The organism is Aliisedimentitalea sp. MJ-SS2 (assembly GCF_032586155.1).
GTDB lineage: Bacteria > Pseudomonadota > Alphaproteobacteria > Rhodobacterales > Rhodobacteraceae > JAWHTC01.
On record NZ_JAWHTC010000004.1, the window covers coordinates 1 to 112,492 of the forward strand.

115 protein-coding genes and 1 pseudogene (1 of these 116 cut by a window edge) are annotated in these 112,492 nt (G+C 60.4%); 56 read left to right on the forward strand and 60 right to left on the reverse strand.

The window, feature by feature from the left end; translation table 11 throughout:
- Both RXV86_RS15135 and RXV86_RS15140 read left to right on the forward strand, forming a co-directional pair.
- The coding region (locus RXV86_RS15135) for an OmpA family protein (RefSeq protein WP_316301091.1) at window positions 1-2,582 on the forward strand (2,582 nt) is incomplete at its 5' end.
- A gap of 41 nt (window positions 2,583-2,623) precedes the next feature.
- Window positions 2,624-2,929 carry a hypothetical protein gene (locus tag RXV86_RS15140; RefSeq protein WP_316301092.1) on the forward strand — a complete coding sequence of 102 codons (306 nt, stop codon included), beginning with the start codon at window positions 2,624-2,626 and terminating at the stop codon, window positions 2,927-2,929.
- A gap of 134 nt (window positions 2,930-3,063) precedes the next feature.
- On the opposite strand, the gene RXV86_RS15145 is transcribed toward RXV86_RS15140, so the two are convergent.
- The 3 genes from RXV86_RS15145 to RXV86_RS15155 form a co-directional block, all read right to left on the reverse strand.
- On the reverse strand, window positions 3,064-3,471 hold the full coding sequence (locus RXV86_RS15145; RefSeq protein ID WP_316301093.1) for a WYL domain-containing protein: 408 nt from the start codon (window positions 3,469-3,471) through the stop codon (window positions 3,064-3,066).
- A 396-nt stretch (window positions 3,472-3,867) separates the two neighbouring features.
- The gene (locus RXV86_RS15150) at window positions 3,868-4,014 is read right to left on the reverse strand and encodes a hypothetical protein (protein WP_316301094.1); all 147 of its coding nucleotides are present in this window, start codon (window positions 4,012-4,014) and stop codon (window positions 3,868-3,870) included.
- A 272-nt stretch (window positions 4,015-4,286) separates the two neighbouring features.
- A complete protein-coding gene (locus tag RXV86_RS15155; protein WP_316301095.1) occupies window positions 4,287-4,616 on the reverse strand; it encodes a multidrug efflux SMR transporter in 330 nt (109 codons plus the stop codon).
- A gap of 423 nt (window positions 4,617-5,039) precedes the next feature.
- On the opposite strand from RXV86_RS15155, the gene RXV86_RS15160 reads away from it, so the two are divergent.
- The 3 genes from RXV86_RS15160 to RXV86_RS15170 all read left to right on the forward strand — a co-directional run bounded on the left by RXV86_RS15160 (window position 5,040) and on the right by RXV86_RS15170 (window position 6,888).
- Entirely contained in the window at window positions 5,040-5,318 is a 279-nt protein-coding gene (locus RXV86_RS15160; protein WP_316301096.1) for a 2TM domain-containing protein, read from the forward strand.
- A gap of 92 nt (window positions 5,319-5,410) precedes the next feature.
- Window positions 5,411-6,217, forward strand: a complete 807-nt coding sequence (locus tag RXV86_RS15165; protein ID WP_316301097.1) for a nitroreductase family protein — start codon at window positions 5,411-5,413, stop codon at window positions 6,215-6,217.
- A gap of 209 nt (window positions 6,218-6,426) precedes the next feature.
- Entirely contained in the window at window positions 6,427-6,888 is a 462-nt protein-coding gene (locus tag RXV86_RS15170; RefSeq protein ID WP_316301098.1) for a hypothetical protein, read from the forward strand.
- A 272-nt stretch (window positions 6,889-7,160) separates the two neighbouring features.
- Here RXV86_RS15170 and RXV86_RS15175 read toward each other — a convergent pair whose 3' ends face one another.
- From RXV86_RS15175 to RXV86_RS15195, 5 genes are all read right to left on the reverse strand, one after another.
- On the reverse strand, window positions 7,161-8,114 hold the full coding sequence (locus RXV86_RS15175; protein ID WP_316301099.1) for an NAD(P)-dependent alcohol dehydrogenase: 954 nt from the start codon (window positions 8,112-8,114) through the stop codon (window positions 7,161-7,163).
- Window positions 8,115-8,117: 3 nt separating this feature from the next.
- A complete protein-coding gene (locus tag RXV86_RS15180) occupies window positions 8,118-8,699 on the reverse strand; it encodes a GNAT family N-acetyltransferase (RefSeq protein ID WP_316301100.1) in 582 nt (193 codons plus the stop codon).
- 473 nt (window positions 8,700-9,172) lie between these two features.
- Window positions 9,173-11,110, reverse strand: a complete 1,938-nt coding sequence (locus tag RXV86_RS15185; RefSeq protein ID WP_316301101.1) for a capsular polysaccharide biosynthesis protein — start codon at window positions 11,108-11,110, stop codon at window positions 9,173-9,175.
- A gap of 86 nt (window positions 11,111-11,196) precedes the next feature.
- The gene (locus tag RXV86_RS15190) at window positions 11,197-12,354 is read right to left on the reverse strand and encodes a polysaccharide biosynthesis/export family protein (protein WP_316301102.1); all 1,158 of its coding nucleotides are present in this window, start codon (window positions 12,352-12,354) and stop codon (window positions 11,197-11,199) included.
- A 116-nt stretch (window positions 12,355-12,470) separates the two neighbouring features.
- Window positions 12,471-13,763 (reverse strand): capsular biosynthesis protein, encoded by a 1,293-nt coding sequence (locus RXV86_RS15195; protein ID WP_316301103.1) that lies wholly within the window; start codon window positions 13,761-13,763, stop codon window positions 12,471-12,473.
- A gap of 146 nt (window positions 13,764-13,909) precedes the next feature.
- Between RXV86_RS15195 and RXV86_RS15200 the strand changes: the two genes are divergently transcribed.
- The 5 genes from RXV86_RS15200 (at window position 13,910) to nusB (ending at window position 17,862) form a co-directional block, all read left to right on the forward strand.
- Window positions 13,910-14,497: a riboflavin synthase gene (locus RXV86_RS15200; RefSeq protein ID WP_316301104.1), complete on the forward strand. Its 588-nt coding sequence runs from the start codon at window positions 13,910-13,912 to the stop codon at window positions 14,495-14,497.
- 173 nt (window positions 14,498-14,670) lie between these two features.
- Window positions 14,671-15,642: an MBL fold metallo-hydrolase gene (locus RXV86_RS15205; RefSeq protein WP_316301105.1), complete on the forward strand. Its 972-nt coding sequence runs from the start codon at window positions 14,671-14,673 to the stop codon at window positions 15,640-15,642.
- Window positions 15,643-15,718: 76 nt separating this feature from the next.
- Complete coding sequence (ribB, locus tag RXV86_RS15210; RefSeq protein WP_316301106.1) at window positions 15,719-16,849, forward strand: 3,4-dihydroxy-2-butanone-4-phosphate synthase; 1,131 nt, start codon at window positions 15,719-15,721, stop codon at window positions 16,847-16,849.
- A 3-nt stretch (window positions 16,850-16,852) separates the two neighbouring features.
- Window positions 16,853-17,398, forward strand: coding sequence for a 6,7-dimethyl-8-ribityllumazine synthase (locus tag RXV86_RS15215; protein ID WP_316301107.1), 546 nt, complete (start codon window positions 16,853-16,855; stop codon window positions 17,396-17,398).
- Window positions 17,395-17,862, forward strand: a complete 468-nt coding sequence (gene nusB / locus RXV86_RS15220) for a transcription antitermination factor NusB (RefSeq protein ID WP_316301108.1) — start codon at window positions 17,395-17,397, stop codon at window positions 17,860-17,862. Before RXV86_RS15215 ends, nusB begins: the two co-directional genes overlap by 4 nt.
- Before the next feature lie 9 nt (window positions 17,863-17,871).
- Here the strand turns inward: nusB and RXV86_RS15225 are convergent, their stop codons facing one another.
- The 3 genes from RXV86_RS15225 to RXV86_RS15235 all read right to left on the reverse strand — a co-directional run bounded on the left by RXV86_RS15225 (window position 17,872) and on the right by RXV86_RS15235 (window position 19,707).
- Window positions 17,872-18,246: a hypothetical protein gene (locus tag RXV86_RS15225; RefSeq protein WP_316301109.1), complete on the reverse strand. Its 375-nt coding sequence runs from the start codon at window positions 18,244-18,246 to the stop codon at window positions 17,872-17,874.
- A gap of 117 nt (window positions 18,247-18,363) precedes the next feature.
- On the reverse strand, window positions 18,364-18,726 hold the full coding sequence (locus tag RXV86_RS15230) for a hypothetical protein (protein ID WP_316301110.1): 363 nt from the start codon (window positions 18,724-18,726) through the stop codon (window positions 18,364-18,366).
- A gap of 42 nt (window positions 18,727-18,768) precedes the next feature.
- Window positions 18,769-19,707 carry a polyprenyl synthetase family protein gene (locus tag RXV86_RS15235; RefSeq protein WP_316301572.1) on the reverse strand — a complete coding sequence of 313 codons (939 nt, stop codon included), beginning with the start codon at window positions 19,705-19,707 and terminating at the stop codon, window positions 18,769-18,771.
- A gap of 119 nt (window positions 19,708-19,826) precedes the next feature.
- Between RXV86_RS15235 and RXV86_RS15240 the strand changes: the two genes are divergently transcribed.
- From RXV86_RS15240 to RXV86_RS15250, 3 genes are all read left to right on the forward strand, one after another.
- Window positions 19,827-20,042, forward strand: a complete 216-nt coding sequence (locus RXV86_RS15240) for a DUF2007 domain-containing protein (RefSeq protein WP_316301111.1) — start codon at window positions 19,827-19,829, stop codon at window positions 20,040-20,042.
- Window positions 20,035-20,787 (forward strand): methyltransferase, encoded by a 753-nt coding sequence (locus RXV86_RS15245; protein WP_316301112.1) that lies wholly within the window; start codon window positions 20,035-20,037, stop codon window positions 20,785-20,787. Before RXV86_RS15240 ends, RXV86_RS15245 begins: the two co-directional genes overlap by 8 nt.
- Window positions 20,788-20,903: 116 nt before the next feature.
- A complete protein-coding gene (locus RXV86_RS15250; protein ID WP_316301113.1) occupies window positions 20,904-21,074 on the forward strand; it encodes a YdcH family protein in 171 nt (56 codons plus the stop codon).
- A gap of 93 nt (window positions 21,075-21,167) precedes the next feature.
- On the opposite strand, the gene RXV86_RS15255 is transcribed toward RXV86_RS15250, so the two are convergent.
- The 5 genes from RXV86_RS15255 to RXV86_RS15275 all read right to left on the reverse strand — a co-directional run bounded on the left by RXV86_RS15255 (window position 21,168) and on the right by RXV86_RS15275 (window position 26,272).
- Window positions 21,168-22,127, reverse strand: coding sequence for a transcriptional regulator GcvA (locus RXV86_RS15255; RefSeq protein ID WP_316301114.1), 960 nt, complete (start codon window positions 22,125-22,127; stop codon window positions 21,168-21,170).
- Between the two features lie 276 nt (window positions 22,128-22,403).
- A complete protein-coding gene (gene phbB / locus RXV86_RS15260) occupies window positions 22,404-23,126 on the reverse strand; it encodes an acetoacetyl-CoA reductase (RefSeq protein WP_316301115.1) in 723 nt (240 codons plus the stop codon).
- Between the two features lie 189 nt (window positions 23,127-23,315).
- Window positions 23,316-24,491 carry an acetyl-CoA C-acetyltransferase gene (locus tag RXV86_RS15265; RefSeq protein ID WP_316301116.1) on the reverse strand — a complete coding sequence of 392 codons (1,176 nt, stop codon included), beginning with the start codon at window positions 24,489-24,491 and terminating at the stop codon, window positions 23,316-23,318.
- Between the two features lie 204 nt (window positions 24,492-24,695).
- On the reverse strand, window positions 24,696-25,541 hold the full coding sequence (locus RXV86_RS15270) for an EAL domain-containing protein (RefSeq protein ID WP_316301117.1): 846 nt from the start codon (window positions 25,539-25,541) through the stop codon (window positions 24,696-24,698).
- 125 nt (window positions 25,542-25,666) lie between these two features.
- Window positions 25,667-26,272, reverse strand: coding sequence for a flavin reductase family protein (locus tag RXV86_RS15275; RefSeq protein WP_316301118.1), 606 nt, complete (start codon window positions 26,270-26,272; stop codon window positions 25,667-25,669).
- A gap of 90 nt (window positions 26,273-26,362) precedes the next feature.
- Between RXV86_RS15275 and RXV86_RS15280 the strand changes: the two genes are divergently transcribed.
- On the forward strand, window positions 26,363-26,845 hold the full coding sequence (locus tag RXV86_RS15280; RefSeq protein WP_316301119.1) for an N-acetyltransferase: 483 nt from the start codon (window positions 26,363-26,365) through the stop codon (window positions 26,843-26,845).
- Between the two features lie 54 nt (window positions 26,846-26,899).
- The gene (locus RXV86_RS15285; protein ID WP_316301120.1) at window positions 26,900-27,673 is read left to right on the forward strand and encodes an EcsC family protein; all 774 of its coding nucleotides are present in this window, start codon (window positions 26,900-26,902) and stop codon (window positions 27,671-27,673) included.
- A gap of 41 nt (window positions 27,674-27,714) precedes the next feature.
- Here the strand turns inward: RXV86_RS15285 and RXV86_RS15290 are convergent, their stop codons facing one another.
- From RXV86_RS15290 to trpA, 9 genes are all read right to left on the reverse strand, one after another.
- Complete coding sequence (locus tag RXV86_RS15290) at window positions 27,715-28,080, reverse strand: hypothetical protein (RefSeq protein WP_316301121.1); 366 nt, start codon at window positions 28,078-28,080, stop codon at window positions 27,715-27,717.
- 131 nt (window positions 28,081-28,211) lie between these two features.
- The gene (gene ptsP, locus RXV86_RS15295; RefSeq protein ID WP_316301122.1) at window positions 28,212-30,476 is read right to left on the reverse strand and encodes a phosphoenolpyruvate--protein phosphotransferase; all 2,265 of its coding nucleotides are present in this window, start codon (window positions 30,474-30,476) and stop codon (window positions 28,212-28,214) included.
- A 304-nt stretch (window positions 30,477-30,780) separates the two neighbouring features.
- Window positions 30,781-32,019, reverse strand: a complete 1,239-nt coding sequence (locus RXV86_RS15300; protein WP_316301123.1) for an aspartate kinase — start codon at window positions 32,017-32,019, stop codon at window positions 30,781-30,783.
- 169 nt (window positions 32,020-32,188) lie between these two features.
- On the reverse strand, window positions 32,189-33,007 hold the full coding sequence (locus RXV86_RS15305; RefSeq protein ID WP_316301124.1) for a glycosyltransferase: 819 nt from the start codon (window positions 33,005-33,007) through the stop codon (window positions 32,189-32,191).
- Window positions 33,008-33,148: 141 nt separating this feature from the next.
- Window positions 33,149-33,799 carry an SDR family oxidoreductase gene (locus tag RXV86_RS15310; protein WP_316301125.1) on the reverse strand — a complete coding sequence of 217 codons (651 nt, stop codon included), beginning with the start codon at window positions 33,797-33,799 and terminating at the stop codon, window positions 33,149-33,151.
- Between the two features lie 69 nt (window positions 33,800-33,868).
- Window positions 33,869-34,318 carry a DUF1178 family protein gene (locus tag RXV86_RS15315; protein WP_316301573.1) on the reverse strand — a complete coding sequence of 150 codons (450 nt, stop codon included), beginning with the start codon at window positions 34,316-34,318 and terminating at the stop codon, window positions 33,869-33,871.
- 85 nt (window positions 34,319-34,403) lie between these two features.
- Window positions 34,404-34,871, reverse strand: a complete 468-nt coding sequence (locus RXV86_RS15320) for an NUDIX hydrolase (protein ID WP_316301126.1) — start codon at window positions 34,869-34,871, stop codon at window positions 34,404-34,406.
- Window positions 34,872-35,071: 200 nt separating this feature from the next.
- Entirely contained in the window at window positions 35,072-35,869 is a 798-nt protein-coding gene (locus RXV86_RS15325) for a hypothetical protein (RefSeq protein ID WP_316301127.1), read from the reverse strand.
- Window positions 35,870-35,884: 15 nt separating this feature from the next.
- Window positions 35,885-36,676: a tryptophan synthase subunit alpha gene (trpA, locus tag RXV86_RS15330; protein WP_316301128.1), complete on the reverse strand. Its 792-nt coding sequence runs from the start codon at window positions 36,674-36,676 to the stop codon at window positions 35,885-35,887.
- A 449-nt stretch (window positions 36,677-37,125) separates the two neighbouring features.
- Here trpA and RXV86_RS15335 point away from each other — a divergent pair, with 449 nt between their 5' ends.
- The 7 genes from RXV86_RS15335 (at window position 37,126) to RXV86_RS15365 (ending at window position 45,187) form a co-directional block, all read left to right on the forward strand.
- Entirely contained in the window at window positions 37,126-37,692 is a 567-nt protein-coding gene (locus RXV86_RS15335) for a hypothetical protein (RefSeq protein ID WP_316301129.1), read from the forward strand.
- 177 nt (window positions 37,693-37,869) lie between these two features.
- Complete coding sequence (gene ychF, locus RXV86_RS15340) at window positions 37,870-38,967, forward strand: redox-regulated ATPase YchF (RefSeq protein WP_316301130.1); 1,098 nt, start codon at window positions 37,870-37,872, stop codon at window positions 38,965-38,967.
- Window positions 38,968-39,176: 209 nt separating this feature from the next.
- Complete coding sequence (gene creD / locus RXV86_RS15345; protein ID WP_316301131.1) at window positions 39,177-40,610, forward strand: cell envelope integrity protein CreD; 1,434 nt, start codon at window positions 39,177-39,179, stop codon at window positions 40,608-40,610.
- A 77-nt stretch (window positions 40,611-40,687) separates the two neighbouring features.
- A complete protein-coding gene (locus RXV86_RS15350) occupies window positions 40,688-42,334 on the forward strand; it encodes an FAD-binding dehydrogenase (RefSeq protein ID WP_316301132.1) in 1,647 nt (548 codons plus the stop codon).
- 16 nt (window positions 42,335-42,350) lie between these two features.
- Complete coding sequence (locus tag RXV86_RS15355; RefSeq protein WP_316301133.1) at window positions 42,351-43,076, forward strand: hypothetical protein; 726 nt, start codon at window positions 42,351-42,353, stop codon at window positions 43,074-43,076.
- A 53-nt stretch (window positions 43,077-43,129) separates the two neighbouring features.
- On the forward strand, window positions 43,130-44,128 hold the full coding sequence (locus RXV86_RS15360; protein ID WP_316301134.1) for a D-cysteine desulfhydrase family protein: 999 nt from the start codon (window positions 43,130-43,132) through the stop codon (window positions 44,126-44,128).
- Between the two features lie 216 nt (window positions 44,129-44,344).
- Window positions 44,345-45,187, forward strand: a complete 843-nt coding sequence (locus RXV86_RS15365) for a DUF1989 domain-containing protein (RefSeq protein ID WP_316301135.1) — start codon at window positions 44,345-44,347, stop codon at window positions 45,185-45,187.
- A gap of 133 nt (window positions 45,188-45,320) precedes the next feature.
- Here RXV86_RS15365 and glyA read toward each other — a convergent pair whose 3' ends face one another.
- A complete protein-coding gene (glyA, locus tag RXV86_RS15370; protein WP_316301136.1) occupies window positions 45,321-46,646 on the reverse strand; it encodes an aminotransferase class I/II-fold pyridoxal phosphate-dependent enzyme in 1,326 nt (441 codons plus the stop codon).
- Between the two features lie 102 nt (window positions 46,647-46,748).
- Between glyA and RXV86_RS15375 the strand changes: the two genes are divergently transcribed.
- A complete protein-coding gene (locus tag RXV86_RS15375; protein WP_316301137.1) occupies window positions 46,749-47,624 on the forward strand; it encodes a LysR family transcriptional regulator in 876 nt (291 codons plus the stop codon).
- On the opposite strand, the gene deoD is transcribed toward RXV86_RS15375, so the two are convergent.
- From deoD to RXV86_RS15390, 3 genes are all read right to left on the reverse strand, one after another.
- Complete coding sequence (gene deoD / locus RXV86_RS15380; protein WP_316301138.1) at window positions 47,604-48,308, reverse strand: purine-nucleoside phosphorylase; 705 nt, start codon at window positions 48,306-48,308, stop codon at window positions 47,604-47,606. The genes RXV86_RS15375 and deoD overlap by 21 nt on opposite strands.
- Window positions 48,309-48,320: 12 nt before the next feature.
- The gene (locus tag RXV86_RS15385) at window positions 48,321-48,764 is read right to left on the reverse strand and encodes a GNAT family N-acetyltransferase (RefSeq protein ID WP_316301139.1); all 444 of its coding nucleotides are present in this window, start codon (window positions 48,762-48,764) and stop codon (window positions 48,321-48,323) included.
- A 70-nt stretch (window positions 48,765-48,834) separates the two neighbouring features.
- Entirely contained in the window at window positions 48,835-50,802 is a 1,968-nt protein-coding gene (locus RXV86_RS15390) for a protein meaA (RefSeq protein WP_316301140.1), read from the reverse strand.
- A 137-nt stretch (window positions 50,803-50,939) separates the two neighbouring features.
- On the opposite strand from RXV86_RS15390, the gene RXV86_RS15395 reads away from it, so the two are divergent.
- The 6 genes from RXV86_RS15395 (at window position 50,940) to RXV86_RS15420 (ending at window position 57,121) form a co-directional block, all read left to right on the forward strand.
- Entirely contained in the window at window positions 50,940-52,319 is a 1,380-nt protein-coding gene (locus tag RXV86_RS15395) for a 1-acyl-sn-glycerol-3-phosphate acyltransferase (RefSeq protein WP_316301141.1), read from the forward strand.
- 133 nt (window positions 52,320-52,452) lie between these two features.
- Window positions 52,453-53,742: a crotonyl-CoA carboxylase/reductase gene (gene ccrA, locus RXV86_RS15400; protein ID WP_316301142.1), complete on the forward strand. Its 1,290-nt coding sequence runs from the start codon at window positions 52,453-52,455 to the stop codon at window positions 53,740-53,742.
- Between the two features lie 213 nt (window positions 53,743-53,955).
- Window positions 53,956-54,165, forward strand: coding sequence for a hypothetical protein (locus tag RXV86_RS15405; RefSeq protein WP_316301143.1), 210 nt, complete (start codon window positions 53,956-53,958; stop codon window positions 54,163-54,165).
- Window positions 54,149-54,829, forward strand: a complete 681-nt coding sequence (locus RXV86_RS15410) for an autoinducer binding domain-containing protein (RefSeq protein WP_316301144.1) — start codon at window positions 54,149-54,151, stop codon at window positions 54,827-54,829. The genes RXV86_RS15405 and RXV86_RS15410 overlap by 17 nt, the downstream gene beginning before the upstream one ends.
- 86 nt (window positions 54,830-54,915) lie before the next feature.
- On the forward strand, window positions 54,916-55,548 hold the full coding sequence (locus RXV86_RS15415; RefSeq protein WP_316301145.1) for an acyl-homoserine-lactone synthase: 633 nt from the start codon (window positions 54,916-54,918) through the stop codon (window positions 55,546-55,548).
- Window positions 55,549-55,591: 43 nt separating this feature from the next.
- Complete coding sequence (locus RXV86_RS15420; protein WP_316301146.1) at window positions 55,592-57,121, forward strand: AAA family ATPase; 1,530 nt, start codon at window positions 55,592-55,594, stop codon at window positions 57,119-57,121.
- A 1-nt stretch (window position 57,122) separates the two neighbouring features.
- Here RXV86_RS15420 and RXV86_RS15425 read toward each other — a convergent pair whose 3' ends face one another.
- From RXV86_RS15425 to trpS, 13 genes are all read right to left on the reverse strand, one after another.
- Window positions 57,123-57,890 carry a TIGR02186 family protein gene (locus RXV86_RS15425; RefSeq protein WP_316301147.1) on the reverse strand — a complete coding sequence of 256 codons (768 nt, stop codon included), beginning with the start codon at window positions 57,888-57,890 and terminating at the stop codon, window positions 57,123-57,125.
- A 1-nt stretch (window position 57,891) separates the two neighbouring features.
- Complete coding sequence (locus RXV86_RS15430; protein ID WP_316301148.1) at window positions 57,892-58,815, reverse strand: sulfite exporter TauE/SafE family protein; 924 nt, start codon at window positions 58,813-58,815, stop codon at window positions 57,892-57,894.
- 136 nt (window positions 58,816-58,951) lie between these two features.
- Window positions 58,952-59,917 carry an ABC transporter permease gene (locus RXV86_RS15435; protein ID WP_316301149.1) on the reverse strand — a complete coding sequence of 322 codons (966 nt, stop codon included), beginning with the start codon at window positions 59,915-59,917 and terminating at the stop codon, window positions 58,952-58,954.
- A complete protein-coding gene (locus RXV86_RS15440; protein ID WP_316301150.1) occupies window positions 59,917-61,014 on the reverse strand; it encodes an ABC transporter permease in 1,098 nt (365 codons plus the stop codon). Before RXV86_RS15440 ends, RXV86_RS15435 begins: the two co-directional genes overlap by 1 nt.
- Entirely contained in the window at window positions 61,014-62,561 is a 1,548-nt protein-coding gene (locus RXV86_RS15445; RefSeq protein ID WP_316301151.1) for an ABC transporter ATP-binding protein, read from the reverse strand. Before RXV86_RS15445 ends, RXV86_RS15440 begins: the two co-directional genes overlap by 1 nt.
- A gap of 73 nt (window positions 62,562-62,634) precedes the next feature.
- Window positions 62,635-63,636, reverse strand: coding sequence for a BMP family ABC transporter substrate-binding protein (locus tag RXV86_RS15450; RefSeq protein WP_316301152.1), 1,002 nt, complete (start codon window positions 63,634-63,636; stop codon window positions 62,635-62,637).
- 130 nt (window positions 63,637-63,766) lie between these two features.
- The gene (locus tag RXV86_RS15455; RefSeq protein WP_316301153.1) at window positions 63,767-64,183 is read right to left on the reverse strand and encodes a GNAT family N-acetyltransferase; all 417 of its coding nucleotides are present in this window, start codon (window positions 64,181-64,183) and stop codon (window positions 63,767-63,769) included.
- A complete protein-coding gene (gene tsaB / locus RXV86_RS15460; RefSeq protein WP_316301154.1) occupies window positions 64,173-64,757 on the reverse strand; it encodes a tRNA (adenosine(37)-N6)-threonylcarbamoyltransferase complex dimerization subunit type 1 TsaB in 585 nt (194 codons plus the stop codon). Before tsaB ends, RXV86_RS15455 begins: the two co-directional genes overlap by 11 nt.
- Window positions 64,754-65,146, reverse strand: a complete 393-nt coding sequence (locus RXV86_RS15465; RefSeq protein ID WP_316301155.1) for a GFA family protein — start codon at window positions 65,144-65,146, stop codon at window positions 64,754-64,756. The genes tsaB and RXV86_RS15465 overlap by 4 nt, the downstream gene beginning before the upstream one ends.
- A 34-nt stretch (window positions 65,147-65,180) precedes the next feature.
- Window positions 65,181-65,744 (reverse strand): NifU family protein, encoded by a 564-nt coding sequence (locus tag RXV86_RS15470; protein WP_316301156.1) that lies wholly within the window; start codon window positions 65,742-65,744, stop codon window positions 65,181-65,183.
- A gap of 80 nt (window positions 65,745-65,824) precedes the next feature.
- A complete protein-coding gene (locus RXV86_RS15475; RefSeq protein ID WP_316301157.1) occupies window positions 65,825-66,301 on the reverse strand; it encodes a universal stress protein in 477 nt (158 codons plus the stop codon).
- A gap of 79 nt (window positions 66,302-66,380) precedes the next feature.
- Window positions 66,381-67,250, reverse strand: coding sequence for a branched-chain amino acid aminotransferase (locus RXV86_RS15480; protein ID WP_316301159.1), 870 nt, complete (start codon window positions 67,248-67,250; stop codon window positions 66,381-66,383).
- A 100-nt stretch (window positions 67,251-67,350) separates the two neighbouring features.
- Window positions 67,351-68,367, reverse strand: coding sequence for a tryptophan--tRNA ligase (gene trpS / locus RXV86_RS15485; protein WP_316301161.1), 1,017 nt, complete (start codon window positions 68,365-68,367; stop codon window positions 67,351-67,353).
- 99 nt (window positions 68,368-68,466) lie between these two features.
- Between trpS and RXV86_RS15490 the strand changes: the two genes are divergently transcribed.
- On the forward strand, window positions 68,467-69,153 hold the full coding sequence (locus tag RXV86_RS15490) for a rhomboid family intramembrane serine protease (protein WP_316301162.1): 687 nt from the start codon (window positions 68,467-68,469) through the stop codon (window positions 69,151-69,153).
- Window positions 69,154-69,321: 168 nt separating this feature from the next.
- On the opposite strand, the gene murJ is transcribed toward RXV86_RS15490, so the two are convergent.
- Entirely contained in the window at window positions 69,322-70,875 is a 1,554-nt protein-coding gene (gene murJ / locus RXV86_RS15495; protein ID WP_316301163.1) for a murein biosynthesis integral membrane protein MurJ, read from the reverse strand.
- A gap of 221 nt (window positions 70,876-71,096) precedes the next feature.
- Between murJ and trpB the strand changes: the two genes are divergently transcribed.
- Window positions 71,097-72,302 (forward strand): tryptophan synthase subunit beta, encoded by a 1,206-nt coding sequence (gene trpB, locus RXV86_RS15500; RefSeq protein WP_316301164.1) that lies wholly within the window; start codon window positions 71,097-71,099, stop codon window positions 72,300-72,302.
- A gap of 86 nt (window positions 72,303-72,388) precedes the next feature.
- Window positions 72,389-73,531, forward strand: a complete 1,143-nt coding sequence (locus tag RXV86_RS15505) for an SMP-30/gluconolactonase/LRE family protein (RefSeq protein ID WP_316301165.1) — start codon at window positions 72,389-72,391, stop codon at window positions 73,529-73,531.
- Window positions 73,532-73,734: 203 nt separating this feature from the next.
- On the opposite strand, the gene RXV86_RS15510 is transcribed toward RXV86_RS15505, so the two are convergent.
- Together RXV86_RS15510 and RXV86_RS15515 are read right to left on the reverse strand one after the other, a co-directional pair.
- Window positions 73,735-75,399: an amidohydrolase gene (locus RXV86_RS15510; RefSeq protein WP_316301166.1), complete on the reverse strand. Its 1,665-nt coding sequence runs from the start codon at window positions 75,397-75,399 to the stop codon at window positions 73,735-73,737.
- Entirely contained in the window at window positions 75,396-76,094 is a 699-nt protein-coding gene (locus tag RXV86_RS15515; RefSeq protein WP_316301167.1) for a TetR/AcrR family transcriptional regulator, read from the reverse strand. The genes RXV86_RS15510 and RXV86_RS15515 overlap by 4 nt, the downstream gene beginning before the upstream one ends.
- A gap of 132 nt (window positions 76,095-76,226) precedes the next feature.
- Between RXV86_RS15515 and RXV86_RS15520 the strand changes: the two genes are divergently transcribed.
- The 6 genes from RXV86_RS15520 to RXV86_RS15545 all read left to right on the forward strand — a co-directional run bounded on the left by RXV86_RS15520 (window position 76,227) and on the right by RXV86_RS15545 (window position 82,846).
- Entirely contained in the window at window positions 76,227-77,291 is a 1,065-nt protein-coding gene (locus tag RXV86_RS15520) for an ABC transporter ATP-binding protein (protein ID WP_316301168.1), read from the forward strand.
- A 2-nt stretch (window positions 77,292-77,293) separates the two neighbouring features.
- On the forward strand, window positions 77,294-78,223 hold the full coding sequence (locus tag RXV86_RS15525; RefSeq protein ID WP_316301169.1) for an ABC transporter permease: 930 nt from the start codon (window positions 77,294-77,296) through the stop codon (window positions 78,221-78,223).
- Entirely contained in the window at window positions 78,216-79,034 is an 819-nt protein-coding gene (locus tag RXV86_RS15530; RefSeq protein ID WP_316301170.1) for an ABC transporter permease, read from the forward strand. Before RXV86_RS15525 ends, RXV86_RS15530 begins: the two co-directional genes overlap by 8 nt.
- 71 nt (window positions 79,035-79,105) lie before the next feature.
- The gene (locus tag RXV86_RS15535) at window positions 79,106-80,128 is read left to right on the forward strand and encodes an extracellular solute-binding protein (protein ID WP_316301171.1); all 1,023 of its coding nucleotides are present in this window, start codon (window positions 79,106-79,108) and stop codon (window positions 80,126-80,128) included.
- Between the two features lie 63 nt (window positions 80,129-80,191).
- Complete coding sequence (locus RXV86_RS15540) at window positions 80,192-81,409, forward strand: serine hydrolase (RefSeq protein ID WP_316301172.1); 1,218 nt, start codon at window positions 80,192-80,194, stop codon at window positions 81,407-81,409.
- Window positions 81,410-81,421: 12 nt separating this feature from the next.
- Window positions 81,422-82,846 (forward strand): amidase, encoded by a 1,425-nt coding sequence (locus RXV86_RS15545; protein WP_316301173.1) that lies wholly within the window; start codon window positions 81,422-81,424, stop codon window positions 82,844-82,846.
- A gap of 333 nt (window positions 82,847-83,179) precedes the next feature.
- On the opposite strand, the gene RXV86_RS15550 is transcribed toward RXV86_RS15545, so the two are convergent.
- The 6 genes from RXV86_RS15550 to RXV86_RS15575 all read right to left on the reverse strand — a co-directional run bounded on the left by RXV86_RS15550 (window position 83,180) and on the right by RXV86_RS15575 (window position 91,016).
- Window positions 83,180-83,854 (reverse strand): ankyrin repeat domain-containing protein, encoded by a 675-nt coding sequence (locus RXV86_RS15550; RefSeq protein WP_316301174.1) that lies wholly within the window; start codon window positions 83,852-83,854, stop codon window positions 83,180-83,182.
- Between the two features lie 56 nt (window positions 83,855-83,910).
- On the reverse strand, window positions 83,911-84,390 hold the full coding sequence (locus tag RXV86_RS15555; protein WP_316301175.1) for a heme-binding protein: 480 nt from the start codon (window positions 84,388-84,390) through the stop codon (window positions 83,911-83,913).
- A gap of 90 nt (window positions 84,391-84,480) precedes the next feature.
- Window positions 84,481-85,089 (reverse strand): response regulator transcription factor, encoded by a 609-nt coding sequence (locus tag RXV86_RS15560; protein WP_316301176.1) that lies wholly within the window; start codon window positions 85,087-85,089, stop codon window positions 84,481-84,483.
- Window positions 85,086-86,624, reverse strand: a complete 1,539-nt coding sequence (locus RXV86_RS15565; protein WP_316301177.1) for an ATP-binding protein — start codon at window positions 86,622-86,624, stop codon at window positions 85,086-85,088. The genes RXV86_RS15560 and RXV86_RS15565 overlap by 4 nt, the downstream gene beginning before the upstream one ends.
- A 389-nt stretch (window positions 86,625-87,013) precedes the next feature.
- A complete protein-coding gene (locus RXV86_RS15570) occupies window positions 87,014-89,782 on the reverse strand; it encodes a [protein-PII] uridylyltransferase (protein WP_316301574.1) in 2,769 nt (922 codons plus the stop codon).
- Between the two features lie 46 nt (window positions 89,783-89,828).
- Entirely contained in the window at window positions 89,829-91,016 is a 1,188-nt protein-coding gene (locus RXV86_RS15575) for a penicillin-binding protein activator (RefSeq protein ID WP_316301178.1), read from the reverse strand.
- A 167-nt stretch (window positions 91,017-91,183) separates the two neighbouring features.
- Here RXV86_RS15575 and rsmI point away from each other — a divergent pair, with 167 nt between their 5' ends.
- The 4 genes from rsmI (at window position 91,184) to RXV86_RS15595 (ending at window position 94,396) form a co-directional block, all read left to right on the forward strand.
- Complete coding sequence (rsmI, locus tag RXV86_RS15580) at window positions 91,184-92,032, forward strand: 16S rRNA (cytidine(1402)-2'-O)-methyltransferase (RefSeq protein ID WP_316301575.1); 849 nt, start codon at window positions 91,184-91,186, stop codon at window positions 92,030-92,032.
- On the forward strand, window positions 92,029-92,430 hold the full coding sequence (locus RXV86_RS15585; protein WP_316301179.1) for a YraN family protein: 402 nt from the start codon (window positions 92,029-92,031) through the stop codon (window positions 92,428-92,430). Before rsmI ends, RXV86_RS15585 begins: the two co-directional genes overlap by 4 nt.
- A gap of 80 nt (window positions 92,431-92,510) precedes the next feature.
- Window positions 92,511-93,467: a glutathione synthase gene (gene gshB, locus RXV86_RS15590; protein WP_316301180.1), complete on the forward strand. Its 957-nt coding sequence runs from the start codon at window positions 92,511-92,513 to the stop codon at window positions 93,465-93,467.
- On the forward strand, window positions 93,464-94,396 hold the full coding sequence (locus RXV86_RS15595; protein WP_316301181.1) for an alpha/beta hydrolase: 933 nt from the start codon (window positions 93,464-93,466) through the stop codon (window positions 94,394-94,396). Before gshB ends, RXV86_RS15595 begins: the two co-directional genes overlap by 4 nt.
- On the opposite strand, the gene RXV86_RS15600 is transcribed toward RXV86_RS15595, so the two are convergent.
- The 4 genes from RXV86_RS15600 to cobU all read right to left on the reverse strand — a co-directional run bounded on the left by RXV86_RS15600 (window position 94,362) and on the right by cobU (window position 97,780).
- A complete protein-coding gene (locus RXV86_RS15600) occupies window positions 94,362-95,876 on the reverse strand; it encodes a YifB family Mg chelatase-like AAA ATPase (protein ID WP_316301182.1) in 1,515 nt (504 codons plus the stop codon). The genes RXV86_RS15595 and RXV86_RS15600 overlap by 35 nt on opposite strands.
- 74 nt (window positions 95,877-95,950) lie before the next feature.
- On the reverse strand, window positions 95,951-96,640 hold the full coding sequence (locus RXV86_RS15605; RefSeq protein WP_316301183.1) for a glutathione S-transferase: 690 nt from the start codon (window positions 96,638-96,640) through the stop codon (window positions 95,951-95,953).
- 58 nt (window positions 96,641-96,698) lie between these two features.
- Window positions 96,699-97,271 (reverse strand): histidine phosphatase family protein, encoded by a 573-nt coding sequence (locus tag RXV86_RS15610; RefSeq protein WP_316301184.1) that lies wholly within the window; start codon window positions 97,269-97,271, stop codon window positions 96,699-96,701.
- Complete coding sequence (gene cobU / locus RXV86_RS15615) at window positions 97,268-97,780, reverse strand: bifunctional adenosylcobinamide kinase/adenosylcobinamide-phosphate guanylyltransferase (RefSeq protein WP_316301185.1); 513 nt, start codon at window positions 97,778-97,780, stop codon at window positions 97,268-97,270. The genes RXV86_RS15610 and cobU overlap by 4 nt, the downstream gene beginning before the upstream one ends.
- A gap of 61 nt (window positions 97,781-97,841) precedes the next feature.
- On the opposite strand from cobU, the gene RXV86_RS15620 reads away from it, so the two are divergent.
- From RXV86_RS15620 to RXV86_RS15650, 7 genes are all read left to right on the forward strand, one after another.
- Window positions 97,842-98,633: a ChaN family lipoprotein gene (locus tag RXV86_RS15620; protein ID WP_316301186.1), complete on the forward strand. Its 792-nt coding sequence runs from the start codon at window positions 97,842-97,844 to the stop codon at window positions 98,631-98,633.
- A gap of 87 nt (window positions 98,634-98,720) precedes the next feature.
- On the forward strand, window positions 98,721-99,914 hold the full coding sequence (gene coaBC / locus RXV86_RS15625; protein ID WP_316301187.1) for a bifunctional phosphopantothenoylcysteine decarboxylase/phosphopantothenate--cysteine ligase CoaBC: 1,194 nt from the start codon (window positions 98,721-98,723) through the stop codon (window positions 99,912-99,914).
- A 28-nt stretch (window positions 99,915-99,942) separates the two neighbouring features.
- A complete protein-coding gene (dut, locus tag RXV86_RS15630) occupies window positions 99,943-100,398 on the forward strand; it encodes a dUTP diphosphatase (RefSeq protein WP_316301188.1) in 456 nt (151 codons plus the stop codon).
- Between the two features lie 4 nt (window positions 100,399-100,402).
- A complete protein-coding gene (locus RXV86_RS15635; RefSeq protein WP_316301189.1) occupies window positions 100,403-101,449 on the forward strand; it encodes a molybdopterin-synthase adenylyltransferase MoeB in 1,047 nt (348 codons plus the stop codon).
- Between the two features lie 9 nt (window positions 101,450-101,458).
- The gene (locus tag RXV86_RS15640) at window positions 101,459-102,142 is read left to right on the forward strand and encodes an alcohol dehydrogenase catalytic domain-containing protein (RefSeq protein WP_316301190.1); all 684 of its coding nucleotides are present in this window, start codon (window positions 101,459-101,461) and stop codon (window positions 102,140-102,142) included.
- Entirely contained in the window at window positions 102,030-102,482 is a 453-nt protein-coding gene (locus RXV86_RS15645) for a zinc-binding dehydrogenase (protein ID WP_316301191.1), read from the forward strand. Before RXV86_RS15640 ends, RXV86_RS15645 begins: the two co-directional genes overlap by 113 nt.
- Window positions 102,470-102,826, forward strand: a complete 357-nt coding sequence (locus RXV86_RS15650) for a hypothetical protein (RefSeq protein ID WP_316301192.1) — start codon at window positions 102,470-102,472, stop codon at window positions 102,824-102,826. The genes RXV86_RS15645 and RXV86_RS15650 overlap by 13 nt, the downstream gene beginning before the upstream one ends.
- A gap of 98 nt (window positions 102,827-102,924) precedes the next feature.
- Here the strand turns inward: RXV86_RS15650 and RXV86_RS15655 are convergent, their stop codons facing one another.
- Window positions 102,925-104,133, reverse strand: coding sequence for a PLP-dependent aspartate aminotransferase family protein (locus tag RXV86_RS15655; protein ID WP_316301193.1), 1,209 nt, complete (start codon window positions 104,131-104,133; stop codon window positions 102,925-102,927).
- 204 nt (window positions 104,134-104,337) lie between these two features.
- Here RXV86_RS15655 and RXV86_RS15660 point away from each other — a divergent pair, with 204 nt between their 5' ends.
- Window positions 104,338-106,353 carry a M3 family metallopeptidase gene (locus tag RXV86_RS15660; protein WP_316301194.1) on the forward strand — a complete coding sequence of 672 codons (2,016 nt, stop codon included), beginning with the start codon at window positions 104,338-104,340 and terminating at the stop codon, window positions 106,351-106,353.
- A 26-nt stretch (window positions 106,354-106,379) separates the two neighbouring features.
- Here RXV86_RS15660 and RXV86_RS15665 read toward each other — a convergent pair whose 3' ends face one another.
- The 4 genes and pseudogenes from RXV86_RS15665 to RXV86_RS15680 form a co-directional block, all read right to left on the reverse strand.
- Window positions 106,380-106,952: a hypothetical protein gene (locus RXV86_RS15665; RefSeq protein WP_316301195.1), complete on the reverse strand. Its 573-nt coding sequence runs from the start codon at window positions 106,950-106,952 to the stop codon at window positions 106,380-106,382.
- Between the two features lie 78 nt (window positions 106,953-107,030).
- A pseudogene (locus RXV86_RS15670) lies at window positions 107,031-107,180 on the reverse strand (phosphomannomutase/phosphoglucomutase); the annotation flags it as partial.
- Window positions 107,181-107,272: 92 nt separating this feature from the next.
- Window positions 107,273-109,117 (reverse strand): capsule biosynthesis protein, encoded by a 1,845-nt coding sequence (locus RXV86_RS15675; RefSeq protein ID WP_316301196.1) that lies wholly within the window; start codon window positions 109,115-109,117, stop codon window positions 107,273-107,275.
- Window positions 109,095-109,754: an ATP-binding cassette domain-containing protein gene (locus RXV86_RS15680; protein WP_316301197.1), complete on the reverse strand. Its 660-nt coding sequence runs from the start codon at window positions 109,752-109,754 to the stop codon at window positions 109,095-109,097. Before RXV86_RS15680 ends, RXV86_RS15675 begins: the two co-directional genes overlap by 23 nt.
- Window positions 109,755-110,068: 314 nt before the next feature.
- On the opposite strand from RXV86_RS15680, the gene RXV86_RS15685 reads away from it, so the two are divergent.
- The 6 genes in view from RXV86_RS15685 to RXV86_RS15710 are tightly spaced (at most 14 nt apart) and all read left to right on the forward strand, a layout consistent with a single transcriptional unit that may run on beyond the window.
- Window positions 110,069-110,548: a Na+/H+ antiporter subunit E gene (locus RXV86_RS15685; RefSeq protein WP_316301198.1), complete on the forward strand. Its 480-nt coding sequence runs from the start codon at window positions 110,069-110,071 to the stop codon at window positions 110,546-110,548.
- Window positions 110,548-110,853, forward strand: a complete 306-nt coding sequence (locus RXV86_RS15690) for a monovalent cation/H+ antiporter complex subunit F (protein WP_316301199.1) — start codon at window positions 110,548-110,550, stop codon at window positions 110,851-110,853. Before RXV86_RS15685 ends, RXV86_RS15690 begins: the two co-directional genes overlap by 1 nt.
- Window positions 110,850-111,233 carry a monovalent cation/H(+) antiporter subunit G gene (gene mnhG / locus RXV86_RS15695; protein WP_316301200.1) on the forward strand — a complete coding sequence of 128 codons (384 nt, stop codon included), beginning with the start codon at window positions 110,850-110,852 and terminating at the stop codon, window positions 111,231-111,233. The genes RXV86_RS15690 and mnhG overlap by 4 nt, the downstream gene beginning before the upstream one ends.
- 14 nt (window positions 111,234-111,247) lie before the next feature.
- Complete coding sequence (locus tag RXV86_RS15700; protein ID WP_316301576.1) at window positions 111,248-111,811, forward strand: DUF4040 domain-containing protein; 564 nt, start codon at window positions 111,248-111,250, stop codon at window positions 111,809-111,811.
- On the forward strand, window positions 111,808-112,251 hold the full coding sequence (locus RXV86_RS15705) for a Na(+)/H(+) antiporter subunit B (protein WP_316301201.1): 444 nt from the start codon (window positions 111,808-111,810) through the stop codon (window positions 112,249-112,251). The genes RXV86_RS15700 and RXV86_RS15705 overlap by 4 nt, the downstream gene beginning before the upstream one ends.
- Before the next feature lie 2 nt (window positions 112,252-112,253).
- On the forward strand, window positions 112,254-112,492 hold the 5' portion of the coding sequence (locus tag RXV86_RS15710; protein ID WP_316301202.1) for a cation:proton antiporter subunit C. The gene runs 196 nt beyond the window's last position; 239 of the gene's 435 nt are visible here — the first part of the coding sequence; its start codon is at window positions 112,254-112,256; its stop codon lies beyond the right edge, outside the window.

The following is a 112,492-nucleotide window of genomic DNA, read 5'->3' on the forward strand; positions in this document are numbered from 1 at the left end:
CGACGACGGCGGCGTCGGGCGATCAGCCTGATCCTGGGACGACCGGGGATGATCTGAGCGAGAGCGTTGTTGTGAGCGCTGCGGCTGATCTTGTGACGGTGAAGACGCTTGCATCGGGGGATGCGACGCCTGCGGAGGGCGACACTGTGACGTATCTGATCACGGTGACGAACAACGGAGCGGCGCAGGCGACGAATGTGTCTCTGAGCGACAGCCTGCCATCTGGTCTGACGGCGACGGCGAATAACGGGACGACGTTGACGGGGACGTATACGGCGGGCACCGGTGTTTGGTCGATCGGGACGCTTGCGAACGGAGCGAGTGCGACGCTGACGCTTGAGGGGACGGTTGATGCCGGCCAGGGCGGTTCGACGATCACCAACACGACGACGGCGGCGTCGGGCGATCAGCCTGATCCTGGGACGACCGGGGATGATCTGAGCGAGAGCGTTGTTGTGAGCAACGATATCGACGCAATTGACGACACGCCCAGCCCGATAAACGGGGCAGCAGGTGGGTCGATCCCGAACGTTGTGGTAAATGATACGCTCAACGGGACTCTGGACCCCGTAATCGGGACCGACGTGACTGTGAACGAGGTCGGCCTGGCGCAGGATGGCGTGACGACGCTTGGTCTGGATGTAACACCGGCGGCGGGAAGTATAACGCTCGACTCGACGAGCGGCGTGCTGACGGTTGCGGTAGGAACAACGGCAGGCAGCTACATCTATACCTACGAGATCTGCGATGTTCTGAACCCGTCGAATTGCGATACGGCGGAGGTGACGATCGTGGTTGAGGCGGCACCCATCGTGGCGAATGACGATGACTTCAGTGGAGCGCCTGTCGACACCTTTACAGGGGGTGCTACGGAGTCGGTGTTGGTCAATGACACACTCGGTGGAGTGCTTGTCCCGGCCGACGGTTCGGCAACCACCGCCACCTTGGTAGATATCGGCGGTCTGACCGGGGTGACGATATCGGATGATGGCGTCATTTCGGTTCCGGTGGGCGCCACGCCAGGCACCTACGTGTTGACCTATCAGTTGTGTGATGAACTTAACCCATCCAACTGTGACGTTGCCACCGTGACCATCGTTGTTGATGAACCATCACTGCTGGATGCCATTGCGACGGATCTCGTGACGATCCTGACGGATGACCTGGTTACAACCATAACCGAGCAGGGCGACCAGATGGAGAGCTATGCCTCCAGTGCACTTGACCGCCTGCGTACCCGTACGGGCGAGTCCTGCCTGGTCGACGCCAACCGGGAAGCCAAGGATATCCTGTTCGACACCGACAAGGCGATCCTCAAACCGGAAAGTCACCGAATTCTGGACGCGATCGGACAAATCCTGGGCACCTGTCGGGGAACGCGCTTCGAAATCGCCGGCCACACGGATAGTGATGCTTCGGATGCGTATAACTACGATCTGAGCCAGCGCCGCGTCGATGCCGTGCTGAAGGGGCTGATTGCGCGCGGTGTCGATACCGAGGGCTTCATTGCGCGCGGATATGGCGAGAGCCGCCCGGTTGCCAGCAATGCGACGGCAGAAGGCAAGGCGATGAACCGGCGGGTCGAGTTCGTTCTTTTGAACGACTTCGAAGAATACGATGCGTGCTACGGCGGACGGGTTCTCAAGAGGAAAATCAATGCCAAAGCCAAGGACGGAACTGTTCAGGTCGATGGCAGGCTGTTCAGCGAAAACTACGATTGCATTCGGGATGAGTGGCACATAGTCGAAGGCAGTCTTCGCTATCTTGAAACAGACCGCGGCCAATCCCAAAGCCAGGTGAATCTATCCTACCGCCGTGAACGTTTCGTGGACGAGAACAGCATTCGTGGCTGGTTCATGGGTATTTATAACAGCCAGAACGACATCAGTTATCTCGCGGACGGTGAAATCAATGGCGTGGGTGTCAATGGCGGCATCTACGGTGCCGATCAAATGCGAAACGGCCTGTTTCTCGACTACTATCTCGGATTTGCCGCCGGTCGTCACCAGTTCGACCTTTCCTTCAGCCGCAACATTGGGACCATAGATGCCACTGGACATTATAGCTACTATGCAGGGTTCGCTGGGGCGGCCATCTCGGGAGATCTGAAGTTCGGCAAAGTGACGATGACGCCGCGGATCGGGTTTAACTATGCTTACGCGCCCGGTGCAGATGTCGATGTCATCACCGACCTGGGCGGGATAACCCAAATGGGTAATCTCGAGTTGGGCTCTGTGTCAGGTGGCCGGCTCTATGCAGAAATCCGTCACGAATGGAGCCTGGAAGGCGGGGCATCGAACATTGCCTTTACCCCGCGTCTGGCCTGTTACAAATCGCTCAGTGTCAGTGCCCTCGATGGCGAGTGCAGTTTTGGTGGATCTCTCGAACTTTTTAGTGCGGATGAGGATAGTGATTTCGTCTACCAACTTCGGGTCGATGCGGAACGCGGGCGGTCATTCACAAGTGGATCGCTCACGGCCAGTGCGGCGAAAAGGGTCCGGTATGGGATAGTTCGCGTTGATACGGCAGTAACCCGGAATGGAGCTCTGAGCTTTGGAAGTGCCGTGAAACTGAGTTTCTGACGGCATCGAAAGCGGCAGTTTCGGGATCGTTAGATCCTATGGTGATCGAGCATGTCTGTTACATGTCTCTGCTGCTGATCTTTCTTGTTGTGCCCGCGCATCCGATCCACTTCCTCTTCATCGGATATTCGTTGGCGCTTGCTTCCGCCACGTCGCATTCCGGATTTGAAAACCTGGTGCTTGGGGGCAAGGCCCACCTGAAGATCGGTTCATTCCACCACCAGTTCTCTGTGTTTAATCAGCCGTCGATTGAGGAAGTTGTCGAAGGCCGTGCAAATAGCGGCTATGCACAGGCAACCGACCTCAGCGACCAAGACATGAAAAGCTGGAAAGTCCGCATTCTGTGAATTTGGCCGCCGCCCGGTTTTGCAGACGCAGCGAATGGCAGATATGACGGGCCGCACCGCAGCGTTGGTGGGCGATGGCCAATGGCGGGAATGGGCCGTTTGTACGGGCGCATTAAACGCTTGTGACGCGAATTCTATTCGCAGACATTCTCTTTTATAAAGCAATTTGAGCCCAGGCACCCATCCCAGCCTTCAGCCTTGATGAATTGAGATTTTTCATCGAAGACACCCTCAATCACCTGAACTGACTTGATCTTATCAAATCTGAAAATTCGTTCGGCAGCAAAATCTCGCCCCTTGGTACAACCACGGGTCTGCCAGCCATGCATATACAGTTTGCCGTTGTTGCCAATCGCAACTTGGTGCACATCGACAAGACGCGGAAGACAACCTTTGCTGACGTCTTTGTCGTAGACGATCTCGACAACTTGGTTTGTTTTAGCCGCCTCGCAAAGGGTTGCTTCGTGGTCTGACTGTGCCTGAATTGGTGAGGAAAGGGCGGCAATGACAACCAAAGTGCTTCCAACAAGACGAATTTTCATAGCAATGCACCTTTGACCCCATCTGTATTTCCCAACCCTAGTCGCAACGAAGGTCCATCACAAACGACGTTCCTAGAACTAAAACACAGGGCTTATGACGAACGGCGGCTTCGCAGTGCTGCGCCACAGCATCTGGATACTAGGTTCAAGGGCTGCAATGGGCCGTCCTCGACGGCGGCTACTCAGATCAAGCCTGCTTGAATGCCGCAGCACCGCATGGCGGCTCTGAGCCCAAGACGGACTTTGGAAACAACCGCTACAACCGACCCCGAAAGTAACGAGCCGGCCCTCGCTGCCTGCGGCACCAACCCCAGCAATGCGAGCCGTATGACGATGTTCTTCGGCAACTGTGTTAAAATGCTACTAGAGTGGTAGTCCGCGGGGGTGTTCGATCAGCTATTCATTGCCACGGTTCGAGCGCAGAGCTTCAGCGATCTGCTTGAGCCCAGAATAGACAGCTCCGCCCACGATGCAGGCGGCGACGATGAGACCGACAAAATTGAAAATCCACTCTTGTTCCATGACTTCCATGACGTGTTCCATTTTTCTGACGCGAGGTTTTTCTGACGGTCGGCTGATGTTGGTTCGACCGGCCTGATGGTTTTAACGTAGTGGCGTCCTGGTACCACAACGGTCAGTACCCGAGAATCGATGTCGCACCGTAAGTTCGATCTGCCCCCCGCCAAGCAGTCGTCCACGCGTCGCGCAGATAAGTCCAATTCGAGCCCAAACTTGCTATGATCTCGGATAAGCACGCTTAAAACACTGCGGCGCTTTTTGACTACTAGCCAAGCAATGTGGCTTTCGGATACTCCCTAACTTCCGGCCGACGTTGACAGTGCGTTCAATACGACAACTCCGGTAAGGATCAGGCCAATCCCGAGATATGCAAAGCCGTCTAGCTTCTGGCCAAACGCCATTGTTCCTAACAAAGTGACGCCTGCAATACCGCCGCCAGCCCAGACCGAATACGCGACCCCAAGCGGCATAGTTCGAACAACGAGAGACATGACGTAAAACGCCGCCGCAAAGCAGATCAGAGTCAAGCCTGCAAAGCTAATTTTGGTGAACCCGTCTGATAGCTTAAGAGACGCGGTCGCTAGAATTTCAATTGCGATTCCAGCTGACAACAGAATCCAGTGCATGACTTTCCTCCTTAAAAACGCGCGGAACTGCGCCCTGAACTGGGATCACATAACCGCTCGCGCGTGTTTTCTTTGTCGGCTCCATGTGGCACCCAATGCTGCAGGCGCCGGCTCGTTTCTTTTTCAATGCAAGGTCAGGCCGACGCCAATCTGATAGCAGGTATGCGATGTGCCAGCGTTGAGTTGCATCAATAAACCAGCTGGGCTTTCGTCAGCGCAAGTCTGCCGGTCACGAGACACATCGTAAAACGCGCAAACCTATTGCCGGGCACCTTTACACAAGACGTGTTGCAGGTCACGGTTCTCAAGCTTCGTGTTAGCCAATTCAACGCGTCAAGAACGTCGATTTCTTGATCTCTCTCATGGCAGCACATCAGGCGATTGCTTATAACTTCGGCAAGTTTTTCGAAAAAGGAATAAGTCATGCAAACTAGCAACGCGTATGCGGCGGCCAAAAGGCGTGCCAAAGCCAAATACGGCTTTTTCGTTCATGTCGCCGTTTTCGTGGTGGTCATGGTTCTATTGATCGCCATCAACGTTCTTACATTGCCGGAAACCAACTGGACCATTTGGCCGTTGATGGGATGGGGATTGGCCGTGGTGCTCCACGGGCTGCGGGTCTTCGTATTCTCCGGCAGAAACGTAATTCTCGAAGCCATGACGGAACGTGAGTTGCGCGATCACAAACCGCACGGCGAGTAAGTTTCGAACCCGCTTCTACTCAACGGAATGGGCGGGTCCGCCATTTGATGCGGCCTCGTGATGGAACGCGCGAACAAGGATTGGAGGACAAAATGTCTGGAACCCCAAATGCCCTGAGTGAAATGAAGAGCTTTGATCACGTCGTTGTCACGAAAGAGGAGCGACCGAACCCTTCATTCAAGAAAAGCGCGCTGCCTGGCTTCAAGAAAACTGTACAGGGACGGCGGGCCATACGAATCTTTGACGGTGTCCCACTGCCCGAAGAGGTGATGCGCGATTGCCTGCGCGACGCAACTCTGGCGCCCAGTTCTTCGAACCTTCAATGCTACGAGCTCTATTGGGTTCGCGACGACGAGAAGAAAAAGCAGATGGTGGCGCTTTGCCTTGGCCAACCGGCTGCTGAGACCGCAGGTGATATCGTGGTTGTTGTTTCTCGCGTTGACGATTGGGAATCGCACCATGCGAAACTGACCAAAATCATGACCGACGACGGCAAAAAACCGTTGAAGGGACCGGTTTTGGATTACTACGAAAACGTGGTGCCGATGTTGATGAAAACGGATCGTTGGGGCCTCAACAACCTGAAACGCCGGTTGATGTTCTGGTACAGAAGCAGAAGCCAGCCAACGCCAAATGGCCCAGTGCGGCGTGCAGACCACCGCGTCTATGGGAGCGTGCAAGCAAGCCTGGCGGCAGAAAACCTCATGCTTTCGATTGCTGCACACGGCTATGAATGCTGTCCGATGGGTGGGATCGACAAGCGTGGAATTGCCAAGCTGCTGAAGCTGCCTGACACGGCAGAAGTTGTCATGGTGATTGGCGTCGGCACCGGCAAACCCGAGGGCTTGTTCAGCGCCCGCGTCAGGCTGCCATTCCGCGATCTGGTCAAGGAAGTGTGACGCCCAATTTCAGCGGGGTCGGGTCGCAAGCATCTTGTGATCTGCCCCTTTGGACCAAGAGCGTCGTCCGGGGTGAAAACCCAACTTAGCAAACTCTGTTTCGCCGCCCTTTCAGGCGGCGAACACAAGTCAGGTGATTTGCGAAACAAGGGGACTGCGAAGTGCCACGAGTATTCTGGCTCATTTTTTCCGCGATGCTGGCATCCTGGTTGGCGATGAACCTTTGGACAGTGCCAAAGATCGAAGCACTGTCTGGCGGGCTGCGCTTGCTTGATATGCGCTTTGCCGGCTATTCATTCGCCCAGGCTCAAGACTTCCTTGCCGCGATCGGTGATCAGGGCGCGGCACTGTATCTTGGCGCGCAGTTTTGGCTCGACATGGTTTTCCCGCCGCTTCTGGGTGCGGTTCTATTTTTCACCTACCGATGGTTGTTCCCCGGATGGCCCGGACTGATTATCGGCGCGATATCGCTGTCTTATGTTGCGGTGGATTTGCTTGAGAACCTGGCAATCGCCGCGATGTTGCGCGTAGGCGCCGAAAACATAACGGTCGAGATGGCGGCGACCGCGAACCAATGGACCATCGCAAAGTGGTCTCTCGCTCTGGTGGGCCTTGTAACGCTGGTTGTTGGGCTTCTCCTGCTCGTGCTTCGGCGTAAGTCTGCGACTTGAATGGATTGTTGTGAAACGGAGTAGCCTCAGGAACGGTTTTGTCGAAACAACGGGCTTTTGGCCAGAAACTTTGAGGCGGAAGTTTTCTGCCTGATCGCAACGACAAATGAGAACCGCTCGATGTCGGCTTTGTCCCGCTGAACGAACCTTGTCGTCGAGCGCATCGAAGGTCCGAATCGAGCCCAGAGCGGCCATTGTCCTCAATTGTGACTATGGCGCCTCGAGGATTGATCACGAAGCATTCCGACACTGGACTGGCTGAGACCGCCACGTCATGGTTTGATCACCATTTTGCCTCTCACTTCGCCGAGGCCCGTTTGTTTTAGCGCGTCAGGCACGGAAGACAGGGGCAGGACCGCTTCCAGGTGCGGATGCATCATCTTCTCAACCACCATTTGCCCGACGCGTTCAGTTAGGTCACGACCACTCGGCACCAGCAGCATACCGATCGACTTTTTGTGACGGCGAAAGCGCAAGCCCCCCAACACGAGAGACATCAGCATGCGGTAGCTGCCCCCCAATGCTTCGTACCTGCCGCCCTCCGAGAGGCACCGAGCAATGTCCGCTGGACCTCTGGTCGCCACCATGTCCAGGATGCGGTCCCACTGCCGTCCCAATCCAGTGAAATCCTGAACCCGGTAGTCGATGACCTCATCGGCACCAAGTGAACTCAACCATTCGGTTTTTCCTGCATTATCGACGGCGGTGACGTGCACGCCCTTGGCCTTGGCCAGTTGAAGGGCCATCGTCCCGGAGCCACCGCCTGCACCATTGATTAGCAGTCTGTCACCTGCTCTCAGCCTTTCGGTGCCAGCAACGGCGATACCACCGGGCTGTGGAAGGCAGGCAGCAATTTCGTCGGAGATTGCGTCTGGAACGCAGGTCATTTCATCCGCACCAACACAAGCATACTCGGCAAAACCACCGCGATGCATGACGAGGTCGCCCAGGACCCTGTCACCAATCTCAAAACCGTTGACTCCCGTCCCCAACTTATCAACAACACCCACAATGTCAGACCCCAGCACCTCCTTCTTTGGCCGCCACAGACCGCCGACAAGTCGTGCGTAGAAGGGTGACCCGACTAGGAATTCCCAGTCCGACAGGTTCACAACGCAAGCCAGAACCTTGACCCTGATCTGGGATGCGCTCGGCTCTGGAACCGGGATGTCAGCGAGGCGAAGATGTTCGGGTTCGCCATACCTGTCCTGAACCACGGCTCTCATTGCTCAAGTCAAGTCCTTTGCCATCAGCACGGCTTGTGTCGGCTCTTGTCCAAATGCGGAAACATCGAATGGACGCCGTGCGCGCTCTGCGTACCCGGCGCGCTGATAGACTCGGATGGCGGCATCGTTCGAGGCGGCAACAATCAATGCAAGCCCGGGGCATGACATCGCCCGCGCTCGACCTTCCGCCTCGCTCAGCAACGCAGCGCCCGCACCTTGGCGTCGCCCTTCAGGAATGGTGGCCATAACATTGATGTACCAGTACCCCGGCACAAGTTGCGCAAGCTCTTCGACGCCGACAAAGACCTCAGGCGTGTCTGGCCCGGCCGGCTGTGGCTGCAATGGAAGTGCGTAGCCGATCATTCCGCCTAGCTCCGCGCCTCCGCTCTCGGCGACGAACCCGTTTCGATAGCTAAAGTCACCTTCTTCCGCGGTCACAAGCCCGAACCCCACAGCAGTTCCGTCCATGCCCGGAGGCGCCATCGTATTCCATAGCGATGGCACAACCCCTCCACTCGCCATGTCGATGACCTTTACAAGTAGACCAGCGTCGTCGCCTGTGGCCCTTCTGATGGTCACGGTCATGAAACACCTCGCACATTTGAGTCAGCCGCGCCGCTTAAGCAAAGTCTTCCAACCTGGTTCGCCACAGTGTGTCAAACTAAGGCGTTTTCAGACCGGGGCGTCGGTGCGGGCTGACGGAAGAAGTGTAGCCGTTCTTGGGCCAAAGCGCCAAGGGTACTGGGGGAGGTGCGTGCGCGGCACCAGTTCTAGGTCGTCAGCGTCGGTGCGCATCAGCTACCAAAACATTGCCCGAACTACGCGGAATGACCGCTTGGTCCGCGTTGCAGCCGTTCGCCCTGAGCAAATGCCGCGTCGTCCCACGAAGGTCTGGTTTGGGGAAGCTGCGCTGCAGCGACCACGGAGACCATCAAAGGCCGGTTTGGGCCGAAACCGGTTGTTGCTTGGACCGTCGCAAATGGCGGCTTCGTCCCGCACAGCCGACATTTGTGTTGAAATCCTGGAAAGTCCGCTTCGACTTTGAAGCTTTTCTCACTCTACCGCCACAAAGGTGCAAACCCAGCAAACAGCCCCTGCAGTTTTGATACCATCCGGTTCACCGCCCCGGGATGGGGAATATCCCCTTCGGCCAGCCGCGTCACGGCAATTTCGACCGGGCAGGGCAGGCCGGTTTTCGGATCGACATAGCGCGGGTAGTCGATCAGTGCCGCATGCACTAATCCCTCAAGAGTAACCTGCACCTTGCGCCGCGCAGGCACTTCGCCCAGGTCCCTGGTCAGGCCCCAGCCTGCATAGAAGGGCGCGCCGGTACAGGTTACTTTCACGCCCCGGAGCAGCGCTTCGAAGCCCAGAAGCGAGGTCATGGTCCAGACCTCGTCGACTTCCTCCAAAAGAGCCACCGGATCGGCCCGTTCCAGCACCACGTCCGCCAATCCGCCCGCCGCGACGGTGCCGTCCCGCAGCCCGCTTTCCACGTCCGGGTGCGGCTTGTAGAGGATCACCGCGTCGGGGTTGGCCGCGCGTGCCGCGTTCAGAAGCGCCATGTTGGTGTTGATCTTACCCGCGCCGCAGCGGATCGAGGCATCGTCCTCGACCTGTCCGGGCACCAGGATCCGCCGCCCGGCGGGCAATTCGGGCGCGTCGCCACCCAGGTTGTACTTGCTCACCCGTAGCGCGCGGATCTTGGCCGTTAGCCGCTCGGCCCGCCATCGCTGGTCCGTTCGTAGATCGGCCCGCTTGGCAATGAGCCGTTCCAACCGGCTCTCGCGGGACGGGTCGTAATATATCCCAAGATCGTCCGTGACCAGTGACACAGGCGGTACCAGATCGGCCCCAAGGCCCCTTGAGCGCAGGAACCCGTCTTCGATCCGCACAACGTCGCGCTCCGGATCGGCCTTGCCAGCCCAGACCATGCGGCGGCGCTCTCCGGCGTCGCGCGTTGTGCGACCGAACACCATCCGCTTGTGCCGGCCAAAGAACTTCTGGAACGGCGCGCGTTTCCAAAGCCGAATATCCTCGCCCATCCAGCCATGCCCGTCCTCGCGCCATTGCCGTGCCATGGCTTCGGCCGCGTCGATTGCCTCTTCCAACGTGCACAGGCGGTCGTCATAGGGCGACACCCATGTTGGGTGCAGGATCATCGCCGCGGCAAAAAGTTGCGCCCGGGTGAGGCGCCGCCCGCGCCGCGGCATGGGGTGCGGATTTCGATCCTCGCTCAACCCCCAACCGGCATAGAAGGGTTGGCCAAACACCACCGGCCTGTGCCCGGCCAATATCGCCTCGTATCCCAGTTGCGAGGACACGGTATAGACGGCAATCGCCCCCTCCAGCAGGTCCCATGTCGACACCGGAGCGTCAAAGAAGGAAACCCGCCCTTTGGCGTCGTCCTCTTCGAAATAGCCCTGCCGGAAGCCCTGCACGGTTTCGGGATGGGTCTTGATCAGGATGCGCTGGGCCGGGTGATCTTCCTGGGCATAATACAGCGCCTCAAGGAAGGAATTACGGTCGGCATTGCCATATTTCACCGAGGCATCACCCCGGGTCTGATCGATCACCAGGACATAGCCCGGCACGGGCACCTCGTGGCCCGGATCGGTGGCGAAATACTTGGTCAGATGCGCCTCTTTCAGCCGCTCGATGGCACCGCGCGCCCTGTTCAGAAGCGCCGTGTCGTCCAGCGGGTGATTGGCCAGCAGGTGCTCAAGGTCTGATGGCGCGGTGGCATCGAAATGTACGCCACGCGTGTCGATCTGCAGACCCAGCGGCAGCTCTCCGGCACGTCCGGGCAACAGTGAGCGCAGAAAAGCGTCTTCGACCCGGACGATCCCCGCGCCAGTCTTTTCGGCCACCGCCTCGCCGCGCGCGGCATAGGGCGAACGGCCCCAGACTGCGATCAGGTCCTCCGACCCGGGTTTGCCCAGGCTCAGATCATACCCCGCAAGTGACAAGATCCGACGCACTTGTCGCTGTTTCAAGAAGCCCGCGTTAAAATAATAAAGCCGCCGGGGATGGTCGCTCCCGGCGGCTTGATCGTTATGGTCGTTTTGCAAAGTCTCCGGCCTCAGCCGCCAAGCGCTTCGACGCCTGACGTTACCGTTCCGACTGACCCCAGCGTACCGGTGATGGCCGAAATCATCTTGTTCCATTGGGTGAACGGGGCCTCGGTGACGTAAAGCGTGTCACCGTCGCGGATCACGAAATCACGCGCCAGGAACATGCCGTTGGGCTGGGTCAGGTCCAGCACGTAGACCAGCCGCTGTGCGCCCTGCAAATCGTTGCGGCCCAGCACGTGGTTGGCAATCTCTGCCGGTTCGTTGCGGAAGACAAAGACGCCGGTCGGATCGGCACTGGCCGAGGCCAGACCGCCCACCTGGGCAATCGCTTCCACTGCACTCAGCGAATGGGTTTCGAACTGCACCTGGGTCTGGCCGCCGGTGGCGCCCAAAGCGGTAAAACGGCGGGTGTCCTCTTCGACCAGTATCCTGTCGCCACCGCGCAGGGCGATGTCCAGCTCAGGGTCCTGATAGAGGTCCTGCAACCACACTTTTGAGTGCTGGTTGCCCCGGATCACGGTGATCTGGGCAATTTCGGGCTCAATCGAGATACCGCCAGCGCGGGCCAGCATTGTGGTCAGTGTCCGTGTCGGGCGCTCGATCGCGTAGACCCCCTGGCCGCCCACGGCACCGACAAGGCTCACCGTGGCGCCGTCACCGGCCATGCGGCGCACCTCGACCTGCGGGTCCGGGGTCTGCTCTTCCAGCTTGCGGGTGATGATCCGGCGGATCGCCTCGGGGGTGTTACCCGCGGCGCGGATACGACCTGCATACGGGATGAAGATATGGCCCGAGCCATCTACCTGGATCTCGGCCAGCGTCGCCGCACCGCCACCGGTACCGGCTGCGCCGCCGGTGCCCAAAAGCGGGTCGTCGACGTTTTCCCAAACCGAGATACCAAGCGTGTCGCCGGGGCGGATCGTGTCTGATCCAAGGACGCCGGCGCGCTTGAATTCCTCGGAGAAGCCCAGGGCGGGCACCACCGCGGTGGCCCGGGTCACCCGATCATTGACGGCTACGATAAACGCATCGCCCTTGCGTTGGACCGAGCCTTCGTAAATTTCTCTCTTGGTCGGACCAACACGCGGCAGGCCACATGACGAAACAACCGCCAAAGCGGCTACAAGCGCGGCAATCCGCGCCCAACGGGTGTTCTCGGGTTTCACTGCTCGGTCTCCTCGACCTGTTCTTTTTCTGCCTCGGACTCAGCACTTTGCGCGCTGTAGTTGAGGTAAAGCTAGCCGATAAATGAGGAAAAATCCAGCGCTAGACCTTGTGTGGGTCAGTTCACCAACCGCAACTGTTGCCTCGGAGCCGCGGTGCCCTTGGCCAGCGCGTCATAGGGGTCTTCCGAATTCAGCATCAGATCGACCACCATCCGCATCAACTGTCGGCGGCCCTGCGCCGAATAGAACCCCCCCGCAACCTGGCTGGTCTCCAGCAGATACCTGCGATACTCCTGATAGGCGCGCCGGTCCGGACGGCTGGCGCATTGGAAAAACTCCGGTAACGGCTGGGTCGAGACGAACTCGGGCTTGTCATAGACCGCGCTGCCGAACACCTTGATCGGAATGCCGCGCCACAGCACCTGTTGCGCGGCGGTCGAGTTGACGGTCACAGCACTGCGCGCATCGTTGAGAAGCTGAGCCAGCTTGCCGCCCCGCACGTAATGCACGCGGTCTTCAACCCCATTTTCCCGCGCCAACTGTCGGATCACCTTGCGCTGTGGCACCCGGCCGTCCTCCAGCGGATGTGCTTTGAAAACAAGGTGGTGATGTCTCGGCGCGCCCTCGGCGAACCCGCGCACCATAACCTCGAGGAAGTCGCGCATCGAGGCAAAGGGCGAATGCATCTGGAACGAGCTGTCATGCTCGAGCTGCAACAGCGCCAGGTGATAGGGAAACCCGCCCCAGCGGATGCGCAACGTCGCAAGCCGCCGTTCCATCGCTTGCAGCGGCATCAGCAGGAGGCGTTTGAGGTAAAGCTGAAATTCCTTAGTCACCGGCAGGTCGCGATGTGGCCTGAAATTGTGATAATCACCATTCCTAAACATCACGAACCAATGATAGAGCGCGCCATAAAACACATGCTGGCGCATGTCGCCCCACCGCGCCGGGGGTAGGGGGGCGTCCATGTCGGACTGCTCCAGTGCCTTGCGCATCTCGGCAACACTCATGTCCATCAATCGCGAATGCCCGTTTGAGCCCCCCCGTTCATAGGTCACCCAATAGGGACGCAGGTAGCCCTCTTCGAACACATGCACACTCAGACCCATCTCGTGGGCAATTTCCACCGCCTCGGCATGAATACGCCGCGTGTCGCCGTAAAGCACGATATCGGTGATACCCTTGTCGGCAACAATCCCGGCGAAGGTCTTGGCCCAGGCATCCTGGCCGCCGCGATAGGGAATATAGCTGTTGCGGTCGAACCAGAAGGCCCGGTCGCCCGCGTTGAACCCCACCCGCCAGATATCGGCGCCCGCCTGGCGCAGCATCTTGCCCAGGTGGTGAAAGAATGGCCCGTGCGGCCCCTGCAGGAACAGGAATGTTCGATTGTCGCCGGTGATCGTTACCATTTTTCTCACATACGCAGGAAAGGTTGATTTTCGTTTTTTCAGCGCGCTTCGGAAAAATATGGCCCCAATCGGGGCGGTGCGGCAAGGGCTTTCTTGCACGCGTCCCACGCCCGCGCTAGGGGTTTTGCTGAAACGGAGGGGTTCGAATGTTCACAGGCATCATCACCGATATTGGCAGTGTGAAAGAGCTGGAAAAACGCGGCGACCTGCGCGCCCGGATCGGCACCGGTTATGACACTTCCGGCATCGACATCGGCGCTTCGATTGCCTGCGATGGAGTCTGCCTGACGGTGATCGCTCTGGGGGACGACTGGTTCGACGTGGAAATCAGCGCCGAGACCGTTTCGAAAACCAACCTGGATACCTGGGAACACGGTCGGGCGTTGAACCTGGAGCGTGCTTTGAAGGTCGGCGACGAGCTCGGCGGTCATATCGTCTCCGGACATGTCGATGGTGTGGCGGAGATCATTAAGATGGTGGACGAAGGCGACAGCACCCGCTTCACCTTCCGCGCCCCCGAGGCCCTAGCTCGCTATATTGCACCGAAAGGTTCGGTGGCCCTCAATGGCACTTCGCTGACGGTGAACGAGGTCAAGGGATGTGATTTCGGCGTCAACATCATCCCCCACACTAAGGAGGCCACCACTTGGGGCCGCGCTGCCGTGGGCGACCGGGTGAACCTCGAGATCGACACCTTGGCCCGCTACGTGGCGCGGTTGCAGGAGTTTTCCTGATCCGGTGGAGCGCTGGCGCGCGCAGTTTGGTATGCGTTCAGGCCACGCAGGCCTTGGGGGCTCTGCCCCCAAACCCCTGAGACAATTCAGGTCAGGTGAAAAACATATTCATGAAACATGTTGCGTTCTCTGCAATGGTCCCGGCATAATACCTGCCAACCAGGGAGGACATCATGACACTCATTCGCCCCAGCCGCCGGGATATCCTGAAACTTGCCGCCATTGCGCCGGGCCTTGCGCTGCCCGCTGTGGCACGGGCTGGCCTGGGCGCAGGCGCCGCCGCCAACCCGGCACATTTCCGCTTCTCGATCGGCGAGGCGCAATGCACCGTGATCTCGGACGGGTTCTTTTCCCAGCCGGTCGGCGATCTTGGCGTCAACGCCGACCGCGCCGCGGTTGAGGCCGCAATGGCCGCGGCTTTCCACCCGGGCGAGGGCAATTATGCCCATACCAATCACCTGTTCGTCGAACTGGGCGAGGCCAAGGTTCTGGTCGATGTCGGCTCGGGCTCGCGCTTCTTTGATACGACGGGTCGGCTTGTGGCCAACATGGAAGCGGCAGGGATCGACCCCGCGTCGATCACCCATGTCTTTATCACCCATGCCCATCCCGACCATATCTGGGGCATCCGCGACGATTTCGACGAACCAATCTTCCCGGACGCCGAGTACATCATCGGCGAGGTCGAGCACGGTTACTGGATGCAGGACGGGCTGGTGAACAATGTCGCCCCCGAGGATCAGCAGTTCGTTGTCGGCGCGGTCAACTCGATCAATGCCGAGGGTGTGGAGTGGACCATGATCAAGGATGGCGGTGAGATCGCACCGGGCATTTCGGTGATGAACTCCTTTGGTCACACCGCTGGTCATATGAGCCTGCGGGTGGACAGCGGCGGCAAGCAGCTCATCGCGCTGGGCGACAGCTTTGCCCAGACCTGGATGAATTTCGCCCATCCCGACTGGTACAATGGCATCGACGCCGACCCGGCCCAGACCGTAGCGACCCGCAACGGTATCCTGGATATGGCGGCGAGCGACGAGATTGCCCTCATCGGCTATCACTTCCCGTTCCCCGGTGTCGGCCACGTGGTTCGTGACGCGGGCGCCTATCGCTTTGTTCCGGCGGTCTGGCAATTCCGCGGCTAGGGGAGAGGTGACGAAACGGCGCTCTGGTCAAGCCCTGTCGCCTGCGCTATGGCGCGTGGGAATATGAGGAAATGCCATGACCACAGCCTATGACACCCCCGGCGCCATCGAGGCGTCCCTGCGCGACGCAATCACGCCGATCGAGGATATCATCGCCGGTGCCGCCAAGGGCCAAATGTATATCCTTGTCGATCACGAGGATCGCGAGAACGAGGGCGACCTGATCGTTCCGGCGGAATTTGCCGATGCGGCGGCGGTGAACTTCATGGCGACTCATGGCCGGGGTTTGATTTGCCTGCCAATGACCAGCGACCGGATCGAGCATCTAGGCCTGCCGATGATGGCGGTGAACAACTCGTCCCGCATGGAAACCGCATTTACGGTCAGCATCGAAGCCCGCGAGGGTGTCACCACCGGCATCTCCGCCGGCGACCGGGCCTTGACCATTGCCACCGCGATCAATGAACAGAACACCATGGCCAGCCTGGCCACGCCAGGCCATGTCTTTCCGCTGCGCGCCCGCGCCGGCGGCGTACTTGTTCGCGCCGGCCATACCGAAGCGTCGGTCGATATCTCGCGCCTGGCCGGGTTGAACCCGTCCGCCGTGATCTGCGAGATCATGAACGAGGATGGCACCATGGCGACCCTGCCGGACCTGGTGGAGTTCGCCAAGCAACATGACCTCAAGATCGGCACGATCAGCGACCTGATCGCCTATCGTCACAAGCACGACAACCTTGTGCGTGAAGTCCGCAAGCAAACCGTCACCTCCGAGCATGGCGGCGATTGGGACATGCGCGTCTTTGCCGACCAGATCACTGGCACCGAACATGTCGCCCTGATCAAGGGCGATATTTCCACCTCTGACCCGGTCATGGTCCGCGCCCATGCGCTGAGCGAGGTCGAGGATGTTCTGGGCCTTGGCCCCAGCCCCTCGGACACGCTGCCGAAGGCGATGAACATTATTGCCGAAAAGGGCCGCGGTGTGGTGCTGTTGTTCCGTGAACCGCACCCACGGCTTGATTTCGGCGAAGAGGATGACGCGCCGAAGATCGTGAAACGCACCGGACTCGGCAGCCAGATGATGGCAACGCTTGGCCTCAGCGAGATGATTTTGCTCACCGACTCGCCCTCGACACGTTATCTTGGCATCGACGCTTACGGGCTGTCGATTGTCGGCACCCACCCGATCCATAACGGAGTCTGAGCCATGGCCACCACCGAATATACGATGCCGCGCGCCAAATTGGACAAGCCGGTGAAACTCTTGATCGTGGCCGCGCCGTTTTATCGCGAGATCGCCGACGACTTGATCAAGGGCGCCACTGCCGAGATCGAGGCCGTGGGCGGCACATACGAGGTTATCGAAGTTCCCGGTGCGCTGGAGATTCCCACAGCCATCGGCATTGCCGAGCGGATGTCGAATTTCGACGGCTATGTTGCGCTGGGCTGCGTGATCCGTGGTGAAACCACCCATTATGAAACGGTTTGCAACGACTCGTCGCGCGCCATCCAGATGCTGGGCCTTCAGGGTTTGTGCATCGGCAACGGCATTCTGACCGTGGAGAACGAGGCCCAGGCCGAGGCCCGTGCCAATCCCGAAAAAATGAACAAAGGCGCAGGCGCGGCCGCTGCGGCCTTGCATCTCATCTCGCTTGCCCATAAGTGGGGCGGCGCCCGCAAAGGGGTAGGTTTCCTGCCCGACGGTGAAGAATACCAGATCGCGGGCGAATTGAAGGACGACCCCACCGCATGACGCTCTCGGGCAACCAGAAACGCAAGATGAAAAGCGCCTCTCGGCTCTATGCCGTGCAGGCGCTTTATCAGATGGAACAATCCGGCCAGACGGTCGAACAGGTGATCGTCGAGTTCGAGGATTTCCGCTTTGGCGCTGAATATGACGAAGGCGAAATGGCCGAGGGCGATCCCGCACTGTTCCGCTCTCTGATGCAGGATGCCGTCAACTTCCAGGCGCCGATCGACCAGATGACCGACCGGGCGCTGGTGGCGAAATGGCCCATCGCCCGGATCGACCCGACCCTGCGCGCGCTGTTCCGTGCCGCCGGGGCCGAACTGACCCAGTCGAATACGCCGCCCAAGGTGGTGATCACCGAGTTCGTTGACGTCGCCCGCGCGTTCTTCCCCGAGGGCAAGGAGCCGCAATTCGTCAACGCCGTGCTCGATCACATGGCGCGCGAGGCAAAGCCCGAGGCGTTCTGAAAACAGGCCCTATTTCAAGACACCTGTGGTCACCCGTCCTTTTCGGGCGCCTGTCATGTGCGTCATGCGGACATTGTTGCCATCCATCTCGACTTTTAGGCAGGCCGTGCCGGTTTCCTTTTTGTTGATGATCAGGTTCCGGCAATACATGCGTTTGCTCCAGACCCAGCTGCCGTGGTAGCCGCCGCCGCTGTTCAACTTGCCGTCGGTCTTGCCATTGGCGCGCACGACACCATGGCCACCGTCGAAAACGATTTTCTTGCCGACAAAGATGTTTCGGAAGTCCGCTTCCTTCTTGATGCGTTTCCAGTTTTCCGCGCTGGCCGCGCCGGGCAACGCGATGGCAAGTCCAAGAATGAATGCACTCAATGCTTTGCTGCGCATGAATCCCTCCCAATATCAGTTGCTTCAATAGGTCCAGCCTAGCAGAGGGTGTGCCATCTGCCAAAGGCTTCGATCACCTGAAAAACCGGAGGCTGTGCTGGCCGTGGCTTGAGCAGGCTATTCCATCGTTGCCGAATAGGCACGCCCTTCGCCCTTGTCGCGAATGAGGCGCAGGTTATTGCCATCCACTTCAACCTGCATGCAGATCACGCCGGTCTCATCCCCGTCGATCACAAGGTTGCGGCAGTAAAACCCGTCTTCCCAGGTCCAGGTCCCCGTGTAATCCACCTCCTGCGGCTTTGTCAGGCTGCCCTCTGTGGTGCCATCGGCGTGGATCAACGTTGTGCCCACCGAAAAGGTAATCACCCGGCCCACCACCTGGTCGTTGAATTGCTCAGATGTCTCGATTCGCGTGAACTCGGCAAGTGCCGCCGTTGGGGTCGCCAGGGCGATGCTCAGAAGAAGGGCCTTGATCCGCATGTCACTCTCCTATGCAGCCGCAGGCGGCAACATGCCACCCAATCACGAAATCCGCGCCACCACGTAATCCGCAATGTCGCGCAGCATGTCGCGCACCTCATGTTTGGGCAACACCTCAAGCGCTGTTTTGGCCTTTTCGGCCCAGGCCAGCGCATCGTCGCGCGTCGCCGCCAACGTATCGTGTTTGTTCAACAGTCCAAGGGCGAACTCCAGATCGCCCTCGCCCTGCTTGCCCTTCTCGATGGTGCGCTGCCAGAAGGCGCGCTCCTCGGCATCGGCCTTGGCCACGGCCTTGATCACCGGCAGGGTCAGCTTGCGTTCGCGGAAATCGTCGCCCACGTTTTTGCCGGTTGCCGCCACGTCGCCGGAATAATCCAGCAGGTCATCGACGATTTGGAACGCAATCCCAAGCGCATCACCATAGTTGTAAAGCGCCTGCACCTGCTCTTCCGGCGCACCTGCAATCACGCCGCCCACCTCGGTGGCGGCTGAAAACAACGCAGCCGTCTTGCCCCGCACCACCTGCAGGTACACGCTTTCGTCGGTGCGCAGATCCTGCGCCGCTGTCAGCTGCAACACCTCACCTTCGGCGATCGTGGCCGAGGCATTGGCCAGAATGTCCAGCACGCGCAGCGATCCTGTTTCCACCATCAACTGAAAGGACCGCGAAAACAGGTAGTCGCCCACAAGAACGCTCGACTTGTTGTCCCAGAGCAGGTTCGCCGTCGGCCGTCCACGGCGCTGGCCGCTTTCATCGACCACGTCGTCATGCAACAGGGTCGCGGTGTGGATGAACTCGACCGTCGCCGCCAGATGCACGTCATAGGGTCCGTCATAGCCGCACAAATCCGCCGCCGCCAAGGTCAGCATCGGGCGCAAGCGTTTGCCCCCGGCTTCGACCAGATGTGCGGTCACTTCCGGGATGCGCGGCGCGTGTTCGCTCGCCATCCGCTCGCGGATCAGGACGTTGACCGCCGCCATCCCACCTTCGAGGTGCGCGGCAAGCCGTTCATGCGGTTTTACGGAAAGCTGGTCCAAGCTCTTCACACTCCCGTTGGCACGTCTCGACAAACCGATACCGATGCCCTTATCTCATCCCCATGAAACAGCTTCTCGCCACCTCCGACCCCACCGTGATCGCCTTTGCCAAGACACTGCTTCAGGGCGAGGGTATAACGGCCTTTGAAATGGACGTAAACATGAGCATTCTCGAAGGCTCCATTGGCATATTGCCGCGCCGTCTGATGGTGGCGGATGCCGAATTTGATGCCGCCGCCCGGGCGCTGCGTGACAACGATATAGAAGTCCATGACTGACCTGACGCGCGACCTGTTTCTGGGCGGGGCTTTGACGCTGCACCAGCCCAAAACGGGTTATCGCGCCGGGGTTGACCCTGTGTTGCTGGCGGCCGCGGTCAATGCCAGCGCCGGTCAGACCGTGCTGGACCTCGGCTGTGGGGCAGGGGCCGCCGCGCTTTGCCTTGGGCAGCGTATTCCCGGCCTCACCCTGACGGGGCTGGAACTGCAACCTGACTATGCCGCGCTGGCCCGTCGCAATGCCTCGGAAAACAATATCTTGCTCGAGGTACTCGAAGGCAACCTGACCCAGATGCCCGCCACTCTGAAGCAACGCCAGTTCAACCACGTCATCACCAATCCGCCGTACTTCGACCGCGCCCGTGGTAGCCGCGCCCCGGATACCCGCCGTGAGGTCGCGCTGGGGGGCGATACCGCGCTCGAGACCTGGATAGATCAGGCCGCCAAACGCCTTGCTCCAAGCGGTTATCTCCACATGATCCAGCGGGCAGAGCGCCTGCCCGAGGTTTTGACCCACGTGGCAAACCGTCTCGGTTCGATCCAGCTCCTGCCGCTGATCCCACGCCCCGGGCGGGACAGCCAGTTGGTGATCCTGCGGGCCCGCAAGGGCGGCCGGGCGGCCTTCCGCCTGCACGATGGTCTGCTGATGCACGACGGGGCCGAGCATCCCGGAGACCGGGAAAACTATTCTGAAACAATAGGCTCGGTCCTGCGCAACGGCGCGGGGCTGCCCTTCCCCGGCTGAAACGGCCTGCGAGCCGCTACCATTTCTTCATCTTTGCATGACGATCCTGCGTGACACTCGCCGGAATTTATGATGCACTTGTCGCACGGCTTTTACATTTCCAAAGGAGGACGCCCATGAGCTTGAGTTCGCATCTCGAGGAACTGAAGAAGAAACATCATGAGCTTTCGGAGCAGGTCGAGGAAGTTCAACGCACGCCCGGTTCATCCGATGCCGAGATCGCCGACCTGAAAAAACAGAAACTGCGTCTCAAGGAAGAAATCGCGCGGCTCGAAACCGCCGAATAATCAGGATCGCAATCTGGCGCGCGCGGCCAAAGCCGCGCCGCTGGCAATCAGTTCCACGTCCCGCGCGTGCACCCTGCACAAAACCGCAGTGTGTCATGGACTGTTGTCGGCAATGGAAATCTGTCCGGCGGGTATGATGTCCATCTGACCTGATACGTGGGCAAGCTTGTCTATCTCATCCAGTATCCAGGTTTTGAATGCCGCGATCTGCGGGCGTTTCTGCTCCCCTTCACGACACAGAAAGCGGAAATGGGCGTCAGTCCCCAACGCAAGCCGGTAAGGCGCAACCAACCGGCCCTCCGCAAGGTCTTTCACAACAAAACCCCGCCGGCCCATTACGACGCCGACTCCGGCCAGGGCTGCGTCGATGGCGTGGTCCGTCTGACTGAAGAAGGCCGTGTACTTGGGTTCGTGGGTGATACCAGCCGCCCGAAACCACGCGGGCCAGTCACACGGCGGGTCAAGAAAATCGACCGAGTGATCATAAATCAGTGGCGCCTGCTTCAAATCCTCGGGGGTCGGGTAAATGCGCGCCATGTCCGGTGTCATCACCGGGGTGACCCACTCCTTTGCAAGGGCAACGGAATGCAAGCCGGGATCGGGGCCATAACCAAAGCGAATGGCCACATCAATGTCATCCTGATCAAATGACACGATCCGCAACGAGGCCGAGAACCTGAGCTCAATTTCGGGATGTTGTCGCGCAAACTCGTATAGGCGCGGCGCCAGCCACTTGGATGTAAATCCGGGTCCGGCTGTAACGGTCAGGCTGTTGTCGTCCTGCAAGCGCCGCGTCGCCCGCCACGCCGCGCCCAGAGCCTCGAACCCGTCTCGCGCCCCCGGCGCCAGGGTGCGCCCGGCTTCGGTCAATTCCACCTTGCGGTTCAGCCGGTGAAACAGCAGCGTGCCCAGATGCTCCTCCAGCGACTTGATCTGGAATGACAGCGCCGCCGGGGTCACTCCCAACTCATCAGCGGCCAATGAAAACGACATGTGCCGGGCAGCAGCATCAAAGGCGCGCAACGCGGTCAATGGGGGAAGGCGGTCGGTCATAGTTAAGAAAATCTTAATTGAAGGCGCAGAAAGTCTCGTTTGCACCCAGCATACACGCAGATGTATCAAAGTCACATCGAAAATATTGAAGTAAAGAGGCCCCAGATGTTGGAAACCGCAACCACGACCCAGATGCAATCGCACTACCAATGCAGCCACGCTCTGCGCGCGCAGGCCTTTCGTTCGGTCTTCCGCTGGGTTGTGGGTCTGTTCAGATACGAAAAAGGGCCGCGCCGGATGGCGCGACCCCTTGATTGTGCGGCATGTGCCTGAGGCTTACACGAAGAATTGTGCGCCGTTGGCCGAGATGGTGCTGCCGTTGATAAAGCCGGCCTCGTCGCGTGCGAGGAAGGCCACGCAATCGGCGATTTCCGAAGGCTCGCCCAAGCGGCCTGCCGGGATACCAGCAATGATCGAATCACGCACTTTTTCCGGGATCGCCATGACCATTTCGGTGCCGATGTATCCGGGGCAGACGGCGTTGGCGGTGATGCCCGCGCGCGCGCCTTCTTGTGCCAGCGACTTGACGATCCCCAGATCGCCCGCCTTGGTGGCGGCATAGTTCACCTGCGCGAACTGGCCTTTCTGACCGTTGATCGACGAAATCACGATCACACGGCCGAACTTGCGCTCACGCATGCCGGGCCAGATCGGGTGCACGGTGTTGAACACGCCCGTGAGGTTGGTGTCGATCACCTGGTGCCACTGTTCGGGTGTCATCTTGTGGAACGGTGCGTCGCGGGTGATGCCGGCATTGGCGACAACCACTTCGATCGGGCCAAGATCGGCCTCGACCTGCTCGATGCCCGCCTTGGACGATTCGTAGTCGCCGACATTCCACTTGTAGGTCTTAATACCGGTTTCCTCGGTGAACTTGGCCGCGGCCTCGTCATTGCCGGCATAGGTGGCGGCAACTTCGTAGCCATCCGCTTTCAGCCGCTTCGAGATCGCCTCGCCAATACCGCGCGAGCCTCCGGTAACCAGTGCAACTCTTCCCATGGTGTCCTCCTGAATATCTGTATTGCGTTGGTAATGCTGTTACGCAGAATATCGGGAATACGCAACATTATTGCGCAAAGAAAATGCCGCAGCGCAGCTATTTTTTGCCGATTTTCCGCTGATTTCCCTTTCGAAACGAAAAAGGGCGCCGAATCGGCGCCCCTTTGGAATGTGTCACGCGACCATCAATCAGTCCCGCTCGAGGCACATGGCCACGCCCATGCCGCCACCGATGCACAGTGTGGCGAGACCCTTCTTGGCGTCGCGGCGCTGCATTTCGAACAGCAGGGTGTTAAGAACCCGTGCGCCCGAGGCGCCGATCGGGTGGCCGATGGCAATCGCGCCGCCGTTGACGTTCACAATCGCCGGATCCCAACCCATGTCCTTGTTCACGGCGCAGGCCTGTGCGGCGAAGGCTTCGTTGGCTTCGACCAGGTCAAGGTCCTCGGCCTTCCAACCGGCCTTTTCCAGCGCCTTGCGGCTGGCATAGATCGGGCCGACGCCCATGATCTTCGGGTCCAGCCCGGCGGTGGCGTAGGATGCGATCCGGGCCAGCGGCTGCAGGCCGCGTTTCTCGGCGTTGGCCGCGCTCATCAGCAGGGCACCGGCGGCGCCGTCATTGATTCCGCTCGCGTTGGCGGCGGTGACGCTGCCGTCCCTGGTGAAGGCCGGCCGCAGTTTCTGCATGGCCTCCATGGTGGCACCGTGACGGATGTATTCGTCCTTGTCGACAATGATGTCACCCTTGCGGGTCTTGACCGTGAAGGGGATCACCTCGTCGTCGAATTTCCCCGCTTTTTGAGCAGCTTCCGCCTTGTTTTGCGACGCAACGGCGAATTCGTCCTGCATCTCACGGCTGATCTGCCATTGCTCGGCCACGTTCTCGGCGGTCTGGCCCATGTGGTAACCGTTGAAGGCATCCCACAGACCGTCGCGGATCATCGAGTCGATGTATTTCACGTCACCCATCTTGGTGCCCGCGCGCAGGTGCGCCACGTGGGGGCTCAGTGACATGCTTTCCTGACCACCGGCGCATACGATGTCGGCATCGCCCAGCTGGATGTGTTGTGCGCCCAATGCCACCGCGCGCAGGCCCGAACCGCAAACCTGGTTGATGCCCCAGGCCGAGCTTTCGATCGGCAGGCCAGCGTTCACATGCGCTTGGCGCGCAGGGTTCTGGCCCTGGCCGCCGGTCAGCACTTGGCCCAGGATGGTCTCGCTCACCTCGCCCTTTTCAACGCCGGCACGCTCGACCAGTGCTTCCAGGACGGCCGAGCCCAGATCATGGGCGGGGGTGTTGGCAAACGAACCCGAAAACGAGCCGACGGCGGTACGTGCGGCGCTTGCGATTACAACATTGGTCATGCAGAATTCCTCTTCCCTGGTTGGGGCCGGGATGCTGGACTGCGCCGGACACTTGGACCGGGGCGCGACCCGCAACGGGGGCCCTGTTCCGGGCCTGAATAGCGGAAATTCTGCGTTGCGGCAACACACGGCATGCAATTGCATGCGCGACAGGGCGACACAGACGCGTACTTTGGCATGGCTTCGCCGGGGCAAAGGGGGTGTTCAGCCTGCCCGCGCGGTCGTCTCGACATGACGTTCCCAGATCGGATGCACCGTCGGCGCGCCATAGTAGTACCCTTGCAGGCAATCGACCCCGATGGCGGTCAGATAGGCCGCATTCTCGGCGCTTTCGACAAACTCGGCCACGGTGAACATGTCGAATTGCTGGGCGATGCTGACCAGCGCCCGGGTCAGAACCTGATTATCGGGATCGCAATGAATGCCGCGAATGAACTGCCCGTCGATCTTGAGAACGTCGAAGAAGAAATCCTTGAGATAGCGGAACGAGGTGAACCCGGCCCCGAAATCATCCAGCGCAAAGCTGATCCCCTTGCTTTGCAACGGCTCCATGAAATTCACCACCAGTTCCGGCGCGTTCATCGCCGAACTCTCGGTGATTTCAAGGATCAGCCGCTCGGCCGCTGTGGCGTCACGGTGCAATCCACGTTTCAGCGTTCGCATCCAGCGGTCATAACCGATCGAGCGGGCGGACATGTTGATCGAAAGCCGCAACCGGGGATGTTCGGCCAGAACTGCCAGCCCCTGTTCCAGCGCCAGGCAATCCATGATCCGCCCGGTCTCGGTGGTTTCAATCTGGTGAATGAACTCACCGGCAGGGATGATCCGCCCGGATTCGTCCCTGACCCGCAACAGTCCTTCGTAGAAGGCGGCGAATTCCGGGCGTTTGGCTTGAACCACGGGCTGAAATGCCAGCATCACCTGTTTATGGCGGACCGCGTCGTCAACTGTTTGTAGCACGGACTTATTACGTGACTGCACGGCATAACTGACCGGGTCCTCATGCCCGGTCGGAATATCGGCCCATTTTCCCTTGCGGTTGCGCCCCATCGTGCCCTCCGTTCCGAGGTGGCGTCGCACCACCACATAGAGGCAGTTTGCGATGCAAGTGTTGAACAGAGGGTTAATTTTCGGCCAATGGCTAAATTTCTTCAGGAAATCCTGAAACCAGGGTCTCAATCATCCGGTCGCGCCAGTGTAAAGGCCTCGGGCACCAGCGCATAATCGCGATATCCCAACCGCGCCAGTGGCACAAACGTCGTGATGTCGAACATGCCGTCCTTCAGGCAATCGTCGCGCAGATGTATCCCGGTCACGGTTCCAAAACAGACGTAATTCGCGTCACCATCCATCCGGATGATCTGGGTCATCCGGCATTCAAGCGTCGCGGGTGCACCCGACACCCGGGCGCAGTCGATGGTTTCACACGCGGCCCGTTCCACCCCGGCATGGTCGAACTCGGACTGCCCGGCGGGCAGGGTCTGCGAGCTTTTGTTCATCGCGTCTGTCGCCGCGTGTTCCACCATGTTGACGCAGAAGATGCCGGTTTCACGGATATTGGCCAGGCTGTCCTTGGTGCCGTCGCGGTCTGGCTTATCTCCCGTTGTGGAAAACATCACCTGCGGTGGCGTATAGGCCACCCCGTTGAAAAACGAATAGGGCGCAAGGTTGTCGACCCCGTCCTTGCCGCGGGTCGAGATCCAGCCGATGGGCCGTGGCACAATGAGTGCGTTGAACGGGTTATGTGGCAATCCGTGGCCGTCTTCGGGACGATAAAACATGGGTGCGTTTCCTATTCCGTTTGCCCCATGTGTACGTGCGTGCTAGGGGCGTTTCCAGCCTGAAACCATCACGTTACCAAGGAAAGCCCCGTGTTTACGCTGAGTTCTGAGAGCGCCGAGGACTGGTGGGAGGTCGAAGCCCTCTACGATCTCTGCTTTGCTCCGGGCCGCACCGCGCTGAGCTCGTACCGGCTGCGTGAAGGGGTGGAACCGGTGGCGGGCCTGTCGCTGGTGGCGCGCGAAGACGGAATCGTGGCGGGTGCCATCCGCTATTGGCCGGTGCTGGTTGGCGCGGCGCGGGTGCTGCTTCTGGGCCCGGTGGCGGTGCACCCCACCCACCAGGGTGAGGGGCTGGGCGGGCTGTTGATCCGCGAAAGCCTTGCGATCGGCCGTGAAACCGGCTGGGAACGGGTCATGTTGGTCGGTGATGAACCCTATTATGGCAAGTTTGGCTTCACCCGGCTTTCCGGCGTCACGATGCCACCGCCGACCAACCCCGACCGGGTTCTCGGCCTTGATCTGTCCCCCGATGCATGGGCTGGAATCACCGGCGCGGTTGTCCGCGACGCTTGAAATCTTGTGCTTCAGGGCCAATCTCTACGGCAGTGATCCTAACAGAGAGCACCCATGGAAATTCTGCCCGATACCCCCGCCGACCTGAATGTCGACGCCGAACTTGACGCCCTGGCCAAGCGCTATCGCGGCGCGTCCGGGGCCGGGATCCAGCTTCTGAACCTGATCGGCGGGCAGACCGAATCCCTTCTGGAGAAACTGCCCGACGGGGTGAGAAATGCCCTTTCCGGTCAGACCGAGGCGGCGCTGCGCGTGGCGCTCAAGGCGGCCCATGGCTCACGTAATGCCGTGCCGGACCAGCCGGGATGGCTCAACACCGCGCTTGCCACGGCGATGGGCGCCGCCGGTGGGGCAGGAGGGCTGCCCACCGCGCTGGCCGAATTGCCGGTCACCACGACCGTTTTGTTGCGCGCCATCCAGGGCATCGCTGCCGAACACGGGTTCGACCCGGAAGAGGAGGGTGTGCAGTTCGACTGTATCCAGGTGTTTTCCGCCGCCGGCCCGCTGGAACATGACGACGGTTCCGACCTTGCCTTCATCTCGACCCGTGTTCTGGTCACTGGCACCGCGCTGCAATCCCTGATCGCCCGTGTCGCTCCGCGCCTGGCGGTGGTTCTGGGTCAGAAACTCGCCGCCCAGACCGTGCCCATCCTCGGCGCCGTGGCAGGCGCGGCGACGAACTATGCCTATACAAGCTATTATCAGGACATGGCGCATGTGCATTTCGGCTTGCGCCGTCTGGCGATCACTGCCGACCGCGATCAGGACGAGCTGATTGCCGACCTGCGCGAGCGGGTGCGGATGCCGCCGGTCAAAAAGGCGGGGTAGGAGTACTGGAACGAAACTTGTCTAGCTCGGTCGAGAGTGTTTCAAATCGGTATCGTAAACACTTTCTTGTATCGAGGTTCCGCTTCTAGTTCGTTTATCAGTTCTGCGAACTCTCTCCGGCTTGCAAAACGCTGACCGGCCCTGTCAAATTCGATGCCTGTGAGATGAAAGTTTGAATAGGCGTTTAGGAAGCGACGATTTTCACTCGATACATGTTCCTCGCCTTTCAGAGCTTCTTTTGCATTTTCGTACCACGTCGCGGCATCGGACAAGTTCCCTGACTCTCTTAGAACATCGGCGAGCAACACTTTTAGCCCAACAGAACTCTGCTGAGATTTTGTAAGCTTGCTAGCCAATTGTTTTGCAGTGTCGAATTCGCCGCGCTGCACAAGGCGCTGAATTCGCATAACGTAAAGATTGGTTTTGAGCCTGCGAAACAAGTTTCTCGGTTTCCCTAGTCAATTAGCCGCGATTGTATGAAACTTGGCCAAAACTGAGTGCTTCAATTGTCTCGTATAGCCGACTAAAGCCGTTTTCCTCACGCTGGCATCGTCACGTTCTTCTCTTTGAGATAGTCCATCACCATCGGCCGCACTGACTGCACGCCGGTGTCGCGCGCCGCGTGGATCACGTCGCGCAGTTCGGACAAATTCAACTGCCGGATCATGCTTTTGACCGGACCAATCGAGGCAGGCCGCATCGACAGCGTATCCATTCCCAGCGCCGCAAAACACGCGGCTTCCACCGGGCGCCCGGCATCCTCGCCACAAAATGACAGCGGCGTTTCATGCTCGCGGCAACGCTCGACAATCCGCTCAATGAAGCTCAGGAAACTGACATTGAGCGTGTCATAGCGCCGCCGCACCCGCTCGTTTTCCCGGTCGGCGGCGAAGAAGAACTGTTTCAGGTCATTGCCGCCGATCGACAGGAACCCGACCTCCTCAAAGAACTTGTCTGGGGCAAAGGCGATCGAGGGCGTTTCCAGCATCGCTCCGACCTGCAAATCCAATGGCACGGGATGGCCCAACGCCCGTTCCCTTGCCAGCGCCTTGCCCAGCTGGCGCACGGCGGCCTTATATTCCTCGAACTGGGCGATGAATGGAAACATCACCACCAGGGGCCGCCCAGCAGCCGCCCTGAGCAGCGCCTGCAACTGCATCCTGAGCACACCGGGCTTGTCCAGTCCCACCCGGATCGCCCGCCAGCCCATTGCCGGGTTGGGTTCATCCTGCGCCGTCATGTAGGGCAGCACTTTGTCCGACCCAATGTCGAGCGTACGGAACACCACGCGTACACCGTGAGCGGCATCCATCACCTGCCCATAGAGCGCCGATAGCTCGCCCCGGCGCGGCATCTTGTTGCGGATCAGGAATTGCAGCTCGGTGCGGAACAGGCCCACGCCTTCGGCGCCTGAGCTGTCGAGCGACGGCAGATCGGCCATCAGCCCCGCGTTCATGTCGAGTTTCACCACATGCCCATCAAGGCTTTTCGCCGGCTTGTCGCGGATTGAGGCGTAGCGTTCCAGCGCCTCGGTGTGCATTGCCATCTTGTCGCGAAACGCGGCAACCACGCTTTCGTCGGGGCGCAGGTGCACCACGCCCTGATCGCCATCGACCATGATGTGATCGCCGTTCAACGCCTCGGTGGTGATCTTCTCGGCATGGATGACCAGTGGAATGGCCAACGCCCGCGCCACGATGGCCGCATGTGACCCGACCGACCCTTCTTCCAGGACGATCCCTTTCAGGCTGCGCCCATAATCCAGCAACTCTGCCGGGCCGATATTACGTGCGATCAGCACCGGGTTGGCCGGCATCTCGGCCCCGGTCTCGGCGCCCTGGCCGGTCAAAATGCGTAGCAGGCGGTTACTGAGGTCATCCAGATCATGCAACCGTTCGCGCAGATACTGGTCGGTGACCTGCTCCATACGCGCCCGTGCGGTGGATTGCTCCTTTTCCACCGCCGCCTCGGCGCTGAGGCCCCGGCCAATATCTTCTTCCATTCGCCGCATCCAGCCCTTGGAATTGGCAAACATGCGATAGGCTTCCAGCACCTGCATCTGCTCGGCATCGCCGCCCTTGGCGCCGTCGAGCATCTGGTCAACACTCACGCGAAGGGCCTCGACCGCTTCGTGCAACCGCTCCATCTCACGCTGCGGATCGTCGGCAATCGGGTTTGTGACCACGACGCGCGGCTCATGCAGCCATACATGGCCCTCTTCCGCGCCTTCCTGGCCCGAATGGCCGTGAAACAGCGCCGGTTGGGTATGGCGCGCCGACAGGGCCGCACCTTCGCCGACAAAGGCGCCCAATTCGGCCATCTCGGCCAGAACCATCGCGACCACTTCCATGGTCTCGACCTCTTCGTCAGCAAACTCGCGTGCCGTCTTTGACTGCACCACCAGCACGCCCAGATTCTCGCCCAGCCTCTGGATCGGCAGGCCCAGGAACGAGGAGAAAATCTCCTCGCCGGTCTCCGGCATGTAGCGGAACCCCTTTTCCGACGGCGCATCGGCGGTGTTGACCACCTTGCCATACTTGGCGACACGTCCGACCAGACCTTCTCCCAGCTTCATCCGCGTCTGGTGCACCGAATCCGGGTTCAACCCTTCGGTGGCGCAAAGCTCCAGCGTTTCCTCGTCGCGAAACAGATAGACCGAGCAGACTTCGCAATGGGTTTCCTCGGCGATCAGATGGGTGATCTGGTCGAGCCGCTCCTGGCCTTCCCCTTCCTCGGCCATGACAGACCGCAGCCGGCCCAGAAGCTGGCGGCTGTTGGTCTTGTGTGTCTCTTGACCGGTCATTCGCAATCTACCCTTTCTGGGTGCATTTTCTTCAATTCATACGAGCATTCCGGGAATCTCACCCGTCACATCGGCGATCTTTGTAACAAACATGCCGGGACATGTCGCCGCGATCCACAGAAAAGGGCGTCTTTTTCGAAATTTTAGGCCGCTTGTCCAAATCGCAGGCAATTCAGATTGGCTGCAATGCCCTTCGAAGGGCATTGGACACGCGATTTCGAAATCGCGTAAGAACCGGCTCCAAGCGCCTTCGAAGGCGCTTTTGCAAGGCCTTTCGAAAGGCCTTGGCCGCGTCCGTCCGGTGTTAGGCCGCTTTTTCCAACTCGAACGCATCGTGCAGCGCCTGCACGGCCAGCTCCATGTATTTGCGGTCGACCAGCACGGAAATCTTGATCTCGGATGTCGCGATCACCTTGATGTTGATGCCTTCGTCGCTGAGCGTCTTGAACATTTTCGCCGCCACGCCAGATTGCGAGCGCATGCCGATGCCCACGGCCGAAACCTTGGCCACATCGGTATCGGCGATCAGATCGTGGAAATTGATCTCGCCGGCTTCCTTGGCTCCGTTCAGCGCTTTTTCCGCCCGCTTCACCTGGTCGGTAGGGCAGGAGAAGGTCATGTCGGTGCGCCCCTCTTCCGAGATGTTCTGGATGATCATGTCCACATTCACCCCAGCTTCGCTCAGCGGGCCAAAAATCGCTGCAGCGATGCCGGGCCGGTCGGCCACGCTCACGAGCGTCATCTTGGCTTCATCACGGCTATAGGCGATGCCCGATACAGGACGGTTTTCCATGACTTCCTCCTCATCGCAGACGAGCGTTCCCGCTGTGTCGCTTTGTTCCTCGAAACTGCTCAGTACCCGCAGTTTCACATGATAGCGCATTGCCAGCTCGACCGAGCGGGTCTGCAGAACCTTGGCCCCGAGCGAGGCCAGTTCCAGCATTTCTTCGAATGAAATCTTGTCGAGCTTGCGCGCCTTGTCGGCAATCCGCGGGTCGGTGGTATAGACCCCGTCCACATCGGTGTAGATGTCGCAGCGTTCAGCCTCAAACGCTGCAGCAAAAGCCACGGCAGTTGTATCCGATCCGCCCCGGCCCAGCGTGGTGATCCGCCCATCCGGCCCGATTCCCTGGAAACCCGCAACCACGGCCACCCTCATGCCCTCGCCGAACTTGGCGTTGATATTGTCGGTGGGGATTTCCTCGATCCGCGCGGCGGCGTGGGCATCGGTCGTCTTGACCGGCACCTGCCAGCCTTGCCAGCTGCGCGCCGGCACATCCATTTCCTGCAGCGTCAACGCCATCAGCCCGGCTGTCACGTTCTCGCCCGAGCTGACAACCGCATCATATTCGCGCGCGTCGTAAAGGGGCGAGACCTCATCAACGTAACCCACCATCTTGTTGGTTTCACCCGACATGGCGCTGACGATGACGATCACGTCATAGCCCTTGGCTACCTCGACACCGATGCGCTTGGCCGCGCGGCGGATGCGGTCGATATTGGCGACCGAGGTGCCGCCGAATTTCATCACGAGAACAGGCATCTGATCTTTCCGGATTCCCTTGGTTGGGCGGGGTTTATTGCGGTTGGCGGCCAAGGGCAAGCCACGAACGGGCGCGAAAGGCGCACCGATATGGCACGGCCTGTTGCATCTCAGTTGGCCCGGCGCGGTGTGCGAGGTATGCCCGCCATTGTGTCTGGGTGGGCCGCGCTCACTCGGCCGCGGTTGCCAGCCCTTTGCCAGCCCTTCCACCGAAATAGGACCGCAGCAGCGGGAAATACTTGAACTGCTGCTCGATCTCTGCCGCGTCCAGCATGCGGTCGCCATGTCGCGCGCGCGAGTCGTTGTGGTCATGCACAGTGCGCAGGTAAAACGGCCTGTTGGCCCCGGCCAATCGCGAGCCGAACCGAATGCCGGCCTTCAAGTGACTGAGGTTGAACAGGTTTTTCTTATGTGCTGGCGGTTTTACGATGGTCAGCCCAAGGTTGGTCCAGGGCACGTAGCGTTGCGACAGCCACGGCTCTTCGTCGCCATCGCGCAGGCCAAGGGTAAAGCCGCGCGGGAAGCTGATGAACGAGATCGGATCGTTGGCATAGGGCGTACCCAGAACGGTTTCCGCCTCGAACCGGCAGGCTTCGACGAAATCAACCGACACTGCGTCGTCGTCGTCCAGAACGCTTTGCGCGATCCAATCCTGGTCGGCGTAGTTTTCGCGGGTGTAGTAATCGAGCACCTTTCCGACATACTTCTGAGGCCGAAAAATCACCCGCGCCTGTGTCGGCAGATAGTCGTTGCACATCTCGGTCAGCCGCGCCTGATATTGCTCGGGCATGAAGGTCGACGAGATCACCAGATGTTCGAAGTCGCCATGGGTCTGGTCGGCCAGGCTTTGCAACGTGATCTTCTCGAACATCTCGAATCGCGGGTCGAGCCGCTCCGGCGCGAACAGTTCGCCGGGATCTCTGCTTGCGGATGACTTCCAGCCGGATTTTCCGAAAAAGGAAAAACGCGTCACAAGAATGACTTTCATTGGATAACCTGCCGATTTTGTTTTGCCTGTTTTCTCCCTTTTTAATCAAAATTGCCGACCGGTCGCGTAAAATTCTCCCCGGCGCGGCAAAATCCGGGCAAGTGAATCCTGCAAGTCACAGAAAGGGCAGGGAGGTCAGGTTCAGAAGACGTGCGGACGCCCGTCCCAGTTCTCAAAGCTGCCCGTGCTGGCAAGCGACAGTGCGTCAAACCGCGCCATCAAACCGGCGGCGGATTCCTCGACGTTAATCGCCGCCGCATCGCCGCCCATGTCGGTCTTCACCCAGCCGGGGTGATAAATGCCCACGGCAATGCCCTCGGGCTTCAGGTCCACCGCCAGGTTGCGCCCCAGGTTCAGCGCCGCCGCCTTGGACGAGCGATAGATATAAGCCCCGCCCGGCGCGTTGGTGTCGCTGGCCATGGTGCTGGAAATAATCGCGATTTTTGCATCGCGCGCCGCCCGCAGGTTGGGCAGAAGTGCCTGGATCGACAGGAACACCCCGGTCACGTTGGCGGCAAAGGTCTCGGCCCACATCTGCGCCGGATAGCCCTCGATGCTTTCGCCCTTGTCGAGGTAAACTCCGGCGTTGCACAGAAGCAAATCCACCGGCTGCCTTTCCAGAGACTTGGCAAAGGCCACGACCGATTCCGGATTGGTCACGTCCAGGGTCGCCCCCGTCGCCCCATCCCGCGAAGTGCCTGTTACCTTCGCGCCCTGTGCCCTGTAGCGTCCGGCGATTTCCCTGCCGATGCCCCGATTGGCACCGGTGATCACGATATGGGGCTGGGTCATGTGCTTTCGTCCTACGTAGGGTGGGTGTTATCCCACCATTACCACGCAGCCTCCGAAACACCACAGGTCTCAGTTCGTCTTGCGCCCCGGACGGAACGGCAGCGGCGCAACCGGCACACCGTCCTCGATCAGCTTTTTGGCCTCGTCCGGCTTGGCCTCGCCATAGATCGCGCGTTCCGGGGTGTCGCCATCATGCATGGCGCGGGCCTCGCGGGCAAATTCCATGCCGACATATTCCGAATTGGCCTCGACATGTTCCTTCAGCTTGGCCAGCGCCTGTTCCTCGGGGCTGGCCGGTGCCGACAAAGGCCCCGGCGAGGGCTCAGCCGGGACCGCCGCCTTTGCCGCGCTGCGTGCCGGGCGCACCCGTGGTGCCATGATCGCTTTCTCGACATCCGTCGAGGCGCAGACCGCACAGCTCACCATGCCGGCCGCCTTGAGCTTGTCAAAGGCCTCGGCCGACTGGAACCAGCTGTCGAAACGGTGGTCCTTGTCGCATTTGAGGGTGAACTGGATCATTGAGCCCATCTGCATTGCGTCGTGAACATAGTAGTACATATAGTGCCCGCGCCAAGGCGCAAGTTGTCCCGCCCGTCACGGTGCTTCACAAATGCCGTGGGTCGAACGTCCGCAGAATATGCGCCAGCTCCCGCTCGCGTACCATCGCCGATGCCTTCTTGGGCGACACCCACTTGCGCTTGCGTTGTCCGGCCTCGGGAAAATCCTTGGCCAATTTCTTGACCTTGACCGGGAACACCATTGCCACGGTCGGTACGGATTTACGCTTGTCGATCTTCTTCATGTAGGAAAACAGCCCCAGGCTGCGATCAAAAGGCTTGCCTTTCACACCGGCCTCTTCCCAAGCCTCCTGCGCCGCGCCTTCGCTTGGCGTTATCCCGGACATCGGCCAACCTTTGGGAATGATCCAGTTTTTAGTACCCCGGGACGTGATCAGTAGGATCTGCGGTTTGCCGTTCTTCACCCGCCAGCACAGTGCGGCAAACTGGGTGCGCATGTCGGTCTTGCGCCCCTTCACCGAAATTGGAAGCTGCCTGGTCCCGTGCAGGGTCATTTTACGCCCCTTTTTGTTTTTTGCTCGTTTTCTTGTCACGCCGGTTCACAGCTCAAATAGCCCATTTCAGTGCTTTTTTCAACTTTTCTGGGGCTTAGGCAATGAAATTCGCACCATATCTAAGCTCTTGCGCTCAGTGTGCTACGAAATGTAGCTTCGCTGTTCGGGCAAGCGATGTATCGCAGAAATGCGTGACACTTTCATGAACCCTTGGTGATCTGCGCGCGCAGTGTCGTTGCCAGGCTCATCCACAAAAGGCTCGCCAACAGTCCCGCAGCCGTGCCCCAGCCGATGCCCAGCAAAGGGAAAGTGACCGAAACCGTCAGCGTATAGACGATCAGCGCTGTCAGTCCGAACGGATAGGCCTTGACCATGCCGATGACCGGCGCGTGGCCATGGCGCGCCTGGACCAACAACAGGACCGGAAATGTCACCACGGGAAACCCCGACAACAGCCCGGCCCAGACCGGCCCGATCACGCCCGCCAGAGCGGTGATGGTGATCACGATCCCGGCGGCCACCGCGGCGCGCAAGGCCAGCTCTGCCATCGTTGTGCGAGGTTTGGCAACATGCACATGTTCCTGCCAGTGCCGCATTCCGACCCACGCCGCGGTAATCGCCAGCCCGGTGATTACCGCGCCCCAACCTGCCCCCGGAGCCAAAAGCCGCAATAGTCCGGCCACGATCAGGAACACCGCAATCCCACCCGACGCTGCCATCATGGCCCCGCGCCACCCCTTGGTCTCTGGTGCCAGCAGCGCGATCCCCATTGCATGGGCCAGGTTCGCCGTCAGTCCCCCCACGGCCGCCACAGCCGCGGTCGCGGCAAACACCGCTCCATGTTCCAACCCTATGAAGTAAAGGACAATGGCAATGCCGTGGGGAAACCCGGCCAGGATTCCCGCCAGCCGCGCGCTTACATGTTCGGCAATCAAGGTCAGGCCGACCACGACGACCAGCGTTACCATCACCTTGACCAAGATCAGCGTGCTCAGCATGGGCCGGTCAAAGGGTCACGCCCGATGCGCGCCGTCCGCCAGCGTTTTGACGAAAGCCAATACGTCCTCGACGCTGTCGCCCCGGCCGATGCGGCTGACGATGGCGCTGCCGACGACCGCGCCATCGGCCACCGACGCAATGGTTTCGGCCTTTTCCGGCGTGTTGATGCCAAAGCCCACCACGACCGGCAGGTTGCCCGCCGCACGAATGCGGGCCACTTCCGGCGCCACGTCCACGGCTTCGGCCTCGGCCGCACCGGTGATGCCGGTGATCGAGACGTAATAAACAAAGCCACTGGTGTTCTGCATCACCTTGGGTAGGCGCTTGTCATCGGTGGTCGGTGTCGCCAGCCGGATGAAGTTCATTCCCGCGGCTTGGGCCGGAATGCACAGCTCTTCATCCTCTTCCGGGGGCAGGTCGACCACGATCATCCCGTCGATGCCCGCCGCCTTGGCATCTTCCAGGAACTTGTCGACACCGCGATTGTAGATCGGGTTGTAGTATCCCATCAGCACGATCGGTGTCTCGTCGTCGGTCTTGCGGAACTCGGCCGCCAGCGCCAGCGTCTTTTCCAGCGTCATCCCCGCTTCCAGCGCCCGTTGCCCGGCCAACTGAATGGTTGGCCCGTCGGCCATCGGATCGGTAAAGGGCAGACCGAGCTCGATCACGTCGACGCCGGCCCCGGGCAGGCCTTTGACGATGTCCAGCGACGTGTCGTAATCCGGATCACCCGCCATCACATATGCGACAAAGGCGGTTTTGCCCTCGGCCTTCAGTTGGGCGAATTTGCTGTCGATACGTGTCATGGGCTGATCTCCCGGAATGTCCCTGTCGGGGGTTTGCAGAAAATTGACGGGGAAATCAATTGCCGTTCTTTGACAATGCCGGCTGCAGGGCCACAGGTATGGAAAGTGAAGTGCGAATCTGAATGCGTAAATACTCGGCCCAACGCCCCCGGCGGCGCCGCGGTGCTACAAATCCGGGTGCACATGGCTGGCTCATGGCCCGTTTTATCCTATTTGGTTGAATTCCATTTTTTGCATATAAGACACTGATTAACCACGAAATTTGTTACGGCCCTGCCGCTTACCCCTTGTTTTCACGGTGTCAGAACGTCGCAGGATCAAACATTCTGTTATTGAGATACGTTGTTTCGTGCTATCAGAGTCCCATAACGCAAGACGACCGGAGCCACAAACCGGCTGTTCGATGAACGAGAACACAAGACTGAATATCTCTGCCCGAAGGACATGACATGAAACGCATTTTTTCCGCTCTCGCCGTTGCCGCCGCAGTTTTCGCCGGCACAACCGCCACCCACGCCGCCGAAGAGGCCGACACCGCCGCACCGCTCGAAGTTTACGGCGTGCGTATCGGCAACCCGCTTGACGCCTCGACCTGGTGGAGCGGCCACGAAAGCCCCCACGGCGGCATGGAGCAACTGGCCATCAATCCGATCGACCCGACCTTCTGGATCGCCTTCATCGACCCCAAGCGCCACGGCCAAGCCCACATGACCGTGATGAATCCCGCCAGCATGAAGCAGCTGATGGAAGTGGAAACCTACACGAACATGATGTCGATGGATGTCTGGGCCAAGTGGGTTGCGCTTGATACCTATGCCCCGCTGATTGACCTGCAGACCTATGCCTACTGGATGCAGCCCGGCGCCTATACGCACTTTCTCGACACCGCCCAGTTTGAGCCGATGCTCGATGTCAGCAACTACACCGTCGTCATGCACACCGCGATGGACACCGCAGGTCTGTCGGAATGGGTCCATGCCGGTGTCGAACTGGCCGGGTTCACTCCGCTGCACTAATTCGCACGACACCCTTGCCCTGCATCGCTCCCCCGCAGGGAAAGGCTTGGCCGCTCCACCCGTTCGTGGAGCGGCTTTTTCTTTGTCCTGCACGCGATGCGCGTGGCAGGGGGCTTGACCGCCGGGGCTTAGGTCACATAGATGCCCCGTCACCCAAGTTCGCAAAGGAGTTCGGCCATGGGGTTCAGAATGGGCATCGTCGGATTGCCGAATGTTGGCAAGTCCACGCTTTTCAACGCGCTCACGAAAACCGCCGCCGCACAGGCTGCGAACTTCCCATTCTGCACCATCGAACCCAATGTGGGCGAGGTCGGCGTTCCCGACGAGCGTCTTGAAAAACTTGCAGAAATCGCGAAATCGAAACAGATCATCCCGACCCGGATGACCTTTGTCGACATCGCCGGTCTGGTCAAGGGCGCGTCCAAGGGCGAGGGGCTGGGCAACCAGTTCCTGGCCAACATCCGCGAAGTTGACGCAATTGCCCATGTGCTGCGCTGTTTCGAAGATGGTGACGTGACCCATGTCGAGGGCCGGGTCGACCCTGTGGCCGACGCGGAAACCATCGAGACCGAGCTGATGCTGGCCGATATCGAGTCGATCGAGAAACGCCTTGTGAACATCGTCCGCAAGGTGCGCGGTGGCGACAAGGAAGCGGTCCAGCAGGAACGCCTCCTGAAGGCCGCGCAGGCCGTGCTTGAAGAGGGCAAACCTGCCCGTGTGGTCGAGGTTGACGACGAGGACGCCCGCGCCTGGAAAAACCTGCAACTGCTGACCACCAAACCGGTGCTCTATGTCTGCAACGTGGCCGAGGACGAAGCCGCGCACGGCAACGCCCATTCCACCGCTGTCGCCGAAATGGCCGCCGCCGAGGGCAATGCCCACGTGGTGATCTCGGCCCAGATCGAAGAGGAAATCAGCCAGCTCGAAGACGACGAAGCGGCGATGTTCCTTGAGGAAATGGGCCTGGAAGAAGCTGGCCTCGACCGCCTGATCCGCGCCGGTTACGAGTTGCTGCATCTGGAAACCTATTTCACCGTCGGCCCGAAAGAGGCCCGCGCCTGGACCATCAAGAAGGGTACGCTCGCGCCTCAGGCCGCCGGCGTCATCCACGGCGATTTCGAACGTGGCTTCATCCGCGCCGAGACCATCGCTTTTGACGACTACGTTGAACTTGGCGGTGAGCAACCCTGCAAGGAGGCCGGCAAGATGCGCGCCGAGGGCAAGGGGTATGAGGTCAAGGACGGCGACGTGCTGCACTTCCTGTTCAACGGCTGACACAGGTTTTCGAATTGGCTGTGCCAATCCGACCGGCTGGGGGGCGCTGCCCCCCAGACCCCCCGGGATATTTCTGGCAAAAGGAAGAGACTGGTCGGTCAATTCGCCGGCCCGACTGCACAGAACCTGCGCAAACGCTCCCACCAACCCTGCGCAACCCGCCCCCTAGACCACTGGTCATCATGAACCAGTAAAAAAGGGGCAGTATCATGCAACGATCACTTGGGGTCCGCTTCATCCTCATCGGGGCTCTCACCTTCCTGATGATGATCCCGACCTTCTTTGTCTCCGAAACCATCAACGAACGCGCCGATTACAACCGCCGTACTGGTGAAAGCGTTGGCCGCGAATGGGGTGGGCGGCAGCTTCTCTCCGGCCCGGTCCTGATCGTGCCCATCGAGGCCACGGTCACGCGCCGCGAACAACAGGCCATGACCGATCCTGACACCGGCGAGCAACTTCTTGATGGCAAGGGCAACCCGCGCTTCATCTATCGCGACATGGACCATATCGAACGCCGCGCGCCGGTTTACCTCTATCCCAGCCAATTCGACGTCAGCATCGACACGAAAACCGAGATTCGCCATCGCGGCATTTTCCGCGTGCCGGTCTACCGCTCGGATGTGGCGATGCAGTTCGACTTTCCTACTGATGCCATTGCTGAACACCTCGGTGAAGGCGAAGTCGCGCTGTTCAATCACGCCCGGATTCGGGTGCATGTGAACTCGAACCGGGCGTTGCGCGGGCAGGCGACACTGATGGCCGGGGACCAGCTTTTGCAACTGGAACCGCTCAATGCTGCGCAGGGGGCTTATCAGGGCGTCGAGGCTTTGACCGGCGATCCCCGCAAACATGATCGGTATGCCATCACTTTGGGCATGAACGGGGCCCATGCTTTGCAAATCACTCCCTCGGGCCGCACCAGCAATATCCACATGACAGCGGACTGGCCCCATCCCAGCTTCTTCGGTGCCTTCCTGCCCGATGAACAACAGGTGACCGAGGACGGCTTCACCGCCAAATGGGCCATCCCGCATCTCGCCCGCGCCATCGCGCAGGTGTCGCGCGAGGACCTCGAACCGCAGGCCCGTCAAAGCACCGGTTTTGGGGTGCGCCTCTATCAACCAAATGATTTCTATCAGAAATCCTATCGCGCGGCGCATTACGGCGTGCTGTTCATCGGCATCACCTTCCTGACCATCTTCCTGATCGAGGGCCAATCGGCGCGCCCGGCGCATGCGGTGCAATATATTCTGGTCGGCCTGTCCCAGTCGGTGTTCTTCGTGCTGCTTCTGGCGCTGTCAGAACAGTTCGGTTTTGCCACGGCCTATCTTGCCGCCGCAGGAGCCACCATTGCTCTGATCACGGCATTTGGTGCCATCGCCCTGCATCTGGGTCGCCGCACGTGGCTCCTGGGCCTGTTGCAGTTGATCCTCTATGGCGGCCTCTATCTGATCTTGCGCAGCGCCGATTACGCCCTGCTGGCAGGCTCGATCATCGCCTTCGCCGCCATTGCAGGCACGATGTTTGCCACCCGCAACGCCAACTGGCACGGCACCGCGCGCGAGCCGGGGCAGGGGTTGTTTGCCCGGATGCGCCGCACGGCCCCGGCGACCACCCAGATCAAGCCAGATCAAACCTGACGTATCGTCCGTCTGGACAGCGCCCCGTCCTCCCCCCTAGCGTGATCATGCGAGACTATGGGGCGGGAGGACGGATCATGACACATACAGACATCATCATTGTCGGCGGTGGGCTTGCGGGCCTTGCCGCCGCCCATGCAGCCACCAACCGCGGGCGCCACGTGCTGTTGATCGACCAGGAAGGCGAGCAATCTCTGGGAGGTCAGGCTTTCTGGTCTCTGGGCGGGTTGTTCATGATCGACACGCCGGAACAGCGCCGCATGGGCATCCGCGACAGTCTTGAGCTGGCCCGCACCGACTGGATGGGCAGCGCCCAGTTCGACCGCCCGGAAGATGAAAACCCCCGCAAGGTGGCCGAGGCTTATCTGGAATACGCCGCAGGCAAGATGCGCGAAGACCTTTCCACCCTTGGCATGCGCTGGTTCCCGGTGGTCGGCTGGGCCGAACGTGGCGGCGGCCATGCCCACGGCCATGGCAACACGGTGCCGCGCTTTCACATCACTTGGGGCGCAGGCGAAGGCATTGTTGCACCTTACGTCGAGCAGGCGCTCGCCGCCGAATCCGCCGGCACCCTGCGCTTTGCCTTTCGCCACCGTGTCACCGGGCTTGATGTTACCGATGGCCGTGTCACTGGCGTGCGCGGCGAAATGCTCGATCACGACCACGCAAGACGCGGCGCCTCGACCAATCGCGATGTGGTGGGCGAATTTGCTTACACTTCCGACAGCGTAATCCTCACCACCGGCGGCATTGGTGGTAACCATGACATGGTTCGAAAAGTCTGGCCGGTGGATCGGCTCGGAAAACCACCCAAGAAAATGGTGGCGGGCGTGCCCGACTATGTCGATGGCCAGATGACCGAGATCGCCAAAAAGGCCGGGGCCGGGGCGATCAACGAAGATCGCATGTGGCACTATACCGAAGGCCTGACCAACTGGGATCCGATCTGGCCCAATCACGGCATCCGCGTCCTGCCCGGCCCGTCCGCGATGTGGTTCGATGCGCTGGGTGAGCGGATGGAGGCGCCTTGTCTGCCTGGCTTTGACACTCTGGCCACCCTGAAACGCATTCTGCAAACCGGCCATGAACACAGCTGGCTTATCCTCACGCAAAAGATCATCGAAAAGGAATTTGCGCTATCCGGCAGCGAACAGAACCCCGATTTTGTCTCGGGCAAGCTCTGGGAGGTGCTCAAGGAACGCACCTTCTCGAAAGGTGCCACCAAGGCGGTTGAGGCCTTCAAGGAACATGGTGAGGACTTCATAATTTCTGATGATTTGGATGACCTCATTAGCAAAATGAATGAACTTACTCCCTACGCCCCCCTCGATCCCGCACATATCCGCGCTCAGATCGAAGCCCGCGACGCCCAGATCACCAACAAGTTCTCAAAAGATGCCCAGATCACCGCCATTCATGGTGCGCGTGCCTATCGGGGCGACAAGCTGGTGCGGACGGCCAAACCCCACCGCCTCCTTGATCCGTCCAAGGGGCCGCTGATTGCCGTGCGCCTCAACATCCTGACCCGCAAGTCGCTGGGCGGGTTGCATACCGACCTGCAATCCCGCGTCCTGCGCCCCGATGGCACGCCTTTTGACGGGCTTTTCGCGGCTGGTGAGGTTTCGGGCTTCGGTGGTGGCGGATATCACGGTTACAACGCGCTCGAAGGCACTTTCCTTGGCGGCTGTATCTTCTCGGGCAAGGCGGCAGGTGACAATGCCTGACCAGACAGGAGGCCCCGTGCCCAAAATCGAATTCCTCTGCCCGCCCGAGCTGCACGGCCAGATCCCCGAGCCGCAACCCGCCGCGCGGTTCCTGCCCGACTGGTATCGCGACCTGCCGCGTGAAATGGGCATGCCTGACGCCCAGGGCCTGCCGGGCCTGACGGTGCGCGCCTGCCTGCCGGTCGCCGATGTCATGGCGTTAGGGTGGATCATCCCATTGCCCTACGACATCTGGACCGTCTATGACCCGGTTACCAACCGGATGGATTTCCGCTGGGACACGAATGCCCCGTTCAATCCGATTGAGCCGCACCATCCCGGCCAGATCGGCGCTGATCAACCCGGACCTTTCCAGGGGGCGCAACCGCTCAAGTTTCTCAACCCGTGGCGGATCAAGCTGCCGACCGGCTGGTCGGCCAGCTTCCTGCACCCGATCAACCATTTTGAACTGCCGTTCCATGCCTTTGCCGGGTCGGTGGATTGCGATGCCCTTGATGTGCCGGTGAACGTGCCCTTCCTGTGGACCGCGCCGCCGCGTGCCCTGCGGTTGCCCGCTGGCACCCCGATGGTACAGGTCATCCCGTTTGATCGCGCCGCACAGATGCGCAACGCCGAATGTCGTGCCGAATCGGGTGAAGAGTCTGCCGAGCGTCAAACCGCTTCGACCCGAAAATACACCGAGGAATCGGTCTATGCCCGGGAATGGCGCCGGCGTCATGAGCGCGAAGGCGGAGACAGTTAACCTGTCCCGGCCCGGTGCTTGACAAGCAACGCCCCGCGACCCTCAATCGCGTCATGACCCTGACCCAAGCTCTCGCCAACCATCCCCGTGCCGTCATCGGCCATCTGCCGACGCCGCTTGAACGCATGGGCAACCTCGGGCACGAGCTAGGCCTCGATCTTTGGGTCAAGCGTGACGACATGACCGGCATCGGCATGGGCGGCAACAAGGTTCGGCAATTGGAATACTACCTTGGTAAAGCCGTGGCGCAGGGCGCAACCCAGGTCCTGATCACCGGTGCCGTGCAATCCAATTTTGTGCGCACCTGCGCCGCCATGGCTGCGCGCCTGGGCATGGGGTGTCACATTCAACTGGAAGAGCGCGTTCCTGACCCATCCCCGCTCTACCGCGACAACGGCAATGTGCTGCTGGACCGCCTGCTTGGCGCTACCCTGTATTCCTACCCCGAGGGCGAAGACGAAGCCGGCGCCGACGCCAACCTGCGTGCCATTGCCGATGATCTGAAGAGGCGGGGCGAGGTTCCTTTCATTGTCCCATTGGCCGCCGATCAGCCACCCACTGGCGCGTTGGGTTACGCAAAGGCTGCGCAGGAACTGGTTGATCAGAAAGAGAAATTTGATATGATCTTTATCGCCTCCGGCTCGGCGCTGACCCATATTGGCCTGTTGTTCGGCCTGCGTGCGCTGGGCGATAAAACCCCAGTGCACGGCGTCTGCGTGCGTCGCGACGCACAGGCCCAGACCGCCCGTGTGGCGCAACGGCTTGACGATCTCGCGATCTTGCTGGACATGCCGAACCCGACCACGCCGGACGACATCCTGATCCACGACCGGGCGCTTGCCCCCGGCTATGGCAAACTCTCCGATCAGACCCGCACGGCCATCACAAGAACTGCGCGTGCAGAGGGGGTGTTCCTTGACCCGGTTTATACCGCCAAGGTCATGGCAGGCCTGATCTTACAGGCACCCGACCTGCAGGGTAAGCGCGTTCTCTTCTGGCATACCGGCGGCACGCCCGCTCTCTTCGCCTATGGCGACAAACTCGGGGTTTGACTTTCATGTTCTCCGCCCTTGCCGGTCTTGTCGTTTTGGCGGTCCTGTTGACCCTGTTCTCGAACCGTCCAGCACGAAACTGTCGATGGCGCGAGGACCGCAGCAGCGCGCGCGGCTCTGAGCGCAAATACGTCTGTGGCACCTGTGGCGCTCAGGCCTTTACAACCAACGGCAAACCACCTTTTGATTGCCGAAGCCCAGACCAAGGATAAAGCCATGACAGCCCCTCAGGACGCCGATCAGCGCCGTGCCATCGCCCCGGTTATCTGCTACCCGAATGATACGCTGCCCACGCCGGATCTCGCGCTTTACCAATCGGCCCGCGATACGGCTGAGAAAATCGGCGAAGTGATTGTCCCGGCCCGCGACGCCAAATGCTTTCATGTCCCCGCTGGTAGTTTCTTTCGCATCTCAAGCGTTGATGGCCCGCAAGTCGGCGACCTCAACCTGTGGAACGCCAATGACCTCAATGAACGATTTTACTCGGGCAAATCCCGCGCCCTGCACGGCACCCACCTGACCACGGGTGAGCGGATGTGGTCCTCGTTTCCCAGCCTGCGACCCATGGCAACGATCACGGCCGATACGCTCGGTTGGTACGGCATCGACCAATATGGTGGGTCGGTGCATGACGTGATTGGTACCCGTTGCGATCCCTACACCGGCAACCTGCTATCGGGTACGCAATACCACCATTGCTGTCATTCGAACCTGACCCGCGCTCTGGCCGAGGAAACCGGCCTGTCGCTGCGCGAGGCCGAACCCCATGTCCATGACGTGCTCAACGTCTTCATGTGTACCGGCTTCACCCGCGATACCGGGCAATACTTCATGAAGGCCAGTCCGGTGCGCCCCGGCGACTATCTCGAGTTTTTCGCCGAGATTGACCTTCTGGGCGCACTCTCGGCCTGTCCCGGCGGAGACTGCTCGTCCGAGCATTCCTCGGACAGTGCCGCTTGCCACCCTCTCCTGGTCGAGATCTTCACGCCGTCTCCAGAGGCGCTGGGCGACTGGACCTCTCCTCCGGTGAACGGCTACGATCGCTCTCATGGACTGTAGGGTGCGTGTTTGCACGCACCGTTCGTTTCGTTAACGCATTCTCTAACCAATCCCTGTGTCCCCGAACGCCCGACGGATACCCGACGGCTGCCAGACGGATTCCATACACCGGGGTTTTGCGTAGATTTGGCCGTTAAGCCCCGTGAACGTAGTGCAAGGAGTTGAACAACCCGCGATATCTTGCGGTGTCGGCCGCCATTTCCTCCGGAGCATTCGACCGCAACGCCGCCGCAATCCGCCGCCCCAGTTCCGGCATGTCGTCCACCGTCATACCCCACCGCACCAGTTCAGGCGTACCGATCCGCAAGCCGTTGAGATCATGCGTTAATTCCGCGATCGGCAGGCCGATACCGCAGGCAAGAAACCCGGCCTTGCGCAAGGTTTTTGAGGCCGCCTGACCGCCCCCAAAACCTTCTGCCAGCACCGCGAACTGGTGACTTTGGGTGGCCCCGTCGCGCCCTTTGAATACCGGAATCTCGTTGTTTTCCAACGCGTTGGCCAGCGCCTGCGCGGTCTCGATCATGGCTTTGCCATACCCCGCGCCATGGTCCTTCCAATCCAGCATCGACATCGCCAGCGCCGCCGATTTCGCCGCATCGAAATTCGCGGTCATTCCCGGAAAAGCAATGGAATCCAACCGCTTGGCAATCTCGCCCTCGTTGGTGGCGATCAACCCCGAGGGCGGCCCGCCGAGGCTCTTGTAAGTGCTCATCGTCATCAGATGCGCGCCTTCATCCAGCGGATTGGCCCAGGCCCGGCTGGCGATAATTCCACACTGATGCGCGGCGTCGAACAGTACATAAGCTCCTGTTTTGTCGGCAATTTCGCGGATTCCTCGCACTGGATGTGGAAACAGGTTCAGCGACCCGCCAATGGTGATGATCTTCGGTTTCACCTCGGCTGCCAGTATCGCCAACCCCTCAAGGTCCACCGAATAGCCATCCGCATCGACCGGCGCCTCGTGGCTGATCAGCCCGTAAAGCCCCGCGCACCCGGCCACGTGGTGGGTGACGTGACCGCCAATTTTTGCAGGCGGAACAATGATATGATCGCCCGGCTTGGCCAGCGCCATGAACCCATAGAGGTTGGCAATCGCGCCTGACGGCACCCGGGTTTCGGCGTACTTTGCGCCAAACACCTCGGCTGCCAGCTCGGCGGCGATAATCTCGATCTCTTCAATGGCTTCTAGGCCCATCTCATATTTGTCCCCGGGATAACCCAGCGACGGCCGTGTTCCGATGCCCGATGCCAACAACGCCTCAGCCCGCGGATTCATCGCGTTGGTCGCCGGGTTAAGATTGAAGCAATCTTTTTCATGGATGGTCTTGTTCTCGACGGCCAATGCCTCAATCCGTCTGGCAATATCGCCGCTGGCCTCACCCGACACACGGGTGGCAACGGTTTGAACGAGGGTTTCGCTGATCTCTGGTACCCAGTCGCGTTTGGCAAGTTGCGGCATTTTTGACGATCTCCGGTTGGTTCCGCGAAACAAAAGCTTGATTTGAAGAGAAGGGCAAACCAGTATTTCTAATAACTAGGGCTAGAAAAACTAGGTCTCATTATGCCAGTCAATCCACCACGCCCGCGCGGCCCCTCGCTGAATGCATTGCGCGCCTTTGAAGCCGCGGCGCGCCTGGGCGGGTTTTCCAAGGCAGCAGAGGAGCTTAGCGTTTCTCCGGGAGCCATCGCCCAGCATGTCAAAACACTCGAAGATTGGGCCGGTGCGCCGTTGTTTCAACGTCATGCTCAGGGGTTGAGCCTGACCTTTTTGGGCGCGGAAATCCTTGATCCCTTGACCGGTGCCTTCGACCGGATGGGCAAGGCGGTGCAATCGTTGCGGGCCAATGCCCGTCCAGCCGAGATACATATCGCTGCATTGCCCGCCATTGCGCAATTGTGGTTGTCCCCCCGCTTACCGGAGATTCGCGCGGCTTTGCCGGAGTTGAACCTGTCAATCACGGCGCTGGAGGTTCCCCCGAATTTGATTCGCGAGCCCTTCGACCTGTCGATCTTTATCGGTGAAAACGGCGGTGAAGCGATTAAACGGGACGAACTTTTTCCAGTTTGCGCGCCGCAAATGCTTGATTTTCTTCAATCTCCGCAAGATCTGCAAAGTCATCCCTGTCTCAGTGATGCGACGTGGAAGAACGATTGGCAGTACTGGCTGGAACACGCCGCACCCGGCGAGAAAATATCGCTCAATGGCCCGGCCTTTTCGCTCTACGCGCTGGCTTTGCAGGAGGCGGTCAATGGGGCAGGGGTGTTGATGGCGCACGGTCCCCTGGTGCGCACCCATCTCGATGCGGGCACCCTCGTCGCTCCGTTCGAGCACAAGGTCGAAACCGGACAGTCGATCACCCTGAAAACCCGCCCAGGCCCACGGTCCAAGGGTCTTAACCGGCTTATCCGTTTCCTGTCAGCCGAAGGCGGCCTCTAGTGCGATCTCGACCATCTCGCCAAAGCTGCGCTCGCGGTCCTCGCTGGGCAGGGCCTCGTGGGTCATGAGGTGATCCGACACGGTCAGGACCGCCAGCGCTCGCACCCCGAACCTTGCGGCCACGGTGTAAAGTTCGGCCGCTTCCATCTCGACCGCCAGGATGCCGTGGCGGGTCATTTGTTCATTCAAATCGGGACGTTCGTCATAGAACACATCGGCCGAATAGATCCCGCCGACATGGGTCGTCACCCCCTTGTCACGGGCCGCAGCCACGGCTTTTCCCAGTAGGCCATAATCAGCGCAGGGGGCGTAGTTCAGCTCTTTGAAAAAGCCCAGGGACGGCGTCGACAACGAACTGGATGTCATGGCGATAATCACGTCGCGAATACCCACGCTCTCCTGCATCGCCCCGCAAGATCCGATCCGGATCAGCGTCTTGGCGCCATAATCTCGGATCAATTCATTGGCATAGATGCTGAGGCTTGGCATCCCCATGCCCGAGCCCTGAATCGTCACTCGGTTGCCGTTCCACATCCCGGTGAAACCGAGCATCCCTCTGACCTCATTGACACATTTCACATCTGTCAAAAATGTCTCGGCCGCCCATTTGGCGCGCATCGGATCGCCCGGCATCAATACGGTTTCGGCGATCTCGCCTTCCTCGGCCCCGATATGAATGGTCATGATAAGCCTCCCTTAACGGCGATAAACTATGAACGGAGTAACATTGGCAATCCGGTCATAAAGCTGCCGTGCTGTGGTGTTAAAATCCTGTGTCAGCCAATAGACGCCAGGTTTTCCTGCCTGGTCTGCTTTGGCATAGACCGCCTCGATCAGCGCTCGGCCAATGCCGGTGCCACGAACGGTTGGATCGGCGTAGAGGTCTTGCAGGTAACAGACCTCCTCCACCTTCCAGTTATGCGGGTGAAAGATGTAGTGCACCAACCCAACAGGCACGCCATCGAGCAACGCCAACAGACCATTCTGATTGGTTATTTCCGAATCACACAGACGCTTGAACGTGACCTGATAAACTTCTTCCGACACAGTGGTTTCGTAAAAATCCAGATAGGATGTCCACAAGCTACGCCATGCATCATGGTCCGCAGATTCGATCGGTCGGATGGTCAGATCAGGCATAGTCCCTCGCAAAAGAAAAATGGCGCCAAGGCGGACCGTAGCGCCATTTCATCAGGGATGGAAAGCCCACTTATTCGGCGGCCTGCACCTTGGGATCGGCCAGAGCCACGATGTCCATCATGATCGTGTTAAGCTCGAAATCCTTGGGCGTGTAAACCTGTGCCACGCCCAGCTCGCGCAGGCGCGCGGCGTCTTCGTCGGGGATGATCCCGCCGACAATTACCGGCACATGGGTCAGGCCCTCGGTGCGCATCCGCTCCAGGGTTTCCTCGACCAGCGGCATGTGAGACCCCGACAGGATCGATAGACCCACCACATGGGCATTGCCGGATTTCGCAGCGTTTACAATCTCTTCCGGGGTCAGGCGGATGCCTTCGTATTCGATGTCCATGCCGCAGTCACGGGCGCGGAAGGCGATCTGCTCGGCGCCGTTTGAATGGCCATCGAGTCCCGGCTTGCCGATCACGAATTTCAAACGGCGGCCCAGATGATCGCTAACTGCATCCACGGCGTTGCGGATATCGTCGAGCCCTTCCGTCTTGTTCGACGGCGAGCCGCTGACACCGGTTGGCCCACGGTATTCGCCATAGATCGAGCGCATCTGCGCCGCCCATTCACCGGTTGTCGCCCCCGCTTTGGCCGCCGCAATCGACGGTGCCATGACATTGGTGCCGGATTTGGCGGCTTCGCTCAGGTCCGACAGGGCCTTTTGCACTGCGTCCTCGTCACGCTCAGTGCGCCAAGTGTTCAGCCGGTCGATCTGTTCCGCCTCGACTGCCGGATCAACGGTCATGATGCCACCATCGCCAGTCATAAGCGGGCTGTCTTCGCCTTCGGTCCACTTGTTAACGCCCACCACGGTGGTCTCCCCGGCCTCGATCTGGCCTAGCCGTTCGGCGTTGGAATCGACCAGCCGCGACTTCATGTATTCGATCGACGCCACCGCGCCGCCCATGGAATCGAGCGTCGCCAACTCGTGACGTGCACCTTCTTTCAGGGCTTCGACCTTGGCATCCACTGCCGGGTTGCCGTCGAAAAGGTCTTCGTATTCAAGCAGATCGGTCTCATAAGCCATGATCTGCTGCATCCGCATCGACCACTGCTGATCCCACGGACGGGGCAGGCCAAGCGCCTCGTTCCAGGCGGGCAATTGTACTGCGCGTGCCCGGGCTTTCTTGGAAAGCGTCACCGCCAGCATTTCAATGAGAATACGGTAGACGTTGTTCTCTGGCTGCTGCTCGGTCAGGCCAAGCGAGTTCACCTGAACCCCGTAGCGGAAGCGGCGGAACTTCGGATTCTCGACGCCGTAGCGGTCCTGCAGGATCTCGTCCCACAGATCGACAAAGGCACGCATTTTGCACATCTCGGTGACGAACCGGATGCCTGCATTGACGAAGAAGGAAATCCGCCCGCAAAGCGCCGGGAAATCCTCAGAAGGCACCTTGTCCTTCAATTCGTCCAACACGGCGGTGGCGGTGGCCAGCGCAAAGGCAAGTTCCTGTTCAGGTGTCGCACCGGCCTCTTGCAGATGGTAAGAACACACGTTCATCGGGTTCCATTTCGGCACGTTGTTATAGCAATACTCGGCCACATCCCCGATCATCTTAAGCGACGGTTTGGGCGGCAAAACATACGTACCGCGGCTTAGATATTCCTTAATGATATCGTTTTGTACTGTGCCCTGCAGTTTCGAGGTATCCGCGCCCTGTTCCTCGGCCACTGCGATGTAAAGCGCCAGAAGCCACGGCGCGGTCGCGTTGATCGTCATTGACGTGTTCATCTGTTCCAGCGGGATTTGGTCGAACAGGGTCCGCATGTCTCCCAGATGGCAGATTGGCACCCCGACCTTGCCGACTTCGCCGCGCGCCAGTACGTGGTCACTGTCATAGCCGGTCTGCGTGGGCAGATCGAAGGCCACCGAAAGACCGGTCTGACCCTTGGCCAGGTTGCCACGGTAAAGCGCATTCGAGGCCTTGGCGGTCGAGTGTCCCGAGTAGGTGCGGATAATCCAGGGACGGTCTTTCTGCGGTTGCGACATAAGCGGGCCTCGTGAATCGGTTTCGGCAATTTTGTTTCGTCCTGACGTAGATACTTGGAATTTTGTGGCGCTGTCAATTCGCTGCGTCGCGGCATGGGGTCATTTACCTACGCGGCTTTCCCTGTCACGGTGCGGCCATGTTTTCGCCGATCCAGATCCCTTTGTGGCTGTTCCTGGTCATCTCCCTCTTTGCGCTCGTCATGGCGCTGGAGAAGATCATGTTGCCCTCGGTGCGGTGGTTCTTTCGGCGGCGCATGGAAAAGGTCGTGGCGCGGCTGAACGAGCGCCTGGACCGTCCCATCCAGCCGTTCAAGCTGGCTCGTCGTCATGACATGATCCAACGTCTGATCTATGACCCCGAAGTCTCCAAGGCGATTGCCGAACATGCTGCCGAGGAAGCGATACCTGAAAACGTCGCCTTTGAAACGGCGCAGCGTTACGCTCGCGAGATTGTGCCCTCCTTTAGTGCCTCGCTCTATTTCGGATTGGCGATCTGGCTTGCGCGGTTGATCAGCACCTCGCTCTATCGCGTGCGCCTTGGACATTACGCTGAACAGAAGCTGGACGAGGTCGACCAGGAGGCGACCGTGGTGTTCGTCATGAACCACCGGTCAAACATGGACTACGTTCTGGTGACTTATCTTGCGGCTGAACGCAGCGCATTATCCTATGCCGTGGGCGAATGGGCGCGGGTTTGGCCGCTGTCACGGTTGATCAAGGCGATGGGCGCCTATTTCATCCGTCGCAAGTCACGCGGGGCGCTTTATCGCAAGGTTCTGGCGCGTTACGTGCGACTGGCTACCGACGGCGGGGTGATGCAGGCAGTATTCCCCGAAGGCGGCCTATCGCTTGATGGGGCGCTGGCCGAACCCAAGATGGGGATCCTGAAATATATTGTCGAGGGCCATGACGTGAGCGCGCGCGATGTAGTCTTCGTGCCGGTGGCGCTGAACTATGACCGGGTGTTCGAGGACCGTATCCTTGTGGCGGCGGGGCAGGCGGGCGAGCGGCGTTTCCGCGCCCGGATGTCTTTGATTGCGAAATTCCTGATCCATCAACTCTGGCTGCGTATCCGCGGCAAGTATCATCGCTTTGGCTATGCCGCTGTCAGCTTCGGTGCGCCGGTATCGTTGCACGAATTCATGGGACAGGCGGAAGGCGACGAGATCGTTCTACCGCTGGCGCAAGAGCTCATGCACCGCATAGGACAGGAGGTCCCCGTGCTTCCTGTTCCATTGGTAGCCACCGCACTTTTGCAGGCCGAGAAGCCGATGACCCGCGACGAGCTGGAAGATGCTGTAAGCGCATTGATGGCGGGATTGGAAAACGCTCATGTGCACATTCCTCGCGATGACCGCAGCTATGCGGTCGAAGTGGGTCTGCGCAATTTGCGCCGCCGTAAGACCGCTTTGGAGGAAAACGCCCACTTCGCCGTATCCGAAGCGGACCGCCCGCTGATGGCTTACTATGCCGCGTCAATCGCCCATCTTTTTCGCGCACGCGGCGAGGGTGGCTGATTTTTCTGCAATTGCACGGTTATAAAGTTTCAAATTTGTCCATCCGGGCATTGCATTGTTGCGTGGCCATGGATATTTCGGGTGGGAACATCGCGATTCTGCATCGCGGCAAAACGCACCTAGGGAGCATTCCATGGCACTGGATACCGAAAACGCCATCGCGGCATACGATGCGCCGAAAAAAGACCTTTATGAAATTGGCGAAATGCCGCCTTTGGGCCATGTGCCCAAACAGATGTACGCATGGGCGATCCGACGCGAGCGCCACGGCGACCCGGACACATCCTTTCAGCAGGAAGTGCTCGATACCTGGGAAATCGACAGCCACGAGGTGCTGGTTCTCGTGATGGCGGCTGGCGTCAACTATAATGGTGTCTGGGCTGGTAAAGGCGTTCCGATCTCGCCATTCGACGTGCATGGTCAGGAGTACCATATCGCCGGGTCCGATGCCTCGGGCATCGTCTGGGCCGTTGGGGACAAGGTCAAGAACTGGAAAGTGGGCGACGAGGTCGTGATCCACTGTAATCAGGACGACGGCGACGACGAAGAATGCAACGGAGGCGACCCAATGCTGTCGCCGACCCAGCGAATCTGGGGGTACGAGACCGGCGACGGTTCGTTTGCCCAGTTTGCCCGCGCGCAGGCGCAACAGCTGATGCACCGTCCCAAGCACCTGACCTGGGAAGAAGCTGCCTGCTATACTCTGACGCTGGCCACCGCCTACCGGATGCTGTTCGGTCACCACCCGCATGAACTCAAGCCCGGCCAGAACGTTTTGGTCTGGGGCGCATCGGGCGGCTTGGGCTCCTATGCAATCCAGTTGGCCAACACTGTTGGTGCCAACGCAATCGGCGTGATCTCGGACGAAAGCAAGCGTGACTTTGTAATGGCACAAGGTGCCAAGGGCGTGATCAACCGTAAGGACTTCAACTGTTGGGGCCAACTGCCCACGGTGAATAGTCCCGAATACAACGAGTGGCTGAAAGAGGCCCGCAAGTTCGGCAAGGCGATCTGGGAATACACCGGTAAAGGTAAAAATGTCGACATGGTGTTCGAACACCCCGGCGAAGCCACCTTCCCGGTGTCCTCCTTGATTTGCAAAAAGGGCGGCATGGTTGTGATCTGCGCCGGTACTTCGGGCTTCAACTGTACCTTTGACGTACGTTACGTCTGGATGCACCAGAAGCGTCTGCAGGGGTCGCACTTTGCCCACCTGAAACAAGCCGCTGCCGCCAACCAGCTGATGCTGGAGCGCCGCCTAGATCCGTGCATGTCGGAAGTGTTCCCGTGGGCTGAAATCCCCGCGGCGCACATGAAGATGCTGCGCAACGAACATAAACCGGGCAACATGTCCGTGCTTGTTCAGGCGCCGACCACCGGTCTGCGCACGGTTGAGGACGTTCTGGAAGCCGGTAAAAAATAACTGGGCACTAACCGTAAATTAACCGCGCTCGCGAATCATGAATTAAGATTCGCGGGTGCTTTTTGTTTTGCGGGGTGCAAATCTGGGTTTCAGAAGCTTGCGGTTTTGCCCCTCGCTATTTCTGGGGAGAAAATAACCGCGAATTTCACCAAATGTGGCGCTGTGCTAGACTGCTGTTAACCTTTCATTAACCCCTATTAAGCGAGACTCGACATGAAAAATGACTGGATACTTGATGTTCTCGCGGATCTGAAGGCTTTCGCAAAAGCCAATGGCCTGAAGGCCTTGGCCGAGCAGCTTGAGGACACGTCGCTTGTCGCGGCGGCCGAGATTGCATCCCTTGGGGAAGGGACAACAGGTGGTGCAAGGCCCGAGCAAGGCGAAATTGGAAAAAATCCTGGGGGAATTGGAACGCGCCTCTGAGTTTGATGGGCTTCAGGGTGTTTCCGAAAAGCTTCGGGATCATTTTCAAATTGATCATTTGGTCTATCACTGGGTCAGCAGTTCGGGTGAACAATATGGGTTTGGCACCTATTCCGTGGATTGGCAGCAACGCTATATCGAAAAAGATTACCTGCGCGTAGACCCGGTGATCCAGGGTTGTTTTCAGCGGTTCAACCCGGTGGACTGGAAACGGCTCGACTGGACTGGAAAAGCGGCACGCAGCTTTCAGGCTGAGGCGCTGGAATACGGGGTCGGCAACCAAGGGTATTCCGTACCGATCCGTGGGCCGAATGGGCAGTTCGCTCTGTTTACCGTGTCGCATCATTGCGATGATGAGACATGGGCGGCCTTCACCGAGAAAAACCGTCGCGATCTGATTTTGATTGCGCATTTTTTCAACCACGCGGCATTGCAATTGGAACCCGGGCGTGCGCCGGAACCCGCCCAGACGTTAAGCCCGCGCGAGGTCGACGCGATGACCTTCCTGGCCAAGGGTTATAGCAGGGCACAGGTAGCGGATACCCTGTCGATTTCCGAGCACACCTTACGTGTCTACATAGAATCCGCGCGGTTCAAATTGGGCGCGGTCAACACAACCCAAACTGTCGCGAGGGCCCTTTCGCGCGGATTAATCGTTGTCTGATGGTTAACGCTCCGTTCGTAACTTTCGGAACCTGACAACCGCACTCCCCTTAGTTTTCCTCAATCTGATGCGGAAAGGGGAAAGCGATGCTGCGGTTTATCTATGCAAATGATCTGGGAGTGTTCCCCAAACTGGCCGACACGATGTTTCGCGACCGCGCCGCGCAGTTTCGCGAGCGGTTGGGGTGGGATGTGACCGTAGATACGCAGGGGCACGAGCGGGACGAATATGACAACGAAAACCCGCTCTATGTGATCTGGCAGAACGCTGATGGCGGACATGGCGGCTCGTTCAGGCTGTTGCCAACGACTGGGCCGACCATGGTCAACGATCATTTCACCCATCTGATGAATGGGCGCAGGGTTGAAAGCCCGTTGATTTGGGAATGTACACGGTTCTGTCTGGAAAAAGGAAGCGGACCGCGTGTAGCGGCGGCGCTGATGCTAGGCGGAGGCGGGATCATGGAGCGGTTCGAGATCGAACACTTCATAGGTGTGTTTGATGCGCCGATGACGCGGATTTATTCCAGGATCGGTTCGGCACCAACGGTTTTGGGGGCCGTAGGGCAGGGCCGGGCCAAGACTTCCGTCGGGCTTTGGTCATTCAGCAATGACGCGCGCGCGCGGGTGGCGCGCAGTGCGGGGCTCAGCCCGGCCTTGATCCGGCTGTGGCTCGACCGTTGTTTCGGGCGTGAAATCCAGGCCCGCAAAAGCGCCTGACGATCGCGTTGTGATTGCCGGGGCGGGCCTATAGGGTCTGCCCATGAGCGCATCGGCCATAACCTTTTCCCACGATCAGGCAGAGGCCTTCGATCACATCAGCGAGGCGCTGCGCCCGCTGGGCGTGGACATATCAGATGCGCAGCTGTTGCCCCCCAAGGACGGAAAATCGCTGGTATTGGCAGTGATGGGTAAAGCCGGATCAGGCAAGACGCTTTTGCTGGGCGAATTGTTTAAGGCAATGGCTGAGTGCGGGGTCGAGGTGATCTCAGGCGACTATGAAAGCCGCCGCCGCAAGGAAAAGCGTTCCGTCGCCGTTCTGGCCCCCACCAACAAGGCGGCCAGCGTTTTGCGGATGCAGGGTGTGCCCGCAACAACCATTCACCGCATCATTTATTCGCCGGTTTACGACCCGGAATACGAACGCATCGCCGAATGGTTGGCCGGGGAAAGCGATGAGCGCCCCGAGATCGAAGGCTTGACCGATGTGGCGCTTGACAGGGCCGCGGCGTTCTACAAGATCAACCGCTCGATCCCCGGTGCTCTGGCCGCGGCGGGGTTGCGCGGGTCGGATTTCATAATCGGCTGGAAGCGCCGGGACGAGCCACTGGACATCGGCTTTGTCGATGAAAGCTCGATGCTAGATGACAAGCAATTCGATGACCTGAAAGAGATTTTCCCGATTCTGGTGTTGTTTGGCGATCCGGCACAGTTGGCCCCCGTCAACCAGTCTGGGACAATGGTTTTCGAAAAGCTACCCGAGACGGACAAGCTTGAGTTGCACCGCATCCACCGGCAAGAAGTGACTAACCCGATCCTCGATTTAGCCCACGCGTTGTCGGACCCTGAAGTCGAGTTCGAGGATTTCGAACGTCTGGTGGAAGAGACCGCGCGCAAGGATGATCGCGTGGTCTGGGGTCAGAGGGTCGAGGTTGACCTAATGGCGCGTAGCCCGGTTCTAGTCTGGCGTAATGCCACACGCATTCGGCTGATCAACGCGTTTCGCCATGTGCATGGTGCGCCCGAGGACGCACTTTTGCCGGGGGAACCGCTGATCTGTGATGGGATAGAATTGCCGCTCAAACATCGTAAACGGCGGCTGGACCTCGAAGCACGCGGGCTTATCAAGGGCGCGCAGGTGGTTTATCTTGGGCCAGGCCGCAAACAGGGCTTTTCCCGGTTGCACGTGATCGGGGCGCCCGATCCACGAGTGTCGGCGGCGTCGATTATTAAGATTGAGAAACCGGACGAAGAAGAACCCTTCATCCCCTATGCAGCGCGTATGGGCGCGGCGTTTTTGCATGGTGCGGCCGTGACCATCCATAAGGCGCAAGGCTCGCAATGGGAGAATGTGCAGGTGTTCGCGCCAGACCTCTACGCAGCGGCCCGTATGGGCAGGGTCGAGGCCGGGCAACCCCTGTGGAAGCGGCTGGCCTATGTGGCCATCACCAGGGCGCAAGAACGGCTTTACTGGGTTGTGCGCAACCGCTTGGCTAAGCCGACGCATGCGCTGGCCACAGATGATTTGCACGTGCCGGACGTGCCCTTCGCGCTCGAGATCGAGGACGAGTAGATCAGTTACGCTGGAAAACGCGGAAGAAGGCCGACGCGGCCCAACCAGCGGTAATGGCAATGACCAGCGACATCAATCCATAGATCAGGGGCCGCTCGCGCGACAAGTTGAATAGGAACCGCTCTAGCCCGACTTTCTGGACGTCGATCTTGCTTTCGTAATGCGAGATAACTTCTCCATGACGGGTCAGGAAGATGCGGGTTTTGTAGACCCCTTCGGTCAAGTTCGAAGGCAGTTCCACCGAGGTGCGGAACAGGGTTTGTTCGGCAATGTCGACGGCGCTTTCGTTGAATTGGTAGAGCCCGGATTTGCGCCGAATGCGGATCACCGCCTCGGTAAAGGCTTCGGGGTCTGAAACTTGTGCGCTGCCGCCAACGGATCGGATAGCCTGCGGCACTGAGACGTGATGGCGCAGGTCTTCGGTCTGGTTGAGAATCTCGTCAAACGGGGCCGAGGTGGCGACCGCATAGAAGGCCGGGGCCGAGCTGATTTCCAGCGCGTCGGTATTGATCCAAATGCCGTATTTTTTTTCCTTTCGGCGCACGGTCAGCGGCTCGGATGGGCCCTCGATGGCGACGACCACGCCGATCGGATCATCCACCGGAATTGGTGTGTCGCGCTTGACCGCGCCGAAAATGAGAATATCCGAGCCGTCGAAAGTTGCTGTGATGGCGACGCGGTTCTGGCTGAGGCCAAGGACCACCTGTTCATCGGCGCGGGAAGGAAGGGCGGCCAGAAGAGTCAACGCAAGGGTTAGAATCAACCGCATCTCAATGCCCTCCCGTCGCGCCAAGCGAATAGAGTTCGCCCGGTTGCAGTAGAAGGTCGAGTGCCAGTTTGCCGCAAACCAGGAGCACCATCATTGCCAAGAGGATCCGCAGCTGCTCAGCCTTAAGCTTAACCCCGATGCGGGTTCCGATCTGCGCTCCGATAACGCCGCCGACCAGCAACAGAACCGCCAGCGCCATATCAACGGTATAGTTGGTGGTGGCGTGCAGCAGTGTGGTGAATCCGGTGACGAAGATGATCTGAAACAGCGAGGTTCCGACCACGACTTTGGTTGGCATGCCAAGAAGGTAGATCATCGCTGGCACCATGATGAAGCCACCGCCCACACCCATGATCGCGGCAAGAACGCCCACGGCAACCCCGACGATCAGCGGTGGAATGACTGAGATATAGAGACCTGAAGTGCGGAACCGCATCTTAAACGGCATGGCGTGGACCCAGGTCCGCTGCCGACGTTTGGGCACCGAAAGGGCGCCGGGATTGCGGGCGCGGCGGATAGCGTTCAGGCTTTCGATGAACATCAGCCCGCCAATGATGCCGAGGAAGACGACGTAGCAAAGCTTCACCAGAAGATCGACCTGGCCCATGGATTTCAGGTAGTTGAACAGGACCACTCCAAACGCCGCCCCAACAAGGCCGCCGACAAGCAGTACCGTACCCATCTTGAGGTCTACGGTTTTACGCTTGAGATGCGCCAGAACGCCGGAAAAGGACGAGGCGACGATTTGGTTGGCCTCGGTTGCCACTGCGACAGCGGGGGGGATGCCGATGAAAAACAGAAGCGGCGTCATCAGGAAGCCGCCGCCGACGCCGAACATACCCGACAGAACGCCGACCATCCCGCCCAGACCAAGGAGCAGAAACGCGTTGACGGAAACTTCGGCGATAGGAAGGTAGATATGCATTGCGCTACCTAGCGCCGCTCTTCCTACCTGATCAATGGGGGCAGAGGGCCGATTTCCGGGGCATTTTGGCACAGGCGAGCAAAAACATTATTGAAACGGAATGTTTTCGCTCACAGGTTGGCGAGTTCAGGTCGAATTAGCGTTCCTTCACATAGGGTTCGCCACCGGCGCGCGGCGGGATTGCCTTACCGACGAACCCTGCGAGAATCACCACGGTCAGAATATAGGGCAGGGCCTCCATGAACTGCACCGGGATGACAAAACCGCCTAGGTCGATGTTCTGGAACCGCACCGCGATTGCCTGCAACAGACCAAAGAGCAGCGTTGCCGACAGGGCATACCAGGGCCGCCACTTGGCAAAGATCAAAGCCGCCAGTGCAATGAAACCACGGCCTGCCGTCATGTCCTTGACGAACCCGGCTTGCAGCGCGGTGCCGAGATAGGCGCCAGCGATGCCACACAAAATCCCTGCAATCGCCACGGCAGCAAATCGCAGCCCGATGACCGAAACGCCAGCGGTATCGACCGATTCCGGGTTTTCGCCTACAGCGCGCAGGCGCAGCCCGAAACGGGTGCGGAAAAGGAGCCACCAGGTGAAGGGCACGGCGGCGAATGCGATATAGACTAGCACTGTGTGGCCAGAGAGTAGCTCGTGATAGATCGGCCCGAGAAGAGGAATACCGCTAAGGGTCTCGGCAAGGGGCAGGTCAATGGGGTTGAACCGCGCGTCGCCCTGCAAAGACGGGGTACGACCACCCTGTTTGAACCAACTCTGCGCAACCACAACGGTCATACCCGCAGCCAGAAAGTTGATCGCCACGCCGGAAATCAGCTGGTTGCCCCGGAAGGTGATCGAGGCCAGCCCGTGGATTGCCGAAAGCACCATGGACGAGGCAATGCCAGCCAGCAGTCCCAGCCAGGCGCTGCCCGTCACGAATGCCACGGCAGCCGAGAAGAACGCCGCCATCAGCATCTTGCCTTCGAGTCCGATGTCGAAAATGCCCGCTCGTTCCGAATAAAGCCCGGCCAGGCAGGCCAGAAGCAGCGGCGTGGCTAGACGCACTGTGCTGTCGAGCACCAGAAGAAGGGTGTTGAGGTCCATCAGTTTGGCTCCTTCTTGTGCAACGCCAGGAAGAGCCGTTCAAGCGGCATCCGCACCATGTTGTCGAGCGCTCCGGTAAACAGGATCACCAGCGCCTGGATCACCACGATCAGTTCGCGCGGGATCGAGGTCCAGAAGGCGAGTTCCGCCCCGCCCTGGTAGAGGAAGCCAAAGAGAAGCGCCGCGATGAACACGCCCACCGGGTGGTTGCGCCCCATCAGCGCCACGGCAATGCCGATGAAGCCCGCGCCCTCGGTCGAGTTCAGCACCAGCCGTTCGGCCTCGCCCTGGGTGGTGTTCACGGCCATTAGCCCTGCCAATGCGCCCGAGATCAGCATGGCAATGATGGTGATCTTGACCCCCGAGATGCCGGCATAGTTTGCGGCGGTCTCTGAATGGCCGAAACTGCGGATTTCAAAGCCCAGCCGTGTGCGCCAGATCAGCAACCAGACGAAGATGCAGGCGAGGATGGCGAGGAAAAAGCTGACATTGGCAGGGGCGCTTTTGAACAGGGTGGTGGTCTCGGTCGAGAACATGTCCTGGAATGTTGGTAGATGGGTAGGTTCGGGGAACTTCGGCGTGGCCGGGTCCATTGAGCCCTTGGCAATCAGCACATTAACCAAAAGGTAGTTCAGCACCGAAAATGCGATGTAGTTGAACATGATCGTGGTGATCACGATATGGCTGCCGCGCTTGGCCTGCAGATAGGCCGGGATCAAGGCCCAGGCCGCACCGAACAGAGCCCCGCCCACCGTCGCGCCGATCAGCGCCAGCGTCCAGTGTGGCCACGGGATGTAAAGACAGACGAGCGCCACGCCCAAACCGCCCAGCATTGCCTGACCCTCGCCGCCAATGTTGAACATTCTCGCATGGAAGGCGACAGCGACAGCAAGGCCGGTGAACATGAAATTGGTTGCGTAATAAAGTGTATAGCCCCACCCGGCGCTGCGCATCAGCGCGCCATCAACCATCAGTTTGAAGGCCTTAACGGGGCTTTCGCCAATCGCCAGGATGACGACGGCCGACAGGATCGCGGCCAATACAAGGCTGAAAAGGGGGACAAGGACCGCGTCGGCCCATCTCGGCATCTTTTCCATCAGGCGGCCTCTCCGTTGATCCCGGCCATCAACAGGCCTAATTCCTTTTCGTCCGTCTCAGAGGGTAGGCGTTCGCCCATGATCAGGCCATCGAACATCACCGCGATGCGGTCGGACATCGACATGATTTCATCAAGCTCAACCGAAACCAGCAGGATCGCCTTGCCTGCATCGCGCAGGGCAATGATCTGTTGGTGAATAAACTCGATCGCGCCTATGTCGACGCCACGTGTCGGTTGCCCAACCAAAAGAAGGTCCGGGTTGCGTTCGATCTCGCGTGCCAGCACGATTTTTTGCTGGTTGCCGCCTGAGAAGCTCTTGGCGGTGAGGCGTGGATTGGGAGGGCGGACGTCGAAGCGTTCCATTTTCTCTTGGGCCAGCCGGGTGATGCCGGAATTGTCCATCAGGAAACGGTTCGATTGGTATTCGTCGTCATGGTGATAGCCAAAGATCATGTTCTCCCAGGCGTGGAAATCCATGATCAGCCCTTCGCGCTGGCGGTCCTCGGGAACATGGGCAATGCCTCGCGCCCGGCGCGATTGCCCATCGGAAAACTTTCCTGTCAGGTCAATCTCTTGGCCGTTGATCCTGATCGAACCAGTGCCAGAACACATGCCGCCCAGAACTTCCAGAAGTTCGGATTGACCATTTCCGGACACCCCCGCGATGCCAAGGATTTCCCCGGCGCGCACGTTGAGCGACACACCCTTGAGCCGTTCGACCCCGGCCTCGTCCGTGACCCGCAGGTTTTCAACCGACAGGACCTCGACACCAGGGTTTGCTGGGGCCTTGTCGACACGCAGAAGCACCTTGCGTCCGACCATCAGCTCGGCCAATTCCTCAGGGGAGGTATCAGAGGTCTTGACCGTCGCGGTCATCTCGCCCCGGCGCATCACGCTGACAGTGTCGGTGATATCCATGATCTCGCGCAGTTTATGGGTGATCAGGATGATGGTTTTACCCTCTTCCTTGAGCCGGGCAAGAATGCGGAACAATTGAGCGGCCTCGGCCGGGGTCAGAACGCCGGTGGGCTCGTCAAGGATCAGGATCTGGGCTTCGCGGTAGAGCGCCTTGAGGATCTCGACCCGCTGCTGCTGGCCGACACCGATTTCCTCGACCACGGCGTCAGGATCGACTTCCAGTCCGTATTCCTGTTCCAGCTCGATCAGCGTCTTGCGGGCCTTGGCCAGAGAGGGTTTTAAGAACTTGCCGTCCTCTGCGCCCAGAATGATGTTTTCCAGTACGGTGAAATTCTGCACCAGTTTGAAATGCTGGAACACCATGCCAATGCCGGCGGCAATCGCGGCCTGGCTGTCGGGGATAACCGTGTGGTTTCCGTTGATGAATATCTCACCCTTGTCGGCTTTGTAGAAGCCATAGAGTATTGACATCAAAGTGGATTTCCCAGCGCCGTTTTCGCCGATAATGCCGTGGATCGTGCCCGGCATTACTCGGATGGAAATGTCCTTGTTGGCTTGAACTGGACCGAAGGCCTTGGAGATGCCTTTCAGCTCAATCGCCGGTTCCGTCACTTGTGCTCTGCTCACGTTTGCCCCCGCCTCACGTGTTATGCAAAAGGCCGCACCAGATATCTGGCGCGGCCCCGTTGTTTATTAGGTCTTAGAAATCATGCGCCGGGCAACTGTCATTGGCGTAGTAGCTGACCACTTCCAGATCGCCCGAAATGATCTTGGCGCGGGCTTCTTCAACCGCCGCCGCCATCTCGTCGCTGACCAGCGGGGCGTTGTTTTCGTCCATGGCATATCCGACACCATCCTCCGCGAGGCCAAGGGTTTTCGAGCCCGTTTCAAGATCGGCCCCAGCCTTCATCGCCTCGTATACTGCCACGTCAACGCGCTTCAGCATTGAGGTCAGAACCTTGCCCGGGTGCAGGTGGTTCTGGTTACTGTCCACACCGATCGACAGGATGTTTTCATCCGCGGCTGTTTGTAGCACACCCACACCGGTGCCACCGGCGGCGGCATAAATCACGTCAGCGCCCTGACCGATCTGGGCCTTGGTCAATTCCGAACCCTTTACCGGGTCGTTCCAGGCGGCAGGGGTGGTGCCGGTCATGTTAGCGATGATGGCGATGTCGGGGTTTACCGCCTTGGCGCCCTGGGCGTAACCGCAGCCGAAATGACGGATCAGCGGAATGTCCATGCCGCCAATAAAGCCGATGGTGCCCGATTTCGACGCCATCGCCGCCATCATACCCACAAGGTAAGAGCCCTGATGTTCCTGGAAGCCGATCATCAACACGTTGTCGGGAATTTCGGGAATCCAGCCGTCGATATTGACGAATTTGGTGTCGGGATAGTCGCCCGCCACGGTTTCAACCGGGGTGGCAAAGGCAAAGCCGGTGGTAATCACTGGGTTGGCACCAGCTTCGGCGAAACGGCGCAGGGCCTGCTCGCGTTGGGCTTCGGACTGAAGCTCGATTTCAAAGAACTTGCCGCCGGTTTCATTGGCCCAGCGTTCGGCGCCGCGGAAGGCCGCCTCGTTGAAGGATTTGTCGAATTTGCCACCGAGATCGAAGATCAAGGCGGGGTCGGCCATTGCGGCACCGGCAGTTACGGCCAATGCGGTAGCCGTGCCCATGAGTTTTTTCATCAGGGTCATTGGTTTCTCCCTATTGGTTAAAGACGGGTGGCAGGCATAAGGCCCGGGTCACCCCACAAGCGAGCAGATCAGGTTTGATCACCTCCGATTTAGGACGGAGTCGCCATGCGGGGTCAACAGGAAACTGGGGTTAGGCCGGTAAGGGGCGTACCATGACAAGAGCATCGGCCCGGGTGCCGTCGCGTAAGGTGTAATAGGCTGGGCGGGTTGCGATAATGGTGAACCCGGCGTGTTTGTAGAGGGCGACCGCGGTATCATTACGCTGGTCAACCTCGAGAAAGGCTTCCGTCGCGCCCATGTGCGTGGCCTGGTTCAGGAAATCGGTCAGCCGCGCCCGACCAAGACCCTTGCGTTGGTGGGCGGGATCGGTGGCAAGCGTCAGAAGTTCGGCCTCACCGGCGACGGCGCGGCCAAGGGCAAAGCTGTGCGGGCCGATGCAGAGAAAGACATGCGGGCTGTCAAGAAGGCTGGTGAATTCCTCGGCCGTCCATGGGCGTTGGCGGGTGAAGGCCAGAGCGTGTAGGATGGCGAGGTCCTCAGGTGTCATCGGACAAGATGACCGGCGGAGGGGTTTTCGATGGTGCCGCGTCAGCGGGACGGACATAGAGGGGGGCAGGTGGCGTTTGTCCTTCGCCGCGGGCGGCAATACGGGCTATATTAGCGGCCAGTGTTGCGGCGGGTGGGGGTGTAAGGAGCGGAAGCCCGTGGTCCTGTGCCGTCTCGGCGGGGGCCAGAGTCGGTTCACTGCCAGGAAGACGCAAGTAAACCTGATTGCGCGGGGCGGGGACGATTGGCAGGCAGGCACCGTCATGGTTCAGCACAGTTGCATCGAAGGTGGTGATGCCTCGTGCCGGGATATCCAGGGCAAGCGCCAGGCCACGGGCGGCCGAGACTGAAATGCGGATACCCGTAAAATTGCCGGGGCCGATACCGACACTGATTGCGGTGAGATCACGCCAGTTTCTGCCATGTGCCGCGAGCAGGTCTTCGAGCATCGGCATTAGGTGTTCCGCCTGTCCTCGGCCCATCTCTTGCGCAGTCTGTCCAAGGATCGCGTCCCCGTCCAGCAACGCGGCAGCACAGTGGGCGCCAGAGGTATCAAAGCCCAGAACCAGTGTCATACCTGCCCCCGGCTCGCGGCATTGAGCGCATCTCGCCCCGTGGCATCGGCGCGGGGCAGGCCATCGTCGGTGTGCAGCCATGGCAGGGCGAAACCGGCGTGGCAATGCAGGGATGGCGGTAGGTCGGCTGCCTGATCCAGAATCCCGAGCGGCACAAATGTTTGCCCAGGCAGGTACTCGAAAGTGGCAGCAACGGGTGAGCCGCAGGCAGCGCAAAACCAGCGCATCACGCCGCGTGTATGGGAGACCGGCTGAGGTTCGGGCATGAGATCAAGGGTACCTGATGCAAAACCCGCGAAAGCAGGAGCCGGGGCACCGGTCCAACGTTTGCAATCCTTGCAATGGCAGTAAGTCACGATCTGGGGCGGGGTCGTCGCCGCGATGGACACGGACCCGCAATAGCACCGCCCCGTAACCGTGGCGTCAGACGGCAACCGGGCGGACCTCGGTCACTTCGGGGATATAGTGGCGCAGGAGGTTCTCGATGCCCATTTTTAGGGTCAGGGTCGAGGACGGGCAGCCTGCGCAGGCACCCTGCATGTGCAGATAGACAACCCCGGCATCAAAGCCGTGGAAGGTGATGTCGCCACCATCCTGCGCTACGGCTGGGCGCACACGGGTATCAAGCAACACTTTGATCTGGTTAATGATTGCGCTGTCTTCGCCGGTATCTTCGCTGTGGCCGCCTGCGGCCTCGGCTCCGGCAGTGATAACCGGAGCGCCTGATTGGAAATGCTCCATGATCGCGCCAAGGATGGCGGGTTTCGCGTGGTCCCAATCCATGTCGTCGGACTTGGTCACGGTGACGAAATCACCGCCAAGAAACACGCCGGTTACACCGGCCACGGCAAAGACGCGTGCCGCCAGCGGCGAGGTCTCTTCGCCCACGGCTTCGGGGAAATCGGCGGTGCCGGTTTCCATCACCCGCTGACCGGGCAGGAATTTCAGCGTTGCCGGGTTCGGCGTGGATTCGGTTTGGATGAACATGGCTGCATTTCCTTATCGCTTTGGTCAGATATGCAAATGCACATCGCAAATGTCAATATTCTTGGAACGATTCTAAACCGTCAAACCTGTTCGTGGGCCGGTTTGGTGATCGCTTCGAGACGCTCTTTCGACATGTCTTCGGGCACTACTGTGATTGGCACTGGCAGGGAACCAGCCTGCCGCATCAATGCAGTCAGGATCGGACCCGGGCCGCCCTTGTCGGCCGAAGCACCGAGAACCAGCAGGCCGATTTCACTACTTTCGCGGGTGCGTTTGAGAATTTCTTCGAGCATGTCGCCCTCGCGGATTACAAGCCGCGGATCGATGTCATGTTTCTCGCGCATCCATTTGGCAAAGACCTCGAAATGGGCGTGGATGCGTTCCTTGGCCTCTTCGCGCATCAACGTGCCAACGCCAAGCCAGTGGTTGAATTCCTCGGGCGGAATCACCCCGAGGATCTCCACGTCAGCGCCGGTGTGTTGCGCCCGCATGGCGGCAAACCGCATGGCGTTGAGGCATTCGCGGCTGTCATCCAGCACGACCATGAATTTGCGCATTTCCTACGGCTCCTTCGAGTTTCGCGCGATCATGACGCAGTGCGAAATGGCTTACAACGGGTCAGAAGCGCGCGGGCGCTCAGCCGTTCGATGCGGCCCAGTCCCAGTACATTTCGCGTACCCGGCGGGTGACCGGTCCGACTTGGTATTGGGTGTCGTCGAAGGCAGTCACCGGTGTGACCTTGGCCATGTTGCCGGACAGGAAAATCTCGTCCGCGGCGTGGAAATCCTCGAAGCTGAGCACAGTCTCGTGGACTTTGACTCCTTCGGAGGCGAAGTTCGAAATGTGGCGTGCGCGGGTGATGCCAGCCAGGAAGGTGCCATTGGCGATCGGGGTAAAGATCTCGCCATCCTTGACCATGAAGACATTGGCGGTGGCGGTTTCGGCCACGTTGCCGACGGCGTCGGCCACCAGCGCGTTGCCAAAACCCTTGGCACGGGCCTCTTTGATCATACGGGCATTGTTGGGATAGAGGCAGCCGGCTTTGGCGTTGACCACCGCATCTTCGAGTACCGGACGGCGGAACCGGGTTTGAGTGAGCGTGGTGGAGGCCGATGCATCAGCCATCGGCACGGCCTCGAGCGCGATAGCGAAACCGGTCTTGTCTGGGTCCGGGGCAATGGCGGACATCGACATGTCACCGTCAATCGCCCAATACATTGGGCGGATATAGACGGCTTGGGATTTATCAAACATCTCAAGGCCTTCGCGGATGATTTCGACCATCTTGTCAGTCGCGGTCGTCGGGGTCATCATCAGCGCCTCGGCCGAGCGGTTGACGCGGGCGCAATGGGCGTCGAGGTCCGGTGCCAGCCCGTCGAACCAGCGCGCGCCGTCAAACACCGTGGTGCCCAGCCAAGCGCCGTGATCGGCGGCGCGGATCACAACCGGGTTGCCGTCGTGCCAGGTGCCTTCGAAATAGGTTTTGATATTGCCGCTGATCGCCATGTGAATTCTCCCGTGCTCCGGGCGGGAGGTTAGGGGGCGTTTCGGCGGGGGTAAAGGGTAAGGTGCGTGAAATCACGCACCCTACGAGGTTAACAATTGGTTAACGCACCATCCCCACGATTTCGTAGGTCTGTTCCAGGATCGGCGCAGCAATGGCGCGGGCGCGTTCGGAACCGCGGTGCAGGATGGCGTCAATCTCGCTTGTGTCCTGCATCAGCCGGGCCATTTCGCCCGAGATCGGGGCGAGTTTTTCCACGGCGAGCTCCGAAAGCATCGGCTTGAACTCGGAAAACTGCTTGCCGCCAACGTCGCGCAGCACGTCATCAACGCTTGTTTCCGACAATGCGGCATAGATGTTAACAAGATTTCGAGCTTCAGGGCGCTCTTCCAAACCCTTGGCCTCGGACGGCAATGCTTCGGGGTCGGTCTTGGCTTTGCGGATCTTTTTGGCGATCGTGTCGGCATCGTCGGTCATGTTGATGCGACTGGCGGCCGAGGGATCGGATTTCGACATTTTCTTCGACCCGTCCCGCAGCGACATCACACGGGTGGCCGCGCCTTCGATCACCGGCTCGGTTACGGGGAAGAAATCAACCTTGTAGTCGTGGTTGAACTTCATCGCGATGTCGCGGGTCAGCTCAAGGTGTTGTTTCTGATCATCGCCGACCGGGACATGAGTGGCGTGATAGATCAGGATGTCAGCGGCCATCAGCGAGGGGTAGGCGAACAGGCCCAGCGAGGCGTTCTGCGCGTTCTTGCCCGCCTTGTCCTTCCATTGGGTCATGCGTTGCATCCAACCCATGCGGGCAACGCAATTGAAGATCCAGGCCAGTTGGGCATGTTCGGGTACCTGAGACTGATTGAAAAGAATGGATTTTTCGGGATCGAGACCGGCAGCGATGAAGCCCGCGGCAAGTTCGCGCGTGGCATTGCGCAGATCGGTCGGGTCCTGCCAGACGGTGATGGCGTGCAAATCAACCATGCAGTAGATGGTTTCGATGCCCTGATCCTGCATCGTCACAAAGCGTTTGAGTGCGCCAAGATAGTTGCCAAGATGCAGGTCGCCCGAGGGCTGGATTCCGGAAAAGACACGCGGTTGGAAGGCGGTCTCGGACATGGGATGTTCTCCGTCTGGATTTATGGGTGCGGCTGGCTTACCCATGGGGGCAAGCGCCGTCAAGCAAACGGGCAAGCAATGGGCGCAAGGAGACGAGTGATGAGCAGCGACCCCAATATCAGCCCGGTCAACCCGGTCAGTCCGCCGGTTGTGCTGTTCTTCCTGGTGATGCTGGGGATAGAGTTTGCCTTTACCCTTGGAAACCAGGGGCTTGTCGGCGGACCTGCGGCGGTGGGATGGCGCGCGGGTGCGGTGCAGGACTATGCGTTCAATGGCGCGGTGTTCGAGCTGATGTGGCAGCACGGGCGATGGCCTGCGGAGCATGTCATGCGGTTCGTGACCTACCTGTTTGTACATTGGTCGTTCATCCACATGATCGTGGCCGGCGTCATGCTTCTGGCGCTAGGCAAGTTCGTGGGCGAGGTGTTTGCCTGGTGGGCGGTAGCGATTGTATTTCTTGGGTCGGGCATTGGCGGGGCACTGGTCTGGGCGGTTTTTGCTAATGATCCCGGATACTTGGTTGGAGCGTTCCCGGGGGTTTACGGGCTGATTGGGGCGTTTTCCTACGTGCTGTGGCTGAAGCTGGGGGAAAAGGGAGCACCGCGCGCAAGAGCGTTCACGCTGATCGGCTTTTTGATGTTTATCCAGTTGGTTTTCGGGATTCTTTTCGGCGCCAGAACCAATTGGGTGGCGGATCTGTCCGGGTTTGGCTGGGGGTTTCTTCTGTCCTTCGTGGTCAGCCCCGGTGGCTGGTTTAGGCTGCGGGACAGGCTGCGGCAGCGATAAATCTGTACGGTGTTAACTTTTGAAATTAACCGAGAATTAAGGGGCTGGAATCCGTCTGGCACCTGTCGGGTATCCGTCGGGCGAATCCTGACGATTTTTCGAGACGGCCGTTCGTTACCCCACCGGGCGTTGCGTCGAAAATGACCGAAACCTTGCGTGACCGCGCGTTCAACCTCTGCGACGTAAGCTCTGGCGCAACTCGTACATGTTGAAGGCGCCGAGAAGGCGACCGATCAGGAAGTAGCTGACCATGCCCGAGCCGACGAGGATCAGGAGGGCGAGGTAGCGCCAGCCCGGTTCCATGATGATTGGCCCGAGAAGAAGGTTCACGCCGGCCAACACTGCGCCCATGACGATGGAGGCGGCGATGATGCGCCAGATGCGCTTGTGAAAGCGGGCGTCGAACCGGGCGACCTCGCCCATGGGGCGCGCACCGCGGGCCAGCATCCAGACCATGGCCCAGCCTGCGATCGTGGTGGCGATGGCTGGGGCGATCCAGCCAAGGCTGTCGAGCAGGATGTAGAGCCCGACGGCCAGCACCGCGTTGATCAGCATGGCCCAGAGCGCAAATCGGAACGGGGTGCGGGTATCCTCGCGGGCGAAGTAGAGTGGTTGCAGGACCTTCTGCATAACGAAGGCGGGCAGGCCAAAGCCGTAGATCGCGGTGGCGAGCGCGATGGCGGCGCTGTCATCGGCAGTTTGCTGACCGCGCTCGAACAGGACGCTGACCAGAGGCAGGGGGATGACCATAAGGGCGACGGCAGAAGGGATGGTGAGCGCCAGCGAGATTTCGGCGGCGCGCGAGAGGCCATGACGCGAGCCTTCGTGGTCGCCATCGCGCAGGCGGCGCGACAGGTCGGGCAGAAGAACGATGCCGACGGCGATGCCAACCACGCCAAGGGGCAGTTGGTACAGCCGGTCTGCGGCGAAGAGCCAGCTGACGGCGGATTCGGTGCGCGAGGCCACCTGTTGGCCGACAAGCAGGTTGATCTGCATGACGCCGGAGGACAGGGCTGCCGGAATCGCCACCACGACAAGGTGTTTCATTTCCGGCGACCAACGCGGGCGACCGGGGCGGATCGACACGCCGGCGCGCGACGCGGCCACCCAGACAAGGGTGAGCTGGGCGATCCCGGCTATCGGCACGGTCCAGACCAGCCAGGTGATGATGCTTTGATCCAGCAGGGCGGCGCTGGCCATGGCGATGATGACGAAAATATTCAGAAGCACTGGTGCTGCGGCGGCGGCGGCAAATCGGCCCGTGGCGTTCAGCACGCCGGAGAACAGCGCCGAGAGCGACATGAAGACGATGTAAGGAAAGACGATGCGGCCATAGCCGACGGTCAGGTCGAAGCGGCCATCGGCAGTATAGCCTTCGGCCGTGGCCCAGACGAAAGCGGGCATGAAAATCATCGCCAGCGCAGTGAGAGTGAGAACGATGAACGCCAACCCGTTGAACGCCTGGTTGGCAAAGCCCTGCGGATCCTCGCCCGCCTCGTAGCGTTTTGAAAACATCGGTACGAAGGCAGCGTTGAACGCGCCCTCGGCAAAGAAACGGCGGAACATGTTGGGCAGGCGGAAGGCGGCGACAAAGGCATCCATCACCGGCCCCGGACCGATGAAGGCGAGGATCATGATCTCGCGCACGAAGCCGAGGATGCGGCTGAGCAGGGTCCAGACGCCAACGGTCAGAAAGCCGGAGATGAGGCGGATGGGTTTCATGGCTGCTCATGCCTTTGGTGGGCCTGTCTTTGCACCCGTTATAGCCGGTTGCGCGGCGAGGGGGAATGGCGGGATTTCGGGTCGTGGAGCATCGGTCAGGGGTAAGGCGCGCGCGGCTTGAATACTGTGTCGAAATACCTCATTGGATATGCAGTGAATGCGGTGGCCAATGGGCGACGAATTGCACGCATTTGAATCAGAAAAACAAAGGACATGGACGTATGGCATCTTACTTGAAATCGACACCGAACGCGGACGGTTTTTTCGGCGACTATGGCGGGGCGATGCTGCCGCCGCCTTTGGAGCCGCATTTCAAGGAGATCCGCGAGGCCTATGACCGGATTTCGAAATCGGCCGAGTTCATTCGTGACCTGCGTTATATCCGCAAGCATTTTCAGGGCCGCCCGACGCCGATTTCCTATTTCAAGAACTTGTCGGACATGCTGGGCGGGGCGCAGATCTATGCCAAGCGTGAAGATCTGAACCACACCGGCGCGCACAAGCTGAACCACTGCATGGCCGAGGGGTTGCTGGCCAAGCATATGGGCAAGACCAAGCTGATGGCGGAAACCGGCGCTGGGCAGCACGGCGTGGCGCTCGCTACGGCGGCGGCCTATTTCGGCATGGAATGCGAAATTCACATGGGCGAGATCGACATCGAGAAAGAAGCGCCGAATGTCACGCGGATGAAGCTGCTTGGTGCGACGGTGGTGCCGGTGGGCTTTGGTGGGCGGTCGCTGAAAGAAGCGGTCGACAGCGCCTTCCAGGCGTACGTGCCACAGGCCGATACGGCCTTGTTTGCCATCGGCTCGGTTGTGGGGCCGCATCCGTTCCCGATGATGGTGCGTGACTTCCAGCATATCGTTGGCATCGAGGCGCGCGAGCAGTTCCTGGAGATGACCGGCGGTCTGCCAGACATGGTGGCGGCCTGTGTCGGTGGCGGGTCGAACGCGATGGGTCTGTTTTCGGGCTTTATCGACGATGAAGACGTGTCGCTGCACGGGGTCGAGCCGCTGGGCACCTCGTCCAAGCTGGGCGATCATGCGGCCACGATTACTTTCGGTGAAGATGGCGACATTCACGGCTTCCGCACCATGGTGTTGAAGGATGAGGCGGGCGAGCCGGCGCCGGTGCATACCGTAGCCTCGGGGCTGGATTACCCTGGTGTTGGCCCGGAACACGCGCATCTCTATCGCACCGGCAAGGCCAACTATTCCGCCGCCGATGACAAAGAGGCGCTGAAGGCGTTTTACGACCTGAGCCGCCATGAAGGGATCATTCCAGCGTTGGAAAGCGCCCACGCTTTGGCTTTTGCTATGCGTGAGGCACCCAAGAATCCGGGCAAATCGATCCTGATCAACCTGTCGGGCCGCGGTGACAAGGATATCGACTATGTCACCGAGACCTTCGGTTTTGGCGAAGACTGAACCTGTCATTTTTTGACACCGAAACGCCGTCCCGGGGTACGGGGCGGCGTTTTCCTTTGGCTGGCTGACGCGGCGGAACGGAGGAAATGGCTTGCCTGAGCAACTGGGTAACGGACAGGCTGGGGCAGGACATGGGAGGTGCCGCGATGTTGCAGGCTTTTCTGAAGTTGCTGGCCGTGAGCGTTGGCGTGGGACTCGCCTACATTCTGATCTGGCCGGTACCGATTGATCCGGTGGCCTGGGAGGCACCGGAGAACAAGGGGTATTCAGGAGATTTTTCCCCCAATGAGCGGTTGGCGGGGGTGAGGCGGATCGGGCTGGGGGCGCATGTGGGCCCCGAAGACATCACCTTTGGGCCCGAGGGGAGGCTTTACATCCCGACCCATGACGGCGCGATCCTGAGATATGATGCCGTCAGCGGCGCCGTGGAAGAGTTTGCCCATACTGGTGGGCGACCGCTGGGCGTGGAGTTTGATCGCGATGGTACGCTTTTCGTTGCCGACGCTTATCGCGGGCTGCTCAAGGTGGAACTGAGCGGTGAGGTCACTGTTCTGGCCGATACGACCGTGGACGGATCGTCGATCGACTATGCCGATGATGTGGATATCGGGGCGGATGGCATGGTTTATTTCTCGGATGCTTCGGTGAAATTCGGGGCCAAGGCCAATGGCGGCACCTTGCCCGCCTCGCTTCTGGACCTGATGGAGCATGGGCCGAACGGGCGGGTGTTGAAATATGACCCCGCCAGCGGCGAGACGAGCGTGCTTCTGGATGGATTGAGTTTTGCCAATGGGATCGCGCTTACGGCGGATGGCGCGCATCTTCTGGTGGTCGAGACCGGCACCTATTCGGTGCTGAAACTGCCGGTCGCTGGGGGGGAACCCACGCGGATCGTCGAGAACCTGCCGGGTTTCCCGGACAATATCAATCGCAACCCGGATGGAACGTTCTGGGTCGGTCTGGTCAGCCCGCGCTCGGAAGCGGCCGATGCGTTGTCGGGCAAACCGTTCCTGCGCAAGGTGGTGCAGCGGCTGCCCGCGTCGATCCGGCCCAAGCCGCAGCGCTATGGGTTTGTTTTGCGGATCGATGAGACGGGCAAGGTATTGGAGACGATGCAGGACCCGTCTGGCGATTATGCCCTGACCACGGGGATGATCGAGGCAGAGGACGGGAGGCGGTACGTATCCAGCCTGACCGAGCCGGATTTGGGGGTGTTGGCGGCGGACTAGCGGGAAATGCCAAACCGGACGTTCGACGCAGCCTGCAACGATGGCCGCAAAGCGGGACCAAGCAGACTTTGAGCGAACGGCAGACATTGGCACAAACGGTTAAAAAAACGAGGATCATAATACTGATTCACCGTCCAAGCGGCATACTACGGTCTTGCTCTTTCATATCGTGAATTTGCAAAAAAACGGGAACATCGGCGCCCTCAATCCCCCCAAGTGATTTTGCCGCTGCATATCGTCACGACCGCCCTAGCTTGATCCAAATCCTCGATTTCGGAAGTTTCAAGGTCGCGATCCATGACGACGATGTCCGCGAACAGCCCTGCCTTCAGGCATCCGAGGGTTTTCTCGCGATGCCCTGCATACGCCCCTCCGGCGGTGTAGCCGTGCAGGGCTTGCCTGAGTGTCGAAGCATGTGAAGGGTGGCCAGGATGCCAGGCCTTGCGCGTTACCGCAGCCTTGACCCCGCGCATGGGGTTTACGTCGGAGACTGGCCAGTCAGAGGCAAATGCAATGGGTACTCCCTCAGCTCGCAGATAGCTCACCGGAAAAGCCCAGGGCCAGCGCTCCTCGCCGACATGGCTGACCCAGGGTTCCAGCGGAAAATCCATCGCTCCGGGTGGGTGCGGAGGTTGCATAGACGCCACCACTCCCAGTTCCCTAAACCGGCGCAGATCATCCGGATGCAGCACCTCAATATGTTCGATTCGGTGCCGACTGTCTCGCTTGCCGTTGACCCGCGCGGCGGCCTCGTATCCATCCAGCACACGCCGAACCGCCCCGTCGCCAATCGCATGCACGGAAATCTGCAGACCCCGTCGATCGGCCTCGATACACGCGGCGTTGAACCGCTCTGCCGAATGCAGCGGGTCGCCGCGCCAGCCCGGAATGTCGGCGTAGTCCTCGACCATCACCGCCGTGGCACTGTCGATCACCCCGTCCATGAACATCTTGACCCGGTTGGCACTCAGCCGATCGGTGGCGAACTCTTTGGCCAGCACACTGGCCTCTTCCAAGCTTTCAATGGGTTTAGCCGGGGTCAAGTGAAACGGCACCTCGATCCGGCAGTCCAGATTGCCGCGCCCTTCGATCTCTTGCAGCAGGTCGAGCTGATAGCGGTTGCCATCCATATTGTGCAGGCTGGTGAACCCATACGAAGCACACAGCCGCAACCCTTCCTCCAGCACTGCGATGTCATCGGCCCGCTCCGCGGCGGTTGGCGGCGTTTCAGGTTCCTCCCCATGCAGCCCCAGATTTTCGCGCCCGCCGGACGAGCGCAGTGCCATCACCGGCGCCTGTGCCTCACCTTCGCGCAACTCCCCTGCGGCGAACCCGTTATCGTCCATGACGATTTCATTGCCGGGCGGCAGATCACGCCCCTGCAATATCCCGGCTTTGCGCAGTGCTATCGTGTTGGCCCAGGCCGTATGGTGGTCCCCAGCGACCAGAAGCAACGGACGTTCCTCCAACACCTCGTCCAACATTTGCCGCGTCGTCATCACCCCCTCGCCAAACAGGTTGTAATCCGCTGCCTTGCAAATCAGCAGCGCCTCGTTGGGGTTCTCTTTGGCATAGGCCTGCACTTTGTCGCGCAATGCAGGCAGACCCTGCACACCATCAAGCTGCAAAAGTCTTAGACCGAATGCTCCGGCAAACAGATGCAAATGTGCCTCAACCATGCCCGGCATCACCGTCGCGCCCTGGGCATCAACCCGTCGTGCCGTTGGGCTGGCCAGCCCGATTATGTCGTTATTTGATCCGACTGCCACGATCCGGTTGCCTGAGACCGCCACCGCCTCGGCTCGGGGCATGCCCGCATCCATGGTCAGAACCCGACCGTTCAAAATCACCAGTTCAGCCCCACTCATTGCGACTCCTCCGTATTTGCCAGCGGTGAATGAGCCGCGAATCCCGGGTCAAAGAACAACGCCACCATAGTGTCGACATCCTGACGCAAGGCGCCGAAATGCGTCTGCAGCGTCATCGAGTCATCCTTGATGAATTCGAAATATCGCACCGTCCAGCGGTCGAAAAACAACTGCGCCACGAGGCCCAGATCGCTGATGTCGCCGCGGCTGAGCACGACGTCGTAGTCGCTCATGAAGCTGTTAACCAGTTTCATGAGCTCATTGTCGGAAACCGCGAATTGTCTTCCAAAGTCCGAATCCGGCCGCCGGATGTTGGTCGCCTCGGCATAACGCCACACCCGCTTGCCCGCGATCTGAAGGGTATTCTCGGTAAACTCGCACAGGAACTCGCCCAACGCCTGAGCAAAGGGAATCCCGGTTTTTCTGGGCAGGCTCATATGATCCCTGCGTTTCTGTCTTGTGCCCTCAAAGATCAAGGAATGCAGGATATTTTCCTTTGACCCGAAATAGTTGAACACCGTTGGCGGCGACACGCCAGCCCTCTCGGCAATCGCGGCCATAGTTGCGGCCTCGACCCCGTCGCGGGCAAAAAGATGCTCGGCGCTGCGCAGTATTTCCTGTCGCCGTCGCGCCTTTTTGCGCCCACGCAAACCGGTGGCGTTTGCCTGCGTTGCGGATGCCGGGGTATCGGGCAATGCCTGAACCTTTCCTGAAAAAACCTTTAGTCCTCTAAAATTTTTTATTGACGGAAGACTTTTTGTCAATGTCTTATTGACCCAATCGAGCCGCGTGGACTGGATTCGGGGGAAGCTAAGGTTGCTTGAAAAATGATCGAGATCGGGAACACGACAAAAGTTTTCGGCAGCGGAGAGACTGCGTTCACCGCCCTGCGCGATGTCAACGCCACAATTCAGGGCAATGAGTTCTTCACACTTCTGGGCCCATCGGGCTGTGGCAAGACCACCCTTTTACGTCTGATTGCCGGGTTCGAGCCCCCCACCATGGGATCAATCAAGCTTGGTGGCCGCGATATCTCGCGGCTTCCACCGAACCAACGCCCGGTCAACACCGTGTTTCAGAACTACGCTTTGTTCCCGCACATGAGCGTGGCCCAGAACATCGCCTTCGGACTTGAGATGCTGGGCAAACCCAAATCCGAAATCCAAAGCACCACCGACGAGATGCTGCGCCTCGTGCAGATGGAAGAGCTGAAGGACCGCCGCACCAGCGAGATCTCGGGTGGTCAGCAACAGCGGGTGGCATTGGCCCGCGCTCTTGCCCCTCATCCCGAAGTTCTCTTGCTCGATGAACCGCTCAGCGCGCTTGATCTGAAACTGCGCAAGGAAATGCAGATCGAACTCAAACGCCTGCAGAACGAAACCGGCATCACCTTCGTGTTCGTCACCCACGATCAGGAAGAGGCGCTGACCATGTCCGACCGCATTGCGGTGATGAATGCAGGTGAAATCCTGCAAGTCGGCAGCCCGCGCGAAATCTACGAGCGCCCCTCGCAACGTTTCGTTGCTAATTTTATCGGTGAATCGAATTTCCTCGATGCCGACCTCAAGGGCGGCACTGTTACCCTCGCGGATGGCAGCACGTTCTCTGTCGATGTGCCCGAAGGCGTCGCTGATGGCCATGTCAATGTGCTGGTCCGCCCCGAGCATACCTCGGCGCGAGCCGGAGAACCGGGTGAGGGCGAGATTGCAGCCACCATCGACACGATCGTTTACTCCGGCGAGGCCACAACCGTGCACCTGCGCCTTGCCAGTGGCGAACCTCTGAAGTCACGCATGGGCAACACCCCGCAAGGCAGCACCGATCTGCCCGGCGAAGGCGGTAACGTCGCCGTCACCATCGCGCCCGGCGCAATCACGGTTCTGAGGGACTGAGAATGTCGGACGCCACCTATAAACCCGGCGAATTAGAGGCCGAAGCCCGCGCAGCCGATAATCGCCATCGCTGGTTGTTGTCGCTGCCGGCGATGTTGCTGATCATTTTTGCCGCCGCCGGGCCATTGCTGGTGATGGTGGTCTATTCCTTCCTCGCCCCGGGCGATTACGGCAACGTCAAATGGGAGTTCTCGCTCGAAGGCTGGATGAACACCGTCATCCAGCGCGACATCTTTGATGACACGCTGATCTGGGCCGATGCGCATCTGTCAATTTTCTGGCGTTCATTGTCCTTGTCGCTGATCACCACGGTTCTGACCCTGCTGTTCGGCTTGCCCACCGCGTGGTTTATCGCCACCCAGCCGTCGGGCAAGCGCGAATTCTGGCTCTATCTGATCACCGTGCCGTTCTGGGCCAATCTTCTGGTGCGCACAATCGCCATTCAAGAGTTGATCCGGTCGGAAGGGGTGATCAACCTGGTTCTTTTGAAACTCGGCCTCATCGACGCCCCAATCCAGATGATGTTCACCAATTTTGCCATTGGATTCGGCATGACCTATGTCTACCTGCCGCTGATGGTGCTGCCGATCTATGCCTCGGTCGACAAGCTTGATTTCCGGCTGGTCGAGGCCGCGCATGACCTTTACGCCAGCCGCTGGACTGCGTTCCGTCGGGTGATCCTGCCGCTAATCAAACCGGGTATCATTGCCGGGTCGATCCTCGTCTTCATCCCCTCGCTTGGCGCCTATGTCACCCCGCGTGTGTTGGGCGGCGGCAAGAACCTGATGTTTGGCAACCTGATCGAGCTGCAATTCGGACAAGGCCGCAATTGGCCGCTGGGTGCAGCGCTGTCACTGATGCTGATGGCCGCCGTAATGGTCGCGCTGATCTGGTATGTCCGCGTCACCAGCCGGGAGCAGGCCGATGGCTGATTTTCCAAAACCCCGCAAAGGATATTCGGTCCGCACCCTTCCCGGTTTCGCCGTGGTTGCGATTTTCACCCTGTTCGTGCTTTACGCCCCGATCATGATCTTGGTGGTGTATTCGTTCAACGACGGATCGTCGCTGGCGATCTGGGAAGGGTTCAGCCTGCGCTGGTATCAGCAGGCCGCCGCCAACGAGGCGGTGCAGGATGCCGCCGTCCGCTCGCTTTTCCTTGCCATCTCGGCAGCTTCCGTTGCCACCGTCGCCGCCACCATGGCCGCGCTGGCCACCACGCGCACCCGGCACTTCCCAGGCCGAACAATGATCTATGCGCTGATCAACCAACCGCTGATGGTGCCCGAAATCGTCACCGCCGTGGCGCTTCTGATCGTGTTTGCCGCCGTCAAGGTTTGGACCGGGCATACATCGATGATCTACCTGATCGTTGCCCACACCGCGTTTTGCGTGCCTTTTGCGTATCTTCCCATACGGGCCCGTCTGGAAACCATGGACACATCGCTGGAAACGGCGGCGCAGGATCTTTATGCCTCGCGCTGGCTGACCTTCCGTCGTGTCACTTTGCCGTTGATGTGGCCCGGCATCGTCGCTGGTCTGATGCTGGCATTCGTGATCTCGCTCGATGATGTGGTGATCACCGAGTTCGTCAAATCCGCCGGACAGGACACCCTGCCGACCTACATGCTGGGCCAGTTGCGTCGCGTCGTGACCCCTGAGGTCAACGCTATTTCCACCGTCATTCTGTTCGCCGGGGCGATCCTGGTGGCACTGTTTTTCCGCCTGACCAACCGACGAGGGTGATCAGGCATCCCAAGGCCAACCCGGCCGTCAGAGCCGGGCAAGACAAACGAAACCAACAAGGAGATGTAAACATGAAATACACAATTGCAGCCGCAACCGCGCTGGCACTGTCCGCCGCCGGGGCCATGGCAAAGGAACTGAATATCTATAACTGGGGCAACTATACCAACCCCAAGCTGATCGAGAAGTTCGAGGCCGAAACCGGCATCAAGGTCACGATCACCGATTATGACAGCAACGATACCGCGCTGGCCAAGGTCAAGGCCGGCGGCCATGGCTTTGACGTCGTGGTGCCCTCGAATTCGTATATCCCGATCTGGGTTGGTGAAGGTCTGCTCATGGAAAGCCGCCCCGACCAGATGGAGAATTTCAAGAATGTCGATCCGGTCTGGGTCGATGTCGATTGGGATCCGGGCCGTCACTACACCGTGCCGTGGCAATGGGGTTCAGTTGGCGTGGTGGTCAACACCAAATACTACGATGGCGATATCGACACCTCGTCGATTTTCCTTGATCCGCCGGAATCCCTGCGTGGCAAGATCAACGTCGTGCCTGAAATGGGCGACGTGATGAGCCTCGCCATTCTCTATCATGGCGGCGAGCTTTGCACCGGCGACAAGGAAATCCTGAAAAAGGTCCGTGACACGCTGGTCGATGCCAAACAGCATTGGTTGGGCATGGACTACGGCAACCTTGAAAAATTCGCCAAGGAAGACCTCTGGGCGGGCGTCAACTGGAATGGCTCGACCTTCCGTATGCGCCTGCAAAACGACGCTATCCGCTATGGTTATCCGAAAGAGGGCTATACCCTGTGGATGGACTCGGTCGCGGTGTTGAAAGATGCCAAAAACGTCGACGAGGCCAAGGCGTTCCAGAACTTCATCATGGACCCGGAAAACGCCGCCCTGATCTCGGAGTTTGCCCGCTATGCCAATGGTATCAAGGGCTCGGACGCCTTCATGCCCGAGGACATGAAAACCGCGCGCGAGATCATCATCCCGGCCGAGCTGGTGGACAAAGGCCATTTCACCAAGCCCTGCGATCCTGAGGTGCAGAAAATCTACACCCGGATCTGGACCGACCTTCAAAAGTAATCGCGATCTGAACCACGGGGCGGCCTTACGGGGCCGCCCCCTTTTGTTCCCCGGGGATGACTTATGACACGCAGCTACCGCAACTCCGACCCCGCTCTGCCCATTATGCAGGGAGCACCGCCGCCATCCGAGTGGCAATTACCACCGCGTGACTGGGACCGCGCCCCTTGGAACCGCTGGAGTTTTCAGAACATTCGCGCCTGCGTGCCCACCGAAAACATCGCCGCCGGTGAAACCGCGCTGCCTTGGGAAAGCGCACCGCAGGATCTAACCGGCACCGGCTTCACCGCCTTTGACGGCAGTGACATGACACTTTCGGACCTGCTGGATGCCTATACTGATGGCTTTCTGGTCGCCCACAAGGGTCGCATTATCCATGAAAGCTATCACAACGGCATGACTCGCCAGACCCCGCACCTGGCCATGTCGGTGTCAAAATCTATTACCTCGACCACCGCCGGCGTCCTGATCGATCAGGGGTTGATCGATCCCTCCGCACCGGTCACCACCTACCTGCCCGAACTGGCCTCGACCGCTTGGAAAGGGGCCACCGTTCAGCATGTTCTCGACATGACCACCGGCGTGAAATTCGTCGAGGATTACGACGAACCCGATTGCGACATTGCGCGGCTCGAAGTTGCCTCGAACTGGAAACCGATGCCCGAGGGCGCCAATCCGGCCGACTGGCCCGCCACCACGTGGGCCCAGATCATGTCGCTGACCGAATGCGACGCCGACCACGGTGCGCGTTTTAAATACCGTTCGATCGAAACCGATCTTCTGGGTGTGCTCATTGCCCGGGTTACCGGCGGGACGCTGGCTCAGGCCATTTCCAGGCATCTCTGGGCACCGATGGGCGCCGAACACCCGGCGAATGTCACCGTCGATCGCGAAGGCACTGCTCTTGCCGACGGCGGGATTAGCGCAACGCTGCGCGATTTCGCCCGTTTCGGCCAGACCATGCTGGACAATGGCCGTGCCGGCAAAACGCAGGCCGTGCCGATGTCCTGGATTGCGGACGTGCGCAGTGGCGACCATGGCCGGTTTGATGACGAAAGCCGCGAGTTCATGCCCAAAGGCCGCTATCGCAACATGTTCTGGATCCGTGATGAGACCCAACCGATCCACTTCTCGCTCGGGATCTATGGCCAGTTCATCTATGTCTCACCCAACGACGACCTGGTGATTGTCTGCCTCTCCACCTGGCCAGATGCGCTGAACGATGAACAGCATTCCAACGTGGTGCGCGCCATTGATGCGATCACCGCCGCACTTGTCTGAAAGGGGCTGCCAATGTCCGACCTGCTCTATCTCACCGCTACCGATGCCCTTGCGCGTTTCGCCGACAAAACCCTGTCTCCGGTCGAACTGCTCTCGGCCCAGATCACCCAGGCCGAAGCCACCAGGGAAACGGTCAACGCCTTCACCTACACCCATTTCGACGAGGCAATGGACGCCGCCCGCGCCTCGGAATCCCGCTGGGCCAAGGGGGAGCCTCTGGGATCTCTTGACGGGCTGCCCGTCGCGATCAAGGATGAAAGCCATATCGCGGGCAAACCCACTTCCTATGGCTCGCTGATCGCCAAGGATTACGTCCCAGACACTACCTCACCGATGAACCAGCCCATTCTGGCCGCGGGGGCCATTGTGCATGCCCGCACCGCCACGCCGGAATACTCCTGTGCGGGTTTCACCTGGTCGCGTCTTTGGGGTGTCACCCGCAACCCGTGGAACCCCGAATTCACGCCCGGTGGATCATCCGGCGGCTCTGCGGCCTCGCTTGCCGCGGGCACTTCGTCGCTCGCCACCGGTTCGGATATTGGTGGCTCGATCCGCATCCCTTCGTCGTGTTGTGGCCTTGTCGGCTATAAGCCGCCCTATGGTCGCAACCCCGACGACATCCCCTTCAACCTCGATTTCTACTGCCATACCGGGCCTCTGGCCCGTTCGGTTGGTGATGCCATCCTGCTTCAGAACACCATGTCCGGTCAGCACCCATGGGACATTGCCTCACTGCCCAAGATCACCTTGCCCACCCAATACCCAGATATCAAAGGCTGGAAAATTGCCCTGTCGATGGACCTTGGCAGCTTTCAGGTATCGGATGATGTCCGCCGCAACACCCTGGCTGCCGCCGACACCTTTCGCGCCCTCGGCGCCACGGTCGAAGAGGTCGATATCGGCTGGGGTCCGGAAGTGCCCAAGGCCTGTCTTGCCTATCTCACGCATCTCTTCGGCGGCGCGCTGTCGATGGAACTGGAAGAGCACGGCGACAAGATGACCACCTATTGCCGGGCACTTGCTGAAAAATCGCTCGACTCAACGGCCCAGGACTTCGTCGCCTCCCTACAAACTGCAGGTGAGGCCTACATGAAGCTTGGCCCACTGCTTCAAGACTACGATTGCCTGATCTGCCCCACCAACGCGCTTCCAGCGGTGCGCGCTGATTTCGATCAATCGGTCGAGACGATCGAGATAAACGGGGTCGAGGTCGATCCCTCACTCGGCTGGGTCATGACCACCCCTTTTAACATGATGAGCCGCTGCCCGGTGATTTCGGTGCCTTCCGGTTTCGCGGCCAACGGTGTGCCGACAGGTCTTCAGATTGTGGGGCCAGCTTACAGAGACGAAATCGTCTTCCAGGCCGCGCTTTCCTTCGAAGCTGCGCAGGGGGGCTGGTTCAATGAATCCGGTACGCGACCACGGTTTGGTGGCTAGGGTCGGCATCACGGTGTTGTTGTAGCTGGCGTATACTGTTCAATTCGCTTTCTAGCCAGTTTTTCGGTTGAAATTCGCTCTCGAGATGCCGACTCCAAACGTGTCACTGGCCTTCGGAAACGACAGAACGTTGGTTGAAGAGGGCTCTAGGCGGCCATTCGCTGCGATCGCTAAGAAATTACAGCAACGCGAAGCAGACCAGAAATCCACTTGCTGGACACGAACGAGCGACAACGTTGTACAGCGCGTGCCAAAGATTAGATTTGCCTAGAACCGGTTTCCCAAGTGGTCGGATGCAGATCTTTCCTTACACGTACCGCACGCTGGCGCGCGTCAGGTCTTGTCACCCAACAGTGACAGAATTTCGAGGTACTGTCGGTCTTGCGCGTGCTGGTGCGGTGTCACGCCGTCACGGTCGCCGATGGTTTGATCCGCGCCTGCGGCGACGAGGAGTTTGACCACCGCCTGGTGGTCGCGGCCGCCATCGCCCAGGACTACCGCCTCGATCAGGGCGGTCCAGCCAAGGTTGTTGACATGATCGAGCGGCGCGCCAGCGTCGATCAGGCGGCGCACCACCTCGACATGGCCCAGATGCGCGGCAGCGATCAAGGCGGTGCCGTCATAGGGGCTTGTGATCAGGCCGGGATCGTTGCCCAGTTCGATGGCCAACGACATCAAGTCGGGGTCGTCGGCCACGGCGGCGATGGTCACCACATCATAGGCCTGTCCCTCTAGCGCATTGAGATCGGCACCGGCATTGGCCAGGGCGCGCAGGGCGGCGTCTTGTGAGGCGAAGGCGGCGACGTGAGCGGCGGTACGGCCACGTCGGTCGCGCGCGTTCAAATCGGCACCCGCGCCAGCAAGGCGATTTAAATCGGCGACGTTACCGGTCTGCGCCGCCCGGTGTAGCCCGTCATAGGCGGCGATCTCCGCGGCCGAGGGTGCGGTCTGGGCCAAAACCGGCGCAGCCAGAGTCAGGAAGGTGGGGATCAAGAGGCATTTGAACATGTCATATCTCCAATTTGGTTGGGCAGCCTGCCGTGATGACGGGCTGCCCGCGGGGATTACTCAGCGCCGATGGCATCAAGCCCGGCGCGGGCGCAGGCCTCGTCGAGGTGGCCGCCGGGGGCACCGCCAACGCCGATGCCGCCGACCAGCGCGCCACTGATCTTGATCGGCAGCCCGCCGCCCTGGATCACCATGCGGTTGTCCATGTAGCGCAACCCGTCATGTTGCGGGTTTTCTCCGATGAAATTGGCCAGGCCAGCAGTGTCGCGGCCCATCGAGGCGGAGGTAAAGGCCTTTCCCTGGGCGCTGCCGACTGTGTGCGGCCCGGAATTGTCGGCCTTCAAATGCACCTTGGTGGCGCCGTCACGTGCGACGATGGCAACGCTGACATTGTAGCCGTCGGCGGCACAGGCCCCAAGTGCGACCTGAGCGGCCTTGGTGGCCATGTCGAGCGGCAGGTATGCGGCAGTGGGCAGGTCCTGCGCGGCCAGGGTGGTGGGAGCCAAGACGGTGGCGAGGGTCAGTTTGCGGATCATGGTGTGTCTCCTTTTCAAAAGTGATGAACAGAGACTAGGGCGGGGCGGCGTGGCGCGGTATTCGTAGGGTTTGCACGGGCCTCCGTAGTTCTACGGAGTGTCACGGCCTTCGAGCCAGATACGGGTCAATTCGGCCTGCGAAGTGGTGCCGAGCTTGGCCCCAATCGCGGCGCGGTGGCTTTCGACGGTGCGCGGCGACAGGCCCAGCCCCTCGGCGATCTGTTTCGACGTGAAGCCTTCGGCGATGCGGTCAAGCACCTGCGCCTCGCGCGGCGTGAGCGATTGCAGGAGGCCGCGCGCCTCGGCCTTTTCTGCCTCGGCCAGCAAGCTCCGTTCCAGGATTTCCGTGCCCTTCTGGATGGCGTCGATCAGGTCCTGCTCATCGATGGGTTTGGACAGGAAATCGACCGCGCCGTTGCGAAACGCCTGGCGGCAGGCCTCGATATCGCCATGACCCGAGATGACGACCGTGGGCCAGTCGACGTTCCGTTCGGCCAGCTTTTCCTGCAGTTTCAACCCCGAGATCAGTGGCATGCGGATATCAAGGACCAGGCAGCCTGGTTGAAGCTGGTCGAGGCGCGCCAGGAACGCCTGGGGATCGGCAAAGGGTGTCACGTCCACCCCGACGGTGGACAAGAGAAGCGTGAGCGCGTCGCGCACCGCCTTGTCATCATCCACGAGATAGACAGGGTGGGTCATTGCGCTGCCTTCGCCACAGGGGTCGACAGTGGCAGGTCGATCCGAAAGATCGCACCGGGATCGCCCGGAGCATAGGAAATTGTGCCGCCCGCGCGTTCAATCAGACGCTGGCTGAGCGCGAGGCCAAGCCCGGTGCCGTCTTCGCGGGTGGTCATGAAAGGCATGAAGAGTTTCGGCACCATGTCGGCAGTGACGCCGGGGCCGTTGTCGGAAATCTCGAGCGTGGCCATGTCGCCAGCTCTGTTCAGCGCGACCCTGACGCGGGCGTCAGGCGAGCCATCAAGTGCCTCGAGCGCGTTGCGTAGGACGTTGTGGATCACCTGTTCGATTTCGACCTGATCGGCGGTGACGTTGATCGGATGGCTTGTTGGAGCGACCTCAAGCGCGACATTCCGGCGACGGGCTTCGGCCAAAAGAAGGGCGCGAACATTGGCGATGGCATCACGCAGGTCGATCGGTGCGGCCTCGGCCCGTTGCGGCCGGGACCAGTTGCGCAGCCTATCAAGAATGGTTGAAGCGCGGCGGGCCTGGGTGACGGTGTCCTCTAGTGCCGAGGCCACCGCATTGCCGTCGCCGCGCGCCAACAGACGTTTGCCGGCCTGGGCCTGGGCCAAGATCGCGGTCAGGGGTTGGGTCAGTTCATGCGCCATGCCGCTGGCCATTTCGCCCATGGCGTTGACCCGCGCGGCATGGCTGAGCTGGGCCTCCATCCGACTGAGGCTGGCTTGTTGTTCAGCCTCGCGCACCCGGCTGCGTTGCCGCGACGACGCGGTGATCACGGCATAGATCAGCCCGGTAAGAAGCAACACAAGCGCAACCTGCGCTGGTGGAAGGAGATCAACGAGGCGCATCCGCAGGGTGGTTTCCAGCAGTAGCGGTTGCGATCCGCTTTCAAGCGCTTTTGAAAACCGCGCCTCGGCCATGGCCAGGGATTGGACCAGCACCGTGCCATCCGGCAGAGAGACGCGGTAGCCGGCCTTGTCCTGGGTCCAGAAGGCAGCGCTGCTGTCGATCAACCGGGCGGCGTCGACGCTGAGCGCGAGGGCATAGAGCGCCTGATCCGAGTTCGGGCTGCGCTTGACCATCAGGTAATGCTCTGGCCGTGCCGGGTGGGGCAGCATCACCGGCACCCCGGTAGAGCCTACCGCGGCGGTGCGGATTTGCTCGGCTGTGTCGGCGGACAGGGCTATCGCGCCGGTAACGGGTTGCGCCGTGTCGAGCGGCACAAGCTGCACGTCGTCGATGCGCGGATAGAAGCGCGAAATTGTGGCGGCGACCTCAAGGAAGAGATCGTTGCGCTGACCCGCACCCGCCACAGCAATTGCCGAGAGGGCTGTCAGGTGGGCGTCATGCTGACCCGCTCGTTGCGAGGCCAACCGTTGCAGTGCGGCGCTTTCGCTGTCGAGCCGGGCCGTGTGCAGCCAGAACTGCACTGCCGCCAGGCCCGCCAAGCCCAGCAGCCCCACCGTGAACGTGGAGAACGCCCGCTTCATTGCCCTGCTGCCGAAGAGAGTTATCGTGCGCGTGATGTTCATGGTGCAAGGCTAACATGGAGTGCTCCAACTCCAATGCTAAAAGCTCCTGCGAGTCAGCCGTAGGCCCTGAGCGCCTTTGACCGTGATGTTGGTAAGTCGGACAAGTCAATTTGGTTTGTCTACGGCGACCATGAACGGATTATTGGGCAACCCCATTGCAACGCTCGACCAGAGCAATTGATAACTCCAAGACTTGGCGACTTTTTCTAGGCCAGCAGCGTCAGTGCAACATACTCGCGATCAATGGCTGCAAAGCGCAATGGGCATCCGTTCATGCTTGGTGCCACATTTGGTAGTTTGGGCTCAAACCTGCCCTTCTGTGCACAACAGGCCTAGGTTCTCTCCCAGCCATTTGCGGCAAAGCGGTCCCTACGGTGATCTTTGTGGCCTCAAGCGTTGGCCCGTTCCACCCCTTGAGTGATCGCTTCGCGCAGTTTCCTCTCGATGGTCTTCTGCTTGCTTCCAGCGTGGAATTTCAGACCGAACATGTCCTTGACGTAAAAGGCATCGACCACCTGTTCGCCGTAGGTCGCGATCACGGCCGAGGCGATGTAGATGTTCATGTTGGCCATGGTGCGGGTTAGGTCAAAGAGCAGCCCGGGGCGGTCGCGGGTGTCGACCTCGATAATGGTGTAGATCTCGGACCCTTCATTGTCGAAACTGATCGTTGTGGGAACCCGGAAGGCCTTTTCGCGCTTCTTGAACTTGTCTCGGGTCTGGATCGCGTCGCGGGTGATGACCTCGCCCTTGAGGATTTTCTGGATCATCTGTTCCAGCCGTTTCAACTTGCCTGCCTCGTAAGGTTTGCCCTCACTGTCCTGGATCCAGAAGGCGGCGGTGGCAAAACCGTCTTTCGAGGTGAAGGTGCGGGCATCGACGATATTGGCCCCCACCAGAGCCAGCGCGCCGCAGACGCGGGAGAAGATGCCAGGGTGGTCGGACATGGCGAAACAGGCGCGTGTGGCGTCACGGTCGTCATCGGGGTGCAGGTCGATACGGACCTCGTCCTCGCCGATTTCGCGCAGCAAATTGGCAAAGACCACATGCGCCGTGACGTGCAGCCCCTGCCAGTAGGGATCGTAATGGCGCGTCGTCTCGCGCTTGAGATCGCCGTTGGTCCAGTCGGGCAGGGCGGCGCGCAGGTTCTTTTTGGCCTCGGTGCCACGGACCTCGCGCGAAAGTGCTTCGAGGCCTTCTTCCAGCGCCACGCGGGTTTGCCGGTAGAGCGAGCGCAGGAGTACCGCTTTCCAGTTGTTCCAGGTGTCGGGGCCGACGCCGCGGATGTCACAGACCGTAAGCAGCAAGAGTAGGTCGAGCCGTTTGACCGAACCTACGGCCTTGGCAAAATCGCGGATGGTGCGCGGGTCGGCGATGTCGCGTTTCTGCGCCATGTCCGACATCAGCAAGTGATAACGCACCAGCCATTCGACGGTGTCGCATTCGGACTTGGTCAGGCCCAGTCGCGGGGCCACGGTGCGGGAGATTTGCGCCCCCAGCACCGAATGGTCGATATCGCGGCCCTTGCCGATGTCGTGACACAGCATCGCCACCATCAGCACCTTGCGATTGAGGCCGGAACGTAGAACTTCGGAACTGACCGGCAATTCCTCTTCCAACTCACCTCGTTCGATCTGGTTGAAGTTCGAGATCACCTGGATGGTGTGTTCGTCCACGGTATAGGCGTGGTACATGTTGAACTGCATCATCGCCACGATGGGCTCGAACTCGGGAATAAAAGCCGAGAGCACACCGAGTTCGTTCATCCGACGCAGGGCGCGTTCGGGGTTGCCGTGTTTCAGGAGCAGGCCTAGGAATATGCTGGCCGCTTCCTTGTCGGCGCGGATATCATCGTCGATCAGGCGCAGGTTGGCGGTGACAAGGCGCATGGCATCGGGGTGGATCAGCATGCCGGTACGCAGGCCCTCCTCGAACAGCCGCAGGATGTTGACCGGGTCCTTGAGAAAGCTCCGATCGTCGCGGATGGCGAGGCGGTTGTTCACCACCTTGTAACCTTCCTTGACCCGGGGGCGGCGTTTGAAGATCCGCTCGAGCAGCGGCTCGGCCTTGGTGTGGTCGGCCTCGAGCTTGGTCAGGAAGATCCGGGTCAGGTCGCCGACGCGGGTGGCCTGACGGAAGTAGTCCTGCATGAAATGTTCAACAGCGCGGCGGCCTTCGCGGTCTGAATAACCCATGCGCTCGGCCACCTGGACCTGCATGTCGAAGCTGAGCTGTTCGTTGGCGCGGCGCGAAGCGAGGTGCAAGTGGCAGCGCACCGCCCAGAGGAAGTTCTCGGCCTTTTGGAAGGTGGCGAACTCGTCCTCGGTGAACACACCGAGTTTGACGAGATCGGCACTGTCGCTGACGTCGTGGACATATTTTGCGATCCAGAACAGCGATTGCAGGTCGCGCAACCCGCCCTTGCCCTCTTTCACGTTGGGTTCCACCACATAGCGTTCGCCTTGCTTGAGGTGACGCTGTTCGCGTTCGTGCAGTTTGGCCTCGATGAAGTCGCGTTCCGAGCCTTTGAAGAGGTCAGCGCGGAGCGTGCCTTGCAATTCTTCGGCCAGCGGCGCGTCACCCACTAGAAAGCGATGTTCCAGAAGGGCTGTGCGGATGGTGTAATCCTCGGCCCCTAGGCGCAGGCAGTCTTTTACCGTGCGGCTGGCATGGCCGACCTTGAGCCGCAGGTCCCACAGGATGTAGAGCATCGATTCGATCACGCTCTCGGCCCAGGCGGTGATTTTGTAGGGGGTCAGGAACAGCAGGTCGACATCCGAAAACGGCGCCATTTCGCCCCGGCCATAGCCGCCCACCGCCAGCAGCGACAGGCGTTCGCCCTGGGTCGGGTTTGACAGCGGATGCAGATGGGTGGTGGCCAGGGTGAAGGTGCAGCCGATCAAGCAGTCGGTCAGCCAGGTATAGGCGCGGGTGGCGCCGCGGGCGTCGAACGGGTGTTGTTCAAACCCCTCGGCAATAGCGGCCATGCCGTCCTTGCGGGCCTGGGACAAGATTTTAACGACGGCGCGGCGCAGCTCGGTCTCAGCGCCCGCCCCGGCGTCCTTGCAGGCCTGGGCCAGCGCGGAGCGAACCCGCGCCCGGTCAAAAATCCTGTCAGCCGGGCAGATCAGCCCGTTGGGCGGCGGGATCAGGCCCGGAATGGTTTCGCCAGCGTGTGTCTGGTCCGCGCCGGTCGCGGCGATTGGGTCAGAATCCGGCACCACCAAATCCCTGCGGTGCGGGGTCGATGACAACAACCTGCTGGTCACGGATCTGGGCCACAGCAAGACCGCGTTGGTTGGTCCCGTCGGGCCGCAGGCGGAAGATGCCGGTCGCGCCCTGGAAGCCGGCACCCTGGGTCAAAGCCGCGCCGGTCAGCGCGTCAGACTTGCCTGCCTTGACCAGGGCGCCAATGGCGGCAATGCCGTCATAACCAAGGCTCGCAATCGGGTGTGGAACCTCGCCATAGGCGGCCTTGTAGCGGTTCGAGAACGCCTGGGTTTTACCCGGATCGGGCATGGCGAACCAGCCGCCCTGAACCCCGGGCAGTTGCAGCGTCTGAGGCGGAATGTCCCAGCGCGAAAGGCCAATGAACTGAGTGGTGGTGGGGTTGATGCCAGCCTCCGGCAGCATCTGGGCAAACAGCGGAAGCGCCCCGGCGGTATTGGCGGTCAGGAACACCGCGTTGGCCTGACCGGCTGCTGCGGTGGCCTTGATCCTAGGGATGGCCGATACGACGCCTTGCTGGCTGAACTGATAGCCGACCGAACCGGCGAGCGTTGCGCCCTGGCGCGCAATCGCCTGTTCGATGGCGACTTTGCCAAGCTGTCCGGCAACGTTTTCCGAATACACCACCAACACGCGGCCTTTGCCTTGCCGCTTGGCATAGGATGCGAGCCGCCCGGCAGTGTTGTCGAAGGTCGGGCCCAACACAAAGACGTTGCCCCCGGCGATGGTCGGGTTGTTGGAAAAGGCCAGAACGTTGACGCCCTTTCGCGCGACGGCCACGCCTGCTGCATTTGCGGCCTCGCCAAAGACAGGACCCAGGATGACCTTGGCACCATCGTTCACTGCCTGCAGCGCGGCGGACTGGGCCTGGGCCGCTGTGCCGGCGGTGGAGTAGACCCGCAGGTCGATCCTGACCCCGTTAAGGTCAGAGATTGCCATCCGGGCGGCGTTTTCGAGGGCCTTGGCCAGAAACTCGTCGCTGCCATTGCTGGAACCGCGCGGCACCAGAAGCGCGACCGGCACCGGCGCAGAGGGGTCGATCTTGGGGCCGCCGGATGTACCACCACCGCCAAGTGCGATCGGTTCACAGGCGGCAAGCCAAATCAGAGACAGCGCGGCGACAAGACGGGCAGCGCCCTTGCGGATCGGAGTCAAAACGGCAAACATGGATAACTTCTTGCTCCCTGGGTCATGGCCGGTCCGTCGCACAGTGCGGGACGGCTGTTTGGGGAGGATAATAATCGACCAGGTTGCGGGGTCCAGTGGTGAATCAGACGAGCGGCAATGAAGCGCGGGGAGATTTCCCCGGCTATTCCCCGGAACCGGGCAGGAAATTGCCGGCGGGCCTGCACCTTGTGGCAACCCCGATTGGCGCAGCGCGCGACATCACGCTGCGTGCGCTGGACATCCTGGCGTCTGCGGATGTTCTGGCCGCCGAAGACACACGGAGCCTGCGGCGCTTGATGGAGATTCACGGGGTGGCTCTGGCTGGGCGCCCACTGGTGGCCTATCACGATCATAGCGGGGAAAAGACCCGTGCGCGGCTGCTTGCGGCTATGGAAGAGGGCAAGTCGGTGGCCTATGCGCCCGAGGCGGGCACGGCCATGGTGTCGGATCCCGGTTTCGACCTTGCCCGGTCGGCGCAGGCAGCGGGGCATGCGGTCACATCCGCACCGGGGGCATCGGCAGCGATCACTGCCCTGACCCTGTCGGGGCTGCCCACCGATCGGTTCCTGTTTGCGGGGTTTCTACCGGCGACGGCGTCCAAGCGGAAAACCGCCCTTGCGGAGCTGTCTGAGGTGCCCGCGACGCTGGTTTTCTACGAATCACCCCATCGGATTGCCGCCGCATTGGGTGACGCGGCGGCGGTTCTGGGCGGGGATCGTCCGGCGGCGGTTTGTCGCGAATTGACCAAGAAGTTCCAGGAAGTCCTGACCGGCACCCTGTCCGAACTGGCCACCATCGCAGCAGAGCGGAAACTGAAGGGCGAGATCGTGTTCCTGGTGGGCAAAGGAAATTCGGAGAAAATTAACCAATCTGACACAGACTCTCTGTTGCAGGCGGCCTTGTCGGAGGGGCAGTCGGTTCGGGATACCGCCGATCAGGTCTCGGCGCAGACCGGGGTGAAACGCCGCGCGGTCTATCAACGCGCTCTGGAATTGGCGAAAGAGAGGGGCACTTGAATCCGAAATCTACAGCTGAACCTGCCCGCGCCTCAAAGCAGCGGCGTGGGAGACGCGCCTATCTTTCAGGGTTGGCTGCCGAAGACAGCGTAGCGCGCGATTACGCGCGGCGCGATATTACCGAAGAGCGGCGCCGGTATCGTGCGCGGCAGGGTGAGATCGACCTGGTGATGCGCGATGGCGCAACGCTTGTCTTTGTCGAGGTCAAGAAGGCGGCCAGTTTCGATCGCGCCGCCGAAAGCCTGTCGGAACAGCAGATCATGCGGATTTGCGGCGCGGCGCAGGAATATCTGGCCAATGCACCAGACGGGTTGATGACCGATATGCGGTTCGATGTGGCGCTGGTGGACGCTCAAGGTGCGGTGCGCATTCTGGAGAACGCTTTCGGGCAGTATTGAGGGCAATTGCCATCTGACGGATTGCGCATGCGGGCGGGCTGGGCCATGTAATGGGCAACCCGATGCAAGGAAACTGCCTCATGACTGCGCCCCAACCCAAGTTGAAGATTGCCATTCAGATGGACCCGATCGGCCCAATCGACATTGATGCCGACAGCACCTTCCGCATTGCCGAGGAGGCGCAGGCGCGCGGGCATTCGCTGTTTTATTACACGCCCGACCAGTTGGCCTATCGCGAGGGGCGCATCGTCGCGCGGGGCTGGCCATTGACGGTGCGGCGCGTCAAAGGCGACCATTTCGAGTTGGGCGCGGAGCAGGAGGTCGATTTGAGCGATTACGACGTGGTCTGGCTGCGTCAGGACCCGCCGTTCGACATGTTCTATATCACTACGACGCATCTGCTGGAGCGGATTCACCCGCAAACGCTGGTGGTGAATGATCCGTTCTGGGTGCGCAACTACCCCGAAAAGCTGTTGGTGCTGGATTTTCCGGACCTGACCCCGCCGACCACGATTGCCCGCGACCTGAACACGATCCGCGCCTTCAAGGACACACACGGCGACATCATCCTGAAACCGCTCTACGGCAATGGCGGGGCCGGGGTGTTCCGCCTGACCGAGAGCGACCGGAACCTGAGCTCGCTGCACGAGCTTTTCACCGGGTTTTCGCGCGAACCGCTGATCGCCCAGAAATTCCTGCCGGATGTCAGCAATGGCGACAAGCGGATCATCCTGGTCGATGGAGAGCCGGTTGGGGCGATCAACCGCGTGCCGGCCGAGGGCGAAACCCGGTCGAACATGCATGTGGGCGGACGGCCCGAGAAGATCGGGCTGACCGCGCGCGATCAGGAAATCTGTGCCGCGATCGGGCCGCTGCTGCGCGAAAAGGGCCAGGTGTTCGTCGGCATCGACGTCATCGGCGATTACCTGACCGAGATCAACGTGACTTCGCCCACCGGCATCCAGGAACTTGAGCGGTTCGACGGGGTCAACATCGCCGAGAAGATCTGGGAGGCGATCGAGGCGCGCCGGGCATGACCCGCCCGAACCGGCCCAGCCGTCGCGCCCGGGTTCTCAATGTGGCATTGCGGCTGTTCGAGAAGCGCCGCATCGCCCGCACCGAACATCCCGAAGAGCTTCGCCGTGGGTTCGAGCGTAGTGCTGCTCTGTTCTTTCATGGGCCGAGAAAGGTGCAATACGAGAGCGTGACGCTGGGCGATTTGACCTGCCTGAAGGTTATACCGCCACAGAGTGCTTCGATTCGGGTGATCCTGTATTTCCACGGTGGCGGTTATGTCATGGGCTCGCCTCGGACGCATCGGGCCATGGTGGCGCGGCTGTGCCAGCTTGTCGGTGCGCGGGCGATTCTGCCGGATTACCGCAAGGCGCCGGAGCACCCGTATCCAGCGGCGCCCGAGGACGCGTTGGAAGCCTACATGCTGCTGCTGGATCAGGGGGTGTCTCCTGGGCAGATCGTGCTGGGCGGCGACAGTGCCGGGGGCGGGCTGGCGCTTGGCCTCTTGGGGCAGATTTGTCACCGGGGCCTGCCGCAGCCTGCGGGGTGTTTTGCCTTTTCGCCGCTGACGGACATGAGTTTTTCAGGAGACTCCTTCCGCGAAAATGCTGAAGCCGACGTGATGCTGCCAGCGCACCAGGCCAAGCTGATGGAAGAGATGTACCTGGTGGATCATGACCCGCGTGATCCGCGGGCTTCGCCGCTTTATGGAAACTTTACAGGGGCTTGCCCCGTGTGGCTATGCGTGGGAACCACGGAAATTCTGCTTGATGACACGCGCCGGATGGCTGTGCATCTGCGGGCGCAGGGGGTGGAGGTGACGGAAGTGGTCGCGCATGACCTGCCACATGTCTGGCCGATTTTTCAACGGTTGATGCCCGAGGCAAATGCGACGCTGAAACAAGTCGGGTGCTGGATCAGCTCTCGGTTTTCATCATCAGGCGGAAACTGACCGCCTCGGCCACATGGGGGTGGCGAACATCGGGTGAGCCATCAAGATCGGCGATGGTGCGGGCAACGCGCAACACCCGGTGATAACCGCGTGCGGACAGGCCCATACGTTCGGCAACCTTGATCAGCAACTCGCGGCCTTGTTCGTCAGGGGTGGCGATCTCTCCCAGCAGGGCCCCTTCGGCGTCGGCGTTGAGCCGGGCCTCGGGGGCATTTTCGAACCGGTCCGCCTGAAGCTCGCGGGCGGTGGTGACACGGGCGGCGACCTCGGCGGAACTGTCGCCCGAACTGGGCAGGTCGAGGTCGGAATAGGCCACCGGCGGTACTTCGATGCGCAGGTCGAACCGGTCCATCAGCGGACCGGAGATGCGGCCCAGGTAATCCTCACCACAGATCGGCGCGCGGGAACAGGCGCGGTTCGGGTCGGCAAGGTAGCCGCATTTGCAGGGGTTGGCGGCGGCCAACAACATGAAACGGCAAGGGTATTTCACGTGGGCATTGGCGCGGCTGACGATGACCTGGCCGGTCTCGATCGGTTGGCGCAGGGTTTCCAGGACCTGGCGGGGAAACTCGGGAAACTCGTCCATGAACAGCACCCCGTTATGGGCGAGGCTGATCTCGCCGGGTTTGGCACCGCGCCCGCCGCCGACAATGGCCGCCATCGAGGCGGTGTGATGCGGCTCGCGAAAGGGGTGGATGCGGGAAATGCCGCCTTCTTCGAGAAGGCCTGACAGGGAATGTATCATCGAGGTTTCCAGCGCTTCAACCGGAGTGAGCGGTGGCAGGATTCCGGGTAGGCGCGCCGCGAGCATGGATTTACCCGACCCGGGGGAGCCGACCATGATCATGTGATGCCGTCCGGCGGCGGCGATTTCGAGGGCGCGTTTGGCACGTTCCTGGCCCTTGACGTCCAAGAGGTCGCGGGATTGGCTGGCATCGCTGAGCTCGCCGGGTTCGGCCGGGGGCAATGGGGATTGGCCGGTGAAGTGGCGGACGGCATCGGCCAGAGATTTGGGGGCGAGGACCTGCGCCGCACCGACCCAGGCGGCCTCGGGGCCCGATGCGTTGGGGCAAACCAGGGTGCGGCTTTCTTCTGCGGCGCTCATCGCCGCCGGAAGCGCGCCGGTGACGGGCACGAGCGAACCGTCGAGACTGAGTTCACCAAGCGCGGTGGTACCTTCGGTTGCGTCCGAAGGGATGATTTCCAGCGCGGCCAGCAGGGCCAGGGCGATGGGCAGGTCATAATGGCTGCCCTCTTTCGGCATGTCGGCAGGCGAGAGGTTGATGGTGATGCGTTTCGACGGCAGCGCAATGGAAAGCGACGAAAGCGCGGTGCGGACCCGGTCGCGGGCCTCGGAGACGGATTTGTCGGGCAAGCCGACAATTGAAAACCCGGGCAAGCCGGGGGTGACGGCGCATTGCACCTCGACCTGCTTGGCCTCGACTCCTTCGAAGGCGACCGTGTAGGCGCGCGCGACCATGTTCCACTCCGGTTCCGTTTAATCTTGGTTAATCGGTAGCCCGGAGAGGGTTTAGGAATGGTTAATTCGCGTGATTATTGTGTCGGGCCGGGCCAGGGGCGGGTTGGCAGGTCCATGGCATAAGGCACGGGATCGTAACTTTTCTTCAACCCTTCGGCGCGCCATTCACGGAAAGCCGGGTCGGTAAGGGTCGTGGTGATATAGGCTTGGGCCAATTCGCTGATGGGCAGGTCATAGCCTGCGATCCGCGCCGCGACCGGGGCATAGAAGACATCGGCGAGGCTGTATGCGCCAAAGAGCCAGGGGCCGTTTGCACCGTGTCGAGTGCGGGCAAGGCTCCAGAGTTCCTCGAGCCGGGCGAGGTCGGATTTGACCGCGTCCGAGACGGTAAAGCCATGATATTGATGCAGAAGCTGCATTGGGCACTCATTGCGCAGCGCCGTGAAGCCGGAGTGCATTTCCGCCACCATCCAGCGGGCCAGAGCGCGGGCGGCAGGGTCGGACGGCCAGAGACCGGCCTCTGGGTGACGCTCGGCCAGAGTTTCGGCCATGGCGAGGCTGTCGCCAACGACAATCCCGTCAGCGTCACGCATCACCGGGACCAGCTGGGCCGGGGCGAGTTCGGACAGGTCCTGGGCCATGGTGCCGTCGTACAGGCCAACCATATGGGCCTGATAGGAAAGCGAAAATTTCTCGAGCATGAGCCAGCCCCGCAAGGACCAGCTGGAGAAGGTTTGATCGGCGATAAAGAGGTCATAAGTCATTTGCGCAAGGTAGCCGGGCGTTCGGTGTCGCTCAAAATGACAATTTGAGAGGAAGGCATCACGGATGGTGATTGAAGTGCTCGGCGTGCCAACTGTCGCCCGCACGGTGCAGTTCGGTGACCGAAAGATTGTCGATCTTGTGGGCGAAGGCCTGATAGGCATCTAGCTGCAGGGCCTGTTGCAGCTGGGTCAGGATCACGCCGAAATGGGCCACGGCAATGATGTCGGCACCGGGGTGGTCAGTTAGGACACGCGAGATGGCCGTATCGACGCGGGCGGTGACCTCGTTCCAGGATTCCCCGCCGGGGGGGCGGATGTCGCCAGGGTTTTCCCAGAAGCGGCGGGCGTGGTCCTGATCTTCGATCTCGCTGTGGTGTTTCAGCTCCCAGTCGCCGAAATGCATTTCGCGCAAGTTTCGGTCATGGGGCAGTCGGTGGCGGTCCCCGGCGATGGCATCGGCGGTGGTGACGGCGCGGGAAAGGTCCGAGGAGATGACCAGCGCCTTGGATGGCAGGTGGCGTTCGATCCGGGCCAGCTGAGCAGTGTCGGATAGGTCGGCGGGCAGGTCGGACCAGCCGACCATAGTCTTGGCGTGGGTCGGGCCATGGCGAATCCAGAAGATGCGGCTCATGGCGCGTCTTTCAGGGTCTGGGCAAGGCCGGCAGTGACGACGATCACGCAGGCCGCCTGCTCCGCCAGCGCCTGGTTGAGGTGGCCCTGTTCATTGGCAAAGCGGCGTGCGAGGGCGTTGTCGGGGACGCCTGAGAGGCCGACCTCGTTCGACACCACCACAACCTGCGACGGGCAGGCGGCGAGGGCCGAGAGCAGCCCTTCGCGTTCAGCGGCAAGATCGTGATCGGCCAGAAGGTGGTTTGTCAGCCACATTGTGGCGCAATCGAAGAGGATTGCGTGATCAGCGGGCGCGTTGCGCAAGGCATCGGCGATGTTCAGCGGTTCCTCGATTGTTTTCCAACCGGGGCCGCGGGTGGTCTGGTGGCGCTCGATCTTGGCCTTCATCTCGGCATCGCGGGCCTGGGCCGTGGCGAGGTAGATCATCGGCAGATTTGCGGCGCGCACCAGCGCCTCGGCCTGCGCCGATTTGCCAGAGGCGATCCCGCCGAGAACGAGGGTAAGTTGCATGTGTCTGGACCGGTCCTTATGTCAGGCAAAGGCGTAGCAGAGCATGTGCAGGGAGAAAAGCATGAGGCGAGTACTGGCCGTGATTTGTGCCGTCTGGGCCGGGATGGGGCAGGCGGTGGAAGTTCCCGAAGGCATGGGCGGGGCGAATGTGATCTTCCTGGGCGAGGTGCATGACAACCCGAATGTGCATAAACGCCAGAGTGAGCTGGTGGCGGCGCTGAAGCCCAAGGCGCTGGTGTTCGAGATGTTGACGCCAAAGTTGGCCGAGAAGGCCACACCGGAGATGCGGGGCGATGCGGACACGTTGGCGACGGCGTTGCATTGGGAACATCTGGGGTGGCCGGATTTCAACATGTACTACCCGATTTTTGCGGCCGCTCCGCAGGCGGCAATCTATGGGGCGGCGGTGCCACGGGAAGAGGCACGGGCGGCGATGAAGGGTGGTGTGTCCGAGAGTTTTGGCACGGACGCCGAGGCCTTTGGCTTGACCGTGCCCTTGTCTGAGGACGAGCAGGCGGCCCGCGAGGCGTTCCAGCACGAAGCCCATTGCGACGCTTTGCCCGGGGAGATGCTGCCGATGATGGTGGAGCTGCAGCGATTGCGGGATGCGGTTTTGGCGCGTGCCGCGGTGCAGGCTTTGGATGAGGTTGGCGGGCCGGTGGTGGTCATCACCGGCAACGGCCACGCACGCAAGGACTGGGGCGCGCCGGTCTACCTGCAACGGGTAAGCGGGGCGGTGATGTTCTCGCTGGCGATTGCCGAGCACGAGGAAGAGGGTGGGCCGTTTGACGCGGTCGAGATCGTGCCCGAGGCCGAGCGGGAAGACCCATGTGCGGTGTTCAACAAGGAATGAGGGGGTGGCGGGGTGAACTCCGCCCTACCATTGTCTTTAGGCCCGCGTCGCCGTAACACTTGGGGGCACATCAAGCGGGAGGCGTAAATGCTGGCCGGGAAACGGGTTCTTCTGATCATCGGGGGCGGGATTGCTGCCTATAAATGCCTGGACCTGATCCGGCGTCTGCGCGAGCGCGGCGCAGCGGTGACGCCGGTGCTGACCCGTGCGGCGCAGGAATTTGTCACACCCTTGAGCGTGGCGGCACTGGCGGGTGAGAAGGCCTTTACCGATCTGTTCGACCTGACCGACGAGGCGGAGATGGGGCATATTCAATTGTCCCGGGTGGCCGATCTGGTTGTGGTGGCGCCGGCGACGGCGGACTTGCTGGCGAAAATGGCGGGCGGGCATGCCAATGACCTGGCGACGACGCTGTTGATGGCGACGGATACGCCGGTTCTTTGCGTGCCGGCGATGAATGTGCGGATGTATGAGCATGCCGCGACCGGACGCAATATCGCGCAGCTGACGGCGGACGGGGTGCGCTTTGTCGGCCCCAACGCGGGTGACATGGCCTGTGGCGAGTTCGGACCTGGCCGGATGAGCGAGCCGATGGAGATTGTCGAGGCGGTTCAGGGACTTCTTGCAGACGGCCCATTGAAAGGTAAGCGGGTGCTGGTGACCAGCGGGCCAACTCATGAGCCGATCGACCCGGTGCGTTATATCGCCAACCGGTCCTCGGGCGCGCAGGGCACGGCGATTGCCGAAGCGTTGGCGGCGATGGGGGCGGAAGTGGTGTTTGTCACCGGGCCGGCGGATGCTGTGCGTCCGCAAGGGGTTGCGGTGGTGGAGGTCGAAACGGCGGCCGAGATGCTGTCGGCGGTCGAGGCGGGTTTGCCGGCGGATGCCGCGGTGTTCGCGGCGGCCGTGGCCGATTGGCGGGTCAAGGGCGCGGGGGCTTCGAAAATCAAGAAGGTGAAGGGCAAGTTGCCGAGCCTGGAGTTCGTCGAGAACCCGGACATTCTTAAGACCGTGAGCCAGATGAAGAAGGGGCGGCCCGGGCTGGTGGTGGGTTTTGCCGCCGAGACCGATGACGTGATCGCCAATGCCGTGGCCAAGCGCAAGCGCAAGGGGTGTGACTGGATCGTGGCCAATGATGTTTCACCCGAGACGGGGATCATGGGCGGCAGCGAGAACGCGGTGCATCTGATTTCCGAGGAAGGGGTCGAGGATTGGCCGCGAATGGGGAAAGGCGAGGTTGCCCGCCAGTTGGCGCAGCGGATCGCGAAGGCTCTGGATTGAATATTTTCGCCAAGAAAGAGGGACGGGCGTGGTCGCGATAAAGCTGAGTTGGGTCGAGGGCGCCGATACGGCGATCGCGCTGCCGTCTTACGAGAGCGAGGGCGCGGCCGGGGCGGATGTGCGGGCGAATTTCGTTGACTGCCAAGGAATTACGCTTGAACCTGGCGCACGGGCGCTGATCCCGACCGGGTTGAGGATGGAGATCCCGCAAGGCTTCGAGGTGCAGGTGCGACCGCGCTCGGGCTTGGCGTTGAAGTATGGAATCACGCTGGTCAACAGCCCCGGCACGATTGACAGTGACTATCGCGGCGAACTGGGCGTGATCGTTATGAATGCGGGCGATGCGCCGTTTGTTGTCGAACACGGTGCGCGGATTGCGCAGCTGGTGGTGGCACCGGTAGTGCAAGCGGATTTTTTCCAATCTGACGGGTTGAGCGAGACGGCACGCGGTTCGAGCGGATTCGGCTCGACCGGGGTCGGTTGACGCCATGCTGCTGGTTTTCGGGATTGCCGCGATGATCTGGGGGCTGGGGCGGTTGATGCGTTGGCCAGGGCAGATGGTGTGGGTGCTGATCGTGCTTCTGTGGCTGGCGGTCATGTTGATTCAGCTGACCTTGCCCGAGGGGCATGAGTTGCGGGTGGCGACCGGAGAAAGCCCGGTTCTTTGGGGGTTGATCGGTGGTTTCGCCGTGGCGGTGGCGCTATATGCAAAGGGTCTGGCCTGGCTGCGGGCGCGGGCGGTTGTGCAAGAGGAGGTCCCGGTGTCAGAAGGTATGTATTCCGAGGTCGAGCTGGGGCGCTATGCCCGCCATATCGTGCTGCGCGAGCTGGGTGGACCGGGACAGAAGAAGCTGAAGGCGGCGAAGGTACTGGTGGTGGGCGCCGGGGGGCTGGGTTCGCCGGTGCTGCTCTATCTGGCGGCGGCAGGGGTCGGCACCATCGGCGTGGTGGATGATGACGAGGTGGACGGGTCGAACCTGCAGCGGCAGGTGATTCATTCGGATGACCGGATCGGCATGCCCAAAGTGCATTCAGCGGCGGGTCAGATGCGGGCTTTGAACCCGTTTGTCGAGGTCAAGCCGTATCACCGGCGGTTGGAGGAAGCGACAGCACGGGAGTTGTTTGCCGAGTATGACGTGGTGATCGACGGGACCGACAATTTCGACACACGTTATATGGTTAATCGGACCTGTGTTGCGACGGGCAAGCCCTTGATCTCAGGCGCTATTACCCAGTGGGAAGGGCAACTGTCGGTGTTCGAGCCGGGGGCTGGCGCCCCCTGCTATCAATGCGTGTTTCCCGAGGCTCCGGCGGCGGATCTGGCACCGAGTTGTGCGCAGGCGGGGGTGGTCGGACCGCTGCCCGGGGTGATCGGTACGATGATGGCATTGGAGGCGGTGAAGCTGATCGCAGACGCGGGGCATGTTCTGCGCGGTGAGCTGTTGATCTATGATGGGCTTTGGGGCGAAAGCCGCAAGATCGCGGTGAAACGGCGCGACGATTGCCCGGTTTGTGGCGAAGGTGGCACCGTGTAAGCTGGCCCTATGGCCGATACGCAGACTGACATGAAAGCGGTGATATGCACGCGCTATGGCGGGCCGGATGTTCTGGCGCTGGGTCATGTGCGACGCATTGCGCCGGGACCGGGCCAGATCGAGATTGCGGTGCAGAATGCAACCGTGAACCGCACCGATACGGCGACATTGCGGGCGCATCCGTTTTTTGCCCGGGGCATGACGGGATGGTTGCGGCCACGCCACAAGGTGCCGGGGATGGATTTTGCCGGGGTGGTGGCGCGTGTCGGGGATGGGGTGGAACGGTTTGCCGTGGGGGACCGGGTATTTGGCATGTCACCCGAGCGGTTCGGGACCTATGCCGAGTTTCTGGTGATTGAGGCCGAAGGGCCGGTGGCAACCCTTCCCGATGGCGTGGCGTTGGACGAGGCAGTGATCTGTGAAGGGGCCTGGTATGCCAGTGCGACGGTCAACCAGCTTAAATCGGGACAGAGCCTGCTGATTTATGGGGCATCCGGGGCGATTGGCACGGCGGCGTTGCAGCTGGCCAAGGCGCGGTGTGGAGGTTACGGCCGTTGTGGGCACGCGGCATCTGAACCTTGTGCAGGAGTTGGGAGCGGATCGGGTGATCAACTATCTGGCCGAGGATTTTACCGCTCTGGGGCCGCATTTCGACATGGTGTTCGATGCGGTCGGGCAAACGTCATGGTTTGACTGCCGCAAGTTGTTGCGCCCGGGTGGGGTGTTCCGGGCGACAGACCTGGGGCCCTGGTGGTCGAATATCTGGCTGGGGCTTTGGTCTGCTTTGAGCGGCAGCCGCCGGGTGAGCGTGCCCTTTCCAGGGGATGCGACGGGATTCGTGCGTGAGCTCGCCGAGTTGATGCGGGACGGGGCCATTCGCGGGGTGTTCGATCGGCGGTATCGGTTGGAGGAGGTGCGCGAGGCGTTTCACTATGTCGAGGCCGGCAAGAAGACCGGGATCGTGCAGTTGGATATCAGAGGCGAAGAGGTGGTTCAGCGCCCGCCCAAAGGAGCAGTGGAGTGTTCTTTGTGAAAAATGACGAACTGGTCATCGAGTTCGTGTCGCTGTGCCTAGCGCTGGATCGCGCGGAAATCAAAGCATGGGAGAATGCGACCCGCTTCGAAGATGGCAAGATTGTAGGCAGAATATCAAAAGCTTACGGTGAGATTTGTGAGAACCGCGACGACAGGGTCGATGAACTGCTTAGTCATCAAGACGAAGTGGTTAGATATTGGGCTGCCGCGTGCAATTTGCAGGCGCAGGTCAGGGTACAACCTTCTATACGCGTGATGACGGAAATCAGCGAGAAGTCGGAGCATCCAACACGGGCGGCGAGCGCGCAAGTGGCTTTGTTGTACTTCTCCCGGCTGCAATGATTCGATTGGTGAATTCAGTTGGTGTTGTCCGAACTCGGATCAAGCGCTGGGGCTTGGATTGAGGTAAAGTGCGTGTGCTTCGAGAGCCACCAATCAGATCACAGCACCTGACCAAGGTCGGCGATCAGGTCGTCCGCGTCTTCGAGCCCGACGGACAGGCGGAAGATGCCGTCTCCGGCGAAAGCGCGATAACTGTCGAGCTGCGCGCTGGTGAGTTTGAAAGAGCTGTCCATCAGACCGGCGGTTTCCATCCAGAAGATCAGGCTGCGGTGATGGCCGAGCGAGACGGCGTAGTGGATCACCTTGAGCTTGTCGATCATGGCCTGGGCGGTGGCTTCGCCTTGTGATGCGTTGCCGACCTGGAAGGCGATCATGCCCGAGGTGTTTGTCATCTGGCGTTGGGCAAGCTGGTATTGCGGGTGGCTGGGCAAGCCGGGATAGATCACGCGGGTGACGGAAGACCGGGTTTCCAGCCATTCGGCGACGGCCTGGGCACCGGATTGGTGAGCCTTCATCCGCAGGGGCAAGGTGGCGGCGCCGCGGGCGATGAGCCAAGCGTTGAAAGGTGACAGGATACCGCCGTGATGGATCGAGGCCTCTAACCGCATCTGTTTGATCAACTCGGCAGAACCGGCCACCGCGCCGCCCACCGCGTCACCATGGCCGCCGATATACTTGGTCACTGAATGCATGATCAGGTCGACGCCCAGTTCGGCGGCGTTCTGACCCAGGGGCGATGCGAAGGTGGCATCGCAACTGAGAAGCGCGCCGGCGCCATGAGCCAGTCTCGCCACCGCGGCGAGGTCGGTCAGGCGGCCGATCGGGTTCACCGGGGTTTCGGTGTGGATCAGCTTGGTGTTGGGGCGCAGGGCATTGGCCAGCGCGACAAGGTCGGACAAGTCGACCATCGAGACCTCGATCCCAAGGCGCGGCAGGGTCTCGCGAGCGAGTTCCGTAACACCTGCATAGGAGACGTCCGAAACGATAACGTGGTCGCCCGCGCTGAGAAAGGTGAAGAAGATGGCCGAGGCGGCGGCCATGCCCGAGGCGGTGCAAAGGCAGGCCTCGACCCCTTCCATCGCGGCGATCTTGCGTTCCAGCATGTCAACGGACGGGTTGGACCAGCGGGCATAGAGGTAGGGGCTGTCAGGACCGAGATCATGGGCTGAGAAACCTGCCGGCGCATCGCTGATGAAGGTCGAAGACATGTGGATCGCCGGAGCCGAGGCACCTGTCGTGGGGTCGGGGGCTTCACCCGCGTGAATGGCGGTGGTTTGCGGGCCGCTTTGGGTGTTGCGTTTGGCCATGGCTGTTCCCCTTTCGTTGTGGGGGCAGGTTGTCGCGGGTGTTTTGGAAATGCAATGCAACGTTGGCGTCGGTCAACCGGTCAGGAGCGGGGGCCAGCCCCCGCACCCCCGGGATATTTCTGGCAAAAGGAAGAGGCGGGGTGGATTGTGCCTTGGTTGGCAGGCGCTTATGTCTTGGGGCAATGGTTTTTTGGAGACGCACAGATGACGAACCCGCTTTTGGCAGATTGGGATACGCCGTTCGAAATTGCCCCGTTCGATGCGATTTCGGATGAGGATTTCGCTCCTGCGTTGGAACAGGCGCTGGCGGCGCATGAGGCAGAGATTGCTGCGATCGCAGGGGATGAGGTAGAGGCGGATTTCGACAACGTCATCGGGGCGTTGGAGGCGGCGGGCGGGGCGCTGGACAAGGTGTTGTCGGTGTTCTTTTCGGTTGCGGGGGCGGACAGCAACCCGAAGCGCGAGGAATTGCAGCGCGCATTTTCGCCAAAGCTGGCACGGCATTTTGCGGCGATCAGTGCGAACAAGGCACTGTTTCAGCGGATCGAGGCGGTGTGGGCCAAGCGCGAAAGCCTTGGCCTGAGCGATGAGCAGGCGCGGGTGTTGATGTTGACCCGGCGGGGCTTCCTGCGCTCCGGCGCGGCGCTGGAGGGTGCGGCGGATGCGCGGATGAAGGAGATCAAGGCGCGGCTGGCCGAGCTGGGTACGGCGTTTACCCAGAACCTGCTGGCCGATGAGCGCGAATGGTTCATGGAACTTTCGGAGGACGATCTGGAAGGGTTGCCCGGTTTCGTGGTCGATGCGGCGCGGGCCGCGGGCGAGGAAAAGGGCGCAGGCGGGCCGGTGGTGACCCTGTCACGGTCATTGATCGTGCCGTTCTTGCAGTTTTCGCCGCGCCGTGACCTGCGGCAGAAGGCGTTTGAGGCCTGGGGCGCACGCGGGGCAAATGGCGGTGAGACCGACAACCGTGCGATTGCGCAGGAGACACTGGAGTTGCGCGAAGAGCGGGCGCGGCTTTTGGGCTATGACAATTTCGCCGAGTTCAAGCTTGAGACCGAGATGGCAGGGGCGCCGGACGCGGTGCGCGAGTTGCTGATGGCAGTTTGGCAGCCGGCCAAGGCACGGGCCGAGGCGGACGCGGCCGTGCTTGAAGAGATGATGCATGGCGATGGCGTCAACGCGCAGCTTGAGCCGTGGGATTGGCGTTACTATGCGGAAAAGCGACGCAAGGAAGATCATGATCTGGATGAGGCGGCGTTGAAGCCGTACCTGTCGCTGGAAGCAATGATCGCGGCATCATTTGCCTGTGCCAATCGGCTTTTCGGGTTGGAGTTCAAGCCGCTTGATGTGGCGCTTTATCACGAGGACTGCCGGGCCTGGGAGGTGACGCGGGACGGCAAGCATGTGGCGGTTTTCATTGGCGATTACTTTGCCCGTGGGTCCAAGCGTTCGGGCGCGTGGTGTTCGGCCATGCGGGCGCAGGCGAAGTTTCCCAAGGAACAGGCACCGGTGGTGATCAACGTGTGCAATTTCGCCAAGGGCGATCCGTGCCTTTTGTCCTATGACGACGCGCGGACGTTGTTTCACGAGTTCGGTCACGCGCTGCACCAGATGCTGTCCAATGTGACCTATGAGAGTGTGTCGGGGACGTCCGTTGCGCGGGATTTTGTTGAACTGCCGAGCCAGCTCTATGAACACTGGTTGGAGGTGCCCGACGTGCTGCGCGAGTTCGCGGTGCATGTCGACACAGGCGAGGCGATGCCGGATGACATGCTGGAAAAAGCGTTGGGTGCGGCCAATTTCGATCAGGGTTTCCAGACCGTGGAATTTGTCGCCTCGGCTGTGGTGGATCTCGAGTTTCATGATGGGACGGCACCGGGCGACGTAATGGCAAAACAGGCCGAGGTGCTGGAAGAGATGGGATTGCCGCACGCGATTACCATGCGTCATGCGACCCCACATTTTGCCCATGTCTTTGCCGGGGACGGATACTCGAGCGGGTATTATTCCTACATGTGGTCCGAGGTGATGGATGCCGATGCCTTTGCTGCCTTTGAAGAGGCGGGCGGGGCGTTTGATGAAGCCACCGCGCGGGCGCTGGAAGAAAACATCTTGTCGACTGGCGGGTCGGTGGATGCGGCCGAGCTTTACAAGCGGTTTCGCGGGCGGCTGCCGGGGATTGAGGCGCTGCTCAAGGGGCGGGGATTGGTTGAGGTGTGAGGTATGGTTCGCAGTGAGTGTGCATGCTACCTGCGCGGGGCCAAGCGATGCAGTTTGAGCGCGCCTTTCTCGTATCGACCCCGGATCAGCTGGCCGGGTTTCGACACTTCGGGGAAATCGTCGACACAGTCGCGGTATCGGTCATTTGTGGCAACGCGCGCGCCCTGATCGCGGGCCGCGCGCAGAATGTATTCATCGGCGACCGTCCCTTTGGGCACAACGAAACAATGGGTTTCGGGCAGGTTCAGAAGATCTGCGAAATGCCTGTCATCGAGATATCGGCCAAAGAGGACATGACCGGCAGAGGCATCGAAGATGATGCCAGTGTGGTAGCCACTGGCATGCAATAGATCGAGAAGCTCGGTCACGGTGTCGAGCTTTGGATGGTTGCCGCGCCAGAACATGACGTTCGAGCCGTCGATCACCAGCGTTTTCTCTGTTGGCACGGTGCGCGAAGGTGCGATAGCACGGGGGCGCCGAAGCCAGAGGATGGCAGCGGCGAGTGCCATTGGTCCTGCGATCAGCAACAGGTCGGACAAGCCGGGGATGGCGAAAGCCAGAATAGCACCTGCCACTGATAGCGCGAAGGTAAGAGGCATGAACCACATGGCTCAGATCGTTTGGTCGTAGTCACCCACGCCCGGTTCGGTGCGGATGACCGCGTCGACGTCAGTAATAATCTCTTCACTCTGGTCATTGACCACGCCGCGGCGGTCGCCGTCGCCATCGAACCCAAGGGCGAAGTCTGCGCATAAGCGTTTCACGCTGTCCGACCTGTCGTGCTGCATTTCCATGGCTTCCGGGTTGGGATTTTCGTTGGGGGCGGAGCTTGCACGCCCCCCCGCAATCAAGAAACGGGGAGCCGCACTCTGGGGGAAAAGTTCTCACGTGTGTGGCGAATGAGGCGGCAGGGCCCGGGTTATGACGAAACCTGTTCGCGCAGGATCGACGCGGTCAGTGAGATCATCAGGTAGACGCCGGCAAAGATCAGGAAGGCCAGGATCGTGTTCTCGAAAGCGCGCGGATAGGATGGGGATTCCGCTTGGATCGGCTTGACCGGAACGGTGAGGTAACGGACCTGCTTGCTGGCCTCGGTTTCAGCGGACTTGGCGCTTTCCAGTGCCGATTGCAGGAACATGTCCGCCGATTGCAGGTCGGCCTGCGCCATCTGGATCTTGGCGGCACGGGCGGCCAGGCTGTCCTGGCCATTGGTTTCGGCCGTCATCCGTGCGTTCAGCGTTTCCAGAAGCGCGGCGAGGCGGCGCACGTCGCCGCGCGCGCCGTCGACCTTGGCCCGGTTGGGCCGCGGGTTGTCGAGAAGCGCCGCCAGCTGAAGCTCTTTCTCCAGCAACTCGGCCTCGTAGTTGGCGATCTGCTGGCGCAGCACGCCGAGCTGTTCGGCGGGGTCGACGCCTTGGGTTTCCTGAAGCCGGATCAGGGCTTCCTGCTTGGCGCGGCGGTCGACTTTGGCCTCTTCCAGTTTGCGGTTGGCTAGGCGCATGGAATCGTCGCGTTTCTGTCGCGAAAGGTCATCGACCCGCTCTTCGGCGAAACGGACAAGTAATTCGGAGAATTGGAACGAGGTCTGCGGATTGGCGGCGATCACCTCCATCCGGACCACGCCTTCGGTTGGATCATAGCCGATCTTGACGCTTTTCTTGTACAGCTTGTGCGCGGATTCGTTTGAGGCGTCTGCTGCCAGCCGCTGGATAGGATCGATCCCGGGATCGGCAAAATGCGCCTTGAAACCGTATTCGGCATCCAGCCGGAGCATCGCGTCCTTGGACAGAAGATAGGATTGCACCGCGATACTGTCCTGGCTGTTGTACATCGCCGAGGGCAGCAACCCGCGGCCACCGGTTGCGGCGCCATCGGCCGTCAGGATCATGAACTCGGTCTTGGTGGCGTACATCGGCGTTGCCATGACGAAATAGTACCAGCCGGCCAGGATGGTCGGGATAAAGACGAAGGCCGAAAGCCGGGTGAAGAGCAGCGCCAGCTTGCGCCGGCGGCGTTTGGCGATGTCCTTCTGGATCGCGCCGATTTCGATGGCACGACGGTCGGCAGGGGACATGGTGTCGGTCGAGGGAACGCCGACCTTGCCCAGCTGCACCGTCTGCGGCAATTGCACCTTGCCGCCGCCCATGTCCGGCGGGTTACCACCATTGTCGACCGGCATGGCGGGTGGCTCCTTGCCACCGGCGCCGCCGCCCGCGCCGTCGGCCGGCACGACAAGTTCGAGCATGTTGGAGCGCTGGAACGGGTCGATGCCGCGGACGCGCAATTGGCGAACAGCGTCGAAATCCGAGATCGGGGCGAGCCCATGTTTCTGTGCGACGCGGCGGGCCATGCGCAATTGCCGGCCGGTCAACCCCTCTCTTCGGATCGCGTCGATATCGGTTTCGGCACGGGTCTCGCGGGGTGAGGCGATTTCGGCGGGGGCGGCGTGCGTTTGTGCAGCGGCCTCTGTCGCCTGGGCTTGCGCTTGCGCGGCCTGAGCAGCTTGCGCAGCAGCAGCGGCGGCCTGGGCCTGGGCTGCCTGCATTTGCGCCGCGCGGGCCTGAACGGCCTGGGCTTGCGACGGTTGCGCCTGTTTTGGTGCATCAACCGGGCGGGTCAGGGTGGCCGCCGAAACTGGCCTGTCTGACTTGCGCGGTTGGGGCGCCTCGTCTGTCGTGGGTGCCGCCGAGGGCGGCGGCGTGCCTGCGCCCATGGCCGGCGTGCGGCGGATGCGGAACTTCTTAGCCTTGGGTTTCGTAGTCATAGAGCTGTTTCGCTTCTTCCAAGCTGTCGAACATATGAAGCTTGCCGTTGACGAGAACGGCAGCAGTACTGGCAAACTGTTCCAGGACCTGCGCGCTGTGAGAGACAATCACCACCGTGGTGGTGCGCAGACGTTCGCGCAGGATGTCACCTGCCTTGCGGTTGAACTCGACATCGGTCGAACTGGGCATGCCTTCGTCGATGAGATACATATCGAAATCAAGGGCGAGCATCAGCGCAAAGGAAAACCGCGCCCGCATCCCGGATGAATAAGTGCCGAGCGGCTGTTCGAAATACTCGCCCAAGCCGCAGAGCCAGCGGCAATAGGCCTCGACGTAGTCAGGGTCGAGCCCATAAAGCCGGGCGATGAAGCGCGAGTTTTCGACGGCACTGTGCTTGCTGACCACCCCGCCCATGAACCCCAGCGGGAACGAGATGCGGCAGGCGCGGCGGATTTCACCCTCGTCGGGTTTTTCAAGACCGGCCATCATGTTGATCAAAGTTGTCTTGCCGGTGCCGTTTGGGGCAAGGACGCCCATTGAGCGGCCAAGTTCGACACGGAAGGACACACGGTCAAGGATGACCTTGCGCTGGGTTCCGGTCCAGAAGGACTTGCTCACATTTTCAAACTCGAGCATTTCTAGCTCCGACGCTGCTCTCATCACCCTCTTTAACGGGGTTTTGTTAAGGCTTTCTTTGCCATAACGAGGACTATTATGTCCGATTAACCCCTCTTATTACAACGTCATGCGGCAAAAATATGTCTCGGCGTGGGATAAATCCTTCGCACCGGGCAGATTTGCAGGAAATTGAATGTGTTGGAAACTGTGCGTCAGGGCGGAAAACCGGTCCGGGAGATGTTGAATTTCCATGGACCACGGTATACCTAGGGCCGCAACAAGCGGACGGGGTGAATGTGCCCTGCGAAACTAGGCGAACAGGGGGCTGGCCAGTGCTTCGGATCATCGGTGCGTTTGTTGTGCTCTTGGCGCTGTGGCTGCTGCTGTCGGGCATCTACAAGCCCATGATCATCGGATTCGGCGTGGTGTCGGCCCTGATTGCCGTCTGGGTGGTGGCACGGATGGACGCACAGGATGGCGACGCGGTGACGGTGCCGCTGAAACCCGTTGCCTTCGTTGGATACCTGTTGTGGCTTATGGTCGAGATTGCCAAGGCAAACTGGGCGGTGACCAAGATCGTGATGGCGCCGGTTATGCCGGTGCGTCAGCACCTGTTTGGCGTTCGATATACCCAGAAAACCGACCTCGCCCAAGTGATTTTCGCCAATTCCATCACCCTGACCCCGGGAACGATCACGGTCGAGACCGAACCGGACCGGTTCTTGGTGCATGCGCTTGCCTATACCCATACCACCATCGGTGAGTTGGGCGACATGGACGCGCGCGTCTCGACTGCAGAAGGGGATGTGTGATGTTCATTGCCGCCGCTATCGCGGTCATCATCGGTATGGTTCTGGTGCTGATCCGGCTTTATGACGGGCCGACACTCTATGACCGGGTGCTGGCGGTGAACCTGTTTGGCACTCACACCGTGTTGCTGATCGCGGTGGTCGGGTTCTTGACCGGGCGGCCGGATTTCCTTGATATTGCACTGCTTTATGCGTTGATCAACTTTGTCGGCACCATCGCGGTTCTGAAGTTTTTCCGCTATCGTGCTATTGGCGACATTTCGCAGATACCGGCCGACTCCGACGCATCGCAGGAGGGGATGGAATGAGCACGCTTGAGACCATTCAGGTGGTGCTGAGCTGGGTCCTGATCCTGTCGGGATCGTTCTTTGTTGTCGTTGGCGCCTTTGGTACCTGGCGCTTGCCGGACTTCTGGTCGCGATTGCATGCGGCCTCGGTCACCGACAGCGCCGGGATGATCCTTCTGGTGGCTGGCATGTGCTTGCATTCGGGCCTGACGCTGGTGACCGTGAAGCTGATCGCCATCGGGGTGTTCCTGTTCATCACCGGCCCGACCGCCACCCATGCGGTGGCCAATGCGGCGCTGGTGTCTGGGCTGCGACCACAAGAGGCCGAAGGGCTGATCGGGGCCGAGCCCGCGCCGCTTGAGCCGTCCGTGGACGAGACAGAAAAGGTGGGTAAGTCATAGAAACCTTTATCAATATCGCGCTTTTCACCATGTTGGTGGTGACTGCTTTCGCCATCGTGCGGATGCGGCGGTTGTTTGCCACGGTGATGCTGGCCGGAGTGTTCAGTCTGCTGTCGGCGCTGCTCTTTGTGGTGATGGATGCGGTTGATGTGGCCTTTACCGAAGCTGCCGTGGGCGCGGGGATTTCCACCGTTCTGATGCTGGGGACGCTGGCCCTGACCAGTCGGGTGGAAAAACGCCCGACCCATTCGCATTTTCTGCCGCTTCTGGTGGTGGCAATGACCGGAGCAGTTTTGATCTATGGCACGATGGATATGCCCAATTTCGGCTCGCCGGATGCGCCACCGCAGGTCCATGTCGCGCCGGAATACCTGGAACAGAGCCCGCATGAGATCGGAGTGCCCAACGTGGTGACAGCGATTTTGGCAAGCTATCGCGGCTTTGACACGCTGGGGGAAACCGCGGTGGTTTTTGCTGCCGGGATCGGTGTTCTGTTTCTGATCAGCGGGCTGCGGACACGGCGCGAAGACGATGCAGCGGACGACAACGAGAATGGTCGGGAAGGAGGTGAGGCATGATGCGCCACCACTTGATCCTGCGTGTCGTGACCAAGCTTTTGGTTGGAACAATGATCCTGTTTGCCTTCTACGTGCAGTTTCACGGCGATTACTCCCCTGGCGGAGGCTTCCAGGCCGGCGTGATCATGGCCGTGGCCTTCATCATTTACGGCGTCGTGTTTTCGCTACGCGACGCCCAGGCTGTGTTCCCGCCCTGGCTGGTGCATAAATTGGTGGCGCTGGGGGTGATCATCTATGCCGGAACCGGCGTGGTTTCGATGCTGCTGGGATATGAATACCTGCACTACGGTGCCTTTACTCCGCACCACATGGAACATGGTCAGCACTATGGCATCCTGATTGTCGAGCTGGGCGTGGGTGTCACCGTCACCGGCGTGATGGTGGCGGTCTACTATGCCTTTGCCGGCCGCCCGCCGCGCATCAGCGATGAGGAGTGGTGAGCATGGGCGAGTTCACATGGAATTTCATCGTTGGCCACGTGAATTACTGGCTGGTGATCGTGTTGATGATGACCGGGCTTTATATCGTTGTGGACAAAGGGAATTTCGTCAAGAAGATCGTCGGGCTGAACATTTTCCAGACCAGCGTATTCATGCTCTATATCTCGATCGGCAAGGTCTCGGGCGGCACCGCGCCGATTTTTCCCACCGACATGAAGATTGACCCGGATGTGGTCTATTC

Excerpts from the sequence above, each read along its gene's own strand:
- RXV86_RS15145 (WP_316301093.1), bottom strand. The coding sequence starts at position 3,471 with ATGAAAATTCGTCTTGTTGGAAGCACTTTGGTTGTCATTGCCGCCCTT.
- RXV86_RS15150 (WP_316301094.1), bottom strand. The coding sequence starts at position 4,014 with ATGGAACACGTCATGGAAGTCATGGAACAAGAGTGGATTTTCAATTTT.
- RXV86_RS15155 (WP_316301095.1), bottom strand. The coding sequence starts at position 4,616 with ATGCACTGGATTCTGTTGTCAGCTGGAATCGCAATTGAAATTCTAGCG.
- RXV86_RS15160 (WP_316301096.1), top strand. The coding sequence starts at position 5,040 with ATGCAAACTAGCAACGCGTATGCGGCGGCCAAAAGGCGTGCCAAAGCC.
- RXV86_RS15165 (WP_316301097.1), top strand. The coding sequence starts at position 5,411 with ATGTCTGGAACCCCAAATGCCCTGAGTGAAATGAAGAGCTTTGATCAC.
- RXV86_RS15175 (WP_316301099.1), bottom strand. The coding sequence starts at position 8,114 with ATGAGAGCCGTGGTTCAGGACAGGTATGGCGAACCCGAACATCTTCGC.
- RXV86_RS15180 (WP_316301100.1), bottom strand. The coding sequence starts at position 8,699 with ATGACCGTGACCATCAGAAGGGCCACAGGCGACGACGCTGGTCTACTT.
- RXV86_RS15195 (WP_316301103.1), bottom strand. The coding sequence starts at position 13,763 with ATGGTAACGATCACCGGCGACAATCGAACATTCCTGTTCCTGCAGGGG.
- RXV86_RS15200 (WP_316301104.1), top strand. The coding sequence starts at position 13,910 with ATGTTCACAGGCATCATCACCGATATTGGCAGTGTGAAAGAGCTGGAA.
- RXV86_RS15205 (WP_316301105.1), top strand. The coding sequence starts at position 14,671 with ATGACACTCATTCGCCCCAGCCGCCGGGATATCCTGAAACTTGCCGCC.
- ribB (WP_316301106.1), top strand. The coding sequence starts at position 15,719 with ATGACCACAGCCTATGACACCCCCGGCGCCATCGAGGCGTCCCTGCGC.
- RXV86_RS15215 (WP_316301107.1), top strand. The coding sequence starts at position 16,853 with ATGGCCACCACCGAATATACGATGCCGCGCGCCAAATTGGACAAGCCG.
- nusB (WP_316301108.1), top strand. The coding sequence starts at position 17,395 with ATGACGCTCTCGGGCAACCAGAAACGCAAGATGAAAAGCGCCTCTCGG.
- RXV86_RS15225 (WP_316301109.1), bottom strand. The coding sequence starts at position 18,246 with ATGCGCAGCAAAGCATTGAGTGCATTCATTCTTGGACTTGCCATCGCG.
- RXV86_RS15230 (WP_316301110.1), bottom strand. The coding sequence starts at position 18,726 with ATGCGGATCAAGGCCCTTCTTCTGAGCATCGCCCTGGCGACCCCAACG.
- RXV86_RS15235 (WP_316301572.1), bottom strand. The coding sequence starts at position 19,707 with ATGGCGGCGGTCAACGTCCTGATCCGCGAGCGGATGGCGAGCGAACAC.
- RXV86_RS15240 (WP_316301111.1), top strand. The coding sequence starts at position 19,827 with ATGAAACAGCTTCTCGCCACCTCCGACCCCACCGTGATCGCCTTTGCC.
- RXV86_RS15245 (WP_316301112.1), top strand. The coding sequence starts at position 20,035 with ATGACTGACCTGACGCGCGACCTGTTTCTGGGCGGGGCTTTGACGCTG.
- RXV86_RS15250 (WP_316301113.1), top strand. The coding sequence starts at position 20,904 with ATGAGCTTGAGTTCGCATCTCGAGGAACTGAAGAAGAAACATCATGAG.
- RXV86_RS15255 (WP_316301114.1), bottom strand. The coding sequence starts at position 22,127 with ATGACCGACCGCCTTCCCCCATTGACCGCGTTGCGCGCCTTTGATGCT.
- phbB (WP_316301115.1), bottom strand. The coding sequence starts at position 23,126 with ATGGGAAGAGTTGCACTGGTTACCGGAGGCTCGCGCGGTATTGGCGAG.
- RXV86_RS15265 (WP_316301116.1), bottom strand. The coding sequence starts at position 24,491 with ATGACCAATGTTGTAATCGCAAGCGCCGCACGTACCGCCGTCGGCTCG.
- RXV86_RS15270 (WP_316301117.1), bottom strand. The coding sequence starts at position 25,541 with ATGGGGCGCAACCGCAAGGGAAAATGGGCCGATATTCCGACCGGGCAT.
- RXV86_RS15275 (WP_316301118.1), bottom strand. The coding sequence starts at position 26,272 with ATGTTTTATCGTCCCGAAGACGGCCACGGATTGCCACATAACCCGTTC.
- RXV86_RS15285 (WP_316301120.1), top strand. The coding sequence starts at position 26,900 with ATGGAAATTCTGCCCGATACCCCCGCCGACCTGAATGTCGACGCCGAA.
- RXV86_RS15290 (WP_316301121.1), bottom strand. The coding sequence starts at position 28,080 with ATGCGAATTCAGCGCCTTGTGCAGCGCGGCGAATTCGACACTGCAAAA.
- ptsP (WP_316301122.1), bottom strand. The coding sequence starts at position 30,476 with ATGACCGGTCAAGAGACACACAAGACCAACAGCCGCCAGCTTCTGGGC.
- RXV86_RS15300 (WP_316301123.1), bottom strand. The coding sequence starts at position 32,019 with ATGCCTGTTCTCGTGATGAAATTCGGCGGCACCTCGGTCGCCAATATC.
- RXV86_RS15305 (WP_316301124.1), bottom strand. The coding sequence starts at position 33,007 with ATGAAAGTCATTCTTGTGACGCGTTTTTCCTTTTTCGGAAAATCCGGC.
- RXV86_RS15310 (WP_316301125.1), bottom strand. The coding sequence starts at position 33,799 with ATGACCCAGCCCCATATCGTGATCACCGGTGCCAATCGGGGCATCGGC.
- RXV86_RS15315 (WP_316301573.1), bottom strand. The coding sequence starts at position 34,318 with ATGATCCAGTTCACCCTCAAATGCGACAAGGACCACCGTTTCGACAGC.
- RXV86_RS15320 (WP_316301126.1), bottom strand. The coding sequence starts at position 34,871 with ATGACCCTGCACGGGACCAGGCAGCTTCCAATTTCGGTGAAGGGGCGC.
- RXV86_RS15325 (WP_316301127.1), bottom strand. The coding sequence starts at position 35,869 with ATGCTGAGCACGCTGATCTTGGTCAAGGTGATGGTAACGCTGGTCGTC.
- trpA (WP_316301128.1), bottom strand. The coding sequence starts at position 36,676 with ATGACACGTATCGACAGCAAATTCGCCCAACTGAAGGCCGAGGGCAAA.
- RXV86_RS15335 (WP_316301129.1), top strand. The coding sequence starts at position 37,126 with ATGAAACGCATTTTTTCCGCTCTCGCCGTTGCCGCCGCAGTTTTCGCC.
- ychF (WP_316301130.1), top strand. The coding sequence starts at position 37,870 with ATGGGGTTCAGAATGGGCATCGTCGGATTGCCGAATGTTGGCAAGTCC.
- creD (WP_316301131.1), top strand. The coding sequence starts at position 39,177 with ATGCAACGATCACTTGGGGTCCGCTTCATCCTCATCGGGGCTCTCACC.
- RXV86_RS15350 (WP_316301132.1), top strand. The coding sequence starts at position 40,688 with ATGACACATACAGACATCATCATTGTCGGCGGTGGGCTTGCGGGCCTT.
- RXV86_RS15360 (WP_316301134.1), top strand. The coding sequence starts at position 43,130 with ATGACCCTGACCCAAGCTCTCGCCAACCATCCCCGTGCCGTCATCGGC.
- RXV86_RS15365 (WP_316301135.1), top strand. The coding sequence starts at position 44,345 with ATGACAGCCCCTCAGGACGCCGATCAGCGCCGTGCCATCGCCCCGGTT.
- glyA (WP_316301136.1), bottom strand. The coding sequence starts at position 46,646 with ATGCCGCAACTTGCCAAACGCGACTGGGTACCAGAGATCAGCGAAACC.
- RXV86_RS15375 (WP_316301137.1), top strand. The coding sequence starts at position 46,749 with ATGCCAGTCAATCCACCACGCCCGCGCGGCCCCTCGCTGAATGCATTG.
- deoD (WP_316301138.1), bottom strand. The coding sequence starts at position 48,308 with ATGACCATTCATATCGGGGCCGAGGAAGGCGAGATCGCCGAAACCGTA.
- RXV86_RS15385 (WP_316301139.1), bottom strand. The coding sequence starts at position 48,764 with ATGCCTGATCTGACCATCCGACCGATCGAATCTGCGGACCATGATGCA.
- RXV86_RS15390 (WP_316301140.1), bottom strand. The coding sequence starts at position 50,802 with ATGTCGCAACCGCAGAAAGACCGTCCCTGGATTATCCGCACCTACTCG.
- RXV86_RS15395 (WP_316301141.1), top strand. The coding sequence starts at position 50,940 with ATGTTTTCGCCGATCCAGATCCCTTTGTGGCTGTTCCTGGTCATCTCC.
- ccrA (WP_316301142.1), top strand. The coding sequence starts at position 52,453 with ATGGCACTGGATACCGAAAACGCCATCGCGGCATACGATGCGCCGAAA.
- RXV86_RS15405 (WP_316301143.1), top strand. The coding sequence starts at position 53,956 with ATGAAAAATGACTGGATACTTGATGTTCTCGCGGATCTGAAGGCTTTC.
- RXV86_RS15415 (WP_316301145.1), top strand. The coding sequence starts at position 54,916 with ATGCTGCGGTTTATCTATGCAAATGATCTGGGAGTGTTCCCCAAACTG.
- RXV86_RS15420 (WP_316301146.1), top strand. The coding sequence starts at position 55,592 with ATGAGCGCATCGGCCATAACCTTTTCCCACGATCAGGCAGAGGCCTTC.
- RXV86_RS15425 (WP_316301147.1), bottom strand. The coding sequence starts at position 57,890 with ATGCGGTTGATTCTAACCCTTGCGTTGACTCTTCTGGCCGCCCTTCCT.
- RXV86_RS15430 (WP_316301148.1), bottom strand. The coding sequence starts at position 58,815 with ATGCATATCTACCTTCCTATCGCCGAAGTTTCCGTCAACGCGTTTCTG.
- RXV86_RS15435 (WP_316301149.1), bottom strand. The coding sequence starts at position 59,917 with ATGGACCTCAACACCCTTCTTCTGGTGCTCGACAGCACAGTGCGTCTA.
- RXV86_RS15440 (WP_316301150.1), bottom strand. The coding sequence starts at position 61,014 with ATGGAAAAGATGCCGAGATGGGCCGACGCGGTCCTTGTCCCCCTTTTC.
- RXV86_RS15450 (WP_316301152.1), bottom strand. The coding sequence starts at position 63,636 with ATGACCCTGATGAAAAAACTCATGGGCACGGCTACCGCATTGGCCGTA.
- RXV86_RS15455 (WP_316301153.1), bottom strand. The coding sequence starts at position 64,183 with ATGACACCTGAGGACCTCGCCATCCTACACGCTCTGGCCTTCACCCGC.
- tsaB (WP_316301154.1), bottom strand. The coding sequence starts at position 64,757 with ATGACACTGGTTCTGGGCTTTGATACCTCTGGCGCCCACTGTGCTGCC.
- RXV86_RS15470 (WP_316301156.1), bottom strand. The coding sequence starts at position 65,744 with ATGTTCATCCAAACCGAATCCACGCCGAACCCGGCAACGCTGAAATTC.
- RXV86_RS15475 (WP_316301157.1), bottom strand. The coding sequence starts at position 66,301 with ATGCGCAAATTCATGGTCGTGCTGGATGACAGCCGCGAATGCCTCAAC.
- RXV86_RS15480 (WP_316301159.1), bottom strand. The coding sequence starts at position 67,250 with ATGGCGATCAGCGGCAATATCAAAACCTATTTCGAAGGCACCTGGCAC.
- trpS (WP_316301161.1), bottom strand. The coding sequence starts at position 68,367 with ATGTCCGAGACCGCCTTCCAACCGCGTGTCTTTTCCGGAATCCAGCCC.
- RXV86_RS15490 (WP_316301162.1), top strand. The coding sequence starts at position 68,467 with ATGAGCAGCGACCCCAATATCAGCCCGGTCAACCCGGTCAGTCCGCCG.
- murJ (WP_316301163.1), bottom strand. The coding sequence starts at position 70,875 with ATGAAACCCATCCGCCTCATCTCCGGCTTTCTGACCGTTGGCGTCTGG.
- trpB (WP_316301164.1), top strand. The coding sequence starts at position 71,097 with ATGGCATCTTACTTGAAATCGACACCGAACGCGGACGGTTTTTTCGGC.
- RXV86_RS15505 (WP_316301165.1), top strand. The coding sequence starts at position 72,389 with ATGGCTTGCCTGAGCAACTGGGTAACGGACAGGCTGGGGCAGGACATG.
- RXV86_RS15510 (WP_316301166.1), bottom strand. The coding sequence starts at position 75,399 with ATGAGTGGGGCTGAACTGGTGATTTTGAACGGTCGGGTTCTGACCATG.
- RXV86_RS15520 (WP_316301168.1), top strand. The coding sequence starts at position 76,227 with ATGATCGAGATCGGGAACACGACAAAAGTTTTCGGCAGCGGAGAGACT.
- RXV86_RS15525 (WP_316301169.1), top strand. The coding sequence starts at position 77,294 with ATGTCGGACGCCACCTATAAACCCGGCGAATTAGAGGCCGAAGCCCGC.
- RXV86_RS15530 (WP_316301170.1), top strand. The coding sequence starts at position 78,216 with ATGGCTGATTTTCCAAAACCCCGCAAAGGATATTCGGTCCGCACCCTT.
- RXV86_RS15535 (WP_316301171.1), top strand. The coding sequence starts at position 79,106 with ATGAAATACACAATTGCAGCCGCAACCGCGCTGGCACTGTCCGCCGCC.
- RXV86_RS15540 (WP_316301172.1), top strand. The coding sequence starts at position 80,192 with ATGACACGCAGCTACCGCAACTCCGACCCCGCTCTGCCCATTATGCAG.
- RXV86_RS15545 (WP_316301173.1), top strand. The coding sequence starts at position 81,422 with ATGTCCGACCTGCTCTATCTCACCGCTACCGATGCCCTTGCGCGTTTC.
- RXV86_RS15550 (WP_316301174.1), bottom strand. The coding sequence starts at position 83,854 with ATGTTCAAATGCCTCTTGATCCCCACCTTCCTGACTCTGGCTGCGCCG.
- RXV86_RS15555 (WP_316301175.1), bottom strand. The coding sequence starts at position 84,390 with ATGATCCGCAAACTGACCCTCGCCACCGTCTTGGCTCCCACCACCCTG.
- RXV86_RS15560 (WP_316301176.1), bottom strand. The coding sequence starts at position 85,089 with ATGACCCACCCTGTCTATCTCGTGGATGATGACAAGGCGGTGCGCGAC.
- RXV86_RS15565 (WP_316301177.1), bottom strand. The coding sequence starts at position 86,624 with ATGAACATCACGCGCACGATAACTCTCTTCGGCAGCAGGGCAATGAAG.
- RXV86_RS15575 (WP_316301178.1), bottom strand. The coding sequence starts at position 91,016 with ATGTTTGCCGTTTTGACTCCGATCCGCAAGGGCGCTGCCCGTCTTGTC.
- gshB (WP_316301180.1), top strand. The coding sequence starts at position 92,511 with ATGACTGCGCCCCAACCCAAGTTGAAGATTGCCATTCAGATGGACCCG.
- RXV86_RS15595 (WP_316301181.1), top strand. The coding sequence starts at position 93,464 with ATGACCCGCCCGAACCGGCCCAGCCGTCGCGCCCGGGTTCTCAATGTG.
- RXV86_RS15600 (WP_316301182.1), bottom strand. The coding sequence starts at position 95,876 with ATGGTCGCGCGCGCCTACACGGTCGCCTTCGAAGGAGTCGAGGCCAAG.
- RXV86_RS15605 (WP_316301183.1), bottom strand. The coding sequence starts at position 96,640 with ATGACTTATGACCTCTTTATCGCCGATCAAACCTTCTCCAGCTGGTCC.
- RXV86_RS15610 (WP_316301184.1), bottom strand. The coding sequence starts at position 97,271 with ATGAGCCGCATCTTCTGGATTCGCCATGGCCCGACCCACGCCAAGACT.
- cobU (WP_316301185.1), bottom strand. The coding sequence starts at position 97,780 with ATGCAACTTACCCTCGTTCTCGGCGGGATCGCCTCTGGCAAATCGGCG.
- RXV86_RS15620 (WP_316301186.1), top strand. The coding sequence starts at position 97,842 with ATGAGGCGAGTACTGGCCGTGATTTGTGCCGTCTGGGCCGGGATGGGG.
- coaBC (WP_316301187.1), top strand. The coding sequence starts at position 98,721 with ATGCTGGCCGGGAAACGGGTTCTTCTGATCATCGGGGGCGGGATTGCT.
- RXV86_RS15635 (WP_316301189.1), top strand. The coding sequence starts at position 100,403 with ATGCTGCTGGTTTTCGGGATTGCCGCGATGATCTGGGGGCTGGGGCGG.
- RXV86_RS15640 (WP_316301190.1), top strand. The coding sequence starts at position 101,459 with ATGGCCGATACGCAGACTGACATGAAAGCGGTGATATGCACGCGCTAT.
- RXV86_RS15655 (WP_316301193.1), bottom strand. The coding sequence starts at position 104,133 with ATGGCCAAACGCAACACCCAAAGCGGCCCGCAAACCACCGCCATTCAC.
- RXV86_RS15660 (WP_316301194.1), top strand. The coding sequence starts at position 104,338 with ATGACGAACCCGCTTTTGGCAGATTGGGATACGCCGTTCGAAATTGCC.
- RXV86_RS15665 (WP_316301195.1), bottom strand. The coding sequence starts at position 106,952 with ATGCCTCTTACCTTCGCGCTATCAGTGGCAGGTGCTATTCTGGCTTTC.
- RXV86_RS15675 (WP_316301196.1), bottom strand. The coding sequence starts at position 109,117 with ATGACTACGAAACCCAAGGCTAAGAAGTTCCGCATCCGCCGCACGCCG.
- RXV86_RS15680 (WP_316301197.1), bottom strand. The coding sequence starts at position 109,754 with ATGCTCGAGTTTGAAAATGTGAGCAAGTCCTTCTGGACCGGAACCCAG.
- RXV86_RS15690 (WP_316301199.1), top strand. The coding sequence starts at position 110,548 with ATGTTCATTGCCGCCGCTATCGCGGTCATCATCGGTATGGTTCTGGTG.
- mnhG (WP_316301200.1), top strand. The coding sequence starts at position 110,850 with ATGAGCACGCTTGAGACCATTCAGGTGGTGCTGAGCTGGGTCCTGATC.
- RXV86_RS15705 (WP_316301201.1), top strand. The coding sequence starts at position 111,808 with ATGATGCGCCACCACTTGATCCTGCGTGTCGTGACCAAGCTTTTGGTT.